The 97,315-nt window shown below is 72.5% G+C and carries 84 protein-coding genes, 6 pseudogenes and 1 riboswitch; of the genes and pseudogenes, 58 read left to right on the top strand and 32 right to left on the bottom strand.

The genetic code is table 11. The features are described from left to right. Window positions 1–85: 85 nt before the first annotated feature. The 3 genes and pseudogenes from ABZX30_RS14625 to ABZX30_RS14615 all read left to right on the top strand — a co-directional run. Window positions 86–589 (top strand): annotated as a pseudogene (locus ABZX30_RS14625) (response regulator transcription factor); the annotation flags it as partial. Window positions 590–658: 69 nt separating this feature from the next. Then, complete coding sequence (locus ABZX30_RS14620) at window positions 659–1,210, top strand: DUF485 domain-containing protein (protein WP_355933226.1); 552 nt, start codon at window positions 659–661, stop codon at window positions 1,208–1,210. After that, complete coding sequence (locus ABZX30_RS14615; RefSeq protein ID WP_355933224.1) at window positions 1,207–2,799, top strand: cation acetate symporter; 1,593 nt, start codon at window positions 1,207–1,209, stop codon at window positions 2,797–2,799. The genes ABZX30_RS14620 and ABZX30_RS14615 overlap by 4 nt, the downstream gene beginning before the upstream one ends. 63 nt (window positions 2,800–2,862) lie before the next feature. Here the strand turns inward: ABZX30_RS14615 and ABZX30_RS14610 are convergent, their stop codons facing one another. Beyond that, window positions 2,863–3,555 carry a response regulator gene (locus ABZX30_RS14610; RefSeq protein WP_355933221.1) on the bottom strand — a complete coding sequence of 231 codons (693 nt, stop codon included), beginning with the start codon at window positions 3,553–3,555 and terminating at the stop codon, window positions 2,863–2,865. Between the two features lie 159 nt (window positions 3,556–3,714). Here ABZX30_RS14610 and ABZX30_RS14605 point away from each other — a divergent pair, with 159 nt between their 5' ends. The 3 genes from ABZX30_RS14605 to ABZX30_RS14595 all read left to right on the top strand — a co-directional run bounded on the left by ABZX30_RS14605 (window position 3,715) and on the right by ABZX30_RS14595 (window position 6,532). Beyond that, entirely contained in the window at window positions 3,715–4,530 is an 816-nt protein-coding gene (locus tag ABZX30_RS14605) for an ABC transporter ATP-binding protein (RefSeq protein WP_355933218.1), read from the top strand. Beyond that, on the top strand, window positions 4,520–5,383 hold the full coding sequence (locus tag ABZX30_RS14600) for an ABC transporter permease (RefSeq protein ID WP_355933215.1): 864 nt from the start codon (window positions 4,520–4,522) through the stop codon (window positions 5,381–5,383). Before ABZX30_RS14605 ends, ABZX30_RS14600 begins: the two co-directional genes overlap by 11 nt. 87 nt (window positions 5,384–5,470) lie before the next feature. After that, a complete protein-coding gene (locus ABZX30_RS14595; protein WP_355933213.1) occupies window positions 5,471–6,532 on the top strand; it encodes an ABC transporter substrate-binding protein in 1,062 nt (353 codons plus the stop codon). A gap of 27 nt (window positions 6,533–6,559) precedes the next feature. Here ABZX30_RS14595 and ABZX30_RS14590 read toward each other — a convergent pair whose 3' ends face one another. The 6 genes and pseudogenes from ABZX30_RS14590 to ABZX30_RS14565 form a co-directional block, all read right to left on the bottom strand. Continuing rightward, complete coding sequence (locus ABZX30_RS14590) at window positions 6,560–7,240, bottom strand: response regulator (RefSeq protein WP_355933210.1); 681 nt, start codon at window positions 7,238–7,240, stop codon at window positions 6,560–6,562. Next, complete coding sequence (locus ABZX30_RS14585) at window positions 7,237–8,919, bottom strand: sensor histidine kinase (RefSeq protein WP_355933208.1); 1,683 nt, start codon at window positions 8,917–8,919, stop codon at window positions 7,237–7,239. The genes ABZX30_RS14590 and ABZX30_RS14585 overlap by 4 nt, the downstream gene beginning before the upstream one ends. A gap of 97 nt (window positions 8,920–9,016) precedes the next feature. Continuing rightward, complete coding sequence (locus tag ABZX30_RS14580; RefSeq protein WP_355933205.1) at window positions 9,017–9,958, bottom strand: sucrase ferredoxin; 942 nt, start codon at window positions 9,956–9,958, stop codon at window positions 9,017–9,019. Window positions 9,959–10,012: 54 nt separating this feature from the next. Further along, window positions 10,013–10,381: pseudogene (locus tag ABZX30_RS14575) on the bottom strand (citrate/2-methylcitrate synthase); the annotation flags it as partial. Between the two features lie 198 nt (window positions 10,382–10,579). Next, the gene (locus ABZX30_RS14570) at window positions 10,580–10,816 is read right to left on the bottom strand and encodes a hypothetical protein (RefSeq protein ID WP_355933202.1); all 237 of its coding nucleotides are present in this window, start codon (window positions 10,814–10,816) and stop codon (window positions 10,580–10,582) included. Between the two features lie 199 nt (window positions 10,817–11,015). Beyond that, entirely contained in the window at window positions 11,016–11,600 is a 585-nt protein-coding gene (locus tag ABZX30_RS14565) for a DUF6082 family protein (protein ID WP_355933199.1), read from the bottom strand. A gap of 338 nt (window positions 11,601–11,938) precedes the next feature. Here ABZX30_RS14565 and ABZX30_RS14560 point away from each other — a divergent pair, with 338 nt between their 5' ends. Further along, window positions 11,939–13,063, top strand: a complete 1,125-nt coding sequence (locus ABZX30_RS14560) for a GTP-binding protein (protein ID WP_355933197.1) — start codon at window positions 11,939–11,941, stop codon at window positions 13,061–13,063. A 7-nt stretch (window positions 13,064–13,070) separates the two neighbouring features. Here the strand turns inward: ABZX30_RS14560 and ABZX30_RS14555 are convergent, their stop codons facing one another. Next, a complete protein-coding gene (locus ABZX30_RS14555; RefSeq protein ID WP_355933194.1) occupies window positions 13,071–15,530 on the bottom strand; it encodes a DNA topoisomerase IV subunit A in 2,460 nt (819 codons plus the stop codon). Between the two features lie 349 nt (window positions 15,531–15,879). Here ABZX30_RS14555 and ABZX30_RS14550 point away from each other — a divergent pair, with 349 nt between their 5' ends. The 4 genes from ABZX30_RS14550 (at window position 15,880) to ABZX30_RS14535 (ending at window position 20,792) form a co-directional block, all read left to right on the top strand. Continuing rightward, window positions 15,880–17,292 (top strand): pitrilysin family protein, encoded by a 1,413-nt coding sequence (locus tag ABZX30_RS14550; protein ID WP_355933191.1) that lies wholly within the window; start codon window positions 15,880–15,882, stop codon window positions 17,290–17,292. After that, a complete protein-coding gene (locus ABZX30_RS14545) occupies window positions 17,289–18,677 on the top strand; it encodes a pitrilysin family protein (RefSeq protein ID WP_355933188.1) in 1,389 nt (462 codons plus the stop codon). Before ABZX30_RS14550 ends, ABZX30_RS14545 begins: the two co-directional genes overlap by 4 nt. A gap of 253 nt (window positions 18,678–18,930) precedes the next feature. Continuing rightward, window positions 18,931–19,092: riboswitch (cyclic di-AMP (ydaO/yuaA leader) on the top strand. 13 nt (window positions 19,093–19,105) lie between these two features. Beyond that, the gene (locus ABZX30_RS14540; protein ID WP_355933185.1) at window positions 19,106–19,876 is read left to right on the top strand and encodes a M23 family metallopeptidase; all 771 of its coding nucleotides are present in this window, start codon (window positions 19,106–19,108) and stop codon (window positions 19,874–19,876) included. A gap of 220 nt (window positions 19,877–20,096) precedes the next feature. Continuing rightward, window positions 20,097–20,792, top strand: a complete 696-nt coding sequence (locus ABZX30_RS14535) for a GntR family transcriptional regulator (RefSeq protein ID WP_355933182.1) — start codon at window positions 20,097–20,099, stop codon at window positions 20,790–20,792. A gap of 148 nt (window positions 20,793–20,940) precedes the next feature. Here the strand turns inward: ABZX30_RS14535 and ABZX30_RS14530 are convergent, their stop codons facing one another. Beyond that, entirely contained in the window at window positions 20,941–21,222 is a 282-nt protein-coding gene (locus ABZX30_RS14530) for an HPr family phosphocarrier protein (RefSeq protein ID WP_030235221.1), read from the bottom strand. A 173-nt stretch (window positions 21,223–21,395) separates the two neighbouring features. Between ABZX30_RS14530 and ABZX30_RS14525 the strand changes: the two genes are divergently transcribed. The 8 genes and pseudogenes from ABZX30_RS14525 to ABZX30_RS14490 all read left to right on the top strand — a co-directional run. Next, the gene (locus tag ABZX30_RS14525) at window positions 21,396–24,236 is read left to right on the top strand and encodes a GNAT family N-acetyltransferase (protein WP_355933179.1); all 2,841 of its coding nucleotides are present in this window, start codon (window positions 21,396–21,398) and stop codon (window positions 24,234–24,236) included. Window positions 24,237–24,308: 72 nt separating this feature from the next. Continuing rightward, a complete protein-coding gene (locus tag ABZX30_RS14520) occupies window positions 24,309–24,896 on the top strand; it encodes a DUF5998 family protein (RefSeq protein WP_355933176.1) in 588 nt (195 codons plus the stop codon). Then, entirely contained in the window at window positions 24,896–26,098 is a 1,203-nt protein-coding gene (locus ABZX30_RS14515) for a nucleotide pyrophosphatase/phosphodiesterase family protein (RefSeq protein ID WP_355933174.1), read from the top strand. The genes ABZX30_RS14520 and ABZX30_RS14515 overlap by 1 nt, the downstream gene beginning before the upstream one ends. 70 nt (window positions 26,099–26,168) lie before the next feature. After that, on the top strand, window positions 26,169–26,819 hold the full coding sequence (locus tag ABZX30_RS14510) for a thymidine kinase (protein WP_355933171.1): 651 nt from the start codon (window positions 26,169–26,171) through the stop codon (window positions 26,817–26,819). Between the two features lie 300 nt (window positions 26,820–27,119). Then, a complete protein-coding gene (locus ABZX30_RS14505) occupies window positions 27,120–31,238 on the top strand; it encodes a CHAT domain-containing protein (protein WP_355933169.1) in 4,119 nt (1,372 codons plus the stop codon). Next, window positions 31,235–31,756 carry a hypothetical protein gene (locus ABZX30_RS14500; protein ID WP_355933167.1) on the top strand — a complete coding sequence of 174 codons (522 nt, stop codon included), beginning with the start codon at window positions 31,235–31,237 and terminating at the stop codon, window positions 31,754–31,756. Before ABZX30_RS14505 ends, ABZX30_RS14500 begins: the two co-directional genes overlap by 4 nt. A gap of 4 nt (window positions 31,757–31,760) precedes the next feature. After that, complete coding sequence (locus ABZX30_RS14495) at window positions 31,761–32,705, top strand: hypothetical protein (RefSeq protein WP_355933164.1); 945 nt, start codon at window positions 31,761–31,763, stop codon at window positions 32,703–32,705. A gap of 86 nt (window positions 32,706–32,791) precedes the next feature. After that, window positions 32,792–33,124 (top strand): annotated as a pseudogene (locus ABZX30_RS14490) (type I restriction enzyme endonuclease domain-containing protein); the annotation flags it as partial. Between the two features lie 105 nt (window positions 33,125–33,229). On the opposite strand, the gene ABZX30_RS14485 reads toward ABZX30_RS14490, so the two are convergent. Then, complete coding sequence (locus ABZX30_RS14485; RefSeq protein WP_355933163.1) at window positions 33,230–33,445, bottom strand: DUF397 domain-containing protein; 216 nt, start codon at window positions 33,443–33,445, stop codon at window positions 33,230–33,232. Beyond that, window positions 33,442–34,383, bottom strand: a complete 942-nt coding sequence (locus ABZX30_RS14480; RefSeq protein WP_355933161.1) for a helix-turn-helix transcriptional regulator — start codon at window positions 34,381–34,383, stop codon at window positions 33,442–33,444. The genes ABZX30_RS14485 and ABZX30_RS14480 overlap by 4 nt, the downstream gene beginning before the upstream one ends. A gap of 149 nt (window positions 34,384–34,532) precedes the next feature. On the opposite strand from ABZX30_RS14480, the gene ABZX30_RS14475 reads away from it, so the two are divergent. After that, a complete protein-coding gene (locus tag ABZX30_RS14475) occupies window positions 34,533–35,099 on the top strand; it encodes an ATP-binding protein (RefSeq protein ID WP_355933158.1) in 567 nt (188 codons plus the stop codon). Between the two features lie 319 nt (window positions 35,100–35,418). Next, complete coding sequence (locus ABZX30_RS14470) at window positions 35,419–36,471, top strand: hypothetical protein (RefSeq protein ID WP_355933155.1); 1,053 nt, start codon at window positions 35,419–35,421, stop codon at window positions 36,469–36,471. 22 nt (window positions 36,472–36,493) lie between these two features. Here ABZX30_RS14470 and ABZX30_RS14465 read toward each other — a convergent pair whose 3' ends face one another. After that, window positions 36,494–37,312, bottom strand: coding sequence for a VOC family protein (locus ABZX30_RS14465; protein WP_355933153.1), 819 nt, complete (start codon window positions 37,310–37,312; stop codon window positions 36,494–36,496). A gap of 252 nt (window positions 37,313–37,564) precedes the next feature. On the opposite strand from ABZX30_RS14465, the gene ABZX30_RS14460 reads away from it, so the two are divergent. After that, on the top strand, window positions 37,565–38,416 hold the full coding sequence (locus tag ABZX30_RS14460) for a sulfurtransferase (protein WP_355933152.1): 852 nt from the start codon (window positions 37,565–37,567) through the stop codon (window positions 38,414–38,416). Window positions 38,417–38,503: 87 nt separating this feature from the next. Here the strand turns inward: ABZX30_RS14460 and sepH are convergent, their stop codons facing one another. From sepH to ABZX30_RS14445, 3 genes are all read right to left on the bottom strand, one after another. Further along, window positions 38,504–39,529: a septation protein SepH gene (sepH, locus tag ABZX30_RS14455; protein ID WP_355933150.1), complete on the bottom strand. Its 1,026-nt coding sequence runs from the start codon at window positions 39,527–39,529 to the stop codon at window positions 38,504–38,506. Between the two features lie 412 nt (window positions 39,530–39,941). Next, complete coding sequence (locus ABZX30_RS14450; RefSeq protein WP_355933147.1) at window positions 39,942–41,261, bottom strand: D-arabinono-1,4-lactone oxidase; 1,320 nt, start codon at window positions 41,259–41,261, stop codon at window positions 39,942–39,944. Continuing rightward, window positions 41,221–42,456 carry an MFS transporter gene (locus ABZX30_RS14445; RefSeq protein WP_355933145.1) on the bottom strand — a complete coding sequence of 412 codons (1,236 nt, stop codon included), beginning with the start codon at window positions 42,454–42,456 and terminating at the stop codon, window positions 41,221–41,223. Before ABZX30_RS14445 ends, ABZX30_RS14450 begins: the two co-directional genes overlap by 41 nt. Window positions 42,457–42,629: 173 nt before the next feature. On the opposite strand from ABZX30_RS14445, the gene ABZX30_RS14440 reads away from it, so the two are divergent. Continuing rightward, window positions 42,630–43,757 carry a ferrochelatase gene (locus ABZX30_RS14440; protein WP_355933143.1) on the top strand — a complete coding sequence of 376 codons (1,128 nt, stop codon included), beginning with the start codon at window positions 42,630–42,632 and terminating at the stop codon, window positions 43,755–43,757. A gap of 8 nt (window positions 43,758–43,765) precedes the next feature. After that, the gene (locus ABZX30_RS14435) at window positions 43,766–44,581 is read left to right on the top strand and encodes an inositol monophosphatase family protein (RefSeq protein WP_355933140.1); all 816 of its coding nucleotides are present in this window, start codon (window positions 43,766–43,768) and stop codon (window positions 44,579–44,581) included. A 123-nt stretch (window positions 44,582–44,704) separates the two neighbouring features. Here ABZX30_RS14435 and ABZX30_RS14430 read toward each other — a convergent pair whose 3' ends face one another. Continuing rightward, window positions 44,705–44,878, bottom strand: coding sequence for a hypothetical protein (locus ABZX30_RS14430; protein WP_351909625.1), 174 nt, complete (start codon window positions 44,876–44,878; stop codon window positions 44,705–44,707). A 420-nt stretch (window positions 44,879–45,298) separates the two neighbouring features. Here ABZX30_RS14430 and ABZX30_RS14425 point away from each other — a divergent pair, with 420 nt between their 5' ends. The 4 genes from ABZX30_RS14425 to ABZX30_RS14410 all read left to right on the top strand — a co-directional run bounded on the left by ABZX30_RS14425 (window position 45,299) and on the right by ABZX30_RS14410 (window position 48,873). Beyond that, window positions 45,299–45,952 (top strand): response regulator transcription factor, encoded by a 654-nt coding sequence (locus ABZX30_RS14425; RefSeq protein ID WP_003993508.1) that lies wholly within the window; start codon window positions 45,299–45,301, stop codon window positions 45,950–45,952. 5 nt (window positions 45,953–45,957) lie between these two features. After that, window positions 45,958–47,262 carry a HAMP domain-containing sensor histidine kinase gene (locus tag ABZX30_RS14420; protein WP_355933136.1) on the top strand — a complete coding sequence of 435 codons (1,305 nt, stop codon included), beginning with the start codon at window positions 45,958–45,960 and terminating at the stop codon, window positions 47,260–47,262. 392 nt (window positions 47,263–47,654) lie between these two features. Continuing rightward, entirely contained in the window at window positions 47,655–47,951 is a 297-nt protein-coding gene (locus ABZX30_RS14415; protein WP_003993510.1) for a DUF4193 domain-containing protein, read from the top strand. Between the two features lie 13 nt (window positions 47,952–47,964). Beyond that, on the top strand, window positions 47,965–48,873 hold the full coding sequence (locus tag ABZX30_RS14410) for a hypothetical protein (RefSeq protein WP_355933134.1): 909 nt from the start codon (window positions 47,965–47,967) through the stop codon (window positions 48,871–48,873). Between the two features lie 8 nt (window positions 48,874–48,881). On the opposite strand, the gene ABZX30_RS14405 is transcribed toward ABZX30_RS14410, so the two are convergent. Then, complete coding sequence (locus tag ABZX30_RS14405) at window positions 48,882–49,346, bottom strand: DUF3093 domain-containing protein (RefSeq protein ID WP_355933132.1); 465 nt, start codon at window positions 49,344–49,346, stop codon at window positions 48,882–48,884. 58 nt (window positions 49,347–49,404) lie between these two features. Here ABZX30_RS14405 and ABZX30_RS14400 point away from each other — a divergent pair, with 58 nt between their 5' ends. From ABZX30_RS14400 to ABZX30_RS14370, 7 genes and pseudogenes are all read left to right on the top strand, one after another. After that, the gene (locus ABZX30_RS14400; RefSeq protein ID WP_355933130.1) at window positions 49,405–49,989 is read left to right on the top strand and encodes a PaaI family thioesterase; all 585 of its coding nucleotides are present in this window, start codon (window positions 49,405–49,407) and stop codon (window positions 49,987–49,989) included. A gap of 5 nt (window positions 49,990–49,994) precedes the next feature. Further along, window positions 49,995–50,585 (top strand): dUTP diphosphatase, encoded by a 591-nt coding sequence (gene dut / locus ABZX30_RS14395; RefSeq protein WP_355933235.1) that lies wholly within the window; start codon window positions 49,995–49,997, stop codon window positions 50,583–50,585. A 1-nt stretch (window position 50,586) separates the two neighbouring features. Beyond that, window positions 50,587–51,354 (top strand): DUF3710 domain-containing protein, encoded by a 768-nt coding sequence (locus ABZX30_RS14390; RefSeq protein WP_355933127.1) that lies wholly within the window; start codon window positions 50,587–50,589, stop codon window positions 51,352–51,354. 484 nt (window positions 51,355–51,838) lie between these two features. Continuing rightward, window positions 51,839–52,003, top strand: a pseudogene (locus tag ABZX30_RS14385) (histidine kinase); the annotation flags it as partial. Between the two features lie 104 nt (window positions 52,004–52,107). Next, window positions 52,108–52,794: a response regulator gene (locus tag ABZX30_RS14380; RefSeq protein ID WP_355933124.1), complete on the top strand. Its 687-nt coding sequence runs from the start codon at window positions 52,108–52,110 to the stop codon at window positions 52,792–52,794. Window positions 52,795–52,928: 134 nt separating this feature from the next. Further along, window positions 52,929–53,327 carry an OB-fold nucleic acid binding domain-containing protein gene (locus ABZX30_RS14375; RefSeq protein WP_355933122.1) on the top strand — a complete coding sequence of 133 codons (399 nt, stop codon included), beginning with the start codon at window positions 52,929–52,931 and terminating at the stop codon, window positions 53,325–53,327. Window positions 53,328–53,330: 3 nt separating this feature from the next. Further along, window positions 53,331–54,131, top strand: coding sequence for a DUF3159 domain-containing protein (locus tag ABZX30_RS14370; RefSeq protein WP_355933119.1), 801 nt, complete (start codon window positions 53,331–53,333; stop codon window positions 54,129–54,131). 110 nt (window positions 54,132–54,241) lie between these two features. Here the strand turns inward: ABZX30_RS14370 and ABZX30_RS14365 are convergent, their stop codons facing one another. Continuing rightward, entirely contained in the window at window positions 54,242–54,913 is a 672-nt protein-coding gene (locus tag ABZX30_RS14365) for a TrkA family potassium uptake protein (protein ID WP_355933116.1), read from the bottom strand. Further along, window positions 54,913–55,584, bottom strand: coding sequence for a TrkA family potassium uptake protein (locus ABZX30_RS14360; protein WP_355933114.1), 672 nt, complete (start codon window positions 55,582–55,584; stop codon window positions 54,913–54,915). The genes ABZX30_RS14365 and ABZX30_RS14360 overlap by 1 nt, the downstream gene beginning before the upstream one ends. 521 nt (window positions 55,585–56,105) lie before the next feature. On the opposite strand from ABZX30_RS14360, the gene ABZX30_RS14355 reads away from it, so the two are divergent. The 3 genes from ABZX30_RS14355 to ABZX30_RS14345 all read left to right on the top strand — a co-directional run bounded on the left by ABZX30_RS14355 (window position 56,106) and on the right by ABZX30_RS14345 (window position 60,048). Beyond that, the gene (locus tag ABZX30_RS14355; protein ID WP_355933112.1) at window positions 56,106–58,163 is read left to right on the top strand and encodes an APC family permease; all 2,058 of its coding nucleotides are present in this window, start codon (window positions 56,106–56,108) and stop codon (window positions 58,161–58,163) included. Window positions 58,164–58,264: 101 nt separating this feature from the next. Beyond that, the gene (locus ABZX30_RS14350; RefSeq protein WP_355933109.1) at window positions 58,265–59,593 is read left to right on the top strand and encodes a TRAM domain-containing protein; all 1,329 of its coding nucleotides are present in this window, start codon (window positions 58,265–58,267) and stop codon (window positions 59,591–59,593) included. A 281-nt stretch (window positions 59,594–59,874) separates the two neighbouring features. Next, the gene (locus tag ABZX30_RS14345; RefSeq protein ID WP_355933106.1) at window positions 59,875–60,048 is read left to right on the top strand and encodes a hypothetical protein; all 174 of its coding nucleotides are present in this window, start codon (window positions 59,875–59,877) and stop codon (window positions 60,046–60,048) included. Here ABZX30_RS14345 and ABZX30_RS14340 read toward each other — a convergent pair. Next, window positions 60,029–60,268 (bottom strand): annotated as a pseudogene (locus ABZX30_RS14340) (hypothetical protein); the annotation flags it as partial. The gene ABZX30_RS14345 and the pseudogene ABZX30_RS14340 sit on opposite strands and share 20 nt — an antisense overlap. A gap of 115 nt (window positions 60,269–60,383) precedes the next feature. Further along, the gene (locus ABZX30_RS14335) at window positions 60,384–61,019 is read right to left on the bottom strand and encodes a TetR/AcrR family transcriptional regulator C-terminal domain-containing protein (RefSeq protein ID WP_355933104.1); all 636 of its coding nucleotides are present in this window, start codon (window positions 61,017–61,019) and stop codon (window positions 60,384–60,386) included. A gap of 74 nt (window positions 61,020–61,093) precedes the next feature. On the opposite strand from ABZX30_RS14335, the gene ABZX30_RS14330 reads away from it, so the two are divergent. The 4 genes from ABZX30_RS14330 to ABZX30_RS14315 all read left to right on the top strand — a co-directional run bounded on the left by ABZX30_RS14330 (window position 61,094) and on the right by ABZX30_RS14315 (window position 63,661). Beyond that, entirely contained in the window at window positions 61,094–62,053 is a 960-nt protein-coding gene (locus tag ABZX30_RS14330; RefSeq protein WP_355933102.1) for a zinc-binding alcohol dehydrogenase family protein, read from the top strand. A gap of 90 nt (window positions 62,054–62,143) precedes the next feature. After that, window positions 62,144–62,818, top strand: coding sequence for a TMEM175 family protein (locus tag ABZX30_RS14325; protein ID WP_355933100.1), 675 nt, complete (start codon window positions 62,144–62,146; stop codon window positions 62,816–62,818). Between the two features lie 58 nt (window positions 62,819–62,876). After that, window positions 62,877–63,398 carry a hypothetical protein gene (locus ABZX30_RS14320; RefSeq protein WP_355933097.1) on the top strand — a complete coding sequence of 174 codons (522 nt, stop codon included), beginning with the start codon at window positions 62,877–62,879 and terminating at the stop codon, window positions 63,396–63,398. Between the two features lie 53 nt (window positions 63,399–63,451). Continuing rightward, on the top strand, window positions 63,452–63,661 hold the full coding sequence (locus ABZX30_RS14315) for a hypothetical protein (RefSeq protein WP_355933095.1): 210 nt from the start codon (window positions 63,452–63,454) through the stop codon (window positions 63,659–63,661). Window positions 63,662–64,040: 379 nt separating this feature from the next. On the opposite strand, the gene ABZX30_RS14310 is transcribed toward ABZX30_RS14315, so the two are convergent. Together ABZX30_RS14310 and ABZX30_RS14305 are read right to left on the bottom strand one after the other, a co-directional pair. Beyond that, window positions 64,041–65,639, bottom strand: coding sequence for an alpha/beta hydrolase (locus ABZX30_RS14310; protein ID WP_355933093.1), 1,599 nt, complete (start codon window positions 65,637–65,639; stop codon window positions 64,041–64,043). A gap of 151 nt (window positions 65,640–65,790) precedes the next feature. Continuing rightward, window positions 65,791–66,438, bottom strand: coding sequence for a hypothetical protein (locus ABZX30_RS14305; RefSeq protein WP_355933091.1), 648 nt, complete (start codon window positions 66,436–66,438; stop codon window positions 65,791–65,793). Between the two features lie 144 nt (window positions 66,439–66,582). Between ABZX30_RS14305 and ABZX30_RS14300 the strand changes: the two genes are divergently transcribed. The 6 genes from ABZX30_RS14300 to ABZX30_RS14275 all read left to right on the top strand — a co-directional run bounded on the left by ABZX30_RS14300 (window position 66,583) and on the right by ABZX30_RS14275 (window position 72,249). After that, on the top strand, window positions 66,583–67,194 hold the full coding sequence (locus ABZX30_RS14300; RefSeq protein ID WP_355933088.1) for a helix-turn-helix domain-containing protein: 612 nt from the start codon (window positions 66,583–66,585) through the stop codon (window positions 67,192–67,194). A 371-nt stretch (window positions 67,195–67,565) separates the two neighbouring features. Continuing rightward, entirely contained in the window at window positions 67,566–68,876 is a 1,311-nt protein-coding gene (locus tag ABZX30_RS14295) for a glycoside hydrolase family 30 beta sandwich domain-containing protein (protein ID WP_355933085.1), read from the top strand. Window positions 68,877–69,263: 387 nt separating this feature from the next. Continuing rightward, complete coding sequence (locus tag ABZX30_RS14290; RefSeq protein ID WP_355933083.1) at window positions 69,264–69,860, top strand: sigma-70 family RNA polymerase sigma factor; 597 nt, start codon at window positions 69,264–69,266, stop codon at window positions 69,858–69,860. A 20-nt stretch (window positions 69,861–69,880) separates the two neighbouring features. Beyond that, window positions 69,881–70,189 carry an ArsR family transcriptional regulator gene (locus ABZX30_RS14285; protein ID WP_355933081.1) on the top strand — a complete coding sequence of 103 codons (309 nt, stop codon included), beginning with the start codon at window positions 69,881–69,883 and terminating at the stop codon, window positions 70,187–70,189. 62 nt (window positions 70,190–70,251) lie between these two features. Continuing rightward, window positions 70,252–71,202 carry a MerR family transcriptional regulator gene (locus ABZX30_RS14280; protein WP_355933232.1) on the top strand — a complete coding sequence of 317 codons (951 nt, stop codon included), beginning with the start codon at window positions 70,252–70,254 and terminating at the stop codon, window positions 71,200–71,202. Window positions 71,203–71,739: 537 nt separating this feature from the next. Continuing rightward, window positions 71,740–72,249, top strand: a complete 510-nt coding sequence (locus ABZX30_RS14275) for a TspO/MBR family protein (RefSeq protein WP_355933229.1) — start codon at window positions 71,740–71,742, stop codon at window positions 72,247–72,249. Window positions 72,250–72,284: 35 nt separating this feature from the next. Here ABZX30_RS14275 and ABZX30_RS14270 read toward each other — a convergent pair whose 3' ends face one another. From ABZX30_RS14270 to ABZX30_RS14250, 5 genes are all read right to left on the bottom strand, one after another. Then, window positions 72,285–73,097: a DUF2071 domain-containing protein gene (locus ABZX30_RS14270; RefSeq protein WP_355933080.1), complete on the bottom strand. Its 813-nt coding sequence runs from the start codon at window positions 73,095–73,097 to the stop codon at window positions 72,285–72,287. Window positions 73,098–73,171: 74 nt separating this feature from the next. Beyond that, window positions 73,172–74,179, bottom strand: coding sequence for a DUF5914 domain-containing protein (locus tag ABZX30_RS14265; protein WP_355933077.1), 1,008 nt, complete (start codon window positions 74,177–74,179; stop codon window positions 73,172–73,174). After that, window positions 74,176–75,219: a phytoene/squalene synthase family protein gene (locus ABZX30_RS14260; RefSeq protein ID WP_355933074.1), complete on the bottom strand. Its 1,044-nt coding sequence runs from the start codon at window positions 75,217–75,219 to the stop codon at window positions 74,176–74,178. Before ABZX30_RS14260 ends, ABZX30_RS14265 begins: the two co-directional genes overlap by 4 nt. Beyond that, on the bottom strand, window positions 75,216–77,003 hold the full coding sequence (locus ABZX30_RS14255) for a phytoene desaturase (protein WP_355933072.1): 1,788 nt from the start codon (window positions 77,001–77,003) through the stop codon (window positions 75,216–75,218). Before ABZX30_RS14255 ends, ABZX30_RS14260 begins: the two co-directional genes overlap by 4 nt. Further along, window positions 77,000–78,340, bottom strand: a complete 1,341-nt coding sequence (locus ABZX30_RS14250) for a polyprenyl synthetase family protein (RefSeq protein WP_355933069.1) — start codon at window positions 78,338–78,340, stop codon at window positions 77,000–77,002. The genes ABZX30_RS14255 and ABZX30_RS14250 overlap by 4 nt, the downstream gene beginning before the upstream one ends. A 250-nt stretch (window positions 78,341–78,590) precedes the next feature. On the opposite strand from ABZX30_RS14250, the gene ABZX30_RS14245 reads away from it, so the two are divergent. The 4 genes from ABZX30_RS14245 to ABZX30_RS14230 are packed head-to-tail and all read left to right on the top strand — an operon-like array spanning window position 78,591 to window position 83,171. Continuing rightward, a complete protein-coding gene (locus ABZX30_RS14245) occupies window positions 78,591–79,862 on the top strand; it encodes a lycopene cyclase family protein (RefSeq protein ID WP_355933068.1) in 1,272 nt (423 codons plus the stop codon). Continuing rightward, window positions 79,859–80,587 carry a methyltransferase domain-containing protein gene (locus ABZX30_RS14240; RefSeq protein WP_355933067.1) on the top strand — a complete coding sequence of 243 codons (729 nt, stop codon included), beginning with the start codon at window positions 79,859–79,861 and terminating at the stop codon, window positions 80,585–80,587. Before ABZX30_RS14245 ends, ABZX30_RS14240 begins: the two co-directional genes overlap by 4 nt. After that, window positions 80,584–82,158, top strand: a complete 1,575-nt coding sequence (locus tag ABZX30_RS14235; RefSeq protein ID WP_355933065.1) for an NAD(P)/FAD-dependent oxidoreductase — start codon at window positions 80,584–80,586, stop codon at window positions 82,156–82,158. Before ABZX30_RS14240 ends, ABZX30_RS14235 begins: the two co-directional genes overlap by 4 nt. A gap of 44 nt (window positions 82,159–82,202) precedes the next feature. After that, window positions 82,203–83,171 carry a short-chain dehydrogenase/reductase gene (locus tag ABZX30_RS14230; RefSeq protein ID WP_355933063.1) on the top strand — a complete coding sequence of 323 codons (969 nt, stop codon included), beginning with the start codon at window positions 82,203–82,205 and terminating at the stop codon, window positions 83,169–83,171. An 87-nt stretch (window positions 83,172–83,258) separates the two neighbouring features. Here the strand turns inward: ABZX30_RS14230 and ABZX30_RS14225 are convergent, their stop codons facing one another. The 4 genes from ABZX30_RS14225 to ABZX30_RS14210 form a co-directional block, all read right to left on the bottom strand. Beyond that, window positions 83,259–84,077: a hypothetical protein gene (locus ABZX30_RS14225; protein WP_355933060.1), complete on the bottom strand. Its 819-nt coding sequence runs from the start codon at window positions 84,075–84,077 to the stop codon at window positions 83,259–83,261. Next, a complete protein-coding gene (locus ABZX30_RS14220; protein ID WP_355933058.1) occupies window positions 84,074–85,789 on the bottom strand; it encodes an MFS transporter in 1,716 nt (571 codons plus the stop codon). Before ABZX30_RS14220 ends, ABZX30_RS14225 begins: the two co-directional genes overlap by 4 nt. Window positions 85,790–86,458: 669 nt before the next feature. Then, window positions 86,459–87,022, bottom strand: a complete 564-nt coding sequence (gene dps, locus ABZX30_RS14215) for a DNA starvation/stationary phase protection protein Dps (protein ID WP_355933055.1) — start codon at window positions 87,020–87,022, stop codon at window positions 86,459–86,461. Between the two features lie 157 nt (window positions 87,023–87,179). Beyond that, window positions 87,180–87,545 (bottom strand): STAS domain-containing protein, encoded by a 366-nt coding sequence (locus tag ABZX30_RS14210; protein WP_355933052.1) that lies wholly within the window; start codon window positions 87,543–87,545, stop codon window positions 87,180–87,182. A gap of 343 nt (window positions 87,546–87,888) precedes the next feature. On the opposite strand from ABZX30_RS14210, the gene ABZX30_RS14205 reads away from it, so the two are divergent. From ABZX30_RS14205 to ABZX30_RS14180, 6 genes and pseudogenes are all read left to right on the top strand, one after another. Further along, window positions 87,889–92,088, top strand: a complete 4,200-nt coding sequence (locus ABZX30_RS14205; RefSeq protein WP_355933050.1) for a SpoIIE family protein phosphatase — start codon at window positions 87,889–87,891, stop codon at window positions 92,086–92,088. Then, the gene (locus tag ABZX30_RS14200) at window positions 92,088–92,441 is read left to right on the top strand and encodes an STAS domain-containing protein (protein ID WP_355933048.1); all 354 of its coding nucleotides are present in this window, start codon (window positions 92,088–92,090) and stop codon (window positions 92,439–92,441) included. The genes ABZX30_RS14205 and ABZX30_RS14200 overlap by 1 nt, the downstream gene beginning before the upstream one ends. Then, window positions 92,441–92,911, top strand: coding sequence for an STAS domain-containing protein (locus tag ABZX30_RS14195; protein ID WP_355933046.1), 471 nt, complete (start codon window positions 92,441–92,443; stop codon window positions 92,909–92,911). The genes ABZX30_RS14200 and ABZX30_RS14195 overlap by 1 nt, the downstream gene beginning before the upstream one ends. Beyond that, window positions 92,908–95,121, top strand: coding sequence for a SpoIIE family protein phosphatase (locus tag ABZX30_RS14190; RefSeq protein ID WP_355933043.1), 2,214 nt, complete (start codon window positions 92,908–92,910; stop codon window positions 95,119–95,121). Before ABZX30_RS14195 ends, ABZX30_RS14190 begins: the two co-directional genes overlap by 4 nt. A 105-nt stretch (window positions 95,122–95,226) precedes the next feature. Continuing rightward, on the top strand, window positions 95,227–96,810 hold the full coding sequence (locus ABZX30_RS14185) for an FMN-binding glutamate synthase family protein (RefSeq protein WP_355933041.1): 1,584 nt from the start codon (window positions 95,227–95,229) through the stop codon (window positions 96,808–96,810). A 56-nt stretch (window positions 96,811–96,866) separates the two neighbouring features. Further along, window positions 96,867–97,126: pseudogene (locus ABZX30_RS14180) on the top strand (hypothetical protein); the annotation flags it as partial. Window positions 97,127–97,315: the final 189 nt, after the last annotated feature.

The raw sequence follows: 97,315 nt of genomic DNA, 5'->3' as shown, positions 1-97,315 counted from the left end.
CGGTGAGCTGACCGCGCCGCGCCGCGTGGCACCGCGGCTCCGGCGCTCGCGTCCGCGCCTTTGAGGCCCGTCGGCGCCGCTCGGGATGCGGATGCCTCGCTGCGACGGGGTGGAGGCGACCCGGCGGATCCGGGCCGAGCACCCCGGGACCGAGGTCGTGGTGCTCACCACCTTCGCGGACGACGATTCGCTGTTCCCCGCGCTGAGAGCGGGAGCACGTGGCTACCTCACCAAGGACGCCGGCGGTGACGAGATCGTCCGGGCCGTGGAGAGTGTGCTGTCGGGACACGCCGGGCTGTCGCCGAGCGTGCAACGGCGGCTGCTGGAAAGGCTCTCGCAGCCCGAGCCGCCCGCCGTGCCCCCGACCTCCCAGGACGCGCCGGACGGACTGACCGCCCGGGAGACCGAGGTACTGGTGCTGATCGCCGAGGGACTCACCAACCAGGAGATCGCCCGCGCACTGCACGTCTCCATGGCGACCGTGAAGACGCACATCAACAACCTCTTCGCCAAGACAGGCCTCAAGGACCGCGCCCAGGCCGTGCGTTACGCGTACGCGAAGGGACTGGCGCGGCCACCAGCGGGTTGAGTCACCTGATGGGGTGAAGAGCCTGGCGAAGCGGAGCCGGGGGTCTCTCCCGTCTGTCCATCCTTGGACATGCAGCCAAGCAACGGTCGTTATCGCCCAGGCGGGGGCGGTCCGGACAGCACCGCCGAGAACCAGGACGGCCACAGCCCGACGTCACCCCACGCGAGGTACGAGGACCCCTGGTACGACGCGCTTGCCTCCGGATGGGGCGAACCGGACGGTACGGGCGTCCCCGCTCCCGCCGCCGTGCCGGCCGCGCGCGCCGGCCTGCCGACGCGGGAGGCCCACGCCCGCGACGTGTACCTCGAGGTGCAGCGGAGTGCGGCCTTCCAGGAGGTGCGCAGCCGGTACCGGAGGTTCGTGGTCCCCGGGGCCGTCCTCTTCCTCGGTTGGTACGTGGGGTATGTGGTGACCGCGACGGCCGCGCCCGGTCTGATGGCCAGGCCCGTGGCGGGCGCGGTGAACGTGGCGATGCTCGCGGGGGCGGGGCAGTTCCTCACCACGTTCCTGTTCACCTGGGCCTACTCCCGGCACGCGCGCCTGCGCAGGGACAGGGCGGCGCTGGAGCTGCGCTGGGACACCCAGGAACTGACGCGTGGCAGCAGGGGCGGTGCGCTGTGACCGATCGGCATCAGACGCTTGCGTTCGTCCTGTTCAGCGCCTTCGTGGCCGTCACCCTGGCGATCACGACCTGGGTGGGGCGTCACCGGCGTGGCTCCGCGGAGGAGTTCTACGCGGGCGGGCGGCTCTTCTCCCCGATGGAGAACGGTTTCGCTGTCGCGGGCGACTACCTTTCGGCCGCCTCGTTCCTGGGCGTCGCCGGGCTGATCGCGCTCTTCGGCTACGACGGTCTGCTGTACGGGGTGGGCTTTCTCGTCGCCTGGCTGGTCGTGCTGTTCCTGGTCGCCGAACTGGTGCGCAACTGCGGCCGGTTCACGCTGGCCGACGTGATCGCCGCGCGGATGAGCGAGCGGCCGGTCCGGATCGCCGCGGGAACCTCCTCGGTCACCGTGTCCGTTCTGTATCTGGTGGCGCAAATGGTGGGCGCGGGCAGCCTGGTCGCGCTGCTGCTCGGACGCTCCAGCGAGGCGGCACAGGCCTGGACCGTGATCGGTGTCGGCGCGCTCATGGTGATCTATGTGTCGTGGGGAGGGATGCGGGCCACCACATGGATCCAGATCGTGAAGGCGGTCCTGATGCTCGGCGGCACCGTGGTGCTGACCGTACTGGTCCTGGTGCGGTTCCACGGTGACTTCGACCGGCTCCTGCTCACGGCCGCCGAACGCAGCGGCCGCGGGCGCGCCTTCCTGGCACCGGGCCTGAAGTACGGCGGGGACTGGACCGCCCGCCTGGACTTCATCAGCCTGGGTCTCGCGCTGGTCCTGGGCACAGCGGGTCTGCCGCACATCCTGGCGCGCTTCTACACGGTCCCGACCGCGCGGGCCGCCCGCCGTTCGGTGGTCTGGTCGATCGGGCTGATCGGCGGCTTCTACCTGATGACGATCGTCCTCGGGCTCGGCGCGGCCGCGATCGTCGGGCCGGAGGAACTGCGCCGCTCGAACGAGGCCGGGAACACGGCGGTTCCGTTGCTGGCGCTCGACCTGGGCGGTGGCGCGCAGTCCACGGGCGGAGCGGTTCTCTTCGCCGTCGTGGCAGCGGTCGCCTTCGCCACGATCCTCGCGGTGGTCGCCGGGATCACACTCGCCTCCTCTGCCTCCGTGGCGCACGACCTCTACGCGTCCCTGCGGCGCGGGCGCTCCGAGCCACGCGGCGAGGTGGCCGTGGCACGCATCGCGGCCGTCGGCATCGGTGTGGTCGCGATCGCACTGGGCCTGCTGGCCCGTGATCTCAACGTCGCCTTCCTGGTCGGACTCGCCTTCGCCGTGGCCGCGTCCGCCAACCTGCCGGTGCTGCTCTACACCCTGTTCTGGCGCGGTTTCACGACGCGTGGCGCCGTGTGGGCCGTATACGGCGGACTGGTTCCGGCGCTCGCCCTCGTGGCGCTCTCCCCGGTGGTGTCAGGCAGTCCGGGTTCGCTGTTCCCGGACGTCGACTTCCAGTACTTCCCCCTGCAGAACCCGGGCATCGTCTCCATCCCGCTGGGCTTCCTGGCAGGCTGGCTCGGAACGGTCACCTCGCCCGAGGCCCCGGACGAGGCGGGGTACGCGGAGACCGAGGTGCGGTCGCTGACCGGAGCGGGGGCCGTGTAGGACGGGGGCCGTGCGGAGCGGGAACGGGGCAGGACGGAGCGAGGGCCGTGGACAAGTGGTTCCTTACGGCGCCACCCACGCGTACCGGTGCTCCGGCCGGCCGGTGTCGCCGTACTTGAGCGAGAGGCGGAGCCGGCCGGCCTGTTCCAGGTGGCGCAGATAGCGCTGGGCGGTGGAGCGGCTCAGGCCGGTTTCGGCGGCGACCTCATGGGCGGAGAGCGGGTGGCCGGCCCGGTGCAGGACCCCGCAGATGAGGTCCGTGGTCGGCTCCGAGTGGCCGCTGGGCAGACCGGGGGAGGACGGCGCGGGCGTGGTCCGCAGGGCACCGAAGATCCGGTCCACCTGGTCCTGGCCCGCCAGACCCCGGCCGCCGACCCGGTCGACGGTGCGGCGCAGCGCGGCGTACGAGTCCAGGCGGGTGCGTAGCGCCGCGAAGGTGAACGGCTTGACGAGATAGTGCAGCGCGCCCAGGCGCATGGCCTTCTGCACCGTGGTCACGTCGCTGGCCGCGGTGATCATGATGACGTCGGTGCCGTGCCCCTGTTCCCGCATGCGGTGCACCAGTTCGAGGCCGGTCTGGTCCGGAAGGTAGTGGTCGAGCAGCACCAGGTCGATGGCTCCGCGTTCCACGGCGGACAGCGCCTGGGCGGCGGAGTGGGCGCGGGCGGCCACCCGGAAGCCGGGAACCTTTCCCACGTACTTGGCGTTGATCTCGGCGACACGGAAGTCGTCGTCCACGACCATGACGTCAATCATCAGGCCTCTCCTTCAAGGCCGGCGAGCGTTAAGCCCGTGTTTCGTGCTCCGCAGTTGTAACCCGAGCAAAATGAGCACAACAGGCTTCAGTGAGCAAAAGAATGGCTTGCGCCCAGAAGACTGATGCTGTGGTCCGGGCCACACCTACCGTCCCGGGCCATGAGCGCAGACACCAGCCCCGCCATCGAGCTACGGGGCGCGAGCAAGATCTTCAGAACCCCGTCGGGGGGTCTGCACACCGCCGTCCGGGACCTGGACCTGACCGTCGGGCGCGGCGAGTTCGTGGCCGTCGTCGGCCCCACCGGCTGCGGCAAGTCCACCACGCTGACCCTGGTCAGCGGCTTGGAGGAGCCCACCGAGGGCGATGTGCTGGTGGCCGGGCAGCCGGTGAACGGAGTCGGCGACAAGGTCGGCTTCGTCTTCCAGCAGGACGCCACCTTCCCCTGGCGGACGGTCCTGTCCAACGTCATGGCGGGCCCGCGTTTCCGTGGCGTACCGAAGCAGGAGGCCAAGCAGAAGGCCCGTGAGTGGCTGGCCCGGGTGGGGCTTGCCGCCTTCGAGGACCGCTACCCCCACCAGCTGTCCGGTGGCCAGCGCAAGCGCGTCGCGCTCGCCGCCACCTTCGTCAACGACCCCGAGATCCTGCTGATGGACGAGCCCTTCTCGGCGCTCGACGTGCAGACCCGGGCGCTGATGTCGGACGAGCTGCTGGAACTGTGGGAGGGCACCGGCGCCTCCGTCGTCTTCGTCACCCACGACCTGGAGGAGTCCATCGCGCTGGCCGACAAGGTCGTCGTGATGACCGCCGGGCCCGCGACGGTCAAGCAGGTCTTCGACATCGACCTGCCGCGGCCGCGCAAGGTAGAACAGGTACGGCTGGAACCGCGGTTCATCGAGATCTACCGCGAGATCTGGGAGTCCCTCGGCGAAGAGGTCCGCATCACCCGTGAGAGGGGTGCCGCTCATGTCGCCTGAGGTCATCAGCACGCCGGTCGTCGACACGGTGAAGACTCCGGGCCGCGCGCAGTCGCGGGCCCAGGCCGCCCGCAGACGCAAGGTGGTCGTCTCCGCCGCACGGGTGCTCGTCTTGGTGGCCGTGCTCGGCCTGTGGGAGGGGCTGTCCCGGGCCAAGGCCATCGATCCGTTCAACTTCTCGATGCCCTCGCAGATCTGGGACCAGATCTCCACCTGGGTGATGCACGGAACGGCGCAGGGCTCGCTGGGCGAGCAGATCTGGGCCACGCTCCAGGAGGCGCTGCTCGGCTGGGTCATCGGTGTGGTCGCCGGTGTGCTCTTCGGTATCGCTCTGGGCCGGATCGCCTTCCTCGCCGATGTCCTCGGTCCGTACATCAAGGTGCTCAACTCCATCCCCAGGATCGTCCTCGCCCCGATCTTCGTGATCTGGTTCGGGCTGGGCCCCGCCTCCAAGGTCGCGTCGGCCGTGGTGCTGGTGTTCTTCCCGGTGTTCTTCAACGCCTTCCAGGGGGCCCGCGAGGTTGACCGCAACCTGGTGTCCAACGCCCGGATCCTCGGCGCGAGCGACCGCCGGGTGACGCTTCAGGTGGTCATCCCGTCGGCGACCTCCTGGATCTTCACCAGCCTGCACGTCAGCTTCGGCTTCGCCCTCATCGGCGCCATCGTCGGCGAGTACATCGGCGCCACCAAGGGCATCGGCCTGCTCGTCGCCCAGTCCCAGGGCACCTTCAACGCCGCCGGCGTCTACGCCGCGATGGTCATCCTCGCGGCCGTGGCCCTCGTCGCCGAGGGACTGCTGACCTTCGCCGAGCACCGCATCTTCCGCTGGAAGCCGTCGAACTCCGGCCACTGAGCCCGGTCCCCCGCGCCGCCCCGAAGCCGGGCGCCCCGAGACACCCCCCTTCCTCCGCACCGCCCTCTCACAAGGACGTGAACCGTCATGCGCAAGACCGCCAGATACGCCGCGCTCGCCGCCTCCGGCCTGCTCGCCCTCTCCTCGCTCACCGCCTGCGCCAACGACGCGGCGAGCAGCACCTCCGCCGCCTCCGGCAGCAAGGGCGACGGCAAGGGGACGAAGGTCAAGATCATGGTCGGTGGCCTGGACAAGGTCATCTACCTGCCCGCGATGCTGACCCAGCGGCTCGGCTACTTCGACTCCGAGGGCCTCGACGTGGAACTCCTCAGCGAGCCCGCCGGTGTCCAGGCCGAGACCGCGCTCGTCTCCGGCCAGGTCCAGGGCGCCGTCGGCTTCTACGACCACACCCTCGACCTGCAGACCAAGGGCAAGTCCGTGGAGTCCGTCGTGCAGTTCTCGCACGCGCCCGGTGAGGTCGAGGTCGTCTCCACCAAGAAGGCGGGTGACATCACCTCGCCGAAGGACTTCAAGGGCAAGAAGCTCGGCATCACCGGTCTCGGCTCCTCGACCGACTTCCTCACCAAGTACCTGGCCGTCAAGAACGGCGTGAAGGTCAGCGACTTCAGCCCGGTCGCCGTCGGCGCGGGGCCGACGTTCATCTCCGCGCTGCAGCAGGGCTCGATCGACGCCGGCATGACGACCGACCCGACCGTCGCCACGATCCTGGACAAGAAGGCGGGCAAGGTCCTCCTCGACATGCGGACGCCCGCGGGCTCCAAGGAGGCGCTTGGCGGCCCGTACCCGTCGTCCAGTCTGTACATGCAGACGGACTGGGTGAACAGCCACAAGGACACGGTCCAGAAGCTGGCCAACGCGTTCGTCAGGACACTCAAGTGGATGTCGGCCCACAGCGCCTCCGAGATCGCGGCGAAGATGCCCGCCGACTACTCCCAGGGCAACAAGACGCTGTACGCCGAGGCCATCAAGAGCACGCTGCCGATGTTCACCGACGACGGGGTGATGCCCGCGGACGGCCCCGAGACCGTCGAGAAGGTCCTCAAGGCGTTCAACCCCAACATCAAGAACGCCAAGGTGGACCTGAGCAAGACCTACACGACCGAATTCGTGGAGAAGGCCGCTAAGTAACCGGGCCGGCATCCCCGTCGGCAGCGCTCAGGCGCGGGTCGCCCACACGTAACGGTGTTCCGGGCGGCCCGCGTCGCCGTACTTGAGGGTCAGCCTCGCCCGGCCGGTGCGCTCCAGCAGCTTCAGATAGCGCTGGGCGGTCTGCCGGCTCACCCCGGTCCGCTCGGCGATCTCCTGGGCCGACAGCGGGTCGTCGGCGTTCATCAGGGACCGGCGCACCAGCTCGGCGGTGGTGGGGGAGTGCCCCTTGGGCAGCGCGGGTTCCGACGGCGCGGACAGCGCGCCGAAGATACGGTCCACCTCCGCCTGTTCGGCCTCGCCGCCGCCATCGAGGGTGCGGCGCAGCTGCGCGTACGCCTCGAGCTTGGCCCGCAGACCGGCGAAGCCGAACGGCTTCACCAGGTACTGCAGCGCACCCTGCCGCATGGCGGCCTGCACTGTCGACACGTCCCGGGCCGCCGTCACCATGATCACGTCGGTCTGGTGGCCCCGGCGGCGCATCTCCCGCACGACCGCCAGGCCCGTCTCGTCGGGCAGGTAGTGGTCCATCAGAACCAGGTCGAGGCGTGGCAGCGTCTGAAGCCAGTGCAGCGCCTCCGCCGCGCTGTGCGCCTGCGCGGCCACATGGAAGCCCGGCACCTTCGCCACGTAGGCGGTGTTGACCCGCGCCACCCGGACGTCGTCGTCCACGACCAGGACCTCGATCACCGGGCCTCCTCCTGGTCGGCGGCCGGGGCGGACACGGTGAGGGCCGGCTGCTGACCCGCCGCCGGACCCGGCTCGGCCAGCGCCTCCGGCAGGACGACGGTGAACCGGGCGCCCCCGCCCTCCGCCTCGGTCACCGTGGCGCTCCCGCCCTGCCGCTCGGCGAACCGGCGCACCAAGGAGAGCCCGATGCCCCGCTTGCGGTGCGCGGGCGGCTTCTTCGTGGACCAGCCGTCCGTGAAGACCAGCTCCCGTTGCTCCACCGGGATACCGGGCCCGGTGTCACGCACCTGGAGGACGACCGTACGCGCCTCGGCGCGCAGTTCGACCTCCACGCGCGCGTGCGGGGTGCCCGCGACGGCGTCGAGCGCGTTGTCGACCAGGTTGCCCACGACCGTGACCAGCCCCCTGGGATCGATCAGCCGGTCCGGCAGCCTGGTCGCGTCGGAGACCCACAGGGCCGCCCCGCGCTCGGCCGCGACAGTCGCCTTGCCGACCAGCAGTGCGGCCAGCAGCGGGTCCTGGATCTTCTCGGTGACCTGCTCCGCGGTGGCCCGGTGGTCGCCGACGACCTCGCCGACGAACTCCACGGCGTCGTCGTACATCTCCAGCTCCAGCAGACCCAGCAGCGTGTGCATGCGGTTGGCGTGCTCGTGGTCCTGGGCCCGCAGGGCGTCGATCAGGCCCCGGGTGGAGTCGAGTTCGCGGCCCAGCTGCTCCAGCTCGGTACGGTCGCGCAGGGTGGCCACCGCGCCGCCGTCGTCGGTGGGCATGCGGTTGGCGACCAGGACCCGCTGGCCGCGCACGGTGAGCAGGTCGGTGCCGGTGACCCGGCCGGCCAGGACGTCGGTCGTACGGCCCGCGCCGAGCGCCTCGTCCGGTGACCGGCCGACCGCCTCGTCGCCGATGCCCAGCAGGCGCCGTGCCTCGTCGTTGAGCAGGCGGACGCGGCCCGCGCGGTCGAGGGCGACGACGCCCTCCCGGATTCCGTGCAGCATCGCCTCACGCTCCGCGAGCAGCGCCGATATGTCCGAGAAGGCGAGGTCCCGGGTCTGCCGCTGCACCCTGCGGGAGATCAGCCAGGCGGCCAGCGCGCCGACCGCGAGGGCGCCGCCCGCGTACGCGAACAGTCCGGGGATCGCGCCGATGAACCGTGCCCGCACGCTGTCGTAGGCGATGCCCACCGAGACGGCGCCGATGATCCGGTGGCCGGCGTCGTACAGCGGTACCTTGCCGCGGGCGGAGCGGCCCAGGGTGCCGCTGTCGATCATCATGACTTCCTTGCCCGCGAGCGCCTCGCCGGGGTCCGTCGAGACGTGGCCGCCTATCTGGTCGGGAGCGGTGTGCGACCAGCGCACGCCCCTCAGGTCCATCACCACGATGTACTCGGCACGGGTGGCACGGCGGATCCGCTCCGCCTCCCGCTGCACCGGGCCGTCGGCAGTGGGCGGGGTGCTCAGCAGGTCCTTGGCGATCTGCGGGTCCTGCGCGGTGGTCTGCGCGATGGCGAGCGCACGGCGCATCGCCTCCTGGTCGAGCTGCTTGCTCAGCGGCGCCAGGAACAGTCCGGTCGCGAGCACCGCGACTCCCGCGGCGATCGCCACCTGCATCAGCAGGACCTGCGAGAACATCCGGCGTGGCAGGCCCAGGCGCCGTCGGCGCGCGGGGGGAGTGGGGCTCATACCCAAGACGGTACGTGGGACGCCGGGCGCTGCCGAAGGGGTGTGGCGTGGATCTCTTGACCAGCTCTTGGGGAAACGGTGTGCCGTTCCCTAGTCCCTAGCCGGCCCGCCCCGCACCGGTCAGTTCCCGCACCGCCACCACGTCCATCCGGGCCGGCGCACCGAGCACGGCCGCCCCGCAGCTCTCGGGGCGGGGCGGCAGCGAGGCGCCCTGGGCCACGGTCACCCGCCAGTGGCGGCCGTCGGTGTGGGCGACGGTCACCTCCCAGTGCGGCCCCGCGCCGTCCGTCCGTACGACGCTCAGCGCCTCCGCCGCGTACTCGCCCGTCGCGGAGCGCACGGCCAGTTCCGCCGCCTGTCCGGGACGAGACCAGGCGGACCGCCCGCGGCACCCTTCGGCGACGACACGGCCCTCCTGGACGCCGTGCAGGACTTCCTTGACGGCGTGGGCCTCGGCCCGGCCGTACGCGTATCCGTACGGCAGCACGAGCACCGTCGGTGAGAAGCGATGTCCACCCAGATGAGTGACCTCCCACACGCCGGGCACGCCGGACGCGCCGAGTTCGGCGGCGAGGGGACGGCCGAGGAGGGCGCAGCAGCGGTCGCGCTTGCCGTTGGTGCAGACGAGGGCGAGCGGGCCGCCCTCGTGCGCGCGCCCCCCGAGCGCCGCACCGAAGCTGCTGTGGTCACCGGCGCCCAGGGCGGCGAAGTCGAGGCCGAGCAGCTGTCCCGGGTCGTGGGTGGTGGCGTGCCGCAGCCAGCCGCTTCCGGGGACGGTGTGCGCCACGTACACCTGGCGCTCGGCGGGCGTCCCGGGGTCGGCGTGCCGGCCGGGACGGCGGACGAGGGCGATCCGCACACCGGTGCCCTCGGCGGCGGCCTCCAGGGCGCGGCCCAGCGCGGGGTCCAGGTGGCTCGATGTGAGCGCCTTGGCGCCCCACGGCCCGGGCTGCTCCAGCAGCAGCCACGTCGTCGCCGTGGCCGCGGTACCGGAGACGGGCTCGTCGAGGCTCCGGGAGACGGTCGCGCACCTACTCACACAGGTAAGCCTAACCTGGCTTTCCTCGAAGCGACTTCCAGCCCTCCTCGTGTCCTACTCGGGCAGGGGCAGGGGCAGGGGCTGAGGCGGCTGCGGACCGACGTAGTGCCCGCTGGGGCGCATGCGCAGCGGGCGCTCCCCGTACTCCTCCAGGGCGTGGGCGACGGCGGGGACTGTCCCGCCCGCGCCGGCGGGCATGCCGGCGGCCACGGTGAACACGGCGAGGCCGGGTCCACGTTGGCGTGCGGCGGACTGTGGCCGGCGGTCGTGGCGACGATGTCCAGGGCCGCGAGGAGGGCGGGTTCGGCGCGCTGGAACCGCTCCAGGAGGCCCGACTGGACGCGCGCGGGGGTCCTCGCCCGGGTAGAGCCGGTGGCCGAGCCCGGGGATGCGGCGGCCGGCCCGGAGTCCGTCCGCGATCACGGCACGGCGGTGCCCTGCATCCGGCCGGTGGCCCGGTACGAGGGCCGGAACCACCGGTGGCGGTGCCGGTGGTGGCCTGAGCGGAAGGCCCGGCCCGACCGCCGGGGAGTCTCCCCACGGCACCTCGCCGAGGTCACGGAGTGCCGTGGAAGAGGGGCTCCCCGGTGCCGTGTTGCCGGGGTGGACGCGTCGGCCGCGTTACGCGTCCGGGATGTCGGCCTTGGCCCGGACGAGTGTCTCGCGCGTGATCACCACGATCCGCTCGTCATCGGCACGCGCCGCGTCGGCCGGCAGTTCGGCGTCCAGGGCTTCCGTGCGGTCGGTGCCGATCACCGCGAAGTTTCCGTCCTGCAGTTCAAAGATGTCCGGGCAGGACTGCCCGGTCACGCTTCCTCTCTGGCGAGGTGAGGCACCAATGCGGCGCACGATCTTCAAGTGGATCCCGGTCCTTGCTCGGTCGGTCAGTAGCTGTCCTCGTGGCGGCCGCCAGGAAGTGGGTGGCTCCTGGGCCGACAGGGGCTGGGCCTGCTGCGACGGCTGGTGTGCTCCAGGGCAGGCGGGGACAACCTAGCTTGCACCGATCGCTCATGGGGGCCAGATCTGTTCGTCTGAGTGAGTGACAGTAAAACGGGGTTCAGTCGTCGGTGCTGTCGCCCACGACCCACCACTCGTCCGTGTCCGCCTCGTCCAGTTCGAGCAGCAACTCGTCGGTCATCCTGCCGATCTCCGCCTCGTCGGTGTCGTCCCGCAGGCTGGCCCGGTGCGGCCGGGTGGCCTCCCAGTAGGCGCGCGCCGTGGGGCTCTGGAAGAGCATGCGGATGTGACCGCGCAGCTCACCGCGGCTGAGCAGACCGATCCGGTACCCGTTCAGGGCGTGCACGTACAGGACGTTGGCGAACAGGTACTGCTTCTGGACCTGGGGCGGCACATCGCCCTGGTAGGTGTCGAGGACCGGGAGCAGGTCCTGGTCCTCCATCGCCGCCAGCAGGAGTTGCCGGTGATCGCGCTGGTACTCGAGGAGGTCCGCGCGCCGGGCGGCCTGCCGGTGCTGTTCCTCGAGGGCGTCCAGGCGCCGCAGCACCTCGGTGTGCATGCGGGTCAATGCCTCGACGGCGCGGCGGTGCGCCAGTAAGGAAGCCATGGTGCCGGCCACCGAAAGCGTGAGGGCCGCCGTGGCGACGGAGCCAAGCCCCCGTATCCCAGTCTTCCGTGCGGCCATGTCAACCCCCGAATCAGGCGGCCGTCCGCCGGTCGTCGGGATGCGGGTCGACTGTGGGACGCGGGTCGACTGGAGGGACCGGCGAGCGGTGGGCGGCGCTTGCCGTCTCCCAGAGTGCCGAGCGGCTCTGATCGGCGGGGAGGCGGGAGAGGCGGCGCACGGAGGGAAGCGAGGGTCGCACACCCCGGCGCCATGCCCAACGTCTGCCCCGCAAGGCCTGCTAACAATCGTTCACTCCGCGGGCTTTCCCCCTACTCGTATCCTGGGTCGGCATTTCATCCTTGTCCGCGCGCCGGGCCGTGAGCCGGTGCGCGCGTCCGCGTGAGAGAGGTCGCACGGTGGGGCACAGCCGCAGTCCGCAGCAGATCCCGGTCGTCGTACTCGCCGGTTTCCTCGGCTCCGGGAAGACCACGCTCCTCAACCACCTTCTGCACCACAGCGGGGGCAGCCGCATCGGAGCGATCGTCAACGACTTCGGGGCCATCGAGATCGACGCCATGGCGGTCGCGGGGGCGCTCGGTGACTCCACCGTCTCGCTCGGCAACGGGTGTCTGTGCTGCGCCGTCGACGCGAGCGAGCTCGACCTCTACCTGGAACGGCTCGCCGCTCCCGCCACCGGCATCGACGTCATCGTCATCGAGGCCAGCGGCCTCGCAGAACCCCAGGAACTCGTCCGCATGGTGCTGGCCAGCGAGCACCCCGGGATCGTCTACGGCGGGCTGATCGAGGTCGTCGACGCCGCCGAGTTCGACGACACGCGCGCGAAGCACCCGGAGATCGACCGGCATCTCGCCCTCGCCGACCTGGTGGTGGTCAACAAGTTCGACCGGGCCGCGGACGGCGAACGCCTGCTGGGCGTGGTCCGCTCCCTCGCCGGCCGCGCCGCGGTGGTCCCCGCCCTCTACGGCCGCGTCGACCCCGAGTTCCTCTTCGACTGCCGGCCGAGCGAGGAGCGGGTCGGCCAGCTGTCCTTCGACGACCTGTACGAGGTCGGCCCGCACGAGGCCGACCCGTGCGAGCACGAGGACGGCGCCGGTCACGCCGGACATCTGCACACCGCCTACGACAGCCTGTCCTTCACCGCGGAGGTCCCCCTCGAGCCACGCCGGCTGATGGCCTTCCTCGACAGCCGGCCCGAGGGGCTGTACCGGATCAAGGGATACGTCGACTTCGGCCCGTACGACACCCGGAACCGGTACGCCGTGCACGCCGTCGGCCGGTTCCTGCGCTTCTCCCCGGAGCCCTGGGGGCCGGCCGACGCCCGGCTGACCCAGCTCGTCCTCATCGGCACCGGCATCGACGCGCCCACCCTCGGCAAGGAGCTCCAGGCGTGCGAGGACGGCGCCCCACACGCCGACGAACACGGCATGTGGGGCGTCCTGCGCTACGTACGCGATCCCGAGGTCCCCCGGAGTACGACCCCGGGGATCCGCCGGCCTGAAGCCGGTCCAGAGCCGGCCTGAAGCCGGCCTAGAGCAACGGGCCCGCCATCACCCACACCGTCTTCGGCAGCGACGTGCCCGAACCGTCCCGCCGCGGGTCCGGCTCCGGAAGCTCGACCGGGGTGCCGTCCTTCTGCGCCGCGCGCGCGGGTACCGGACCCGCCCACGCGAAGGACAGGCAGTCCTCGCCCTTCAGGAACCGCTGGCAGCGCACGCCGCCGGTGGCCCGGCCCTTGCGCGGGAACGGGTCGAACGGGGTCAGCTTGGCCGTCGTCTGCACGGAGTCGTCCAGCGTTCCGCGCGAGCCCGCCACCGTGAAGACCACCGCGTCCGCCGCCGGGTCGACGGCGGTGAAGGAGATCACCTTCGCGCCGTCGGCCAGCTTGATGCCCGCCATGCCGCCCGCCGGACGGCCCTGCGGGCGGACGATGGACGCCTGGAAGCGCAGCAGCTGGGCGTCGTCGGTGATGAACACCAGGTCCTCGTCGCCGGTGCGCAGCTCCGCCGCGCCGACGATCCGGTCGCCCTCCTTGAGCGTGATGACCTCCAGCTCGTCCTTGTTGGCCGGGTAGTCGGGGACCACCCGCTTGACCACGCCCTGCTCCGTGCCCAGCGCCAGGCCCGGCGACGACTCGTCCAGCGTGGTCAGACAGACCACCGTCTCGTCGTCCTCCAGGGAGACGAACTCCGCCAGCGGCGCCCCACCGGCGAGGTTCGGCGCCGCCGCCGTGTCGGGCAGCTGGGGCAGGTCGACCACGTTGATCCGCAGCAGCCGGCCGGCCGACGTCACCGCGCCCACCTCGCCGCGCGCGGTCGCCGGGACCGCCGAGACGATCACGTCGTGCTTGACGCGCCGGCCGTCGGCGTCCTGCGCGAACGGTTCGCCGTTCGCCGTACGGGCCAGCAGACCCGTCGACGACAGCAGCACCCGGCACGGATCGTCCGCCACCTGGAGCGGGACCGCCGCCACCTGGGTGCCCGCCGACTCCAAGAGCACCGTGCGCCGGTCGGTGCCGAACTTCTTCGCCACCGCGGCCAGTTCGGTCGAGACCAGCTTGCGCAGCTCCGCGTCCGAGTCCAGGATCCGGGTCAGCTCCTCGATCTCCGCGTTGAGCCGGTCCTTCTCCGCCTCCAGCTCGATGCGGTCGAACTTCGTCAGGCGCCGCAGCGGCGTGTCGAGGATGTACTGCGTCTGGATCTCGCTCAGCGAGAAGCGCTCCATCAGGCGCTGCTTCGCCTGCGCGGAGTTCTCGCTGGAGCGGATCAGCTGGATGACCTCGTCGATGTCCACCAGGGCCGTGAGCAGGCCCTCGACCAGGTGCAGGCGGTCGCGGCGCTTGCCGCGGCGGAACTCGCTGCGGCGCCGGACGACGTCGAAGCGGTGGTCGAGGTAGACCTCGAGCAGCTCCTTCAGGCCCAGGGTGAGCGGCTGGCCGTCGACCAGACAGACGTTGTTGATGCCGAAGGACTCCTCCATCGGCGTCAGCTTGTACAGCTGCTCCAGGACGGCCTCCGGGACGAAGCCGTTCTTGATCTCGATGACCAGGCGCAGGCCGTGCTCACGGTCGGTGAGGTCCTTGACGTCGGCGATGCCCTGCAGCTTCTTGGCGCCCACCAGGTCCTTGATCTTGGCGATCACCTTCTCCGGACCGACGGTGAAGGGCAGCTCCGTGACGACCAGGCCCTTGCGGCGCGCGGTGACGGTCTCCACCGCCACCGTGGCCCGGATCCTGAAGGTGCCGCGGCCCGTCTCGTACGCGTCCCGGACGCCGCTGAGGCCGACGATCCGGCCGCCGGTGGGCAGGTCGGGGCCCGGCACGTGCCGCATCAGGGCGTCGAGGTCGGCGTTGGGGTGCCTGATCAGGTGGCGGGCGGCCGCGACGACCTCGCGCAGGTTGTGCGGCGGCATGTTCGTGGCCATGCCGACCGCGATCCCGGAAGCGCCGTTGACCAGCAGGTTCGGGAAGGCGGCGGGCAGGGCGAGCGGCTCCCGCTCCTGGCCGTCGTAGTTCGGGACGAAGTCGACCGTGTCCTCGTCGATCGACTCGGTCATCAGGCTCGTCGCCTCGGCCATCCGGCACTCGGTGTACCGCATGGCGGCCGGCGGGTCGTCGTTGCCCAGCGAGCCGAAGTTGCCGTGGCCGTCCACCAGGGGCACGCGCATCGAGAAGGGCTGCGCCATGCGCACCAGCGCGTCGTAGATCGACGCGTCGCCGTGCGGGTGCAGCTTGCCCATGACGTCGCCGACGACGCGGGCGCACTTCACGTAACCCCGCTCCGGACGCAGGCCCATCTCGTTCATCTGGTAGACGATGCGGCGGTGCACGGGCTTGAGGCCGTCGCGGGCGTCCGGCAGGGCCCGCGAGTAGATGACCGAGTACGCGTACTCGAGGTAGGAGCCACGCATCTCGTCCACGACGTCGATGTCGAGGATCCTCTCCTCGTACGAGTCGTCGGGCGGCGGGGTCTTCGTGCTGCGGCGGGCCATCGCTGCCGGCTCCTCTTTTCTGGTCGCTCGCCTACGGGTCGCTCACCCTGCGGCTCGCTCGTGCTGAAGCGATTGACGGGATCTGACGCGGACCATTGTGGACCGCGGCACTGACAGCGCGGGCCGTGACCCGGCGCCGGCGGTCCGGCCCGGCGCCGAGGGGTGCCGCGCGAGCCGGGGCCCGTGCGACGGGCCCGGTCCCGCGGTGGGGCTGACCGCAGGCTACGCGATCCGCTGTGGGCGTACGTCCCGCGGGAACTTCGCCCGGGATGCACACGCTTGCATACAGTGGCAGGACCGGCAGGAAGACCGCGGTTTCACGACCGCCTCCGCGAGCGAAGGGACGTACATGCCCATGGGTCACACGACCACGGCCGAGGCAGGCTCCGGGGGCCTGACAGCGACCGAGCACCGGCTGGCCAACGGTCTGCGCGTGGTGCTTTCCGAGGACCACCTGACCCCCGTCGCGGCGGTCTGCCTCTGGTACGACGTCGGCTCGCGCCACGAAGTCAAGGGACGTACCGGCCTGGCTCACCTTTTCGAGCACCTGATGTTCCAGGGCTCCGGGCAGGTCAAGGGCAACGGCCACTTCGAGCTGGTGCAGGGCGCGGGCGGTTCGCTCAACGGCACCACCAGCTTCGAGCGCACCAACTACTTCGAGACCATGCCCGCCCACCAGCTGGAGCTCGCCCTCTGGCTGGAGGCCGACCGCATGGGCTCGCTGCTGGCCGCCCTCGACGACGAGTCCATGGAGAACCAGCGGGACGTCGTCAAGAACGAGCGCCGGCAGCGCTACGACAACGTCCCGTACGGCACCGCCTTCGAGCGCCTGACCGCCCTGGCCTACCCGGACGGCCACCCGTACCACCACACGCCGATCGGCTCCATGGCGGACCTGGACGCGGCGACGCTGGAGGACGCGCGCGCGTTCTTCCGCACCTACTACGCGCCGAACAACGCCGTCCTCTCCGTCGTCGGCGACATCGACCCCCAGCAGACCCTCGCCTGGGTCGAGAAGTACTTCGGCTCGATCCCCGCCCACGACGGCAAGCCCGAGCCGCGCGACGGCTCGCTGCCGGACACCATCGGCGAGCAGCTGCGCGAGGTCGTCGTGGAGGAGGTCCCGGCGCGCGCCCTGATGGCCGCCTACCGGCTCCCGCACGACGGCACGCGCGCGGCCGACGCGGCCGACCTGGCGCTCACCGTCCTCGGCGGCGGCGAGTCCTCCCGCCTCTACAACCGGCTGGTACGGCGGGACCGCACCGCGGTCACGGCCGGGTTCGGCCTGCTGCGGCTGGCGGGGGCGCCCTCCCTGGGGTGGCTGGACGTGAAGACCTCCGGCGACGTCGAGGTGCCGGTCATCGAGAGCGCGATCGACGAGGAGCTCGCCCGCTTCGCCGAGGAGGGGCCCACGCCCGAGGAGATGGAGCGCGCCCAGGCCCAGTTGGAGCGCGAATGGCTGGACCGGCTCGGCACGGTCGCGGGCCGTGCCGACGAACTCTGCCGGTACGCGGTCCTGTTCGGTGACCCGCAGCTCGCCCTCACCGCCGTCCAGCGCGTCCTGGAGGTGACCCCCGAGGAGGTCCAGGAGGTCGCCAAGGCCCGGCTGCGCCCCGACAACCGGGCGGTGCTCGTCTACGAGCCCATCTCCGCGGAGGCCGCCGAGCGGACCGAGGACGTGGACGTGCCCGAGGACCCCGAGGCCGAGGCCACCGTGGAGACGGGCTCCGACCGGAACGACAACGAGGAGGCGGCCAAGTGAGCGAGCTCGCCGCGATGGATTTCCACCCGCAGCCCCAGGCGGGCGAGGCCAGGCCGTGGGCGTTCCCGGCCCCCGAGCGCGGCGCGCTCGACAACGGCCTGACCGTGCTGCGCTGCCACCGCCCCGGCCAGCAGGTCGTCGCCGTCGAGGTGCTCCTGGACGCGCCCCTGGACGCCGAGCCGACCGGCCTGGACGGCGTCGCCACGATCATGGCGCGGGCCTTCTCCGAGGGCACCGACAAGCACTCGGCGGAGGAGTTCGCCGCCGAGCTGGAGCGTGCGGGCGCCACCCTCGACGCGCACGCCGACCACCCCGGCGTCCGCCTCAGCCTGGAGGTCCCGGCCTCTCGCCTGGCCAAGGGGCTCGGACTGCTGGCCGACGCCCTCAGGGCGCCCGCGTTCGCCGACGGCGAGGTCGAGCGGCTGGTGCGCAACCGCCTCGACGAGATCCCGCACGAGCTGGCCAACCCCTCCCGCCGTGCCGCCAAGGAGCTGTCCCGGCAGCTCTTCCCGGCCACCGCCCGCATGTCCCGGCCCCGCCAGGGCACCGAGGACACCGTCGCGAAGATCGACTCGGCGGCGGTCCGCGCCTTCTACGAGCGGCACGTGCGGCCCGCCACCGCCACCGCCGTCGTGGTCGGCGACCTCACCGGCGTCGACCTCGACGAACTGCTCGGCGAGACGCTGGGCGCGTGGAGCGGCTCCGCGGCCCAGCCGCGCCCGGTCCCGCCGGTGAGCGCCGACGACACCGGACGCGTCGTCATCGTCGACCGGCCCGGCGCCGTCCAGACCCAGCTGCTGATCGGCCGGGTCGGCCCCGACCGGCACGACCGGGTCTGGCCCGCCCAGGTGCTCGGCACCTACTGCCTCGGCGGCACCCTCACCTCCCGCCTGGACCGTGTCCTGCGCGAGGAGAAGGGCTACACCTACGGCGTCCGCGCGTTCGGGCAGGTCCTCAGGTCCGGGCCCGAGGGCAACGGCGCCTCGATGCTGGCCATCAGCGGCTCCGTGGACACCCCGAACACCGGTCCCGCCCTGGCGGACCTGTGGACGGTGCTGCGCACGCTCGCCGCGGAGGGGCTCACCGACGCCGAGCGCGACGTGGCCGTGCAGAACCTCGTCGGGGTGGCGCCGCTGAAGTACGAGACGGCGGCGGCCGTGGCGAGCACGCTGGCCGACCAGGTGGAGCAGCACCTGCCGGACGACTTCCAGGCGACGCTGTACCGGCAGCTCGCCGCGACCGGCACGGTGGAGGCCACCGCGGCGGTCGTCAACGCCTTCCCGGTGGACCGCCTGGTGACGGTCCTGGTCGGGGACGCGGCGCAGATCAAGGAGCCGGTCGAGGCCCTCGGCGTCGGCGAGGTCTCCGTCGTGCCGGCCGACTAGCCGGGCTACACCGGGCGACCGGGCCACAGCGGCACGCGCGCGGGGCCCAGGTGACGACGGCTCACCTGGGCCCCACGGCGTTCCCCCGGGTTCACCCCCCATGTCCCCGGCCGGATGTCCGGATTGAGGCGGAGGCTGCCCGTCTGCCCTGTGGCGTGCGCTACAAAAACCCTGTTCCGTTTGAGGATCGAAAGTCGCGGCCCTTAGCGTCATCCGGGCTGTCCGTCAGGCACCGCGCCGCACCCGCGGCACCGGACAGCCATCGCCGAGTCCCCGTACGGCGCGAGCCAGGGGAGCCGGGGACCCATCGTCCCCTGGGGTGAATCGGGCGCCCGCGCACACCGCGAGGGGGTCCGTAGGAGACCTTCCTGCTCCGAACCCGTCAGCTAACCCGGTAGGCGAGAAGGAAGGAAAGGACCAGCCACTTCATGGCGTTCACCCGCGCCTCCGGGAAGCACCGCCGTCCCGGCCGCATGCACCGCACCACCGTCCGCGCGGCGGGCGTCGCGGCCCTTGCCACCACCGGCGCCGTCGGCACCCTCGCCGCCCCGGCGCTCGCCGCGGAGCCCGTGCCCGCGCCCGAGCAGACGGCCCTCACCCCGGTCATCACCATCAGTGAGTCGGTCCCCCAGCAGATCGACGCCCAGGCAGCCGCCCAGAAGGAGGCCGCCGACCTGAAGGCGGCCGAGGAAGCGGCGCGGAAGAAGGCCGCCGAGCAGGCGCGCGAGGCGAAGGAGCGGGCCCGCGAGGCCAAGGAGCGGGCGGCCCGCGAGGCCGAGCGCAAGCGGCTCAACGCCTTCGTCATGCCGGTCACCGGCTCCTACGTCTCCACCGGCTACGAGGCCAGCAGCTCCCTGTGGTCCTCCGGCTCGCACACCGGCATCGACTTCCACGCCGCGAGCGGCACCGCCGTCCACGCGGTCGGTTCCGGCACGGTGGTGTCCACCGGCTGGGGCGGGGCGTACGGCAACCAGATCGTGATCAGGATGGCCGACGGCATGTACACCCAGTACGGCCACCTGTCGTCCATCGGCGTCTCGGTGGGCCAGCGGGTCACCCCGGGCCAGCAGATCGGCCTGTCCGGCGCGACCGGCAACGTCACCGGGCCGCACCTCCACTTCGAGGCCCGCACCACCCCCGAGTACGGCTCCGACGTCGACCCCGTCGCCTACCTCCGCAAGCACGGCATGAACGTCTGACGAAAGCCCGCGCCCACCCCCTCCCGAAGCCCCGGTCCGAACCGGGGCTTTCGTGGTTTCCGCGCGTCCTCTCACCCCGATCCCGCTGTCCCGCCATCCCGCTGTCCAAAAAATATCCATGGATTCCGACCCGCCGTCGGAAATTCCCGCCCGCTGGAATAGAGTCACGGAAAGAGCGTCCAGCGGCGACGTTTCTCGCGGATTAAGGCGGAGGTCGGTCATGCGTATTCCGGCGCACTCGGTATGCACGGCGATCCGGGACGACATCGTGGCCGGTGTCCACGAGCGCGGCAGCCGCCTGACGGAGGAACTCCTCGCCCGCCGCTACGGCGTCTCCCGCGTCCCCGTCCGCGAGGCCCTGCGCACCCTGGAGGCCGAGGGCTTCGTGGTGACCCGGCGGCACGCGGGCGCGTGCGTCGCCGAGCCGACCGAGCAGGAGGCGGCCGACCTGCTGGAGATGCGCCTGCTGATGGAGCCGCTCGGCGCCGCCCGGGCCGCCCAGCGCCGCACCGAGGCCCACCTCAAGGTGCTGCGGGGCCTGGTGCGGCTGGGTCAGGAGCGGGCCCGCCGGGGCAACAGCGACGACCTGCGTTCCCTGGGCGGCTGGTTCCACGAGACGCTCACCCAGGCCTGTGGCAGCCATGCGCTGATCTCCGTGCTGACCCAGCTGCGGCACAAGATCGCCTGGATGTACGCGGTGGAGGCGCCCGCCGACCCGGTGGAGGTCTGGGCCGAGCACGGCGCCATCGTGGACGCGGTGGCGCGCGGCGACGGCGAGCGCGCCAGGGCGGTCACGGCGCTGCACACCGAGCGCGGGGCGGCCGCGCACCGGCTGCGTTTCACCGGCGGCGCCGAGCGTACGGAACGTGTGAGGACTTCGCAACAAGCCGTAAACATGCCGAGCCTGCGGCATTAACACGGGCGCCGTATACAAAGAGGAGCAATTCGATGGCGGGGTATTTTCCCTGCCTGAATTCGTCGCGCCGCCGGAATTCCCGGTAAAACGGCGGAGCCGCGCCGCCCGAAAGGGGCGACGCGGCTCCGCCGTTCTGTGCGGTGTGCGCTCAGACGGTCTCGGGCAGCTCCTCGAGTCCCTCGGAGACCAGCTTCGCCAGCCGGTCCAGGGCGGCGTCCGCGCCCTCGGCGTCGGAGGCGAGGACGATCTCCTCGCCGCCCTGGGCGCCGAGGCCGAGGACGGCCAGCATGGAGGCCGCGTTGACCGGAGTGCCGCCGGCCTTGGCGATCGTCACCGGCACGCCTGCGGCAGTGGCGGCTCGGACGAAGATGGAGGCGGGGCGGGCGTGGAGGCCCTCGGCCCAGCCGACGTTGACGCGGCGCTCAGCCATGTGTTGCTGCCCTTCGGTTCTCAGGTTGTCTAGACCAGTTTTTCATATCGTGAAGCATCCCCGGACGGTCCTCGTGTCCCGTCCGGGTGTGCCGTCGGATCGCGGCCTCGATCCGACGTCGCCCTACAGACTGCCTCGCGCCGTTGTCGGACGCGAGCCGTACTCTGGGGCCCATGCAGACCCCGGCGGACCGGCACGACCGGCGCGAGTACCCCGCCCACTGGGAGGCGGACGTGGTGCTGCGCGACGGCGGTACCGCGCGCATCCGGCCCATCACCGTGGATGACGCCGACCGGCTGGTCAGCTTCTACGAACAGGTCTCGGACGAGTCGAAGTACTACCGCTTCTTCGCGCCCTACCCGCGCCTGTCCGCCAAGGACGTCCACCGCTTCACGCACCACGACTTTGTGGACCGGGTGGGACTCGCGGCCACGGTCGGCGGCGAGTTCATCGCCACCGTACGCTATGACCGCATCGGTGCCGACGGCATGCCCGCCTCGGCGCCCTCCGACGAGGCCGAGGTCGCCTTCCTGGTGCAGGACGCCCACCAGGGCCGCGGGGTCGCCTCCGCCCTCCTCGAACACATCGCCGCGGTCGCGCGCGAGCGGGGCATCCGCCGCTTCGCCGCCGAGGTCCTTCCCGCCAACACCAAGATGATCAAGGTGTTCACGGACGCCGGGTACACCCAGAAGCGCAGCTTCGAAGACGGCGTCGTACGCCTGGAGTTCGACCTCGAACCCACCGACCGCTCGCTCGCCGTCCAGCGCGCGCGGGAGCAGCGCGCCGAGGCTCGGTCGGTACGGCGGCTGCTGGTGCCGAGGTCCGTCGCGGTGGTCGGCGTCGGCCGCGCGCCCGGGGGCGTGGGGCGCGGTGTCCTCGGCAACATCAGGGACGCCGGCTTCACCGGAGGCCTGTACGCCGTCAACAAGGCCTTCCCCGCGGAACTGAAGGAGGTCGACGGGGTGCCCGCGCACCGGTCGGTGCGGGAGATCGCCGGCCCCGTGGACCTGGCCGTCGTGGCCGTGCCCGCCGAGCACGTGCCCGAGGTGGTCGCCGAGTGCGGCGAGCACGGTGTGCAGGGACTCGTCGTGCTCTCCGCCGGCTACGCGGAGGCCGGGCCCGACGGGCGCGAGCGACAGCGCGCACTCGTGCGGCAGGCGCGCACGTACGGCATGCGGATCGTCGGGCCGAACGCCTTCGGGATCATCAACACCTCCGACGAGGTGCGGCTCAACGCCTCCCTGGCCCCCGAGATGCCCCGCCCCGGCCGTATCGGGCTGTTCGCCCAGTCCGGTGCCATCGGCATCGCCCTGCTGTCCCGGCTGCACCGGCGCGGGGGAGGGGTCACCGGCGTCACGGGCGTCTCCACCTTCGTGTCGTCCGGCAACAGGGCGGACGTCTCCGGCAACGACGTCCTGCAGTACTGGTACGACGATCCGGACACCGATGTCGTCCTCATGTACCTGGAATCCATCGGCAACCCCCACAAGTTCACCCGGCTCGCCCGGCGGACCGCCGCGGCGAAGCCGCTCGTCGTGGTGCAGGGCGCCGGGTCCGCGCCGCAGGGACACGCGGTACGGGCCACGCGGTTGCCGCACGCCACGGTGTCCGCGCTGCTCCGGCAGGCCGGGGTGATCCGGGTGGACACGATCACCGAGCTGGTCGACGCGGGCCTGCTGCTCGCCCGGCAGCCGCTGCCCGCCGGGCCCCGGGTGGCGATCCTGGGGAACTCGGAGTCGCTGGGGCTGCTGACCTACGACCAGTGCCTCGCGGAGGGGCTGCGGCCGATGCGGCCCCTGGACCTGACGACCGGGGCGTCGGCGGAGGACTTCCACGCCGCGTTGTCCCGGGCGCTGGCCGACGACACCTGCGACGCGGTGGTGGTGACCGCGATACCGGCGATAGGCGAGGCGTCGCCCGGGGACGCGGAGCTGGCGGAGGCGCTGCGGTCGGCGGCCGCCGGGGTGCCGGGCAAGCCGGTGCTCGTCGTCCACGTGGAGCTCGGCGGGCTGGCGCAGGCGCTGTCCGCCGCGGCGGGCACGGCACCGGCCTCGCCCGGGGGAGGGGACCCGCACCGCCCGGTGGAACGACTGCCCGGCATCGCGGCGGCCGTGGACAGGCCGGCCGGTGCCGCCCCCGCGGCCACCGGCTCCCGGCTCATCCCCGCCTACCCCGCCGCCGAGCGGGCCGTGCGAGCTCTCGGCGAGGCCGTGAAGTACGCGCAGTGGCGCAGGGAGGCCGCCGACCCGGGGAAGGTGCCCGAGTACGAGGACATCGACGAGAAGGGAGCCGCCCGGCTGATCGGCGGGATGCTCGCGCGCGGGCAGGGCCTGACGCTCGGCACCGAGGAGACCTGCGAGCTGCTCGGCAAGTACGGCATCCAGGTGCACCGCGCGCTGCCCGCCCCCACCCCGGACGCCGCCGCCGGGGCCGCCCGCACCCTCGGCTACCCCGTGGCGCTCAAGGCGACCGCCCCGCACCTGCGGCACCGTGCCGACCTGGGCGGCGTACGCCTCGACCTCGCGGACGAGGAGCAGCTGCGGCGGGCGTACGCCGAGTTGACCGAGCTGTTCGGCCGGCCCGAGGAACTGCGACCGGTGGTGCAGAGCATGGCGCCGCGCGGCGTCGACACGGTCGTACGGGCCGTGATCGACCCGGCGGCCGGCGCGGTGCTCTCCTTCGGGCTCGCCGGAGCCGCCTCGCAGCTGCTCGGCGACATGGCGCACCGGCTGGTCCCGGTGACCGACCGGGAGGCGACCTCCCTGGTGCGGTCGATCCGGACGGCCCCGCTGCTGTTCGGCTGGCGCGGCTCCACCCCCGTGGACACCCCGGCCCTGGAGGAGCTGCTGCTGCGCGTGTCCCGTCTGGTCGACGACCACCCCGAGGTCGTCGCGGTCACCATGGAGCCCGTCGTGGTCGCCCCGCGGGGCCTGAGCGTCCTCAGCGCCTCCGTGCGCCTCGCGCCCCCGCCGGCCCGCGACGACCTCGGCCCGCGCACCCTGCCGGTCTACTGAGCCCGCCGGACCCGGCCCCGCCGCCCTGTGACCGGACCGGACCGCCCCTGCCCACGGATTAGGATGGACGCCATGGCCAAGACCAGTACGACGTCCCAGGGGCTGCGCGCGGCGATCGAGCGCAGCGGCTACTACCCGGCCCTCGTGGCCGAGGCGGTGGAGGCCGCTGTGGGCGGCGAGCCCATCCGGTCGTACCTGGTCCACCAGGAGACCACGTTCGACCAGAACGAAGTGCGGCGGCACGTCACCGTGCTGGTGCTCACCGGCAACCGGTTCATCGTCAGCCACACCGACGAGCAGGCCGCCGACAGCACTTCTCCCACGCCGTACGCCACGACGTCCACGGAGTCGGTGAAGCTCGGCAGGATCTCGTCGGTCGTGGTCAGCCGCGTGGTCGCCAATCCGGAGCAGTACACCCCGGGCACCCTGCCCCGCGAGATCGTGCTGACCATCGGCTGGGGCGCCGTCTCCCGCATCGACCTGGAGCCCGCCGCCTGCGGCGACCCCAACTGCGAGGCCGACCACGGCTACACCGGCAACTCCACGGCCGACGACCTCAGCCTGCGCGTCAGCGAGGCCGGGGACGGCCCGGAGACGGTGCGCCAGGCGCTCGTCTTCGCGCAGGCCATCTCCGAGGCGACCGCGGACGTCACCCGCTGATGTCCCAGTCCGCAGCCGCAGCCTGGGACCACCCGGAACCGCTCTCCCCCGACTCGGCACCGCTGCCCGAGTACGGCACCGGGTCGCTCGCCGACCTGCTGCCCACCCTCGCCGCCGGGATGGCCGTACCCGGCATGACCGCCGCGATCACGGAGCTGACCCCGGCGGACCGCAACTGCGTCTTCCTGATCGACGGCCTCGGCTGGGAGCAGATCAAGGCCCATCCCGACGAGGCCCCGTTCCTGACCTCGCTGCTCGGCAGCTCGCGCGGCGGCACGGGCCGCCCGCTCACCGCCGGCTACCCGGCGACCACCGCGACCTCCCTGGCCTCCGTCGGCACCGGCCTGCCGCCGGGCGCGCACGGCCTGCCCGGCTACGCGGTCCGCAACCCGGCGACCGGCGAGCTGATGAACCAGCTCCGCTGGAACCCGTGGACACCGCCCGACCGGTGGCAGCCGTACCCGACCGTCTTCCAGCTCGCCCAGGAAGCGGGCGTGCACGCCGCCCAGGTGTCCTCCCCGACCTTCGAGAACACCCCGCTGACCAAGGTCGCGCTCAGCGGCGGAACGTTCCTCGGGCGGCTGAGCGGCGAGGAGCGGATGGACCTCGCCGCCGAGCAACTGGCGGCCGGCGACCGCTCCCTGGTGTACACGTACTACGCCGAACTGGACGGGGCCGGGCACCGCTACGGCATGGCGTCCGACACCTGGCGCGGCCAGCTGATGCACGTCGACCGGCTGGCCCAGCGCCTGGCCGAGCAACTGCCCCCGCGCAGCGCGCTCTACGTCACCGCCGACCACGGCATGGTCGACATCCCGTTCGACGAGGAACACCGCATCGACTTCGACGAGGACTGGGAACTGCGCGCCGGGGTCGCCCTGCTGGGCGGCGAGGGACGGGCCCGCCACGTGTACGCGGTACCGGGCGCCGAGAACGACGTCCTGACCGTCTGGCGCGAGGTGCTCGGCGAGCGGTTCTGGGTGGCCTCCCGGGACGAGGCGGTCGCGGCCGGCTGGTTCGGGAAGCCCGGTGAGTGCGAGGACCGCGTGTACCCGCGCATCGGGGACGTGGTCGCGGCCGCGCACGACGACGTGCTGCTGATCGCCTCCGAGCGGGAGCGGAAGGAGTCGTCGATGGCCGGCAACCACGGTTCCATGACCCCCGCCGAGCAGTTCGTCCCCCTGCTCGAAGTACGCTCCTGAAGCCCCCGCCGCCCCGCACCCCGCCGACCCGCACGTCCCGCCGCCTCCGCCGAAAGGTGCTCACCTCCCCATGCCCGAGTTGGTGTTCTTCTCCGGAACCATGGACTGCGGGAAGTCGACCCTGGCTCTCCAGATCGAGCACAACCGCTCCGCGCGCGGCCTGGCCGGCATGATCTTCACCCGCGACGACCGGGCCGGCGAGGGCAAGCTCTCCTCCCGCCTGGGCCTGGTCACCGACGCGGTCGAGGTCGAGGACGGGCAGGACCTGTACGCCCACCTCGTCGAGCACCTCTCGCAGGGCGGCCGCGCGGACTACGTGATCGCGGACGAGGCGCAGTTCCTGGCGCCGGAGCAGATAGACCAGCTGGCCCGCGTCGTCGACGACCTGGGCCTGGACGTGTACGCCTTCGGCATCACCACCGACTTCCGCTCCAAGCTGTTCCCCGGCTCGCAGCGGCTGGTGGAGCTCGCCGACCGGATCGAGGTGCTCCAGGTCGAGGCGCTGTGCTGGTGCGGCAACCGGGCCACCCACAACGCCCGCACGGAGGGCGGTGTGATGGTGGTCGAGGGCGCCCAGGTGGTCGTCGGCGACGTCAACCGGTCCGCGGACGAGATCGGTTACGAGGTGCTCTGCCGCCGGCACCACCGCCGCCGCATGACGGCGGCGACGGCCCGCGCGGGCGCGCTCTCGCCGGACGTCCTGCCGGTGGTCTCTGACTGAGGGGTGTCCGGCCGAACGGGGCACGGTTCACTGTGCCGTGGTCTGCGGAGCCTGTCCCCGCGTGCACCGGTACTCCGTTCGCGGAGGCTTGCTGACCGTCATCACGGCGGTGCGTCCACCGAAGAACCGTACGACTTGAAGACCGGTGCCTCCCCTCCGTCCTTCCGCGTTTGGCCTCCGGCACGGCCGAAGGCGGGCTGGATGACGAAGACTTCCGGCCTCTGCGCCGTCAATCCCGGTCGGCTCTTTCGCCGGGCTGCGCTCCCGCCGACAATGAATCACCGGCTCACGGGGGAGACGATGGCCAGCTACAGCATTCCGTACGCATTCGCGTGTCCGCACTGCGGAGCTCACAACTCGACGACGAGCTGGGTCACCGTCGACATCGGCGAGCGCCCCGACCTGGCGCAGCGGATCCGAGCCGGTGACATCCCCGGCCATACCGTGTGCACAGGCTGCGAGTCCACGCTGGACCTCGGCCATCCCCTGCTGGTCGGACGACCGGGCGGCCGGCCCGAACTGCTGCTGGTCCCGGGCCGGAACATGCCGCCCGACAAGCAGCGGGAGTACGTCGAGGCGGCCATGCCCCTGCTCGCCAGGGGCTGGACCGGGCACACGCCGTTGTCCCCTCTCGACGACAACATCCTCCCGATCGCTGCGGACGTCCTTCCGTACGCTTGCTACCGTGACATCGAAGAGGATCTGCGCAAGCGGTCCGCCGGTGAGCTGACGGCGTACGAACCGAACCAGTCGCGGTATCACTTCTGGCTCGACGAGACCGCACGCGCGCGCTGGCAGGTGAGGGTCAAGGCCCCGACCGAGCGCCTCTTGGCGGCGCGTACCTTCGACGACATCGTGCGCCTCGTCCGCCAGACGCCTGAGCTGCTCGACCCGAAAGTGGATGAGCTGCTGGGCGAATTGCTCTCGGTGATGATGCGGGAGTACTCGCCCGGGGAGGTCGTGACCGTCACCCATCGCCGCCATGTCCTGCGTCGCTGTCGTCGGCTCGGTCCGGAACAGGCCCTGAGCCGCACGATCAGCGGTCCCGAGGTCCTCGTGGGTGCCTTACGGCTGATGCCCACCGTCGGGGAGGCTGTGGTGCACTTCGGCGTCGGCACACCTCCGCGACGTGAACGAGAACTCTCCGCCGAGGAGGAGTGCGACCTCCTCGAAGCCGCACTGTTCCAGATGACCCCCCAGGAGGCCGAGCTCGGCGTGGCGTCCCGATGGGGTGAGACGTTGACTCTGCGCGAGGAACTGCGGCTGCACCTCGCGGAGCGCCTGTGCGCATCCCCCTCGGCCTCCGATCTCTGGTACGCCGTCTGGCTGTACGGCCTCATGGACCGCCGGCGCGCCGGCGGCCCGGCGATGTGGGCGTTCACCCGCTACCGCATCGGCACGACCACCGCCCGGCTGCACGAACTCGCTGAACCAGGTTGTGCGGCCAGGGCATTGGCCGCATTCGACGACGCCCTCGCCGCGGTCACGCCCCAGGCGCAGTCCACGTTGTGGGCGGCGACCGTCCGCGCGCTGGCGGACTTCACCGCCACCTGCTTCGAGGACCTGCCCGCACCCGACCCGCACCGCATCAGCGGCCTGCTCGCCACGGCCGTCGAGACACGCGGCAGTGACGTCGACCTTGTGCTCGCGCTCTGCCACATCGGCGTCGTCCATACCGACCACCACAGTCCCCGAGCCGACATCGACTTCGTGATGCGCACGCTGACCAACCTGCTTGAAGGCGCCACCGAGGCCGGGCGCCTCGGGGCGGCCGCCCGCTGCCGCTTCCTGCTCGGCAAGGCTTTGACCAGGCGAGCTCAGGTTTTCGGTACCTACCTGGACCTCCGTGGTGCGAAACGGGAACTCACCGCCGCGGTCGAGCTGTACCGGCAGACGAAGGCCTTCGACGAGTTCGTGACGGCAACCCTGGCCCTGGCCCACCTCGCTGTGGACGATCAGGCGCGGGACCAGACCGTGATGGCGCTGGTCCATGAGGCCCGCGACCACGCCAGGAAAGCCGGCATGCGCCGTAGGTGGGCCAAGCTGACGCATTACCTCGCCCGCCTCCTCCTGCTCGACGGCGACGGCGACCAGTACGCCGACGCTCAGGAGGCGCTGTCCCTGATCTCGCTGGCAGAACGCACCTTGACCAGAGAGGATTCACCTGCCGCCTGGGCCGCGCTGCAGATCGATCGCTCCGTCGCCGCCGAGAGAGGGTGGTTGCGCAAGGATCCGCGTCACCGCGCCGTCGTGGAGGAGTCCTTCGCATCGTTCGCCGCGGCGACAGCCGTCCTCGACTGCCGCCGTCACCGCGCCGAGTGGGCGCGGCTGCTCACCGCGCGGGCGTCGTCGTATCTGGTCCTCGCGCGCATGTCCGAGGAAGAGGGCGGTTCCTTTGCCGCCCGCAAGGCCGTGCGGGTACTGAAGGAGGCCGCCGGTCTGCTCACCGGTCCGGGCGACCGGCGGGCCTGGGGACGGATCCAGTGCCTGCTCGCCGAAGCACTGTTCCTGGTGCGCGAGTACGAAGCCGGCCACAGCGCGCTGAGCAGAGCGTCGACGGTCTGGAGTCCTGCGGGGCCCGATCCGTCAGCTCATGGGATGGTGATCCTCCTCAAGGCGGAGGCGCACGCCGCGGAAGGAGACCATGACACCGCCCTCACCGAATACGCCGCGGCATCGGCGTCGTTCAGGTCGTTGGGCACGAATCGGCAGAAGCGGCGCGCCGCGGCCGGTCTGGGCCGCCTGCTGGTAAGGCTGGGCCGGTTCGAGGAGGCCGTACCGGAACTGACGGCGGCCCTTGAGGCACTGTATCGAGAGGCAGCCGCCATCACGTTGCCTCACGTGCGCGAGCGCGTTCTCGGCGAGTACGGCTGGATCGCCGCCGTCGCGGCCGAAGCGCTGGTCGCTCTCGACCGCCTCTCCGAAGCCGTGGAGGTGCTCGAAAGTCTTCGTGCCCGTCTGTTGCGGGACGCAGTGGACCGCCATCCACATCGGTACGCCTCCCTGTCGCGGGAGCGGCCGGACAGCTACGAGGCGTTCAGCAAGGCCGCGCGCTGGCTCACCCAGCTCGAAGGACTCGCCGCACAACTGACCGCGAAACCGGCCGAATTCCAGGATGACGCTTATCATGCCGAGGCCGAGGGAAACCTTCGTGACGCGTTGCGGAAGGCGGGGCAGGAGTACGCCACAGCTCGCGCCGCACTCCTGAGGGGGAAGGAGCCTGCTGTCCGCAGCGGTCTCGCAGCCGGCGTATCCAGCGCGCAGCACCCGCTGGTCTACCTCTTCGCCACCGGTTCCGGCTGTACGGCGTTGATCGTGGCCGGAGACCGTATCGAGAGTGTCAAGACCGCGGCACCCACCGACACGGAACTGCCTGCGCTGTTGTACGGCGACGACTCCACCGGCGGCATTGTCGCCTTGCGTCCGGGGACGACGGCTGCGAGGCGAGAATTACGGGCCTGCCTCGACCGCCTCGCCGGGATCAGCGGCCTGGTCTCGGCGGTGCTGCGGGATGTCGGCGCGACCGAACTCACGATCATCGCCTGTGGACTGCTGACCGCCCTGCCCTTGCACGCCGCAGGCGCCGACGGCCACGGCCTGCTCGATGAATTCACGGTCTCTCATTCGCCGTCCGCCGCGACGCTGCTGGCGGCTCGGCAGGCGGCCCGCAGCCGACGTGCCGAACCGAAGGCGATGTATGTGGTGGACAGGCACGAGGGCCCGCCCTTCGCACCGGTGGAAGTCATGAACATCGCAAACACGCTGCCAGGAGAGGTGATCGTCGGTGAAGGACGAATCAGCTCGGGCCACCTGCTCGGCAGGCTGAGGGATCGCACGCATATCCATTTCGCCTGTCATGGTCAGTCCACCTTGAACCACCCGATGTACTCGCACATCAGGCTCTCCGCCGAGAGTGAGCTGACCCTCATCGAGCTCGCGCTGGCCACGAGCCTGGACGGCGAGCAGGCACCGCTGCGGGACACCCGCCTCGTGGTCTGTTCCAGTTGCCAGTCGGCTGTCCTCGCCGGCACCCACGCACCTGAGGAGGTGATCGGCCTGCCCGCCGGCTTCCTCGCCGTGGGCGTGCCCGCCTACATCGGAACCCTCTGGCCCGTACCGGACGTGGCCGCTTATCTGGTCATGAGCCGTTTCTACGCCCGGCTCCTTCCGCAGGAGCCGGAGGTACGCCCGCTGCCGGCCGCCGCGGCCCTGCGCCAGGCTCAGCTGTGGCTGCGCGATCTGACCGGGCGTGATCTGCTCGACTTCCTCGACGGCCGCGCACTCCCGGTCGACATCGGTACGCAGTTGGTCGAGTTCGCCCGCCGTTACCAGGACCGTAAGCTCTACGAGGATCCGGCCAACTGGGCCGGTTACGTCCTCGTGGGAGCGCATGAGGCCGAGATCTGGACCCCGTCATGACCGAAGAGACCCTCGCCGAACGCGACCTCGAGCCATACACGACCGTGCTCCTGCACGCGCGTGTCAAGGACGTGCCCGACACCCGTCACTGGCTCGTGCTGACCGGTGAAGACGGACAGCCACGCGCGGTCGTCCCGCCCGACGGGCTGGACGGACAGCGGCCCGAGGCCGAGCTGTCCGCACTCACCGACGTGCTCACCGGGTTCGTGAAGGCGCATCCGACCACGACCGTCACCCACGCACTGAACACCGGCGCTTTCAGGACCCTCGACCCCGATACACCCGTCATTCTCTGCGACGAACGCGGTGTCGTGGGCGTGTGGGCCGGATTCGATCTCGCCGACGCGATTCTGCGCGGGCCCGCACGGGGTGTCGGCGACACAGGACTTCCCGGGCGGATCGACGTCCCGGTTGTCACCCGCCTGTGCCGTGTGTGCGGGTCGGCCATGACCTTCGCCGAGAAGCCGGCCGGTTCGGTCGCATGCACAGGCCGTCCGCCGCACGACTTCGGGTGGTGACGGGGTGTTCCTGCCGGTGCTGGCGAAATCCGTGGATCTGCTGGACCGTAGATTCCTCCAGGGACTGCTCATGCCGAGCCTGGTGTTCTGGGCGGGGATCTTCGCGCTCGTCACAGGCGAGTTGGGGTGGGCCGAGGTCGGTGGGTGGTGGAACGCGCTCGATACGCTCCGGCGTGTCCTGTTCGGGCTCGGTGCCGCGCTCGGACTGGTCTTCTTCGCGGTGCTGCTCGCGGGCTGTGTGCCGACGCTGACCCGTTTGCTGGAGGGTTACTGGCCGCAGTGGCTCAGCGCCCGCGGTGTGCGGCGGCAGTTGCGGCGGTGGGGCCGGCTCGACCCCTTCGACCCCGGGGATTTCATGCGGCGGCACCGTGAGTTCCCGTACTCGGCGGAGAAGTTCATGCCCACCCGTTTCGGGAACGTGTTGCGCGCGGCCGAGACGTACCCGGGCGATGAGGAACGCTACGGTGCCGACGCGGTGTTCTATTGGCCGCGGCTGTATCTCGTGATGCCCGAGGAGTCCCGCTCCGAGGTCCGCGACGCCCGCACGGCCCTCGACCAGGCCGTGGTGATCTCGGCGCTGTCAGCGCTGTTCGCCATTGTGGCGGTGGTGGGAACGGCGTTCACCCGAAACACGGCGCTCTGGTTCGGCGGAGCGGCGCTGCTGGCAGCGGGCTTGAGCCACCTGGCCTACCGTGTGGCCGTGGGCGCGGCCGCGGTCTTCGGCGATCTCGTGCGCTCCTGCTTCGACGTGCACCGGCACGAACTCCTGGCCAGCATGGGCTTCTCCCGTCCGGTATCCCTCGTGGAGGAGCGCGCTCTGTGGCTCGCCGTGAGCCAGCAGCTCTACCGACGGCTGGCTGACCGGCCCGAGCTGCTCCGGTTCGACGCAGCTGCCGAAGGCCGTGATCCCGGAGCCCGGAGGGAACCCGAACCCGGTGGTGACGCGTGACCGTGTCACATGACCATGGTGGCGAACCCGTCTGGCCGGTCTCTCCCTCTCGCCGTACCGAATCCGGGACGGCCGGCAGGTGGTCGATGTTTCAGCACAAGGACTTTGGCCCACAAATCGAACATAATCGAACGGCATGTGGTCTGCAGGGCGACCCGCCCCTGAACTGGCGCGAACTCGCCTTCTACGACGCCGTCGCCGACCACGGCACAGCGCGCTCCCTGATGGGCGACGAGGTCCTGGCGGGCATCGCCCGCGAACTCGTCACCGAGGTCCGCCGCCAGCTCAAGCCCGACTGGATAGCCCGCGAGTCCGTCCGCGCCCGCCTGCGCAGCACCATCAAGCGCCTCCTGGCCCGCAACAACTACCCGCCGGACCAGCAGAAGGAGGCCATCGACCTGGTCCTCCGCCAGATGGAGCACTTCGCCAACGAGTGGTCCCGTGAACGGGGTCCCGGAGAACTGAACGCGAAAGCCCTGCCGACCGAGACCCAGGCCGGCAGGGCTCTCAAGACCGTACGAGCGTCAGACGCGCGCCTCCGACGAGGCCAGCCCGACGAACCCCGCCCACGCGTCACGCGGCACCGTGAGCACTGGCCCGGCGGCGGCCTTCGAGTCACGGATGTGCACAGCAGCCGAACCGGCTGCGACCTCTACACACTGACCGCCCTCGGTTCCGCTGTAGCTGCTCTTAAACCAGGCAAGGCCGGATGCGGCGGTTGAGGACTCAGCGTTGTTCATAGCGCTCCCAGCAACCCTTCGATGAACTTCGTCGACTCTCGCGGACTGAGAGCCTGTGATCGGATAATCCCATAGCGCGCAGCCGCGAGAGCCGTCTGTTCCGGGTCGGTCTCAAGAGAGCTGGTCGTGTGTGTCTCTGTGTAGACGAACTTCTTGCCGTCCTTCCTGGTGACAACCGTGAACGGTCCATTCACGCCTGCGTTTTCCTCACACTCGGTCGGCATGACCTGGATCTCGACGTTCTGCTTCTGACCGGCGAGGAGAATGAGCTCCAACTGTCCCCGCAGCACGTCCGTGCCGCCGTACCGATGCCGCAACACCGCCTCGTTCACTACGAAGCTCAACAGTGGAGCGGACCTGCGGTCGAAGATGTCCTGCCGGGCCAGCCGGGCAGTCACCCGCTGCTCGACCGTTTCCGAGTCCAATGGCGGACGCCGCATCGCGAGCAGCGCCCTCATGTACTCCTCGGTCTGGAGCAGCCCGTTGACGACATGGGTGTCGTACATAAGCAGCTCAAGGCACTCCTTCTCCAGCACCGCCATCCCCTGAAAGAACACCGGATACTGAGCCCGTTCCACCTGCTCCTTCCACAGGCACAGCAACCCGTCCGCCCTCAGCACCTCGTCCGCCCGCTCGATCGTCCGGGGTGACGGGATCCGCCGTCCCTGCTCGAACGACGCGATCGTGGACGCCGAGTACCCGAGCCGTCTGCCGAGCTCCTCGCGTTCCATGCCCTCCCGGAGCCGCAGGGTCTTCATGGTCTGCCCGAACGCGACGACGACACCGCGCCCCGCCTCGTCCTCCGGCCGCCGCCCGGCCCCGTCGTCGTTCTCCCATCCGTCCCCGAGACTCACCACCGCCACTCCCGCGCCGTCGCCGTTCCAGCGTTCCCCGGAAGCCGCCTCGGACCCCGCCGCCGCACCCTCGCGCTCAGCCATCTCACCACCGCCTCTTGGAGCCCAACGCCCCAGCACGGGACGCCGTAACGGCGCGCAGCTCCGACTCGTGCGTACAGTGCGCGTACATCCAGCCCCTGTCACTGCGTCACCACTGGTCACGCTACGCGACCAACGGGACGGTGAGGTCCATGACGACGAAACCCATCAATCCCGCCAATCCCACCGACACCACCCAACCCACCGCCCCCTCCACCCCCGTGAAGGCGCCCCCGCCGCCACACCGCCGCACCTTCGAGATGCGCTTCACCTCCACACCTCGCGGGGCCCGGCTCGCCCGCCGTCTCGCGGCCGTCCGCCTGGACGGGTGGGGCATCCCGTACGGCACCGACGCGCATGACGCGATCGTGCTGATCGTCGCCGAGCTGAGCGCGAACGCCGTACAGCACGGTCATGTCCCCGGCCGGGACTTCCACCTCCGCCTCCAAGCCGCCCCCGACGGCCGCACCGTACGCGTCGAGGTCACCGACACCCGCACCGAACGCCACCCCCGCCGCCCCACCGTCCCGAAGGGCGTCCCCAAAACGGAGGAAGCCGGCCGTGGGCTGCTCCTCGTATCGCAGCTCGCGACCCGCTGGGACTGGCACCCGCGCCCGGACGGTCCCGGCAAGACGGTCTGGGCCGAGTACGCGTTCCCGGCCCGGGTCTCAGCGGCGAACCGGCGAGGCGAGAGGGCGAGCCGACTGATCGCTCACTGATCACGAGGCGGGCGAACAGGGTCTCTCCCCACCTCGCAGTGATCACTTCGTGCCATCAACTGCCGTGATAACTGCGGTTATCACAGACAAGACGTCAAGCAAGACCCGACCACTCCTACGGTTCAGTCCGTCGACAGGCGCCCCAGCGGTCCGCCCGCTCCCCAGGTGCCTGTCGGTGCTCGCCCCTTCCACATCAGTACGGGAATCACGGGAGACACCTCATGGACGACGCGACGGAACAGACCCCCGACAACGCGCTGCCGCTGCCCGAGCTCGTCGCGGCCCGTGGCGCAACCTGCACCACGACGAACCCACCCGCGTGGAGGCCAAGCTGATGGTGGAGGGCGACCCTTCGCCGGGCACCCTCACCCGCACTTGGACCGGCGACGCGTTCACCGGCTCCGAGGCCGTGCTCAAGCGGCCGGGACACGGCACCGTGCCGCTGGAGCAGGCCGGCTGGGAGCAGGCGACGCGGAACCATCGGCCGTTCCTGTCGTACGCCGACCTGGGCAACATGATCAACGGCAAGCCGTCCCAGATGTACGACAGCATCGCCGGCATCCTCGGGCTGGAGTACCTCAACGCGGCCTCGCGGCGGCTGACGGAGCAGCGGAAGGAACTCGAAGCCGTCGAGAAGGCCGAGAAGGAGAAGAAGCCGCTCCTGCTCGCGGCCCTGGAGGCGGTCGAGCACGACGACCGCGCGCTCAGGGCCCTCGTGGCGGTGGAGGAGAGGGGTGGTCCGGACTACGGCACGCTCGACGCCCTGATCGCCGGCGTGCCGATGGCCGACGAGGGCCGCCGGCGGGAGGCGCGTCTGGAGGCCGACGCCAAAGGTCCCGACCTCGACCGGGTCGGCGCGGCCGTCGACGCCCTGCAGCGCGCCGTGGCCGACGCCGACGACCTGAAGGGATCCGCGGCCGCGGACGCCCTCGGCAGGGCCGAACTGCTCCAGGCGGCCCTCGCGCACAGCGACCGGCACGCCGACGACACGGCCTGCCCGGTGTGCGGCACCGAGCAGGTCCTCGACCGGGCGTGGGCCGCCCGCAGGCCGCGGCTGACCGTGCTGTGTCGATCGTGGAGGACCTGGCTCCCGGGCTCCCCGACGGCGTCGACGTCGAGACCGACGTCACCCGGTATGAGACATTCACCGTTGTCGACTGTGGTCAGAAACTGGAGAAGACCGGCTGTCCCCGAAGCGGCGCATCGATCGACACCGAGTGGTGGGCTGACGTACTCCAAGCCCACCGCGACGATGGCTCCGTCATGTCCGTCGTCACCGCCTCCCTGCCCCAACGCCCGCGCGACCGGAACCGTTACGACGGGCAGCGCCTACAGGCAGGTACACCGCGCGTACAGCGACTCCCTGTCGTAGCGCCACGCGACCCGGGCGCGGCTCAGCGCGGAACCTGGACCACCGCGAACGGCGCGCCCTCCGGGTCCGTCACCGTGGCCACCCGGCCGTGCGCGGTGTCGTGGGCCGGTTCCAGGACCCGGCCGCCCAGCTCGGCCACCCGCCGCAGCGTGGCGTCCGCGTCGTCGACCTGGAAGTACGTCAGCCAGTGCGAGCCCCGGTCCCGGGGCAGGGCGTGACCGACCCCGTGGATGCCGGCGACCGGACCGTCCGCCAGGCGCAGGGTCACGTAGTCGGAGCCGGAGTCCGCGGCGGCCTCCGGCTCCGGGTCGTCCTTGTAGCCGAAGACCGCCGTGTAGAACGTGCGGACGCTCGCGGTCTCGAAGGTCAGCAGCTCGTTCCAGGCCGGCGTGCCGTGCACGCCGGTGGCGGCCGTGCCGGGGTGCCCCGGCGTTCCCTGCCAGACGCCGAACACGGCCCCCGAGGTGTCGGAGCCGAGGACGAGCCGTCCCTCGTCGGCGGCGTCCAGGGGGCCCACTCCCACGGTGCCGCCGCACAGCCGTACCGTTTCGGCCGTCAGTCCCACGTCGTCCGAGGCGAAGTACGGCGTCCAGGCGGTGGGCAGGTCCAGGTCCGGGTCCAGCTCGCCGATCCCCGCCACCCGGCGCCCGCCGAGCACGGCCCGCACGTACGGGCCCAGCTGCTGGGGGCCGGGCTCGAACTCCCAGCCGAAGAGCTCCCCGTAGAACTCCTCGGTCGTGGTCAGCCCGTGCACCATGAGACTCACCCAGCAGGGTGTGCCGGGCGCGCGCCGACCGTGCGTGCCGCCGTTCGGGCCGGCCGACCCCCGTGCCTCGGTCATCGTCACTCTCTCCCCGGCCCCTCTCGGCGGCCGTGTCGCTTCCGCTTCCCGCATCCACGTGCACAGACCGCGCGCCCGCCCCGTGCCGGGGCCCGCCCCGTGCGCGGCCCCCCGGCCACGGCGGCGCCGCCAGGCGATCATCGGATGCACAGCAGGTGCCCGGTCCCGTACGCGTGGTGATCGAGGCTGTCCGGCCGAGCAGAGTAGTCGGACCTGGACGACGCGGCCACCCCTGACGTATGGATGGACGCCATGAAAGCCATCATCACCGCAACGGAACTCGCGCACGGCTTGACCGGGGCCCATCCGCCCCTGCTGCTGGACGTCCGCTGGCAGCTCGGCGTGGCCAAGGCGGCGGGGGCGCCGGCCTTCGACGGGCGGGCCGAGTACGCGGCCGGGCACCTGCCCGGCGCCGTCTTCGTCGACCTGGACGCGGAACTGGCCTCGGCGCCGGGGGAGCGCGGCCGTCATCCGCTGCCCGGTCTGGCCGAGTTCGGCGCCGCGATGCGCCGGGCGGGTGTGTCGTCGGCCCGGCCGGTGGTCGTGTACGACGGCGGCCAGGGCTGGGCGGCCGCGCGTGCGTGGTGGCTGCTGCGCTGGACGGGTCACCCGGACGTGCGGGTCCTCGACGGCGGGTTGCCGGCCTGGGAGGGCCCGCTCTCGACGGACGTACCCGCCCCGGCCGAGGGCGACTTCGAGCCGGTGCCGGGCGCCGCGGGACTCCTCGACGCGGACGCCGCCGCCGCGCTCGCCCGCTCCGGCGTACTGCTCGACGCCCGGGCGGCGGAGCGGTACCGGGGGGACGTGGAACCCATCGACCGGGTGGGCGGGCACATCCCGGGTGCCGTGTCCGCGCCGACGACCGAGAACGTGACGGCGGACGGCCGGTTCCTGCCCGCCGGGGAACTGCGGGCGCGTTTCGAGAAGCTCGGCGTGTCGGAGGGCGCCGAGGTCGGTGTCTACTGCGGTTCCGGTGTCTCCGGGGCCCACGAGGTCCTGGCTCTCGCGGTCGCGGGCATCCCGGCGGCGCTGTACGTGGGCTCCTGGTCGGAGTGGTCCGCGGACCCGTCCCGGCCGGTGGCGACGGGGCCCGAGCCGCAGTGACGGAGAACGGAGGGGGCTTCCGTCGCGGAAGCCCCCTCCGGGCGCACGGCCGTACGATCCGTCGCTCGTGTTGCTCCTGCTGCCCTGCTATTCCTGCTTCTTGCGCCGGGTACCGAACACGATCTCGTCCCAGCTGGGCACGGCGGCCCGGCGTCCGGGGCGGACCCCGTCGGCCTCGGCCTGGCGGTCGGTGGCGCCGACCAGGCGGTCGCGGTGGCTGCCGACCGAGCGGGGCATGAGGACATCGGCGTAGGCGGAACCGGCCGAGGCCGCCGGGGCGGGGGGCTCCTCCGCCTCGGGTTCGGTGTCCGGGGGCTCCTCGGCGGAGTCCGCGGGCCGCTCCGGGACCACCAGGTCTCCCCGGAAGCTGGGCACCGCCTCCAGCAGGCTGGTCAGCGAGTCACGCTCGCCCGTGCCCTCCTCGGAGGGGTCGGGGGCCGGCGGCAGGCCGGGCCGTTCCAGGGCGCGGTCCAGCGGGCGGTCGCGCGGCAGCCGGGCGATGCGCGGCACGAAGGGGAAGCTCGGCTCGGGCGCGCCGAGGTCGTCGGACTCCCCGATCAGGGAGCGCGCCTCGTCGTCGACGGCCTGGACGAGCCGCCGGGGCGGATCGTACGTCCAGCTCGCCGAGTGCGGCTCGCCCGCGACCCGGTAGACCAGCATGACCTCCCAGGTGCCGTCGTCGCGGCGCCAGGAGTCCCACTGCACGGTGTCCTTCTCGGCGCCGCGCAGCAGCAGGCGCTCCTGGACGGCCTCGCCGAGCAGCGGACCGGAGTTCTCGCCGGGCCGGCGGACCGGGGTCTTGCGGGCCCGCTCGGCCATGAAGGCGCGCTCGGCCAGGACCGGGCCCTCGAAGCGCCGCACCCGGTCCACGGGGATGCCGGCGAGCTGCGCGACCTCTTCCGCCGTCGCGCCCGCACGTATCCGCGCCTGGATGTCACGGGGGCGCAGATGGCTCTCGACCTCGATCTCGATCTGGCCGAGGCGGGGCCGGTCGCCGCGTACGGCGGCGCGCAGCCGTTCGTCGATCGGAAGCGTGTACTCCGTTGCGTCGGCAGCCTTCAGCACCAGCCGTGTGCCGTCATTCGAGACGGCCACGACACGCAGTTCGGGCATGGGGACCTCCCGGGTGGTGCCTGCCGACGTCACGTGCGTCGCTGCTTCCGCTAGTCGAGTGTGGCCTGCCCGGGTGCAGCCTGCCACAACCTTGCCGAGTTGCCCGGCGTGTCGGGCACGGGCCCTCGAACGCCGTTATGGCACGGTTACCTATTCGCAACGCTAAGTGAACAACTCTGTCACCCTGTGCAACTAGCCCCCTCCCGGCGGTCCTGCAAGGCCCCGGACGCCCTGGTGGGAGACCGAACCCAGGGCTCGCAACAGTACTCCATTTGGACCATGTGCGTGGATGGGCGCGCCGTCCAACTTCTGGCAAGGGGCAGGAGTCCGCCGTGCGCAAGCGCTTTTCACGATCATGAAAGTGGCATGTTTCACACCGGTCCCGGACGCGGGGCCGGCGGTTCCGCCCCGGCTAGGCCCCCAGCACCCGTCGCAGGTAGTCGTTCTGGAACAGCCGGTCCGGGTCCAGCCGGTCCCGCAGGGCCGTGAACTCGCCGAAGCGGGGGTAGACCTCGGTGAAGTACGCGGCGTCCCGGGTGTGCACCTTGCCCCAGTGCGGACGCCCCTCGTGCGCGGTGAAGATGCGCTCGGCGGCGGTGAAGTACGCCTGATAGGGGGTGCCCTTGAACATGTGGACGGCGACATAGGCACTGTCCCGCCCGGAGGCGGTGGACAGGGTGATGTCGTCGGCCGGGGCGGTGCGCACCTCGACCGGGAAGCTGATCCTGAGGTCCGAGCGGTCGACCATCGCCCTCAGCTCCCGCAGCGTGTCCACCAGTGCCTCGCGCGGGACGGCGTACTCCATCTCCACGAACCGCACCCGGCGGGGCGAGGTGTAGACCTTGTACGGGACGTCCGTGTACGTGCGCGCGGACAGCGCCCGGCTGGATATCCGGGCGATGGCGGGGATGGTCGCCGGCGCCGCGCGGCCGACCCAGTTGGCCGCCTGGAAGAGGCCGTTGGAGAGGAACTCGTCCTCGAACCAGCCGGACAGCTGCCCGATCGGCTTCTCCGGCCCGGCGCTGCGGTTGTTGCGCTTGGTGTTGGTGTTCCCGGTGTGCGGGAACCAGTAGAACTCGAAGTGCTCGTTCTCCGCCCAGAGTTGGTCGAACTCGGCCAACACCCGGTCGAAAGGCATCGGTTCCTCGCGGGCCGCGAGCAGGAAGACCGGCTCCACGGCGAAGGTGATCGCGGTGACGACGCCCAGGGCGCCCAGGCCGATGCGGGCGGCCGCGAAGACCTCGGGGTTCTCCTTCGCGGAGCAGGTGAGCACCGACCCGTCGGCCGTGACCAGCTCGAGGCCCTTGATCTGGGCGGCGATCGAGGCCGACTCCCGGCCGGTGCCGTGTGTGCCGGTGCTGGTGGCGCCCGAGACCGTCTGCTCCATGATGTCGCCCATGTTGGTCAGCGACAGCCCCTCGCGGGCCAGGGCGACATTGAGTCTCTTGAGCGGTGTGCCCGCCTCGACGGTGACCGTCATGGCCTCGCGGTCGATGTCGCGGATGCCCGTCAACAGGTGAGGGCGGATCAACACGCCGTCGGTGGCCGCGATGGCGGTGAAGGAGTGCCCGGTACCGACGGCCTTCACCTTCAGGCCGTCCTCGGCGGCCCGGCGCACCGCCGCGGCCAGCTCCTCCACCGAGGCGGGGGTCACCTCCCGCGCGGGACGGGCGACGACGTTGCCTCCCCAGTTACGCCACGTGCCGTTCCTGCCGCTCGTTGTGGTGCTCAAGGGTGCCTCCCCGACCCGGAGCCGGCCTGCTGAGCCGGCGGTACCCGAGGAAACCGACCGCGACCGCGACGGCCCCGGACACGGCCGGAACCCCGTACCCGGCCTGTGCGCCGGCTGCGTCGATCACCCAGCCGGCCACGGAGGAGCCGAGCGCGACCCCGACCGCCAGGCCGGTGCTCACCCAGGTCATCCCCTCGGTCAGCTGCGCGCGAGGTACGTGCTCTTCGATGAGGGACATCGTCGTGATCATCGTCGGTGCGATGGACAGCCCCGCAGCGAACAGCGCCACGGCCAGAAGCGACAAGTTTCCGACCAGTAGGAGGGGGATCATACTCACGGCCATCGCGCATATGCCCAGCAGCCACCTGCGTTCCGGGGCCCCCGTGAAGCGCAGCAGCCCGAACACCGCCCCGGCCGCGCAGGAACCCGCCGCGTACAGCGCCAGGACCACGCTGGCCGCGGCCTTGTGGCCGCGCTCGTCGGCGAAGGCGACGGTGACCACGTCGACCGCTCCGAAGATCGCTCCCGTGGCGACGAAGGTGGCCACCAGGACCCGCAGACCGGGGGAGCGCAGGGCGCTGCCGTCGTGGTGCTCGCGCGGGTGCGGTGCGGGCTCGGTGGCGCGCTGGGCGGTCAGCCAGAAGACCCCGGCGGCCAGGAAGCCGCCGGCCAGCAGCGGGCCCGCCTCCGGGAACCACGCCGTGGACAGGCCGATGGAGATGATCGGCCCGAAGATGAAGCAGACCTCGTCGACCACGGACTCGAACGAGTAGGCGGTGTGCAGCTGGGGAGTGCCCCGGTACAGCGCGGCCCAGCGCGCCCGGATCATCGCGCCCAGGCTCGGCACACAGCCGATGCCGGCCGCGCAGACGAACAGCACCCAGTCCGGCCACTCCAGGTGCGCCGCCAGCAGCAGCCCGGCGGTCGCGGCGAGCGCTCCCAGCGTCGCCGGGCGCAGCACCCGGCGCTGGCCGTACTGGTCCACCAGCCGGGATATCTGCGGCCCGATCGCGGCCGCGGACAGCGCGATGGCGGCGGACAGCGCGCCCGCGAGCCCGTACCGCCCGGTGAGCTGCGAGATCATCGTGACCACGCCGATCCCCATCATCGACAGCGGCATCCGGCCGACGAGGCCCGCGGCGGAGAAGCCCTTGGTGCCGGGGGCGGCGAACAGGGCACGGTAGGGGCTCGGCACGGGGGTCTCCGGTCTTCGGGCGTAAGGCGCGAACGCTGCCGATACAGCTTACGAGTCGGGTGACCCCGACGCACCGGGGCAGCGGGCCGCGAAAACCGGCCGAAAACCGGTCGGAACCCGACTCTTCACCCCACCGTTTCCGGGCCGTCGGTGCCGAGTGGCAGGATCGAGCCATGCCAGACGTGCTCGATGCCACCCCCTACGACGCCCTGCTCCTGCTCTCGTTCGGCGGCCCGGAGGGCCCGGACGACGTGGTCCCCTTCCTGGAGAACGTGACCCGCGGGCGCGGTATCCCCAAGGAACGCCTCAAGGAGGTCGGGCAGCACTACTTCCTGTTCGGCGGGGTCAGCCCCATCAACGACCAGAACCGCGCCCTGCTGGGAGCCCTGCGCAAGGACTTCGCCGAGCACGGCCTGGACCTGCCGGTCTACTGGGGCAACCGCAACTGGGCCCCGTACCTGACGGACACCCTGCGCGAGATGGTCGCCGACGGCCACCGCCGCATCCTGGTGCTCGCCACCAGCGCCTACGCCTCCTACTCGGGCTGTCGCCAGTACCGCGAGAACCTCGCCGACTCGCTGGCCGCGCTGGAGGCCGAGGGCCTGGAGCTGCCGAAGACCGACAAGCTGCGCCACTACTTCAACCACCCGGGCTTCCTCCAGCCCATGATCGACGGGGTGCTCGAGTCCCTCGCCGACCTCCCCGAGGACGTCCGGGCCGGCGCCCACCTCGCCTTCACCACCCACTCCATCCCGACCGCCTCCGCCGACACCTCGGGACCCGTCGAGGCCCACGGCGAGGGCGGCGCGTACGTCGAGCAGCACCTGGACGTGGCCCAGCTGATCGCCGACGCGGTCCGTGAGCGCACCGGCGTCGACCACCCCTGGCGGCTCGTCTACCAGTCCCGCTCCGGCGCCCCGCACATCCCCTGGCTGGAGCCGGACATCTGCGACCACCTCGAGGAACTGCACGGGGAGGGCGTCCCGGCCGTCGTGATGGCGCCCATCGGCTTCGTCTCCGACCACATGGAGGTCCTCTACGACCTCGACACGGAGGCCAAGGCCAAGGCGGAGGAGCTGGGCCTGCCGGTGCGCCGCTCCGCCACCGTCGGCGCCGACCCCCGGTTCGCCGCCGCGGTCCGCGATCTGATCGTGGAGCGCGCCGCCGCCGAGCGCGGCCAGGAGGTCACGCCCTGCGCCCTGGGCGCCCTCGGGGCGAGCCACGACGTCTGCCCCGTGGGCTGCTGCCCGGCCCGCGCCCCCCGTCCGGCCGCCGCGGGCGCCGACAGCCCCTACGCGTGAGGAGCCCCGTGACCGACAGCCCGCACACGGACCTGCTGGGGCTCGCCCGCGAGGCCGCCCGCCGCGCGGGGGAGCTGCTGCGGGACGGCCGCCCCGCCGACCTCGCGGTCGCCGCGACGAAGTCGAGCCCGATCGACGTGGTCACCGAGATGGACATCGCGGCGGAGAAGCTGATCACCGACGTGATCTCGGCCCAGCGCCCCGACGACGGCTTCCTGGGCGAGGAGGGTGCCGCCACCGAGGGCACGAGCGGCATCCGCTGGGTGATCGATCCGCTCGACGGCACGGTGAACTACCTGTACGGGCTGCCCACCTGGGCGGTGTCCATCGCCGCCGAGCAGGACGGCGAGACGGTGGTCGGTGTCGTGGCCGCCCCGATGCGCGGCGAGACGTACCACGCGGTACGCGGCGGCGGGGCCTGGGCCACCGGCGCCTGGGACGGTGAGCGCCGGCTGGCCTGCCGGCCCGCGCCGCCCCTGGAGCAGGCGCTGGTCTCCACCGGCTTCAACTACGTCCACGAGGTCCGCGCCCACCAGGCCGAGGTGGCCGCGCGGCTGATCCCGCGGCTGCGCGACATCCGGCGCGGCGGCTCGGCCGCGGTCGACCTGAGCGACCTGGCCTGCGGCCGGCTGGACGGGTACTACGAACGCGGGCTCAACGCCTGGGACGTCGCCGCGGGTGACCTGATCGCCCGGGAAGCGGGCGCGCTGACCGGTGGACGGCCCGGAGAGCGGCCGTCACGCGACCTGACGGTCGCGGGCACCCCGGGGGTCTTCGAGCCCCTCCAGCGGCTGCTGGAGGACTTCGGGGCGTGGCACGACTGACCGGCACCCCCGGGTGCCCGGGCGGCGGCACCAAAGGCTCGGCCCCGGCGCTGGATTCGCCGGGGCCGAGCCTTCGTACGGGTCGTGCGGGTCGCGCGAGGTGCTACGGGTGTCTCAGGCCGATCAGACGCTGGTCGCGCCGACCTCCACACCGTGTTCGGCGGCGAGGCGGCGCAGGTCGTCGAGCTCTGCCTGCTCCACCTCGACGAGGAAGTCGTCGCCCTCGTCACGAGCCCGCGTCAGGTCGGACTCGGTCGCCCTTATGCGCTGCAGAAGTCCTGCGGTGAAAGCGTCCATGCTGCGCCCCCTCGTCCTGGGTCGTGGGTCGGTGGCACGGGGGTGTGCCGTTAGGGAAGGGGCGATCACGTCTCCCATGGGTGCCCAGCGCTGCCCGGGCTGGGCGGCGACGGTGCCGGACACCCACGCCCACTCTGCCGACAATCGGATCGCGGCGTACCGCATGGTGCTGCGGCACATGCAGAGCGTGATCGCGGGGTGTAAAGCCGTCCTCCCCCCGCTCTCTTCCGCGGAAACCTCAACCGGAGGAGAAAATCTCGCATTCCCTTCCCGGGGGGCCGTGATTCGTCGGGGGAACCGCTGTCTTACAGCCGACTTATGGCGGAAAAGGGCAGGATGGAGACCACACAATCCCGTCGGTACCCCCGCCCGCGTGCGCCCAGCCGCGCTACGCGGGTGGACACAGGAAGGACAAGCGACGTGCGCGTACTCGTCGTCGAGGACGAGCAGCTGCTCGCCGATGCGGTGGCCACCGGACTGCGCCGGGAGGCCATGGCCGTCGACGTCGTGTACGACGGTGCGGCCGCCCTGGAACGCATCGGCGTCAACGACTACGACGTGGTCGTCCTCGACCGAGATCTCCCGCTGGTGCACGGCGACGACGTCTGCCGCAAGATCGTCGAACTCGGCATGCCCACACGCGTGCTGATGCTCACCGCCTCCGGTGACGTCAGCGACCGCGTCGAGGGCCTGGAGATCGGCGCCGACGACTACCTGCCCAAGCCGTTCGCGTTCAGTGAGCTCATCGCGCGCGTGCGCGCCCTCGGCCGGCGCACCAGCGTGCCGCTGCCGCCGGTCCTGGAGCGGGCCGGCATCAAGCTCGACCCCAACCGCCGCGAGGTCTTCCGCGACGGCAAGGAGGTCCAGCTCGCGCCGAAGGAGTTCGCCGTCCTGGAGGTGCTGATGCGCAGCGAGGGCGCCGTCGTCTCCGCCGAGCAGCTGCTGGAGAAGGCCTGGGACGAGAACACCGACCCGTTCACCAACGTGGTGCGGGTGACCGTGATGACGCTGCGCCGCAAGCTGGGCGAGCCGCCGGTCATCGTCACCGTCCCCGGCTCCGGCTACCGGATCTGATGAGCATGGCCACCACCCCCGCGCCCCCGCAGGCGCCCCCCAAGCCCACCTGGGACCCCAGAAGGCCGGAGTCGCCGTTCCCCTGGCTGCGCCCGACCATCCGGATACGGCTGACGCTGCTGTACGGCGGCATGTTCCTGATCGCCGGCATCCTGCTGCTGTCGATCATCTACCTGCTGGCGGCCCAGGCGATCAGCACCGGCAACCAGCCACTGTTCAAGATCGTCAGTTACCAGGGCCTCAAGGTCTCCAGCGACAACTGTCCCGCGATCAACGGCCCGGCCAGCCTGTCGCTGCAGCAGTTCAACGACGCGCTCGGCCTGTGCGCCGACCACCGGCGCCAGGCCGCCCTGGACGACCTGCTCAGCCGCTCGCTGCTGGCCCTGCTGGGCCTCGCCGTGATCGCCTTCGCGTTCGGCTACGCCATGGCCGGCCGGGTGCTGTCACCGCTCGGCCGGATCACCCGCACCGCGCGCGCGGTGGCCGGTTCCGACCTGTCCCGCCGGATCGAACTGGACGGCCCGGACGACGAGCTCAAGGAGCTCGCGGACACCTTCGACGACATGCTGGAGCGGCTGCAACGGGCCTTCACGGCGCAGCAGCGCTTCGTCGGCAACGCCTCGCACGAGCTGCGCACGCCCCTGGCGATCAACCGCACGCTGCTGGAGGTGCACCTCTCGGACCCGGGCGCGCCCGTGGAGCTCCAGCAGCTCGGCAAGACGCTGCTGGCCACCAACGAGCGCAGCGAGCAGCTCGTGGAGGGCCTGCTGCTGCTCGCCCGCAGCGACAACCAGATCGTCGAGCGCAAGCCCGTGGACCTGGCCGAGGTCGCCTCGCAGGCCATCGACCAGGTGTACGCCGAGGCCGAGGCCAAGGGCGTCGAGATCCGGGGCGAGCGCAAACCGGCCGTCGTCCAGGGCAACGGCGTCCTGCTGGAGCGGATCGCGCTGAACCTGGTGCAGAACGCCGTGCGGTACAACGTGCCCCATGAGGAGGGGCAGCGCGAAGCGCTTCCGAACAAGGGTGGCGGCGGGCGACGGGAGGGCGGGTGGGTGGAGGTGGTCACCGAGGTCCAGCACGGGCAGGCGGTGCTGATCGTCTCGAACACCGGGCCGGTCGTGCCCGCGTACGAGATCGACAACCTCTTCGAGCCGTTCAGACGGCTGCGTACGGAGCGCACGGGCAGCGACAAGGGCGTGGGTCTCGGCCTGTCGATCGCCCGGTCCGTGGCCCGCGCGCACGGCGGCCACATCTCGGCGGTGCCCAGGGAAGGCGGTGGTCTCGTGATGCGGGTGACGCTGCCGATCTGACCGGCTCGTGACACACCCGGGGATGTTCGCTTTGCGCGGAATTTCCCGACCGTTGGACGGGCATCACCGTGTGTGATCGATCACATGGGCAACTTTCCGGCCATCTACTCTCCGTGATCAAGATGCCGGGCGGAAAGCCGGGAAAATCCGGGTTTTCAGGGGTCCTGATCACGGGAAGTACACCGTGAGATGCCTTTGAGGCACAGCACCCGGACCGTGTACGGTCCCCATCGCCATCCCAGCCGATCACTCTTGAGGGGTCCGGTTGGGTGTCGATTGAGTAACAGACCTTGATGTGAGGCAAAATCTCCGCCTCGGGTCGGGCACAAGTCCGGCCTCTCACGCGTTACGTGCGCTGGAGACACCGCAGACACCCAGAGGGGGAGAGCGACATGGCAACCGACTACGACACCCCACGCAAGACCGATGACGACGTGGATTCGGACAGCCTCGAAGAGCTGAAGGCCCGGCGCAACGACAAGTCCGCGTCAGCCGTGGACGTCGACGAGTTCGAGGCCGCGGAAGGCCTGGAACTGCCCGGCGCCGACCTCTCGAACGAGGAGTTGGCCGTCCGGGTCCTGCCCAAGCAACAGGACGAGTTCACCTGCATGAGCTGCTTCCTGGTGCACCACCGCAGCCAGCTGGCCCGCGAGAAGAACGGTCAGCCGATCTGCCGCGACTGCGACTGAGGGCGGGTCGGCCGTGACTGGCTCGACCCCACCTCGGAAGCGCCGCTTCCGCCTGCCGGGAGCGGACCAGGGGCCGTCCGACGGCCCGCACGACGCGCGTGACGACGGGCGGGGCTCACCCGAAAAGGGAGCCTCGCTCGAACCGGTGACCGGCCGGAGTGACCTCCCGGCGTTCGCACGGCGGACCGCGCCCGTCGCCCTGCGACGGGCCGCGGCCATCCGGGAGAAGGCCCGGGAAAGGGCCCGGGAGGGTGCCCGCAAGGGAGGCGTCCGCGCCAGGTCGGGGCTTGCCTATGTCACCGACCGGATCATCGAGATCGCCCCTCGCATCCCCGTACGCGACCTCGCGACGCTGCGCCGGCACTTCCCGGACCTCGGGCCCGAGCAGCTCGCCGACAAACTGGTGGCGGGCGCCGCGAACGCGACCTCCACGGTAGGGGCCGGGATCGGTGCGGCGGCGATGCTGCCGGTGCCGCCCGCGATGCCCACCGAGCTCGCCGCGGAGATCACCGGGGTCGCGGCGATCGAGCTCAAGCTCATCGCGGAACTCCACGAGGTCTACGGAGTACGGCCGCCCGGCGGTCTCAAGGCCCGCAGCACCGCCTACCTCGCCTCCTGGTCGCAGGAGCGCGGCATCGACGTGATGAAGCCTTCGACGGTCAACACGGCCCTCGGGGGCCCGATGAAGCGCCGGCTGCGCCAGCAGATCATGAAGCGGACGGTGCGCGACCTGCCCAACCTGCTGCCGTTCATGATCGGCGCCGCCGTCGGGGCGGTGCTGAACCGCCGCGACACCAAGAAACTGGCCGAACGGATCCGGTCCGACCTGCGCAAGATCCAGGTGCCGTGGGAGGAGCTGACCGCACTGCCCGCGCTCGAGCCCCTGGCGATCGAGGACATCGCCAAGGACCTCGGGGACTGACCGGCGTCCTACGCCACGGCTTCCCGCGCCGCCGCGATCGCGGCCGCGAGCCCTTCCGGGTCCCGGGTCGACAGGTACAGGTACGGCGTCGGGTCCGCGGGATCGGTGACCTCGACGCGGAGGGCCGTGGGGATGTAGGCGCGCAGCAGGAGGAAGGCGCGGGTGTCGGCCTTGTAGGTGCGCCAGGCCCGGGCCTCCTCCGCGTCCATGACCTCCGCGCCGCCCAGCGCCGTCACCGGGATCTTCGCCTCGCCCGCGACCAGCGAGCCACCCACGACACGGATCCGCACCGAGCCGTAGGAACTCGCCACGACCGCCGCCGCGGCCGTGCCGCCGACCAGGCCGCCGAGCAGCGGCAGGGGGCCGAAGGGCAGCAGGATCAGGGCGAAGGCGACCCCGACCAGGAAGCTGATCAGCCACCAGGAGCGGGGGGCGGTGAGGCGTTCGTCGTACGGGGTGGCGGAGAGCTGCATGCAGCCAAGCTTGGCACGGTGAACGGCCACCCCCGACGCGCGGGTAAGGTCTGCGGCTGTGAGTGGTGGTTCCCCCGTTCTTCAGCCCCCGGCCGACGCCGTGAAACCCGTCCGGCACCCCGATGCTCCCGCACCCGGCGAGCTCCTCGGCGCCCACTACGGCCAGTGCTTCGGCTGTGGCGACGAGCAGCCGCACGGACTGCGCCTGGCGGCCCGCGCGGGTGACGGCGTCTGCCTGACCGCCGAGTTCACCGTGCAGCCCGCCCACCAGGGCGCGCCGGGCCTCGCGCACGGCGGGGTGCTCGCCACCGCCCTCGACGAGACCCTCGGCTCGCTGAACTGGCTGCTGCGTACCATCGCCGTGACCGGGAGGCTGGAGACGGACTTCGTACGGCCCGTCCCGGTGGGGGCCACGCTCCACCTCCAGGCCGAGGTGACCGCCGTCGCCGGGCGGAAGATCTACTCCACCGCCACCGGCCGCATCGGCGGCCCGGACGGCCCCGTCGCCGTCCGCGCCGACGCGCTCTTCATCGAGGTCGCGGTCCAGCACTTCGTCGACAACGGCCGCCCCGAGGAGATCCGGGCCGCCATGGACGACCCCGACCAGATCCGGCGCGCCCGCGCCTTCGAGGTGAACCCGTGAGCCAGGTGAGCCCCCCGAGCCCCGAGCCCCCCGCCCGCCGCGACCCCGTGCAGGTGCTGATCCGCCGCGTCGACCCCGCCGTACCGCTTCCGGCGTACGCGCACCCCGGGGACGCCGGAGCCGATCTGCGCACCACCGAGGCGTGCGAACTGGCGCCCGGTGAGCGCGCCGTCCTGCCCACGGGAGTGTCCATCGCCCTCCCGGAGGGGTACGCGGCCTTCGTGCACCCGCGATCCGGTCTCGCCGCCCGCTGCGGTGTCGCCCTCGTGAATGCCCCGGGGACGGTTGATGCCGGGTACCGTGGGGAGATCAAGGTGATCGTGGTGAATCTCGACCCGCGCGAGAGCGTGCGGTTCGAGCGCTTCGACCGGATCGCCCAACTGGTCGTCCAGCAGGTCGAGAGGGTCCGCTTCCAGGAGGTGGCGGAACTTCCCGACTCGGTGCGGGCCGAGGGGGGCTTCGGGTCCACCGGCGGTCATGCCGCGGTGGGCGACGACAGCGGCACAAACAGCGGCACAAGCGGTCGGGCCGCCGAGGGCGGCCGGACGGGTGGGTATCGATACGCTTCGGTCGTATCCGACCGGGAAGGACAGTGACGTGTTCGGACGTCGCAAGAAGAAGGGTGCCGCCGAGGACGCGGCCGGCGAGGCCGAGCAGGTCGTCGACAACGTCGACACCGAGGCGGACGGGGAAGAAGGGGCCGAACGCGAGCGCGTCCGGCTCGAGCCGGAGCCGCGGCCCGACGGGCCCTGGGACAGCTCCGAGGTACGGGACCCGGCCGAGGGCCGGGTGGACCTGGGCGGTCTGTTCGTGCCGGGCGTCGACGGCATGGAGCTCAGGGTCGAGGTCGCGGGCGACGCGATCGTCGCGGCGACCGTCGTACTGCGCGACAGCGCCATCCAGCTGCAGGCCTTCGCCGCGCCCAAGCGTGAGGGCATCTGGGGCGAGGTGCGCGAGGAGATCGGGGCCGGTATCACCCAGCAGGGTGGCATCGTCGACGAGGTCGAGGGGCCGCTCGGCTGGGAGCTGCGGGCCCAGGTGCCGGTCCAGCTCCCGGACGGCACCGGCGGCTTCCAGGTCGTCCGGTTCGTCGGCGTGGACGGCCCCCGCTGGTTCCTGCGCGGCGTGATCTCGGGTCAGGGCGCGGTGCAGCCGCAGGCGGCCGGACTGCTCGAGCAGATCTTCCGGGACACGGTCGTGGTGCGCGGCGAGGGCCCGATGGCGCCTCGCGACCCGATCGTCCTGAAGCTGCCGAACGACGCCCAGATGGTGCCGGAAGGCCTCCAGCAGGACGAGGGCGGCTCCCGCTTCTCCGGCGGCATGGGGCAGTTGCAGCGCGGCCCGGAGATCACCGAGGTCCGCTAGACACCGCCGCACACAGACGCGTGGGGCCGCATCCCGGTTCGGGGTGCGGCCCCACGCGCGTTCCGGCGCGCCTGGGGCCCTCCGGGCTCGTCCCGGCCGCCCGCGCTCTCACCTGCCGCCTCGCCTTCCCCGTCGCCGATGAGACGACGAGCCGACCAGCCGACGACCTCACGACCTGACGTCCTGACGTCCTGACGACCCGGCTGGGCGCGCCGTCCTGGAGACCCGGCTCGTCCGTCGCCGCCGACCGGCCCAGCCGGGGCTGCTCGCCCGGGAAGGCGGAGGGAACGGGCCCGGCCCCCGGACCGGCCGGCTCCCGGCGCGTGGTCCGTCGAGCACCCGGGAGGTACGGCGCAGGCGCCGGTGCGCCCCATCAGGGTTGCGTCAAGGAAGCCCCCGGACCCGGTGCTCGTCCCGATCGCCGGGTCCGAGGGCCGTAGGGCCGACGCTGCGCAGGAGGTCATCACCGGAAGACAATGGGGCCATGGCACGCAGCAAGCTGCGGATCCGTCTCGGCGCGGCGCCGGGCGTGGGCAGGACGTACGCCCTGCTGTCCGAGGCGCACCGCCGGATCGAACGGGGCACCGACTGCGTGGTGCCCTTCGCCGAACACCACGAGCGGCCGCGCACCGAGGTGATGCCGCACGGGCACCGAGAGGGACCTGGACGCCGTCCTGCGCCGGGCCCCCGCCGACCGCGTCCCGGCCTCCTTCCCGCGGGGGAGGGCACCGCACACCGTGAAAGGCAGGTCTCATGACCCGGGTCCTGGTGGTCGACGACGAGCCGCAGCTCACCCGCGCGCTCGTCATCAACCTCAAGGCGCGCGAGTACGAGGTCGACGCCGCCCCCGACGGCAGGACCGCGCTCGACCTCGCCGCCTCCCGCCACCCCGACGTGGTCGTCCTCGACCTGGGCCTGCCCGACATGGACGGACTCGAGGTCATCAGGGGCCTGCGCGGCTGGACCCGGGTGCCGATCCTCGTGCTGTCCGCCCGGCACTGCGCCGACGAGAAGGTCGAGGCGCTGGACGCGGGCGCCGACGACTACCTCACCAAGCCGTTCGGCATGGACGAACTGCTCGCCCGGCTCCGGGCCGCCGTCCGCCGGGCCGCGCCGGTCGGGTCCGGCGAGGACGACCTGACCACGGTGCGGACCGAGCAGTTCACCGTCGACCTGGCCGCGAAGAAGGTCGACCGGGGCGGGAAGGACGTCCGGCTGACCCCCACCGAGTGGCACCTGCTGGAGGTGCTGGTCCGCAACACCGGCCGGCTGGTCGGCCAGAAGCAGCTGTTGCAGGAGGTGTGGGGACCATCGTACGGCACGGAGACGAACTACCTGCGCGTGTACATGGCCCAGCTCCGCAGGAAACTCGAGGCGGACCCCTCCCGCCCGAGGCACTTCATCACGGAGCCGGGCATGGGGTACCGGTTCGAGATGTGAGGCGGGTCGTTCGGCGGAGGGGGTGGCGTCGCCGGGGTGTCCGGGGTGCTGCCGGGGGTCGGGGGGCGCGTGCTCCGGCCGGGCGGCACCGTCGGGGTTACGTCGTCGTCGGTGTGCCCCGGTACGCTTCAGGCATGAGTGTTGTTCCTCGATCCGAGAAGCCGGCCGGCCGGTTCCGGCGCATGCTCGACCGGCTTTCCTCGTCACAGGAGGACCTGGAGTCGGAGGAGCTCAGGGAGGACGCCGAAACCGCGGGCTGCACCCGGATCGGTGACTGCCACGACCGGCAGATCGTCACGGTAACTGGTACCTTGCGCACGGTCACCCTGCGGCCGCGCGCCGGAGTCCCGGCCCTGGAGGCCGAACTGTTCGACGGCTCCGCCGCGCTGGACGTGGTGTGGCTGGGCAGGCGTTCCATCATGGGGATAGAACCGGGGCGCAAGCTCATCGCATCGGGCCGGATCTCGATGAGCCGAGGCCGCCGGGTGCTGTTCAACCCGAAGTACGAACTGCGACCCCTCGGACGGGAGTAGCCGGTGACGTCACTCGACAAGCCGACCCAAGACGCACAGGCGGACGAGGCTCGGGCGGACGAGGCTCGGGCGGACGACGCGCGGGCGGTGACCGAGGCCGCGCTGTTCGAGGCGTTCGGCGGTGTCCGGGGCATGGTCGAGACCGTCCTGCCCGGCCTCCTCTTCGTCACCATCTTCACGATCAACAAGGACCTGCACTGGTCGGCGATCGCCGCGCTGGCCGTGTCCGTGGTCCTGGTCGTGGTCCGGCTGGTGATGAAGGACACCGTCAAGCACGCCTTCAGCGGTGTGTTCGGCGTCGCGTTCGGCGTCGTCTTCGCGATGTTCACGGGCAACGCCAAGGACTTCTACCTCCCCGGCATGCTGTACACCCTGGGCCTGGCCCTGGCGTACATCATCACGACGCTCGCCGGCGTCCCCCTGATCGGCCTGATCCTCGGCCCGGTCTTCAAGGAGAACCTCTCCTGGCGCACCCGCAACCCCGGGCGCAAGACGGCCTACGCCAAGGCCAGCTGGGCCTGGGGCCTGATCCTGCTCGCCAAGTGCGCGATCCTGTTCCCGCTGTACTGGTGGGCCGACACGGCGCAGCTCGGCTGGGTGCTGGTGGCCCTGAAGATCCCGCCCTTCCTGCTGGCCGTCTGGCTCACCTGGGTCTTCCTCGCGAAGGCGCCCGCGCCGATCGACGTGTTCGCGGAGATGGAGGCCGAGGAACAGGCCGAGAAGGAGCGCGAGGCCGCTGCGGCCACGGCGGCCGCGGAGCGCGGCGAGACGCCGAGCGGAGGCCGGCACCGGCGCGAGGCGTAACGGCGGCGGTGCGCAGAGCCGCGCACAGCGTCCCGTACGGCGGTGGGGGCGCCCGGGGTTTCCGGGCGCCCCCACCCTCGTATCGCTCGAGGTCCGCCCCGAAACAACCGTCAGTCCTCCTCCCGCCGCACCGACAGCAGGTCCTCCAGCTGCTCCTCCCGGGCCTGCGCGGCCACGAACAGCAGCTCGTCGCCCGGCTCCAGGGAGTCCTCCTTGGAGGGGGTGAGGACGCGGGTGCCGCGGATGATGGTGACCAGGGAGGTGTCGTCGGGCCACTCGACGTCGCCGACCTGGGTGCCGGCCAGGGCCGACTCCTCGGGCAGAGTGAGCTCGACGAGGTTGGCGTCGCCGTGGCTGAAGCGGAGCAGCCGGACCAGGTCGCCGACGCTCACCGCCTCCTCGACCAGGGCGGACATCAGGCGCGGGGTGGAGACGGCGACGTCGACGCCCCAGGACTCGTTGAACAGCCACTCGTTCTTGGGGTTGTTCACGCGCGCCACGACGCGCGGAACGCCGTACTCCGTCTTCGCGAGCAGCGACACGACCAGGTTGACCTTGTCGTCGCCGGTGGCGGCGATGACGACGTTGCAGCGCTGGAGCGCCGCCTCGTCCAGGGCCGTGATCTCACAGGCGTCGGCCAGCAGCCACTCCGCCTGCGGCACCCGCTCCACCGAGATGGCGGTCGGGGCCTTGTCGATCAGCAGCACCTCGTGGCCGTTCTCCAGCAGTTCGCCCGCGATCGAACGGCCGACCGCGCCGGCACCGGCAATGGCGACCCTCATCAGTGACCGCCCTCCTCTTCCGGACCCTCGGCGAACGCCGTCTCGACCTTCTCCAGGTCGTCCGTCCGCATCATGACGTGTACGAGGTCGCCCTCCTGAAGCACCGTCTGCGAGGTGGGCAGGACGGCCTCGCCCAGGCGGGTCAGGAACGCCACGCGGACGCCCGTCTCCTCCTGAAGCCTGCTGATCTTGTGCCCGACCCACGCGGGCGAGGCGTGCACCTCGGCGAGCTGCACCCCGCCGGTGGGATCGCGCCACAGCGGCTCCGCGCCCGAGGGCAGCAGCCGGCGCAGCATCTGGTCGGCGGTCCAGCGGACCGTGGCCACGGTGGGAATCCCCAGCCGTTGGTAGACCTCGGCGCGGCGGGGGTCGTAGATACGGGCCGCCACGTTCTCCACGCCGAACATCTCGCGGGCCACCCGGGCGGCGATGATGTTGGAGTTGTCACCGCTGGAGACCGCGGCGAAGGCGCCGGCCTCCTCGATGCCCGCCTCGCGCAGGGTGTCCTGGTCGAAGCCGACCCCGGTGACCCGGCGCCCGCCGAATCCGGGGCCGAGCCGGCGGAAGGCGGTGGGGTCCTGGTCGACCACGGCGACCGTATGGCCCTGTTGCTCCAGGGCCTGGGCAAGAGCGGAGCCCACTCTCCCGCAGCCCATGATGACGATGTGCACGGTTCTACTCCGCACTCCTCGCTGGGCTGCTGACTTGCGTGAACGTGGTGCTCATATCCTTCTCTCGGCTCGCCGGGCAACAGGTGGGGGACCCGTTCCGGGTCCGCCGGGCAACATCATGCCGGGGATTCCCGCCGGTGATCCCCCGTGGGTACCGATCGCGGCTGTCGAGTGCCCGGATCCACGGTAGCCGCAGGCACCGTCAGTCCGCGGCCCGGCAAAGGCGGCCCAAGGAATGGCCCAAGGATCGGCCAAGCGCCCGCCCGCCGGAGCGTGACGCCGCACACGCTCCACAGCTCAGGAATCCGAGGCCGACGCGGGTGCCCCCGGTGCCGGCCGGCTCCGCGCACATGGGCCTCGAACCCCGGTCGCCGGGCGGGCAGGCGGGGTTTGCCGTCCGCCCGCAGTGGGCAGCCGGACCAACGGAATCCGCAGTTCCGACCGTCTGCGCGTCCACGTGCCGGGAATAACCGAGACGGCGGGTGGGCGGCAGCCAGTTCGAAGGCTTACGATCCTCTCTCGTGTCCAAACTGACCGACGTGCCCAAACGGATCCTGATCGGGCGCGCACTGCGCAGTGACCGGCTGGGTGAAACACTCCTACCGAAGCGCATCGCACTCCCCGTCTTCGCCTCCGACCCGCTGTCCTCCGTGGCGTATGCCCCAGGCGAGGTGCTGCTGGTCCTCTCCATCGCGGGCGTGTCGGCGTACCACTACAGCCCCTGGATCGCGGTCGCGGTCGTCGTGCTGATGTTCACCGTGGTCGCTTCCTACCGGCAGAACGTGCACGCCTACCCGAGCGGCGGCGGCGACTACGAGGTGGCCACCACCAACCTCGGCCCCAAGGCCGGGCTCACCGTCGCCAGCGCGCTGCTGGTCGACTACGTCCTCACCGTCGCGGTCTCCATCGCCTCCGGCATCGAGAACCTCGGCTCCGCGATCCCGTTCGTCGTCGAGCACAAGGTGCTCTGCGCGACCGCCGTGATCGTGCTCCTGACGCTGATGAACCTGCGCGGGGTGAAGGAGTCGGGCAAGCTCTTCGCGATCCCGACGTACGTGTTCGTCGGCGGCGTCTTCATCATGATCGCGTGGGGTGCCTTCCGCGGTCTGGTCCTCGGCGACACCATGCGCGCCCCCACCGCCGACTACCACGTCAAGGCCGAGCACCAGGGCCTCGCGGGCTTCGCCCTCGTCTTCCTGCTGCTGCGCGCCTTCTCCTCCGGCTGTGCCGCGCTCACCGGTGTCGAGGCGATCTCCAACGGCGTTCCGGCCTTCCGCAAGCCCAAGTCGAAGAACGCGGCGACCACGCTGGCGATGATGGGCCTGCTGGCAGTCACCATGTTCTGCGGCATCATCGCCCTGGCCATGTCCACCAAGGTGCGCATGGCCGAGAACCCGGCCACCGACCTGCTCCACAACGGCGTCGCCCTCGGCTCCGGCTACGTCCAGAACCCGGTGATCTCCCAGGTCGCCGAGGCGGTGTTCGGCAAGGGCAGCCTCCTCTTCGTCGTGCTCGCCGCCGCCACCGCCCTGGTGCTGTTCCTGGCCGCGAACACCGCGTACAACGGCTTCCCGCTGCTCGGCTCGATCCTCGCCCAGGACCGCTACCTGCCGCGCCAGCTGCACACCCGCGGCGACCGCCTCGCCTTCTCCAACGGCATCGTGCTGCTGGCCGGCACCGCGGCCCTGCTGATCGTCATCTACGGCGCCGACTCCACCCGGCTGATCCAGCTGTACATCGTCGGCGTGTTCGTGTCCTTCACGCTCAGCCAGACCGGCATGGTCCGCCACTGGAACCGCCACCTGGCCACCGAGCAGGACCAGGCCAAGCGCCGCCACATGGTGCGCTCCCGGGCGATCAACACCTTCGGCGCCTTCTTCACCGGCCTGGTGCTGGTCGTCGTCCTCGTCACGAAGTTCACGCACGGCGCCTGGGTGGCGCTCCTGGGCATGTGCATCTTCTACGCGACCATGACCGCGATCCGTAAGCACTACGACCGGGTCGCCGAGGAGATCGCCGCCCCCGAGGGCCCGAGCGACGACAGCGTACGGCCGTCCCGCGTGCGCTCGGTGGTCCTGATCTCCAAGATCCACCGGCCCACCCTGCGCGCCCTGGCCTACGCCAAGCTGATGCGCTCCGACAGCCTGGAGGCGCTCACCGTCAACGTCGACCCGGCCGAGACGAAGGCGCTGCGTGAGGAGTGGGAGCGGCGCGGCATCGACGTACCGCTGAAGGTGCTGGACTCGCCCTACCGCGAGATCACCCGCCCGATCATCGAGTACGTCAAGGGCCTGCGGAAGGAATCGCCGCGCGACGCGGTCTCGGTGATCATCCCCGAGTACGTGGTCGGCCACTGGTACGAGCACCTGCTGCACAACCAGAGCGCCCTGCGCCTCAAGGGGCGCCTGCTGTTCACGCCGGGCATCATGGTGACCTCGGTGCCCTACCAGCTGGCCTCCTCCGAGGCGGCGCGGAACCGGGCCCGCAGGCGGCAGGAGTGGAACGCGCCGGGTGCGGTGCGCCGCGGTCCGGCCGAGCAGCGGGGACACACGGAGAAGCAGCCCAGCGCGAAGGACTGACGCGGGCGACGCAGGCCGGGCGGCGGCACGTAGACTGGTGGGCTGTTGCCGGGCCCCCGCCGGGCCGCCCCCGTCCCTCCCCGATCTGGAGTCACCCCACCATGCAGGCAGAACCGAGGAAGTCGCTGGTGGGCGAGGAGTACGAGGTCGAGATCGGCCCCGTCGCCCACGGCGGTCACTGCATCGCCCGCACCGCCGAGGGCCAGGTCCTCTTCGTCCGGCACGCGCTGCCCGGCGAGCGGGTCGTGGCCCGGGTGACGGAGGGCGAGCAGGGCGCCCGCTTCCTCCGCGCGGACGCCGTCGAGGTCATCGAGGCCTCCAAGGACCGCATCGACGCCCCCTGCCCCTACGCCGGTCCCGGCCGCTGCGGCGGCTGCGACTGGCAGCACGCCAAGCCGGGCGCGCAGCGCCGCCTCAAGGGCGAGGTGATCGCCGAACAGCTCCAGCGGCTGGCCGGTCTCACGCCCGAGGAGGCCGGCTGGGACGGCACGGTGGTGCCCGCCGAGGGCGACAAGCTGCCCGCGGGCGAGGTGCCGCAGTGGCGGACGCGGGTGCAGTACGCGGTGGCCCCCGGCGGTCACGCCGGTCTGCGGCGCCACCGCTCGCACGAGGTCGAGCGGATCGACCACTGCATGATCGCCGCGGCGGGCGTCAGCGAGCTGGGCATCGAGAAGCGCGACTGGACCGGCATGGACGTGGTCGAGGCGATCGCGGCGACCGGCTCCCAGGACCGCCAGGTGGTCCTCACCCCGCGTCCCGGCGCCCGCCTGCCGCTGGTCGAACTGGACAAGCCGGTCTCCGTCCTCCGCGTCGACGAGCGCTCGGGCGGCGTCCACCGTGTCCACGGCCGCCCCTTCGTCCGCGAACGCGCGGACGGCCGCACGTACCGGGTCGGAGCCGGCGGCTTCTGGCAGGTCCATCCCAAGGCCGCGGACACGCTGGTCACGGCGGTCATGCAGGGCCTGCTGCCCCGCAAGGGCGAGACGGCCCTCGACCTCTACTGCGGCGTCGGCCTGTTCGCCGGTGCCCTCGCCGACCGCCTCGGTGAGGCGGGCGCGGTCCTCGGCATCGAGTCGGGCAAGCGCGCGGTGGAGGACGCCCGCCACAACCTCGCCGACTTCCCCCGTGTCCGCATCGAGCAGGGCAAGGTCGAGTCCGTCCTGCCCCGCACCGGCATCACCGAGGTCGACCTCATCGTCCTCGACCCCCCGCGCGCCGGCGCCGGCCGCGCGACGGTGGCCCACCTGGCCTCGCTCGGCGCCCGCCGCATCGCCTACGTGGCCTGCGACCCCGCCGCGCTGGCCCGCGACATCGCGTACTTCCGGGACGGGGGGTACCGGGTGCGGACACTGCGGGCGTTCGACCTGTTCCCGATGACGCATCACGTGGAGTGTGTGGCGATTCTGGAGCCTGCGGGCAAGGGGGCCTGACCTGCGCTTTTGCTGTCTGGACGGGTTGCTCGGCCTGTTTCCCTCCGTGCAGCGGTTCAATCGGGCGGGTCGATCCCGGAGAGCTCTCTGACCTGCTGGTTCGCGAGGAAGGCGCCGCATCGGGGCGACGCCTCAGGTGTCTCTTCGGGGATTCTTGACGCCCGGGCGACGCTCGTCATGGCGTCTCTACCGAGCCTTCACGTTGGCGGCGGCTGCGACCGCTTGGTTCCGCGCTCGCGGAGCCGATAGTGCCGCTGATACCGCCCTGGTATCAGGGTTGCATGGCGATGACACTCCGACTCCTCGACGACCTTGGCGCGAAGCTCACCGAGCGGGCTCGTCGGGTGGGCCGCAGCAAGCAGGAACTCGCCATCGAGGCCATCCGTGACGCCCTGGACCGGGCCGAGCTGAAGGTCGATGACGTCTTGGTCGAGCTCATGGACAGCGATGCGTAGATCCTGGACTACCTTCGGAACAGCCGCCCGGCCCACATGGAGCCGGGTCTCCTCGGGTTCGTCCAGGTCGAGGGGGGAGTTCGCGGACCATGGCGGCCAGGTGGTCGAAGAGCAGGTAGAGGACGACGCGGGCCGCTTCGGTGTTCTCCAGCTCGTTGTCCACGACCCGGTCGAAGCAGTGCCAGAACTCGTTCAGGTTCTCAGGAAGCTGGGCGGTGTCGATGCCCGGGCGACGGACAGACGCTCCCTACCCCGTCCCCCGTCTGCCGCCGTGGACGCGGCGGCTACCGCGCGTCACGGACGGGCGGGTCCCTCACCGTGCTCCGGACCGCCGCTCAAGAGCCGCACTGCCGGTCGATCCCGGCGATCACGGTACTGAGCTGGCGCTCGAAGCGTGCCTGGTTGTCGTGGCGGGCGTGGCCGGACGCGGCGACGAGGGGAGCATCCGGACCGAGTCGCCGGTCGCGTTCGTTGGGTGAGTAACGTGTGGGATCGGCGGCGGACTGCAGTCGTTCCTGCTCTTCGATGACGAAGCCGACGACGAAGGCGGTGACCATCTCGGTGGCGTCGAAAGCGGCGGCGGGCGGGACGCCTGCGGCGACCCAGCGCCGCAGCCAGGGTTCCTGCGCCTTGAGGACGTCCGGGTCGGTGATGAGTGTGCCGCTGAAGGTGCGGGCGCCGTCACGGTGTTCCAGGTACACGGCACGCAGGGCGCCCGCGTAGGCGACGAGGTCGTCGAGCCAGTCACCGGTGGCCACATGTCCGCGGAGTCTGGACACGACGCGGCGCTGGATCTCGGTGCCCATCTCGTCCAGCAGGTCCTGCTTGTTGTGCACGTAGTAGTACAGCGCGGGCGCTTTGACCCCGAGCTGGGCAGCCACCGCGCGTACGGTCACCCCGTCGATGCCCCGGGCGTCCAGCACCTCCAGAGCCGCGGCCACGATGCCTTCACGGCTCAGCCCCTTCACCATGCTTGACAACTTATCTCAGCTTGGTCCAGAGTCTCGACAGCCGCTTTTTAACTTAGTTAAAAAAGGAGGGTGCCGTGCGCGCTGTCGTCGTCACCGGACCCGGGACCACACCGGTGGGCTCGGACTTTCCCGAACCCGAACCGGTACCGGAACGCGATCCGGTGAGCCTGGTCGGCGCCGGAGTGCACCCCCTCGTGCGGTCTCTCGCGGCGGGCCGGCACTACGGCAGCGGGCGGCAGTACCCGCTGGTGCCCGGCGTCGACGCGGTGGCCCGGACCTCCGACGGCCGCCTGGTCTACACCGCCATGGCCGGTGTGCCGTGGGGCACGATGGCCGAGCGGATGGCCACCCCGTTCGGACTCGAACTGCCTGCGGGCGCCGACCCACTGGCCGTCGCCGCGGGTGTCAACCCTGGCCTGTCGGGCTGGCTGCCGCTGACCGCCCGGCACGAGGAGACGGGCGGGCTGGGCACGGTGCTGGTGCTCGGCGCCACCGGCCTGGCCGGAAGCATGGCCGTGCGGGCGGCGCGATTCCTGGGGGCCACCCGCGTCCTGGCCGCCGGTGTCGGAGGAGAGGCACTGGGCGGGCTGGGCGCCGACGGCGTGGAGACCGTCGCGATCGCCAGGTCGGACCGCGAGGCGACGCGGGACGCGCTGACCGCTGTCCTCGCGGGTGAAGTCCCCTCGCTCGTCCTGGACTACGTGTGGGGCCCGACCGCCGAGGCAGCCTTCGCCGCGCTGGCCCGGCACGGGCTCGGTGAGGACGGCGCGGACATCGCCTACGTCCAGATCGGCACCCTCGGCGGCGCGGACGCGTCCGTGCCCGCCGACCTGTTGCGCAGCCGCCGGATGCGGATCAGCGGGAGCGGCGTCGGCTCGGTCCCGGCCCAGCGCCTGCTCACCGAGATCCCCAGGGTGATCGACGCGATCGCCGAGGGCACACTCCACGCCCCGTACACCGCCTACCCCATCAGCCGCACCGGTGAGGCATGGGCGCACTCCGGACCCACCAGGGCGGTCGTCGTCCCGGACTGAACGACCGCTTCGACGTCACCGCCGGCAACCGCCCTGCCCGCCCCACGCTCTCGCTACCTCGCCACCTCGCTCCAGGGACACCACATCACCATGCACACCGACAACTCCCAGCACTCCCGCAGTGGCGACGGCACCACCGAGCGGACCCCCCGCCCGGTCCTGCCCGCCGACCGGCTGGCGGCCTTCAGCGACGCCGTCGTGGCGATCGCGATCACCCTGCTGGCGATCCGGCTGATCGACCTCGTACCCGAGGCGCTTGATGACGGCGACAGCGCTGTCGAGGTCGTCACCCACCACATGGCGTCGATCAGCAGCTTCCTGCTGAGCTTCGTCGTCATCTGGCGCATCTGGACGGTCCACCACGAGGTGTTCCCGCGCACGGGAACGGTGAGCGGCCGCGTCGCACAGATCAACGTGCTGTGGCTGGTGTGCATCGTGGCCCTGCCGTTCCCGGTCGAGATGATCAGCTCCTACGGTGACGAGCCCTTCGTCCTCGCGCTGTACGTCGCAGTCTTGTTCGCCTCCAGCATCGCGCTCGCAGCCATGGCCCTCTTGCTGCGCCGGAGCGGTACCCGGCAGACGGCCCCCAGCAGGCGGACCGTCGAGCAGGTGATGGGCAACGCTGCCTGCCTGGCGGTGGCCCTCCTGCTCGTCATGGCCGTCCCCGCCCTGGCGTTCTGGCCACTGGCACTGCTTCTCATCGACGGCCCCGCGCTGTCCCTCGCCCGCCGCCTGGCTCCCCGCGAACCCGGCCGCGACGCCTGAGGCACCAGGCACGACCCACCCCCTGTAGAAGAACAAGACAATCAAGGAGACAACTCTGATGTTCGGTGGTCCAGGCACGATCATCCTGGTCATTGTGATGCGGGTCCTGGTGTCCCGCGCCTGGCGCGAAGGCATCGGGCTCACGCTGCAACGACGGCTGGTGGTCCCCAGCGTGGCGCTGCTGATCGGAGTGCTTGCGCTGCTCGACGGCGCCTCGAAGGTCTTCGGGACCCACCTGGTCCTCTTCGTCGCGCTCGCCCTTGTGGCCACGGCCACGGCCGGCGTCGTCCGGGCGCGCACCGTCGAGTACGACACGGTCCCCGAGGCCAAGGAGTACCCGCGCGGCATACGCATCAGGGCGCGCACCATCACGCTGACGGCCGATGTCATGGCCGTGCTGTGCGCGGCAGCACTGATCTACCCCTCGATCGCCCCCGACGCAGGCATGTCCGCCGCAGGCGGAGCACTGACCGTCACCGTCGCGCTCGGCGACATCATCGCCTCCGCACTGCTGGTGCTGCGCGGCCGCCCAGCACAGCTGCCCACCAACAGCCCGCGGCCGGGTCTCAGCACCCGATAGACACCAGACCGGCCCCGCCTCAGCCCCGCTCCAGCCCGTGAAAGGCGGCTCGAGTGAGCACCGAGACCATCCCTGCCGACGACGTGCCGCAGACGGCACACAGCAACCTGCACAGCGAACACGGCCGGCGCCGCGGTGAACACCCGGCCGCAACGTTCACCCCGGTCGGGCCCCGCCTGGTCCTGCTCGAACCGCACGACATGCCCCACTGCGCGGTGTTCCTCGGGGGGAACCACCCTTCAGGCTCCGCTGAGGTGAGGTGAGGTGAGGTGACAGCTGCGCTGCCTGGACGCACCCTGGCGAGGCGGGAGTTCGGCCTCCGGCTGAGCCATCGCCTCAGCCGGTCGGCTGTCCACCAGGCGCTTCGTGATCCGTACCTCGACCGAACGTGATCCTTTGATTTCCGCTGTTCAGGTGTTACTTCGGTCGGGGTGTGGAGGAGTTTCGACGTTCTGTTCCGCTTGATCGGTGAGTGCGCGGTGCCGCCGATGCCGGGTTTGTCGGCGACACGGCGGTTCGCGCCTCCGAGCTACCGCCGGAAGATCAGCCCGCCGGAAAACCCTTGCGAGCGTGCCCTTCTGCTCGCTCGACGGTCATGCCGTGCGTGTGCGTGTGCACGTGCGGGTGAAGACCAGCTGTGGCTCAACGGTTCGTGAGGACGAGGGGGCGGGTGGTGGCGGGTTTGTCTGTCTTGCACACGGCGCCGTCGGCCGGGTGGGTGCCGTGGATGAGGGCGGCGTCGACTGCGCTGTTGACACACGAGTTGATGCCGTAGGAGCCGTGTCCGACTCCTTCACGCGTGAGCAGGACCGCGGAGTGCAGGGTTCGGGTCATGTCCTCGGCCCAGTGGTGGGGGGTGACGGGGTCCAGTCGGCCTGCGACCACCAGTGCCGGCGGCGCACCGGCGCCTGTGAGCGGCTTGGTGACGCGGTCCTTGTTCGGCGCGGGCCACCGAGCGCAGTTGAGGGCGGCGTAGGCGGCCCGGGTCCCGATCCGCTTGGCCTCGCGTACAGCTTTGGTGGCTGCGGCTTTGTGTGCGGCGATGCCGGTCGGGGTCCTCCAGTCGGCGCAGCGTATCGCGGTGTGGGCTTCGAACATCGCGGTGGGGACGGGGAAGGGCGATACCGTGACGGCGCGCCACAGGGAGTACAGGGGTGCGCCGTTGCCGTCTTGTGCGGCCAGCAGCGCCGAGGTCAGCAACGGCCAGACGTTCTGGTCGCCGGCCAGGGCTCGGGTGGTCTCAAGGGTCATGGCGCCGTCGAGTTCGCCGCCCGGGGTGGCGCCCTTGGCGGGTGCGATCTTCAGCGGCTTCGCTTCCAGCGTGTCGATCAGTGTGTCGAACGCCGCCTGCGGGTTGCCCGTGCCGAACGGGCACACCGCGGTTCCTTCGGTGCGGCAGGTCTTGAACCAGGCGTTGAGCGTCCGTTCGCTGGCCACGGCGACGTCGTCGAGGAAGGTGAGGGAGTTGCCGAACCACAGGTTGGTGTCGACGGGCGCGTCGAGCACCATCTGGCGGACGCGGTGAGGGAACAGGGTGGCGTACATCGGGCCGACCACGGTGCCGTAGGACAGGCCGTAATACGTGATCTTGTCCTCGTCGAGCGCGGAGCGAACCTGGTCGATGTCACGGGCCACGTTGTCGGTGGACAGGCTGGCCAGGAACTTCTTGCTCTGGTGTTTGGCGCAGCCGTCGGTGAACGCGGCGGCATCGGCCAGCAGTTGCGGCAGGGGTTTGCCCCCCGGGACGGCCGGGTCGAAGGCGGTGCCGGCGGCGTCGGCTCGCTGCTTGTCGGTCAGGCAGCGAACGGCCCGCGATCCGCCGACGCCGCGCGGGTCCATCGCGATGACGTCGAATCTGGCGAGTACCGCGGGTGAGAAGGCGCCGGGAGTGCCGGCTGTCTTGGGCAGGTTGCGCAGTGTTTCGGTGGCGGAGACTCCGGGCCCGCCCGGGTTGAAGATCAGGCTGCCGATGCGATGGTCGGGATCAGTGGCCCGATGCCGCATGAGCGCGAGCGGGATCTGCGCGCCATCAGGCTCGGTATATTCCTGCGGCACCTTGATCGTGGCGCATTCAAGGTCCTTCCCGCACGTGCTCCAGGTGAGTGGGTCGGGGGAGGGGGCGGAGGCCGACGCGCCCGCTGCGGACGTGCTGCGCGGCCCGGAGGCGCTGGACGAACACCCCGTCAGCACCATGAAGGCTGCGGCGAACGCCGCCCCGTACCGGGCGGCGGGCCTTGGCATCAACCGGATCATAATGATCTTCCTTTCGCCGTGCTCGTGTCATTCCACGCGGCCGGCCGTGCCGGCCGTGCAGGCCGTGCCGGCCGTGCAGGCCGTGCCGGAAGCCGGCCGAAGAGGGCCGGCGTGGCCGTGTATTCCTGGCTTCGCGGGGTCAGTGGCCGGCCGTGTCGAGCAGAGCGGAGTAGCGCAGGCGAAGCGCGCGCTCCATGCTCGCCAGGACGGCCCCGGCCCCCAGGGTGAGGTTCAGCCAGAGCGGCAGGTGTATCGGTGCTTCGAACGTTCCGACCCGCTGAGTGACGGGAGGAATGTGAGAGAGGGGTGCAGCGAGCTGGAACAGGTTCAGGCTCACACCGATGACAAGCAGCAGCACCGACCCGATGCCGATCGCCCGGCTCAGCCCCGGATGGCGGGCGCCGAAGCGCGCCCGCCGCCCCTCCGCCGAGGCCGGGTCGGGCGCGAGCTGACACGGCTGCCCGCCCAAGGGGCGGTAATGGCAGCGCCTGACGCCGTAGGCACTCATCGCCACCTCGATGACACCCCCGTCGACAGGGAAGACCGCGGGCAATGTCGACTCGGCCACATGCCTGCCGTCCAGGAACAGATGCGCCCGGATCTTGCTGTTGTCCAACCGCGCCCAGTGCCTCACGTCGACGGCATGCAGCCGGGCGTGCCCGTCGGCACAGGGAAGCCGTAGCCAGAACAGGGAGCGCAGGGGGAGCTGCCACCAGCGGAACCGCTGCAGTTCCCTGCCGTCTCCCGGCTTGAGGCGCCTTGATGCCGCCCACTGCTTCCACGCCATGCTCCGACCCTCTTTCGCCCCTCGGCCGCACCCTCACTAGTACAGCGTGTTAGAGGAGACGCTAGCACGCCGTACTAGTACGGCGTGCTAGTACGGCGTGCCAGTACAGTGAGGGGGCTGGGGAGAAGCGAAGGAGAGCGGGGCATGGACACACGCGAGAAGATTCTCCAGGCCGCTGCGGAGATGATCGCCGAGGACATGACGGCGAAGCTGAGCGTGCGAGCGGTCGCCGCGCGGGCGGGAGTGAGCACCGGCTCGCTGAGGTTCCACTTCCCCACCCAGCGCGCCCTGCAGGACAGCCTGCTCGCGCGGATCTACGAACACCTGCTGCCCGGCGACCCGATCCGGGACCGGACACTGCCGCCCCGCGAACGGCTGCTGAACTGCCTGCGGCAGGTCCTCGCACCGCTCGGCACCAACGAAGACGCGCGAACCGCATGGGGCACGATGTATCGGGCGTTCATCGAACCCGAGCCGACCGAATCGGTACGCGCCGCATATCTCGGCCATGAGCGGGAGGCGGAGCGCCGGGTCGAACACTGGCTGACCGTGCTCGCCGAGGAAGGCGCACTGCCCCCGGGAGACCACACCCGCAACGTCAGGTTCCTCCTCACCGTCCTCAACGGACTCTCGGTCCAACGCGCCCTGCCCACCCGCGAATCCGTCCTCATCGCCGAGACCGAGACCCTCGACGCCGCCGTCGACCACGTCCTCTCCACCACCCCCGCACCACCCGCCGGGCCGGCTCGCCCGTGAACCGCCCCCCACCGGTTACCCCGCGGTGCGGTTGCCGAGCTGAACCGTGGAGCGCGAGTGCCGGTTGCCGCGAGTGACTTCTGTGGCCGGCTGTTGCGTCGGCCGCCGCCGTCGAAGGGCTTGACCATGTCGAGTGGCATCGTTAGCTTGCGAGAAGTCCGCCACTTGGACACTGTTCAGAATCTCGAACGGTGGTTGTGGCTGCCGAGCCGCTGAGCGAAGGCCGGCGCGACATCCAGCAGCACCTCCCGTCGAAAACGGCGAGCCATAGTCATTCCTGCCCGTGGGAGCGCTCCCATGAGGTCCGTCCCGGCACGGTCAGGCGAGTCCGCAAAGGTCCGGAGCCGGACCGGCAGCCAAGAGGAGGGGACATGACGCAGAGTCAGCGCGAGCCCGAAAGCGGTGAGCGGAGCTCACCGAGCCGCAGGACGGTCCTGGCCGCGATGGGGACCCTGCCCGTGCTCACGGCCGCGTCGTCGGTCGCGACGGCCTCGGGCGCCGTGGCCGTGACCGCCGCAGCCACGGCGGTCATCGACGCGTCGGCAACCCGGCAGACGATCCGGGGCTTCGGCGGCACGAGCCACGCGGCCTGGGCCGGCGACCTGACGGCGGCACAGCGGGACACGGCGTTCGGCACCGGCGACGGACGGCTGGGGTTCTCTCTGCTGAGGATCCCCGTGGGCGAGGACCGTTCGGGCTGGAGCCGCGATCTCGCGACGGCGAAGCGCGCGGCCGAGCTCGGGGCGACCGTCATCGCGTCTCCGTGGAACCCGCCCGCCTCCATGGTCGAGACCTTCGTCCGCGGGAGCCAGACCGACGCGCGACGTCTCAGGTACGACATGTACGGCGCCTACGCGCAGCACCTGAACGACTTCACCACGTACCTGCGGGACAACGGAGTGAATCTGTTCGGCATATCGGTGCAGAACGAACCCGATTACGCGTACGACTGGACGTGGTGGACCCCCGCCGAGATGGTCCGTTTCCTGCGGGAGAACGCCGGCTCGATCGGCACCAGAGTCATCGCGCCGGAGTCCTTCCAGTACCTCAGGAGCATGTCCGACCCGATCCTCGACGACCCGACGGCGCTCTCCAACGTGGACGTGATCGGGGCCCATCTCTACGGCACACCGTTCGCGAACTTCGCCTACCCCCTCTTCAAGCAGAAGGGCGCGGGCAAGGAACTCTGGATGACGGAGGTCTACTACCCCAACAGCACTGATTCGGCGGATCTTTGGCCTCAGGCGCTCGACGTGGGGGAGCACCTCCACCGTGCCATGGTGGACGCCGAGTTCCAGGCGTACATCTGGTGGTACATCCGGCGCAGCTACGGTCCCATGCGGGAGGACGGCCAGATCAGCAAGCGCGGCGCCATCATGGCGCACTTCGCCAGGTTCGTCCGGCCCGGGTACGTGCGGGTCGAGGCGACGGCGCAGCCGGCGTCGAACGTCTACGTCTCGGCCTACCAGGGAGGCGGCTCCACGGTCGTCGTCGCCGTCAACAAGGGGTCCGCCGCGGTGAGCCAGCAGTTCACCCTGTCGAACAGCACCGCGTCCCGTGTCTCCTCCTGGCTGACCGACGCGAGCAGGAACGTCGCGTCCCAGGGCACGGCCGGCGTGTCGAACGGCTCCTTCACGGTCACGCTTCCCGCCCGGAGCGTGATGACGTTCGTGACCGGCTGACTCCGGCTCCTGGCGGACAGGACCGCGGGGTGGCCGGACCGTTGGGTGCCGGTGCCGGTGCCGGTGCCGGTGCCGGTGCCGGTGCCCGTGCCCGTGCCCGTGCCTGTGGGTCGTGACGGTGGACGTCTGGATGCCCCCGTGAGTGCCCGCTTCCTTGTCACGGGTGCGAAGCTCCCCGAACGAGGTCGTGCGGGTCCCCTCGTCGGGGGCGCGGCCGGTCACGCGGCGCGCGGGACGGCCTCGGGGCGCGGCCGTCCGGGTGGGCGCGGGGCGGGCTCAGCCCCCGGGGTCGAATCGATGCAGACTCGATGCGAGTTGCCGGCGCGGGGGCGTCGGGCGGACCGTGGCGCCGAGCCAGGGAGCCGTCCCGCACAAGGAGCAGCCCACATGACCGCACTCGCCGTGACCGAAGCCCCGCCCGTGCCCGTTCCTGCCCCGGAGGACGATCAGGCCCTGCGCTTCGCGGCCGGGGACGAGGGCGCCCTGGAGGCGGTCTACCACCGCTGGTCCCCCCTCGTCCTGTCACTGGCGCGGCAGTCGCTGGGCGACGGCGCGGAGGCCGAGGACGTGACCCAGACGGTGTTCCTCGCCGCCTGGCGCGGCCGCCACGGCTACCGTCCGGGCCGTGGGCCGCTGCCCGCCTGGCTCGTGGGCATCGCCCGGCGCAAGATCGCCGACGCGCTGTCCGCCCGCACCCGGCGCACGGACGCCGCCGCGGCCGCGGCCCGCGAGCCGGCCCGCGCGCCGGACCCGTCGCACGCGCAGGACGCGGTGCTGAACCGCGTGGACGTCACCCGGGAACTGCGCCGCCTTCCCGAGGCGCAGCGGCGCGTGCTGTGCCTGGCCTTCTACGGAGACCTGACGCAGACGCAGATAGCCCACGTCACCGGCTGGCCGCTGGGGACGGTCAAGAGCCATGCCCGGCGCGGCCTGCTGCGCCTGGGCCGGACCCTGGACGCCCAGGCGACGGCGCGAGCGCGCTGAACGAGGAAAGGCGGTTTCCCATGGACCGTCCGGCGCCGGCACCGGTGGGCTTCCTCACGCCGCACGCCCGCCTGGTCCTCGCCCTGGCCCGCGGTCCGGCGAGGACCGTCCCCCAGCTCGCCGCGGACTGTCGCACCAGCGAGCGCACCGTACGGCGGATCATCGCCGATCTGGTCGGCGGGGGTTTCCTGACCAGGGAGGGCGCCGGGCAGCGTGTGCGTCACGGCCTGCGTCACGACGCCGCCACCTGGCATCCGTTCGAGGGCAGGCTGAGCGTGCGGACCCTGCTCCTGCTCGCCGCCGTGGACAGGGAAGAGGAGAACGCGTGACCACCGTCGACTCCACCGCGCGGCGCCCGTCCGGGCCGCCCGCCGCGCCGGGCGGCGCGGGCCTGACCACGGGAGTGCTGGCCCGCCGCCTCGGGGTGTCACCGACGACCCTGCGCTCATGGGACCGGCGCTACGGCATCGGACCGACCGCGCGCACCGAGGGCGGGCACCGTCGCTGGACGGTGGCGGACGTGGCCACGGTCGAGGAGATGTGCCGGCTGACGGCGACCGGCGTCCCGCCGGCCGACGCGGCCCACGCCGCCCGTACCGCCGTCGCCGCTCCGCCCCCGGCAGCCGAGGCCGCCGCCGCTCCGCCGCTCCCCCCGCCCGCGCGGCGGTCGCGGGCCGCGGGCGCGCTGCCCCTCGGTGACGTGCGCCAGGAGTGCCGCGGCCTGGCCCGCGCCGCCGTACGACTGGACGCCCCCGCGCTCGAGGAGCAGCTCGCCGCCGCAGTCGAGCGCCACGGCGTCGTGGTCGCCTGGCAGGAGATCATGGTTCCCACGCTGCACGCCGTGGGACGCCGCTGGGCCTCCTCCGGGGACCAGTACGTGGAGGTGGAGCACCTGCTCGCCTGGCACGTCTCCACCGTGCTCCGCCGCAGCACGCCGCCCGCCACGCCCGTGGCCTCCCCGGCGGCCGGCTGCGCCCTGCTCGCCTGCGTCCCCGGCGAACGGCACACCCTGGCCCTGGAGGCGCTGCACGCGGCCCTCGGCCGGGAGGGTCTGCCGGTGCGCATGCTGGGAGCCGCCGTGCCCGTCGAGGCGTTGGACGCGGCGGTGCGCCGGCTCGGCCCGGCCGCGGTCGTGCTGTGGGCCCAGGAGAGCGCCCGGGCGGCCCCGGCCCTGGCCCGGCACGTCGCCGGGCTGCGCTGGGGCATGAAGGGGACGCGCCGCGGTCCGGCGGTGCTGCTGGGCGGCCCCGGCTGGAGCCGGCCCCGGCCCGCGGGCGTGGTCAGGCCCGCCGGACTGGCGCAGGCGGTGGAGGCGCTGCGCGCGCTGTGCGCCGCCGGGTGAGCCGACGGCCGGTCAGGAGCGCGCGCGGGCCGGCCTGAAGCGGTCCGGGCACGACCGAGGTCCGCAGGGGGCTCGTTTCCGGTTCCGGGGGGACTCACGGACGGTTTCGCGCCTTCGGCCGGTGCCGGACGCGGCAGGCAGCCGGCAGTCCCCGTCAGGGTGCCGGCGCATCCGCGGCGGCGGACGGCGGGGAAGCAGCTCGGGGAGCAGCCGGGAGGACGTGCGGGGGAGCCGGCCTGGCGGCGCGCGGCCCGCGTACGGCACCGGCGCCGGCGCCTGGGACCCGCTGGTCGCGCGCACCGTCGAGGACGCGCTGCCCGCCACGCCGCCGCCCTGGCCGCTGACCCGGACCTGCCGCACCGGGCCCGGCTGCCATGGCTGCGGGAACCACTGCGGCACGGGTTCCGTGCCGGGCGCCCTCGCCAGCGGCGCGCGGCTCCTGCCCCGCGCTGCTCCCGCCCCGCGCGGCGGCCTGCCCGCCACGGTTCGGCGGCTTACGGAGGTGAGGGACGTCGGTGGAGCGGGAAGCCGGTGAGTATGAGGCTGATCAGCGAACGCGGCGGCATGGGACGACCCTCCCGGGGATGGCGGCGCTACGGCCTGGCCGCGGCGGCGGTGACGGCCACCGCCGTGACCGGTGCCAGGGCCGTGGATCCGGACAGCGCCTGGTACGCCGAGCTGCGCAAGCCGCCCTGGCAGCCGCCGCCGTGGGCGTTCGGCGTGGTGTGGACGCCGCTGTACGCGTCGATCGCCTGGGCGGCCGGACACGCCCTCGGCACGACGACGACACGCCGGGAACGGACCGCGCTCGCCACGAGCCTCGCGGTGAACCTGTCGCTGAACGCCGGCTGGAACTGGCTGTTCTTCGCGCGGCGCAGCCCGGCGGCGGGGCTGGCCGGCACCGTGCTGCTGGACCTGAGCAACGCCGACCTGCTGCGTCGCACGGGACGTACCGACAGGACCGCGGCCCGGGTCCTGGTCCCGTACGCGGCGTGGTGCGCGTTCGCCACCGCCCTGAACGCCTCGATCGCCCGCCGCAACGCCTGACGCTCCCCGGGCCCGCCGCGCGCCGTCCCCGTGGGTCAGGTCGCCGCCGGCGGACGCCACGGGGGCGCTTCGCGCGGCAGCGGCACCGGCGGGCCGAACCGCACCGGGACACCCGGGGCGTACAGCACGCTGTCCGGTTCCGCGCGCAAGGGCCGCACTCCCGCCGCGGCCAGCAGTTCCGCCGCGTCCCAGTCGAGCAGATCACACCGCCGGAACGTCCACCTCGGGTGGACGTTCGGCAGGTAGTACGTCCGCGTCCAGCCGCGTTCGTGCAGCCCCCAGCGGCAGGTCAGGAACTCGTCCAGCGGCCCGGGCGCGACCGCCTCGTCCCCGGTCTCCGTCCGCACATGGCCGTCCGGACCGCCCCGCAGGCGGCCGCGGGTGCGGTACAGCAGGCGTCCCCCGTCCCGTTGCGAGGTGATGCGCGACCAGCGGTACGGCAGCCCGAAGCCCGCCCGCGCGGCCAGCACGGGCAGCAGTCGGTCGCAGTCCAGCGAGCGGAAGACCACGCCGCGCCGGCCCAGCGCGTCCCTGCTGTACAGGCGCACGTTGACCTCGTCGAACGTGCCGAGCCAGGGCAGCGGGGGGCCGGCGCCCACGGCCAGGTCCTGCATGCGGAAGAAGACCAGCCCGGCGTAGGCGCGCCCGTGGTGCAGATCCGGCACGGTTCCGGGCGGCAGCAGGCGGGCGACCTCGAAAGGATCGGCCTCCCAGTGCAGGAACACCAGATCACGCCAGTACTGGCGGAACAGCACGTGCCGCAGGGGGCGCGGGGGCACGGGAGTGACGGCCTCGACGTCATGGGGCCACCGCCGTGGTGTCCGTCGCGCCGAACGGGAATCACGCATGTCCGCCCTCCTCTTCTCCGTCCTCCTCATGTCCTCCCTCCTCACGCCGTCCGACGGCGCCGTCCCGTCCCCGCTCAGCCCGGAAAACGGCCGGTGGACCGCAGGTGCCAGCGCCGCTCGGCATAGGCCAGGTCGTCCCGCCACAGCCGTCCGGCCGCGGCGCGCACCAGGGGACGCAGCAGCGGTGCGGCCCGGCGGACGGCGGCGAAGCCCGGACGGTGCGAGGCGGCGACCACCGCCTCGACGACGGCGGTGCGCGGCCGGCCGGCCCCGTCCGTGCCGAGCGGTGTGGCGTGGGTCTCCACGACGGAGCCCGCGCCCTCGCCGTCGGTGATGTGCATGACGACCGTGCGGGGTTCGGGCGCGGTGAAGACGGCGCGGACCGGCACGACCAGGCGGCCCGCCACCTTGAAGGACACGTCGACGGTCAGGGCGTCCGGACCGTCGTCCTCCGCGCCGGCCGGGCCGTCGGGCGTGTCCACCACCGTCAGGTCGACGAAGGAGTACGGGTGGAACCACGCCCCGTGCCACGGATCGAGCCGGTTGGCCACCACGTCCTCGGGCTCGCAGACGCCCACCCCGGTGTAGACGGCGGTCAGGGCGCGCGCGGGCTCGGGCCGCCGCGGTACGACCGGCGTGTCCGACGGCTCCTCCCCGCCGACCGCGTCCAGCCGCACCCACACCAGCACCCCGTCGTCGTGCACCGGCAGCGGCGACCAGCCCGCGTACGGGGCGCCGTCCAGGGCCAGTCCGTGCCAGTGGCACACCAGCGTGCCGCAGCGCACCGGACTGTCCCGCAGCGGTGCCCCCAGGTGCGGGCAGATCCCCGGTCCGCCGACGAGGCGCCCGCCGGGTCCGCGCCACACCACGACCTCCTGCCCCGCCACGGTCCGCGCCAGCTTGCCGTCCCCGCGCAGGGCGTGGGAGGCGCCGACGACGTACCAGTTCCCGGAGGGGCGGGCCTGCGCCCGCTTCAGCGCCCCGGCGATCACTCCGGGCCGCGCCTCGCGCCAGGTGGGCCGCTGCCTCTCCCAGGGCACGGCGTGGCGGCGCAGCGACAGCGGCAGGCGACGGCGGTTCACGCGACCTCCTCGGCGGAGCGGACGTCCGACGCCGACGCCCGCGGGGTCGCGGTCGCGGTCGCGGGCAGGGTGCGGGCGCGGTCGGGCGGCCCGGATCCGGGGCCGCTCCGCGCGCGCAGCCGGGCCGCCGCGACCCGGACCAGCCCGTCGGCGGCGACCACCGCTCTGCGCCGTCGCGGCACCACCGACCGCCGGTGCAGCACGGAGTAGCCGTCGCGGGCGACGGCGTCCAGGATGCCGCCGTACAGGACGGCCGCGGTGCGGATGCAGGGCCGCGCCACCGGTTCGAGCAGGTCGACACCGGGCATCGCCGCCCGGTACACGCCGCGGGTCAACGCCTCGAACTCCCTGAGCGCGGCGGTGATCCGGCCGTCCGGGCGGCCCGTCGCGCGGCTCCAGACCAGCAGTTCCCGGTCCACGCCGTGACCGGCGAGCAGGTCGGCGGGCAGGTAGACGCGCCCGCGGTCCAGGTCCTCGCCGACGTCCCGCAGGAAGTTGCTCAGCTGGAAGGCGACGCCGAGCGCCGCGGCGTACGGCGCGGCCTCCTCCCGCGGCACCACCGTGCCCAGTACCGGCAGCATCTCCAGCCCGATCACCGCGGCCGAGCCGTGCATGTACCCGCGCAGGTCGGCGTAGCTGGGGTAGTCCGTCACGACCAGGTCGGAACGCATCGCGGCCATGAAGTCCCGGAAGTGGTCGTGGTCGATGGCGTACCGGCGGGCGGTGTCGGCGAGCGCCCGCACCACCGGCTCACCGCCGGCGTTCCGCCGCAGCCCCTCCTCCATCTCCTCCTCGAGCCGGGTCAGCGCCCGCACCCGCAACTCCGTCCCGGCGCCGGGGTCGACGGAGTCCACGATGTCGTCGGCCCAGCGGGCGAAGCCGTACAGGGCGTGCACGGCGGGCCGCCGCTCGACGGGCAGCAGCCGCGTGGCGAGGAAGTAGGTCCGGCCGTGCCGGGCGTTGAGGGCGCGGCAGTGGCGGTAGGCCGCACGCAGCTCCGGATCGGTGATCCCCGCCGCGTCCAGTTCTCGGTCGGTCATCCTGTCCTGCCTTCGGTCGCGCGGGCCGTGGGGCCGGCCGGGGGGTTCTCCGGGGCTTCGGGCCGCCCGCCGCGGACCGGGGAGTCCGACGCGGAGGCAGGCGGTTCCGGCGCGGAGGCCGGGGGTTCCGGCGCGGCGGCGAGCCGGGTGCGGGGTGCCTGGCCGTCCGCTCGCGGGACGGCCGTCGGCTCCCGTCCGACGGCCCGGGACACGGACGGGACCGGGGATCCGGCGGGGGCCGGGGCGCCGGTCCGCGCGAGGCGAACGGCGGCGGAGGGGCGCGGGCGGGTGCTTCCGCGCCGGGGCGGGCCCGTGACACGGGCCGCGGCCAGCTTCCCCGACAGCAGCACGGTCGGCACGCCGACGCCGGGCGTGGTGCCGCAGCCGGCCAGGACCGCGTTCTCCGTGCCGCGCACCAGGTTGCGCGGCCGGAACGGCCCGGTCTGCGCGAAGGTGTGGGCGGCCGAGAAGGGGGTTCCGGCGGCGTGCCCCTCGGCGTGCCAGTCGGCCGGGGTGATCAGGCACTCCTCCTCGATGGCGGCGCCGATACCGTCCAGTCCGCGCCGTTCCAGCTCCCGCAGCAGCGTGTCCCGGTAGCGCGGGCCGAGGTCGGACCAGGCCGCCGCGTCCGGGCCGATGTCGGTGTTGGGGCAGGGGGCGAGGATGTAGTGCAGGTGGCGGCCCGGCGGCGCGAGGCCGGGATCGGTGGCGGTGGGGCGGGTGACGAGCAGCGACGGGTCGCTCATCAGCCGCCCGTCGCGGGTGAGTTCGTCGAACGTGGTGTGCCACGCCGCGCCGAACGAGATCGTGTGGTGGGCGAGCCGGGGCCAGGTGCGGTCCGTGCCGGCGTGCAGCACGACCGCGGAGGGGGAGTGCCGCAGCCCGAGCGGTCTGCGCGGCCGGCGGCCGAGCAGCCGGTAGCTGACGGGCAGGTCCGGCGTGAGGACGACCGCGTCGCACGGGACGCGGCCGGCGTCGGTGACGACGGCCGTGACGCGGTCGCCCGACCGCTCCAGACGGGTCACCCGCTGCCCGAACCGCAGCTCGGCGCCCGCGTCGGCGGCCGCCTGCGCCATCGCCCGCGGCAGGGCGTGCATGCCGCCCCGGGGGAAGTACACGCCGGCGACGGTGTCCATGTAGGCGATGACCGCGTAGGCGGCCAGCGCCCGCGCCGGGGGCACACCGGCGTACAGGGCCTGGAAGGAGAACACCCGGCGCAGCCGCTCGTCGCCCAGGAAACGGCCGATCCGGGCGTCCAGGCGGCCGAAGCCGCCGAGGGCGGCCAGCCGGGCGAGATCGGGGGTGAGCAGACCGAGCGGTGAGTCGAAGTTGGCGTCGATGAACCGGCGCATCTGAGCCCGGTACAGCCGCTCGAGCCAGTCGCGCAGCCGCCGGTAGCCCGCCGCCTCGGCCGCCCCGGCGAACCGCTCCACCTCCGCGGCCATCGCGTCCGCGCCGGTGTGCACGTCGAGGCTGCTGCCGTCCGCGAAGCAGGCCCGGTAGGCCGGGTGCAGGGGGATCAGCTCGACCCGTTCGTACAGGCTGTCACCGACGGCGGCGAACGCCTCGTCGGCCAGGTCGGGCATGGTCAGCACGGTCGGCCCGGTGTCGATCCGGTAGCCGGCCAGGTCGAGGCGTCCGGCCCGGCCGCCGGGCAGCTCCTCGCGTTCGACGACGGTGACCCGGCGTCCGGCGCCCAGCAGGTGCAGCGCCGCCGACAGCCCGGCGAGTCCGGCGCCGACGACCACCACGTGGTCCGTGCGGCCGGGCAGGGTACGGGTCATCGGCCGGCCCCCTCGGTGCCGCGGGACCGGGCGTCGTGCGGTCCGTGCACGGGACGCAGCCGGACGGCTGCGTCCCCGGCCGGCGCCGTCCCGGCCGCGGCGAGCAGCAGACCGCGCAGCGGACCGGCGCCCTCCGGGTCGAGCCGGGCGCCGTCGAAGTGCCGCAGGCCCTGCGCGACCAGCCGGTCGATCTTGGTCTCCACCGTGGCGCGCGCCCCGGTCGCGATCAGTACGTCCCGCACCTCGTCCAGGCCGCGCTCGGTGAGCTCCGCGGCGCCGAGCCACCGCTCGAGCACGGCGAGCGCGGCGCCGTCGTCGGCGGCCTCGGCCCGCGCCCGCGCGACCGTCACCAGATAGGTCGGCTTGCCCTCCCGGATGTCGCCGCCGCACGCCTTGCCGGTCTCCCGCGCGTCGCCGAAGACGTCGTCCAGGTCGTCGCGCAGCTGGAACGCCATGCCGACGCACCGGCCCGCGTCGCACAACCGGTGCAGCGTCACGTCGTCCGCGCCCGCCACGGCGGCCCCCAGCGCGAGGGGCCGTTCCACCGAGTACAGGGCGCTCTTCAGGCAGGCGGCGCGCAGCGCGCGGGGCAGGGACCGCGCCCCGGTGACCTGGCCCTGTACGTCCAGGTACTGGCCCGCCACCATCTCCGTGCGCATGTCGCTCCACAGCCGCCGCACCACCACCGACGTCCAGGGGGCCAGCGGTGTCTCCGCCACCAGGTCGTCGGCCCAGGCCAGCGCCAGGTCCCCGGCGAGGACCGCCGCCGACTGCCCGAACCGCTCGGCCCGCTCGGGCCCCACCCGGCCGGTGTACCGGTCGGCCACGTCCGTGTGCAGCGCGGGCCGGCCGCGCCGCAGCGCCGCCCGGTCCATCACGTCGTCGTGGACGAGCGCGCAGGTCTGGAGCAGCTCCAGGGCGCCCCCGATCCGCAGGGCCGCCGCCGCGGACGCCGGATCCCGGCCCGCGCAGGCCCGCGACGCCCACCACACCAGCTGCGCGCGCCTGCGCTTTCCACCCTCCAGGGTGAAGCGCGTCACCCGTTCGGCCAGCTCCTCGGCGAACAGCTGGTCCGCCAGCCGCGCGCGGCGCAGGCGGTCCGCCAGCACATGGTCGAGCAGCCGGCCGACGGCGCCGGGCACGTCGGCGTCGGTCCGGCGCACCTCGGCGGCCCCGACGGGAAGCGGCCCGTGCTGCGCGGGCGACCCCTCCGTCACGCCGTGCCCCGCGCCGTCGTCGGCCACCGGCCTGCGCGGAAGCGACGCCAGGGGCGCCGCCACCGCGACCGGCCGCGGCGGCGCGGCAGCAGGGCGGTCCTTCGCGTGGGTGGGACGCATCCCGGTTCCCTCCGTCGTGTCTGTGTCCGTCGTTCCCGTCACCCGTCTGCTTCGGCACGGGCGGCGCGGACGGATGCGCGCACGTCCCGTCCGATCGCGGTGACCACCCGGGACCCGCCCCTCCACGGTCCCGTGTCCGGCGCCCGGCCGCTCGCTGCCAGGTGGTCCCCTGCATCCGCCGGGGTACACAATCCGGAAAACGGGTCCAGGACATCCGGGAACGGGAAGCACACCGGGGAAGGGAGACGCCGTGCCGGAGACGGACGTGGCCGTCCTGGGGGCGGGTGCCGCCGGGCTGTCGCTGGCCCACCGGCTCGCCGGACGCGTTCCGGGCCTGCGGACACCGTCCGTGGTGCTGGTGGACGCGCCGCCCGGCCCCTTGCGGCCACCACCGCGGACCTGGTGCTACTGGGCGGCGGGACCGGGTCGCTTCGACGCGGCGGTACGGGCCGAGTGGCCGCGGCTGCGGGTGCGCCCGCGCACCGGCGACCCGGTCGAGGGGGACATCACCCCGCTGCGGTACCGCATGATCCGCTCGGCCGACTTCGAGCGCCTGGTCTGCCGGGACCTGGCCCGCAGCCCCAACGTCCGGCGCCTCGAAGCGACCGTGGAAGCGGTGGCGGACGTGCCCGGCGGCGCGCACGTCCACCTGAGGGACTCCGACGGCCGGGCGCGGGTGCTCAGTGCCCGCTGGGTGCTCGACTCCCGCCCCCCGGGCAGCCTGCCGGCCGCCCGCACCACCCTGCTCCAGCACTTCCACGGCTGGTTCGTGCGCACCGCCCGGCCCGTCTTCGACCCGGCCGTCGTGGAGCTGATGGACTTCCGCACCCCGCAGCCCGCCCACGGCCTGTCCTTCGGTTACGTCCTGCCGACCGGGCCGTGCGAGGCGCTCGTGGAGTACACCGAGTTCTCCTCGCGCACCCTCACCGCGGAGGGCTACGACAGAGCCGTACGCCACTACGCCGAAGACGTGCTGCGGCTCGGCGAACCGAAGGTCCTGGCCACCGAGACCGGCGCCATCCCGATGACCGACGCGCCGATCCCCCGGCAGACCGGAGCCTCGGTCTTCCGCATCGGCGCCGCCGGCGGGGCGACCCGCCCCGCGACCGGCTACACCTTCGCCGGCCTCCAGCGCCAGACCCGGGCCGTCGCCGACGCCCTGCGCCGGGGGCGCCCCCCGGCGCCGCCCGCCGCCCACTCGGCGCGCTCCCGCGCCATGGACGCCGTCCTGCTGCGCGCCCTGGACAGCGGCCGGGCCGACGGCCCGGAACTCTTCAGCCGCCTGTTCGCCCGCGTGCCCATGGCACGGCTGCTGCGCTTCCTCGACGGAGACACCCGCCTGTACGAGGACCTGTCCATCGGGCTGCGCACGCCCGTCGCGCCGATGCTGCGCTCCGCCCTGGAGCTGCCCCGGCTGCCCCGCCGTCCCTTCAATCCGCCCGCGCCGGCGCGCCCCGCCGCCGCGCCGCATCCCGGACCCGACCCGTCCGCCCCGCACCTTCCCCCGACGGAGACCGCATGACGCTGCTGCGCGACGAGCACCTCGCCGCCGCCTTCGACCACGCCTCCCGCAGCTACGACACACTCGTGGCCGCCAACCCCGGCTACCACGGCCACCTGCGCCGCTCCGTGCGCCGGCTCGGCCTGCCCGGGCACGGGCAGGGGCTGCGCCTGCTCGACCTCGGCTGCGGCACCGGCGCCTCCACCGCCGCGCTGCGGTCCGTCCTGCCCGCCGCCCGCGTCACGGCCGTGGACGCCTCGGCCGGCATGCTCCGGCGGGCCGCGGCCAAACCGTGGGCGGACGGGGTGACCTTCGTGCACGCCCCCGCCGAGCGGCTGTCCGAGGCCGGGGTGCGCGGCCCCTTCGACGCGGTGTTCGCGGCCTACCTCTTCCGCAACGTCACCGATCCCGACGCCGTCCTCGCCGCCGTGCGCGGGCTGCTCAGGCCGGGCGGCCGGCTCGGCGTGCACGAGTACGCCCTGCGCGGGCGGCGCGCCGACCGGGCGGTGTGGACGCTGGTGTGCCGGGGCGTCGTGCAGCCCGCCGCGACCCTGCTGGGGGACGGGCCGCTGTACCGGCACCTGTGGCGCAGCGTCGTGGAGTTCGACACCGCCGGGCGCTTCGCACGGCGGCTCGGCGCGGCCGGCTTCGACCAGATCCGCTCCCTGCCGCTGCCGGGGTGGCAGACGGGCGTGGCCCACACGTTCGTCGCCCGCCGGGCGCACGGCCCCAGGGAGGAGGCATGAGCACCCCAGGCGCCGCGCGCCGGGGACGCGACCGCCGGGCCCGGATCCTGACCGCCCGGCCCGGCGCCCCCCGGGTGCAGGGAACCCCGCCGTCGGTGGCGGTGGTCGGCGCGGGCATCGCCGGCCTGGCCGCCGCCACCGCCCTCGCCGAGCGCGGGGTGGCCGTCACCCTGTACGAGAAGCGGCCGTACCTCGGCGGACGGGTCGGCGGATGGCCGACCGAACTGCGCGACGGCACCCCGGTGACCATGAGCCGCGGCTTCCACGCGTTCTTCCGCCAGTACTACAACCTGCGCGGACTGCTGCGCCGGACCGACCCCGGTCTGGAGCGGCTCACCGGTCTCCCGGACTACCCGCTGCTCGCCTCCGGCGGCCTGCGGGACAGTTTCCGGCACGTCCCGCGCACCCCGCCGCTCAGCGCGCTCGGCTTCGTGGCGCTCAGCCCCTCCTTCCGGCTCGCGGACCTGCGCGCGATGAACCCGTCTGCGGCCCTGCCCCTGCTCGACGTGCGCGTGCCGGGGGTGTACGACCGGCTGGACGGCACCAGCGCCCACGACTTCCTGGACGCCGTGCGCTTCCCCGAAGGCGCCCGTCACCTGGCCTTCGAGGTGTTCTCCCGCAGCTTCTTCGCCGACCCGCGGGAGCTGTCGGCGGCCGAGATGGCGCTGATGTTCCACATCTACTTCCTCGGCTCCGCCGAAGGGCTGCTGTTCGACGTGCCCCGCGCCCCCTTCCCGGCCGCCCTGTGGGATCCGCTCGCCGGCTATCTGGCCGGGCACCGCGCCGAGGTGCGCACCGGCACCGCCGTCGAGCACATCGAACCCGCCCCGGACGGCACGCTCGTGGTCGCCTCCGACCGGGACGAGCGCCGCCACGACGGGGTCGTCCTCGCCCTGGACGGCGCGGGGCTGCGCGCGCTGGTCGCACGCTGCGGACAGTTGGGCGACGCGCCCTGGCGCGAGCGGATCGGCCGGCTGCGCACCGCTCCGCCCTTCCTGGTCAGCCGGCTCTGGCTGGACCGGCCCGTCGCACCCGACCGGCCCGGCTTCCTCGGCACCGGCGGCTTCGGCACGCTCGACAACATCAGCGTGCTGGAACGCTACGAGGACGAGGCGGCCCGCTGGTGCGCGCGCACCGGTGGTTCCGTCGTCGAACTGCACGCCTACGCCGTACCGCCCGGAGCCGCCCGGGACGTCGAACAGAAGCGTCTCCTCGCCCAACTGCACCGCGTCTACCCGGAGACCGGCACGGCCACGGTCGTCGACGCCCGCCACGAGTGGCACGAGGACTGCCCCCTGTTCCCGGTGGGCGGCTACGGCGACCGTCCCACCGTCCGTACCCCGCACCCCCGGCTGGCCGTGGCCGGCGACCTGGTCCGCACCGGTCTGCCCGTGGCTCTCATGGAACGGGCGGCGACGAGCGGCTTCCTCGCGGCCAACGCCCTGCTGGAGCAGTGGGGTGTGCGGGGCCAGACCCTGTGGACGGTGCCGGACCGCGGACGGAGCGCCCTCCTCAGGGCCCTGGCCGCCGCACGGGGGCGGCCGCCCGCCGGCCGCGGACGGCCGGACTGAGCCGGAAGAGCCACAGGGGGACCCGTCGGCAGGAGAGGACAGCCATGAGGACAAACGGACGAGGACCCGGCCGCCACGGCACCGCCCGTACCCCGGACCCGCACACCGGCGCGTCACCGCTGCGCGGACGCGTGGCCGTCGTCACCGGAGCCGGCCGCGGCATCGGCGCGGCCCTCGCCGCCGCGCTGGCCGGGGCCGGTGCGCGGGTGGCACTGCTCGGCCGGGAGGAGGAGAGGCTGCGGGAGGTGGCGGCCGGGCTGGACGTGCCCACCGTGTGCGTCGAGGCGGACGTCACGGACCAGGCCGCCCTGGACGCCGCCGCAGGCGAGGCCGAGGAACGTCTCGGTCCCGCCGACGTGGTCGTGGCCAACGCGGGCATCGCCGTCAGCGGACCCTTCCGCGACACCGAGGCCGCCCTGTGGCAGCGGGTCGTCGACGTCAACCTGACCGGCGCGGCCAACACCGCGAGGGCCTTCCTGCCCCAGCTCACCCGCACCCGCGGCTACTTCCTCCAGATCGCCTCCACCGCCGCGTTCGGCTCCGCCCCCATGATGAGCGCGTACTGCGCCTCCAAGGCGGGCGCGGAGTCCTTCGCGACGGCGCTGCGCTGCGAGCTCGAACCCGACCGGATCGCCGTCGGCATCGCCTACCTGCACTGGACCGGCACCGACATGATCGGCGGTATCGACGACAACCCGGTACTGCGGGCCCTGCGCGCACACCAGCCCCGGTTCGCCCGCCGCGTACAGTCACCGGAGCGGGTGGCCGGCCTGCTCACCGCCGGCATCGTCCGCCGCGCTCCCCGCGTCCACGCGCCGCCGTGGCTGCGCTGGTGCCAGCCACTGCGCCCCGTCTTCCCCGCCCTGGTCGCCCACGTCTCCCGGCGCGAGCTGCGCCGCCGCAGCGGAGCGGGATTCGCCGCCGGCAGCGGCCTCCTGGGCGCGGGCGGCCTCGCCGACTGGACCGCGCTCCGGCCCACGGCGGACCCGCGCCCGGGCCGGCCCGCGGACTGACCGCGGGCCGCCCCCGGCCCGCACGCGGGGCCACCGGCATACGGAGCCGCGGGCGCGCCGCCCGGGCCGGTCGGGGGCCGGTCCGTCTCACTCCGAAGGGCCGGGCCGGGACTCGTAGAGCAGGCTGTGGAAGCGGCCGAACTCCTCGTAGCCCGCGGGGTCGCCGCCCAGCGCCCGCACCGCCGCGATCGCGTAGCGCCGTTCCCGCTCGTCGGTGAAGAGACGTTGCGGATGGACCCGGGAGACGTCGACGGTGGTCCTCAGCCCGTACCGGGCCAGGGTCCGGGCGATCGGCCGGTACGACACCGTCCGCAGCACGAACGCGCTGACCCACACCGGTCTGCGGGCGCCGTCCAGGAGCGCGGTGAACGTACGGGCGGTGATGTAGCTGCCGCCGCCCGTCAGCGTGATGAGGCCGACCTCGGCGAGCGCGCGGCTCAGAGCGGGGCCGGGCGGGCCCTGTTCCAGGTCGTCGGTGAAAGCGGCGTCCAGCAGACCCGCCCCGAGCGCGTACCGCACGGCGGGCGCCGAGACGTCCAGGCCGAACACCGGCACCGCGTCCGCCCGGCGCCGCGCCGCGTAGAACGCCCTGTCCGACGCCGTCAGCTCCGCCGTCGACATCGCCCGGGTGCCGGGGGAGGTGTACCGCTCGTACATCTCGGCCAGCGTCACGTCGTGGTTGAGCAGTGCGGCGTTGATCCCGTACGAGCAGCACAGGTCCAGCACCGCGGGCGGGCCGGCGCGCGCGTCGTCGAGCGCGGCCCGTTCGGCGGCGGCCTGCCGGAAGACCGGCTGGGCATGGTGCGGGATCTCGTACTCGAGCGGTGCCAGCCGGCCGAAGTACGCACGGGGGTCCCGCCGGCCGTAGACGTCGTCGAACCGCGTCTTGCCGTCCATCCTCGTCATGTTCCACCCTGTCTGACCGAAATGTCATTGCTCGTCGTGGTGGCGAGGGGAAGTCGCAGTGACATCAGCCAGCCGACGACGGCCAGGGCGGCCATGCCGACGGCCGAGACGGTCAGCGCCTGCTCCCTGGCGCGTGCGTTGATCCGTACCAGTTCGTCCGCCCCGGCCCCCGTGATGCCCCGCGAGCGCACCTTCGCGCGCAAGGCGTCGTCGGACGCGGCGGTGATCTGGACCTGATGCTCCACCGCCTGCGTCACCAGCTCCTTCTGGGCGCTGGAGAGCACGCTGCTGCCGTTCACCCCTGCCTCGAACGTGTACAGCAGCGCCGTGGCCATCAGGGCACCGGCGAGCGCGACCCCGAAGGAACTTCCCAGATAGCCGGCCGTGTAGGAGAGCCCCGTCACGTCGCTCACCTCGTCCCGCTCGGGCGCCGACTGCACGAGGTCGGTGAGCGTCGTGGCCATGCCCCGGCCGAGCCCGACCAGGAGGATGCCCGGCGCGAGTGCCAGGCCCACCGCCGCCACTCCCTGTGCCTGCGGACTGAACAGGACGGCGACGGCGACGCAGCCGACGCCCATGCAGACGAACGCCCCCATCGAGGCGGCGCGGTGGGTCGTCCGCCGCTGCCCGACGCGCCGGGCGGTCGGCGGGGCGGCCAGCAGCAGCCCCAGCGCGATCGGGAGCAGCACGACCCCGCAGCGCAGGGCGCTGAACCCGAAGGCCGTCTGCAGGAAGACCGGCACCAGGAAGAGCATGCCGTTGGGCACCAGGACCAGCATCCACTGGGTCGAGATCCCGGTCCGCACGGTGCGGTTCCGCAGCACCGTCACCCGGACCAGCGGATCCCTTCCGCTCCTGACGAGACGCAGCTCCCGTCCCGCGAAGACGGCCAGCACCAGCAGTCCCAGACCCGCCAGGAGCGGAACGGGTGACACACCGCCACGCTCCAGCAGGGTGTGGCCCAGCACCACGAAGTCCTGCCGGGCCCTGAGCAGGCCGTACCGCCCCGCGAACAGGGCCGAGACGACGAGCAGGACCATTCCGGTGGTGGACAGCAGCACCCCGCGCACGTCGAAGTGCTGTCCGGGGCGTCCCGGGAACGGGCCGGCGCCGGCCGTGTACCGCATGAGCCGTGCCACGGCCAGGGTGCCCACGGCTCCCAGGAGGAACGACACGCGCCAGGTCAGGTAGCTGGTGACCAGGCCGCCCAGCACGGGACCGGCCGCCGCGCCGACGCCCGACGTCATGGCCAGCGTGGACAGCACCCTGGTCCGTACGGACCCGGCGAAGGTCTCGGTGAGCATCGCCATCAGCGACGGGAGCATCAGCGCGACGCCGAGCCCCTGGAGCAGGGACCAGCCGAGCAGTACGAACGGCAGACTCGGGGCCGAGGCGGCGATCAGCGCACCCACGACGAACGTTCCGCCGCCGGCGGCGAAGGCCCGCCGGTAACCGTGGCGTGTGCCGAGCTTGCTGCCGCTGATGATGAAGGCGGCGACCACCAGGGCGTACAGCGAGATCGCCGACTGCACGCCGGTCAGCGTGGTGTGCAGGTCCCCGACGAGCGCCGACAGAGCCACGTTCATGGCGGTGGCGGTGTAGTTGATCAGGAGGTTCTCGGCGGCGAGGAGCAGGAACAGCGTTCTGGCGGCCGACGACGTCCCGCCTCCGGCCGGTCCCCTGAAGCGCCGCGCTCCGTTTCGCCCTTGCACGAGTGCGCCCTGCCGTTCGATCGCTCCGCCCCGGGCAGGCCCCTGCTGCCGGGACCGGCCCTTGTTTCCGGTCCCCGGTTCAGGGTGCACGCCGTGCGCACCGCGGGCGCGCGGGACGCGCCCGCACAGACCCGAGCGGGCGACACGGCCCGCGGCCGGCGAGAAGGGCCGGGCCCCGCGGCTGCCGGCCGCGAACGTACGCGGCGCGCCGGTGGGGCGCCGCGTGGGGGATCGCGGGGGACATCGCACGTGCCGTCCGCGGCACCGGGGTCCCCGTGACCGGGCCGGCCGCGGAGAACGGTGCGGTGGGAGCGCCGCACGTCCTGTGTCCTGTGCGGATGCCTCCCGCGGCTCATCCGGCACGCGCTACCGGTCGCCGTCAGCGGGGTCGGCCATCCGCTCCCCGTGGAAGCCCCCGGCGCCGTCGCGGCGGCTCTCAAAGACGTCCCGCCTCGCACCGCAGGAGCGCACCGGGCAGTCGGAGCCGTCGCCTCGTGGTCGTCGCCACCCGCCCGGCCGGACGCCGACCCGTTCCTCGGCTTGGGAGGCGGACAGCCGGCCGACGCGGCGGCGGCCGCCCGGAGGCCGGCCGCCCGGCGAGGGCGAGGCGGCCGGCCTGGTCGGCGGGCGTCCGGGCGGCAGCGCGCCCGCCGCTTGGCAGGGGGTGGCTCAGCCCAGCTCGGCTCCCTTGGCCGCGGCTTCCTGCTCCGTCCTGGCCTCTCCGGTGGCGAGCGTGCCGCCCGCGCTCTCCAGATGGGCCCGCACGAACCACTGGAACTGCTCCAGGTCCCGCAGCTGCTCGATGAGCAGGTCCTCGGTGGCGGGGTCGACGTCACCCGCCTCCTTGACCGCCGCCCGGACGCCCTCGATCACCCCGGTGTAGACGAGGTCGAGCGCGGCGAGATGGGCGATCGAGTCGGCCCGTCCGATGGAGTAGTCGTCCCAGGTGCGCTCGGCGACGAGGGCACCCGGCGTGCCCTGCGCGACGCCGCCGAGCGCGGCGATGCGCTCCGCCACGTCGTCGGCCATGTCCCGGACCCGGTCCACCTGCGGGTCGATCATCTCGTGGACGGCGATGAACTGCGGCCCGACCACGTTCCAGTGCACGTGCTTCAAGGTCAGGTGCAGATCGTTCAGAGCGTGCAGGCGAAGCCGGAGCAGACCGATCAGCCGGCCGGCCGCCTCGCGCTCGATGCCGGGGACCGTGTACTTGGGGGTCAGATCCTGTGTCATGGCTCACCTCGGTTATCGACGGAAGTGCATAGCTGCACCAGCACGGTTGCCCCGGTTCACCCAGGTAAGACATGGGTGGCGGCCCCGGACGGAATCCGGCGGCCCCGGACGTAATTTGGCGGCCCCGGCGTGCGGGCCGTCCGGCGTGCGGTTCAGGTCACTTCCTGCCCAAGGCGTCGACGGCGTCCTGGACGCTGGAGTGCATCGGGAAGATCTGGTCGAGTCCCGCCACGCGGAAGAGCTGGGTCATGACCGCGCTGAGCCCGCCCACCGAGAAGGAGGAGCCCGCGGCCTGGGCGCGGTGGTAGGCCGTGATGATCACGGTCATCCCCGTGGAGTCGCAGTAGACCAGGTCCGACAGGTCGGCGACGATGCCCGTGCCCGGGCTGCGCAGCACGTCCTCGACGGCCCGGCGCAGGCTGGGGCCCGTGTAGTGGTCCAGTTCCCCGGCCAGGCGCAGCACCACCGGCCCCGCCGGGTGGGTGTGCGTGCTGATGGCCAGAGTGCCCTCTGTCTCGTTCACCAGTTCTCCTGTGCGGCGCGTCGGCCACGAGCGGGCAGCGGGTTCCGCTCGGCGGCCGTCGTGTACGAGGAGTATGTCTCCTCCTCAGGCTGTGCTTCCCGGGAAGCACGGATTCACGTATTGGATCACGCTTTCGCGGTCTCCGGGAGAACGTGTGCCGCGCTCTGGGACAATGGGGACCGCGGCAAAGGACGTCACCCCCGCGGGAGTGACGGGTCCTTCACCGGCGTCGGGCGGGCGTGCGGGGGCAGACGGCAAAGGCACGCGGTCAGGAGACCTTCGCGTGCGCGTTCGACACGGGGACGGCCGCGAGGTGGGGCCGGTACGAGGAAACGGGTGTCGCGTGGAGCGTTCGGGCAGGGCTGCAGACAGGCCGCCGCAGCCGACGACGGCCGACGGCGACGTGTTCGCCGCCGACCCCCAGGTGGGCGGGGATCTCGCCAGGGTGGACTGGGCGGCGACGCCCCTCGGTCCACCACGGGACTGGCCGCAGAGCCTGCAGACGGCCGTCAGCATCCTGCTGTCCTCCCGGTTCTCCATGTGGATGGCCTGGGGCGAGCAGCTGACCTTCTTCTGCAACGCCGCCTACCGGCGCGACACGCTCGGCCGCAAGTACCCGTGGGCGCTGGGACGTCCCCTGCGCACGGTGTGGGCGGAGATCTGGGAGGACGTCAGCCCCCGTATCGAGGCCGTGCTCGGTGCGGGCGAGGCCACCTGGGACGAGGCGCTGCTGCTGTTCCTGGAGCGGTCCGGCTACACCGAGGAGTCGTACCACACGTTCTCCTACAGCCCGCTGCGCGACGACGCCGGTGACGTGGTGGGCGTCCTGTGCGTGGTCAGCGAGGACACCGAACGGGTGATCGGCGAGCGGCGGATGGCCACGCTGCGGGACCTGGGCTCGGACCCGAGCGTGATCCGCACCGAGCGGGAGGTGCTGTCCTTCGCCGACCGGCAGCTGGCCGGCAACCAGCAGGACCTGCCCTTCACCCTGACCTACCTGTTCGACGGCGGCACCGCCCGGCTGTCCGGCGCGAGCGGCCTCACCGCGGACCACCCGGCCGCACCGGCCGTCCTCGCGGTCGACGACCCCGGCGCCGTGTGGCCCGCCGCCGCTCTGGCCAGGGGCGAGGCGGCCGTGGTGCCGCTCGACGGCGACGTCTTCGCCGGCCTGCCCGCCGGAGACTGGCCCGAGCCGCCCGCGCAGGCGCTCGTGGTCCCCCTCCCGCGACAGGGCAGCGCCCCCTACGGCTTCCTGGTGGCCGGGCTCAACCGCTACCGCGTGCTGGACGACGCCTACCGGGGGTTCGTCGAGCTGGCGGCCGGACACATCGCCTCCGGCATCGGCAGCGCCCGGAGCTACCAGGCGCAGCAGCGGCGGGCCGAGGAACTGGCCGAACTGGACCGCGCCAAGACCACCTTCTTCTCCAACATCAGCCACGAGTTCCGGACCCCGCTGACCCTGATCATGGGCCCCGTCGAGGACCTGCGCACCCGGCTCGCCGACGCGCCGGAGCACCTGCGGCCGGAACTCCGCCAGGAACTCGACCTCGTCCACCGCAACGGCCTGCGCCTGGGCAAGCTGGTCAACACGCTGCTGGACTTCTCCCGCATCGAGGCCGGCCGCATGGAGGCCCGCTACGAGCCGGTCGACCTGGCGGTGGTCACCGCGGAGCTGGCCAGCGTCTTCCGCTCGGCCGTGGAGAAGGCCGGGCTCGCCTTCGAGGTGGACTGCCCGTCCCTGGACGAGCCGGTGTACGTCGACCGCGGCATGTGGGAGAAGGTGGTCCTCAACCTGCTCAGCAACGCGCTGAAGTTCACCTTCGACGGCGCGATCCGGGTCGGCGTGCGCCGGGCCGGCCCGCATGCCGTGGTCACCGTGGCCGACACCGGCATCGGTGTGCGGGCGGCGGAGATCCCCCGGCTGTTCGAGCGGTTCCACCGCATCGAGAACGCCCGCTCCCGCTCCAACGAGGGCAGCGGCATCGGGCTGGCCCTGGTGCGGGAACTCGTCGGCCTGCACAGCGGCGAGATCACCGCCGAGAGCACCGAGGGCGAGGGCACCGCCTTCACCGTCCGGCTGCCGTTCGGCACCGCCCATCTGCCCGCCGGTTCCGTGCTGCCCGGAGCGGGCGGCACCGCGGCCTCCGCCACCGCCGACCCCTACGTCCAGGAGGCCCTGCGCTGGCTGCCGGGGCTCGGCCCCGGCACCGGGGCCGAGGACACAGCGGTGCCGACGGCGGTTCCGGCCGGCACCGCCGACGGCACGGCCGGCCCGGGCCCCGCCGTCAGCGCCCGGGTGCTGGTGGCCGACGACAACGCGGACATGCGCGAGTACCTCACCCGCATCCTGACCGGAGCGGGATACGAGGTCACCACGGTCACCGACGGCGTCGAGGCCCTCCACTCCGCCCGCCGCGCCACCCCCGACCTCGTCGTCAGCGACGTGATGATGCCCCGCCTCGACGGCCTCGGGCTGGTGGCACGGCTGCGCGGTGACACCCGTACGGCCTCGCTGCCCGTACTGCTGCTGTCCGCCAGAGCGGGACAGGAGGCCTCGATCGAGGGGCTGCGGGCGGGCGCCGACGACTACCTGGTCAAGCCCTTCGCCGCCGCCGAACTGCTGGCCCGCGTCCGCGCGAACATCGAACTGGCCCGGCTGCGCAGCCATCACGTCCGATGGCGGACGGCGCTCGTCGACTCCCTCCAGGAGGCGTTCTTCGTCTGCGACGAGTCCGGAGCCGTCGTCGAGATCAACGCCGCTTTCACCGACCTGCTCGGCTACGGTCACGAGGACCTGCCGTACGCACCGGTCCACCCGTGGTGGCCGGACGCCGCCACCGATCCCGACGCGCACCGCCAGGCCCGCGAAGCCTTCGCCGACCTGCTGGAGCACTCGCAGGGCTCCCGCACCGTCCCCGTCACCCACCGGGACGGCCACCGCCTGTGGGCGGCCGTCACCTTCAACAAGGCCCAGGACCCCGACACCGGACGCCAGGTCACCGTCGGCACCTTCCGTGACGTCACCGCCGAGCGCTACGCCGTCCAGCGGGAGAAGGCGCTCGCCGCGCTGAGCACCAGCCTGTCCAGGGCCGCCAGCCTGCCGGAGGCGCTGTCCGGTGCGCTCGGCGAACTGAAGACCCTGTGGCGCGCGCACAGCGTGGTGGCCGCCGTCTTCGCGCGCGGTGACGCACCGGCCCTCACGGCCACCGAAGCGGACCCGCGCTGGGAGGACCTGCCCGCGACGCGCCGGGACGTACTCGCCGCACTGCGCCGTCGGCCGCCGCTCACCCCGGTGGCCGAGGACACCGGGGCAGGGGTCCTGCTGGAGCATCCCGACGGCCCGCTGGCCGTCTGGATCGAGCTGGGCGAACACCGGCCCTTCACCCCCGAGGACCAGCTGCTGCTCTCCCTGCTGGCCGGACACCTCGCGCAGGGCCTGGTACGGGCGCACCAGATCGACCAGCAGCGGGAGACCGCCCTCGCGCTGCAGCGCGCCATCCTGGGCCCGGCCCGGCTCCCCGACGGCTTCGCCGTGCGGTACGAGCCCGCCACCCGTCCGCTGGAGGTCGGCGGCGACTGGTACGACACCGTAGCCCTGCCGGACGGGCGCATCGGCATCGTCGTCGGCGACTGCGTCGGACGGGGCCTGGAGGCGGCCAGCGTCATGGGGCAGCTGCGCAGCGCCTGCCGCGCGCTGATGCTGCGGGACCCCAGCCCGGCGCAGACGCTGATGGCACTCGACCAGTTCGCCGCGAGCGTGCCCGGCGCGCAGTGCACGACCGTGTTCTGCGGTGTCCTCGATCCCGGCACGGGGGAGCTGACCTACTCCAGCGCCGGACATCCGCCGGGCATCCTCGCGCATCCCGACGGCACCACCCAGCTGCTGGACGCGGGGCGTTCCCTGCCCCTGGCCGTACGGCCGGGCCGGCAGCGCCCGCAGGCCGCGTGCACCCTGCGCGCACGGGCCACCCTGCTGCTGTACACCGACGGGCTCGTCGAACGCCGCCGGCGTCCGCTGAGCGCCGGGATCGACCAGGCCGGCGAGGCCGTGCAGGAGGGCCGCGACGTGCCCGTCGACGACCTCGCCTCCGCGGTCATGGCGCGGCTCGCGCCGGCCGGCGGTTACGACGACGACGTGGCGCTGCTGCTGTACCGTCATCCGGCGCCGCTGGAGATGTCCTTCCCGGCCGAGTCCTCCCAGCTCGCGCCGGTCCGCAAGGCGCTGCGGACCTGGCTCGCCCAGTGCGATCTGCCGCCGGACGCCGTGCAGAACGTCCTCGTCGCCGCCGGGGAGGCATGCGCCAACGCGATCGAGCACGGTCACCGGCACGCCCCGGGGGAAGCCGTGCGGCTGCGCGCCGAAGCCTTCGTCGAGAGTCTGCGTCTGACGGTCACCGACAGCGGCCGCTGGAAGGCCCCGCAACCCGAGCTCAACCGCCACCGGGGCCGGGGCCTGGCCCTCATGCGGGCCATGATGCAGCAGGTCAACATCGCTCCCGGCCCGTCCGGCACCACCGTCGACATGCAGATGAGGATCGCCTGATGACCACCCCGCTCACCCTCACCGCCGTCAGACGCCCGGACGGGACTGCCGGGCTCACGGTCAGCGGCGAGATCGACATGAGCAATGCCGGGTCCCTGGCCGAGGCCCTCGACGGCGGTTCGGGCCCCCTGGTCCTGGACCTGACCGCGGTGGAATACCTCGACAGCGCCGGTCTGAGCGTGCTCTTCGCCCACGCCGACCGGCTGGAGATCATCGTGCCGCCGCTGCTGGAGCCGGTCCTCACCGTCTCGGGCCTGGCCGGCCTGGCCACCGTCCACGGCCCCGGCACCGACGACGGTCCCGGCTCCGCCGCGCACACCACCGCACCGTCCGACCCTCCCGGCGAGGAATGATGAGCGACGTGAACGACTCCCTCCTCGACACGACCGTCCGGTACACCGGCGACGGGACCGCCGTCGTCTCCGTCGCCGGAGACGTGGACCTGCATACGGCGCCCACCCTGCGGGCCAACGCCCTGGCCGTGGTGGAACAAGGCGTCCCGCACCTGGTCCTGGACCTGGCGCGGGTGGACTTCGTCGACTCGACCGGGCTCAGCACCCTCATCGGCCTGTTGCAGGCGGCCCAGGAGGCGGGCGGCTCGCTCCGCCTCGCCGCCATCCCGGACCGCCTGGCGCGCATGGTGACCATGACCGGCATCTCCCAGCTGCTGCCCGTCCATCCCACGGTCGCCGACGCGCTGGCCGGCCGGACCGCCGACGGTGCCCGTGCGGTGCACGGGCGGAATGAGGCACCGACCGATGCCGTGGGAGATGGTGACCTGTCCGGAATCCGGGGCACACGCCCGGCGAGGGGGACCACATGACGGCTGAGCGGGAGCGGCGGTTGACTGGCGAGACCCGCCGTTCCGGGGCGGTGCGCGGCACGGACGAGCATCTGTCGCTGCTGTTCGGGACGTCCACCGCGCTGTTCGCGTCCCTGTCGGGGCCGGCGCACGTCCTGGAGGCGGCGAACCCGGCCTTCTTCGCGGCCATCGGCGGCGGGCAGCGGGAACGCACCGGAGTGCCGCTGGCCGAGCTCATGCCCGAGCTGACCGCCCAGGGCGTCATCGGGCTGCTCGACCAGGTGTACCGGTCGGGCGAGCGGCACGTCGGCCGGGACGTCCGCGTCGTCATCGGCGTCGGACCGGACGTCCGCGAGGCGTACTTCGACGTCACCTACGAGGCCCGCCACGACACCGGCGGCAACGTCATCGGCGTACGGTTGCTCGGCGTGGAGACCACCCAGGTCGAGCACGCCCGGCGACTCGCCGCCGAGCAGCGCGCGCTGCTGGAGCAGATAGCCCGCCAGGCGCCGCTGCCGGACGTGCTGGACGGCATGTGCAGGGCGATCGAGGAACTGTCGCCCGAGGTGATCGTCTCGGTCCTGCTGGCCGACGACGACGGCCGCCACCTGCGCCACGGCGCGGCTCCCAGCCTGCCCGACTTCTACAACCAGGCCATCGACGGCATCGCCACCGGGGAAGGCGCGGGTTCGTGCGGCACGGCCGCCCACCGGCGCCGCAACGTGATCGTCAACGACATCGCCTCCGACTCCCTGTGGAAGGACTTCCGCCACCTCGCCGCCCGGGCCGGACTCGCCGCCTGCTGGTCGACGCCGGTCCTCGCCCGCGACGGCCGGCTCCTGGGCACCTTCGCGATGTACCACCGCACACCGCGGGCACCCCAGGAAACCGACCTCGCGGTGGCCCGCGTCTTCGCCGACACCGCCGCCCTCGCCATCGAGCGGCACCACGCCGAACAGGCCCGGCAGGCCGCCGACGCGCGGGAGAAGGCTGCCCGCGACGACCTCTCCTTCCTGCTGGCCGCCAGCACCGCCCTGGCCGGCCGGCTGGACGAGAAGCAGACGGTGCAGCGCCTGGCCACCCTCGCCTGCCCGGCGCTGGCTCCGCTGGCCGCGGTCGACCTCGTGGAGGCCGGAGGCCTGCGCAGGGTGGCGACCGCCGCCCCGGCCGAGGAGGCGCGCAGGCTGCTCGCCGCCCACTCACCGGCCCACGACGCCGAGGACGACGCCGTCGCCCGCGTCCTGGCCTCCGGACTGACGGAAGTGGCCCGCCGCACCCCGACCGGGTCCGGCCCCTGGCAGGAACTCGGCGTCACCGGTTACGTCTGCGTCCCCCTCGTGGACCGCGGGCGGCCCTTCGGCGCACTGACCCTGCTCTCCACCGACGGGCACTGCTTCGACGGCCACCGGGTCGCCCTCGCGGAGGAACTCGCCCGCCGCGCCGCCTCGGCCGCCCACAACGCGCGCCAGTACGCGCAGCGCGCCGCTCTCGCCCGCGACCTGCAGACCGGTCTGCTGCTGCCCGATCTGCCCGACGTCCCCGGCGCCCAGCTGGCCGCCTTCTACCACCCGGCCGGCGAGGGGCTGGAGATCGGCGGCGATTTCTACGACGTCTTCGCCCGGGGCGACGGCAGCTGGGCCTTCATCCTCGGCGACGTCTGCGGGCGGGGCGCCAGGGCCGCCACCACGACCGCCCTGGTCCGCCACACCGCCCGCGCCGTCGCTCCCTTGCTCGACGATCCCGTCGACGTCGTCAAGGCCGTCGACAAGGCCCTGAACGACCGCTACGCGCACCAGAACAACGGTTTCGTGACCCTCGTCTACGGCCACCTCGCCCCAGCGGCCGACGGACTCGCCGTCCACCTCGTCCGGGCCGGGCACACGCTGCCCCTGCTGCTGGACACCGACCACACGGTCGGCACGGTCGAGGCGTCCGGCGGGCTGCTCGGCATAGGTATCCCGCCCAGACTCACCGCCCGCCGTCTCACGCTCCGCCCCGCCGAGAGCCTGCTGCTGTACACCGACGGCATCACCGAGTGCCGGACCACCGGCAGCGAACAGTACGGCGATGTCCGGCTCGCCAAGGCCCTGTCCTCCGCCCCGCGCCGGCCCACCGCGACCGACGTCGTCCGGACCGTGGCCGACGACGTCCGCGGCTTCGTGGACGGCCGGGACGTCGAGGACGACCAGGCCGCTCTGGTCATCACCGCCGGCGAGCCGCGGGACTCCTGACGTAGCCGCGGGACTTCTGACGTAGCCGCGGGACTACTGACGATGACTCAGGGCTCCCGGCGAAGTCGCAGGACTGGAAAGCCGATCCAGGGCAATGAGCGAGAGGTGACACGTACGGCACTCGTCGCTCTGATCCTGGCCGCCGGCGCGGCGGCGGCCGTCGCCGCGACCGCCCTCTCACCCTGGTGGTGCCTGGCCGCCGTACCCCTGGTCCTGCTGGGCCTGCTCGGGGCGGCGGACCTGGTGCAGCGCCGGCACTCGGTGCTGCGCAACTACCCCGTCCTGGGCCACGCCCGCTACCTGCTGGAGCGGATCCGCCCCGAGCTCCAGCAGTACTTCATCGAGCGGAACTACGACGGCCGCCCCTTCGACCGTGATGTCCGCACCATCGTCTACGAGCGGGCGAAGGGCACGGACGCCGAGCAGCCCTTCGGCACCGAACGGGACGTGTACCGGCCCGGTTACGAGTTCCTCGTGCCGTCGATGGCCCCGTGCCCGGAGCCGAAGGCCCCGCCGCGGGTGCGGGTCGGCGGCCCCGACTGCCGCCGCCCCTACGACATGGCGCTGCTGAACGTGTCGGCGATGAGCTTCGGCTCGCTGTCGGCCAACGCCGTCCTCGCCCTCAACGGCGGTGCCGCGGCCGGGGGGTTCGCCCACGACACCGGCGAGGGCGGCCTGTCCGAGTACCACCTGAGGCCGGGCGGGGACCTGGTCTGGGAGATAGGCACCGGATACTTCGGCTGCCGTACCCCGGACGGCGACTTCGACCCCGCGGAGTTCGCCGACAAGGCCGCGCACGAGCACGTCAAGTGCGTGTCCCTGAAACTCTCGCAGGGCGCCAAGCCGGGCATCGGCGGGGTGCTGCCGGGCGCGAAGGTGAACGCCGAGATAGCGAAGGTACGGGACGTGCCCGAGGGGCGGACGGTGATCTCGCCGCCGTACCACAAGGTGTTCTCCACCCCGCGCGAACTCGTCCGCTTCATCGCCCGGATGCGGGAGCTGTCCGGTGGCAAGCCGACCGGGTTCAAACTGTGCGTCGGCTCGCGCCGGCAGTTCCTCGCCGTGTGCAAGGCCATGCTGGCGGAGGGCACCGCCCCCGACTTCGTCATCGTGGACGGAGGCGAGGGCGGCACCGGAGCCGCGCCCCTGGAGTTCGCCGACCACGTGGGCGCCCCGCTGACCGAGGGGCTGCTCACCGTGCACAACGCCCTCGTCGGCGCGGGCCTGCGCGACCGGGTCAGGATCGGGGCGAGCGGCAAGATCGCCACGGGCACCGACCTGGTCAAGCGCATGGTGCAGGGCGCGGACTACGGCAACGCCGCGCGGGCGATGATGTTCGCCGTCGGCTGCATCCAGGCGCAGCGGTGCCACACCAACACCTGCCCCACCGGCGTCACGACCCAGGACCCCCGCCGGGCCCGTGCCCTCGACGTCCCCGACAAGACGGCACGCGTCCAGCGCTACCAGGAGGCGACGGTGGCCGGCGCGTTGCAGATCATGGCGGCCATGGGCGTCACCGATCCCGCCGAACTGCGCCCGCACATGCTCCGCCGGCGCATCGACCCCTTCACCGAGCGCTCCTACGAGGAGCTCTACGAGTGGCTCGGGCCGGGGCAGTTGCTCGCCGAACCGCCGGCCTCCTGGGCGGCCGACTGGAATGCCGCCGACCCCGACCGTTTCACCGTGTGACCTGGAGGACTCACGTGGCCCGTACTGTTGCCCGCGTCATGGTGGACGCGCTGAGCGAGCTCGGCGTGCGCCAGGTGTTCGGCGTCGTGGGAGACGCGCTCAACCCGCTGACCGACGCCATCCGCACCACCGAGGGCCTGGAGGGCGCCGTGCGGCGCGCCTTCCGCACTCCGGCCCGGTCCTGCTCGACGTCCTCACCGACCCCGACGAGATCGCCGTTCCGGCCAAGCCGACCGTCGAGCAGGGCTGGGGATTCGCGGTGGCCAAGGTGAAGGAAGTCGTACGCAGCCACGGAGAGCCGGACGCGGACCGATGACGCCCGGGTGATTTTCCGGGAATACCGGCCGGCGACCGGGGTAGACGCGGTCTTGCCGGTCGACGGACCGGCGCGACCAAGGTGATCCATCGGAAGGGGCGGATGAGGGTGACGACGGCCGTGGGGACTGCTGGGCAGGTGGTGGGCGTGCCGGAGATCGCGGATCCTTCCCGGGTGGCGCCGAAGGAC

This window comes from Streptomyces sp. NPDC004542, from assembly GCF_040610035.1.
In the GTDB taxonomy this organism is placed as follows: domain Bacteria; phylum Actinomycetota; class Actinomycetes; order Streptomycetales; family Streptomycetaceae; genus Streptomyces.
The sequence above is the reverse complement of the archived record's forward strand: the minus strand, read 5'-3'. Positions and strand labels throughout refer to the sequence as shown.

Excerpts from the sequence above, each read along its gene's own strand:
- ABZX30_RS14620 (WP_355933226.1), top strand. The coding sequence starts at position 659 with ATGCAGCCAAGCAACGGTCGTTATCGCCCAGGCGGGGGCGGTCCGGAC.
- ABZX30_RS14610 (WP_355933221.1), bottom strand. The coding sequence starts at position 3,555 with ATGATTGACGTCATGGTCGTGGACGACGACTTCCGTGTCGCCGAGATC.
- ABZX30_RS14605 (WP_355933218.1), top strand. The coding sequence starts at position 3,715 with ATGAGCGCAGACACCAGCCCCGCCATCGAGCTACGGGGCGCGAGCAAG.
- ABZX30_RS14600 (WP_355933215.1), top strand. The coding sequence starts at position 4,520 with ATGTCGCCTGAGGTCATCAGCACGCCGGTCGTCGACACGGTGAAGACT.
- ABZX30_RS14595 (WP_355933213.1), top strand. The coding sequence starts at position 5,471 with ATGCGCAAGACCGCCAGATACGCCGCGCTCGCCGCCTCCGGCCTGCTC.
- ABZX30_RS14585 (WP_355933208.1), bottom strand. The coding sequence starts at position 8,919 with ATGAGCCCCACTCCCCCCGCGCGCCGACGGCGCCTGGGCCTGCCACGC.
- ABZX30_RS14565 (WP_355933199.1), bottom strand. The coding sequence starts at position 11,600 with ATGGCCGCACGGAAGACTGGGATACGGGGGCTTGGCTCCGTCGCCACG.
- ABZX30_RS14555 (WP_355933194.1), bottom strand. The coding sequence starts at position 15,530 with ATGGCCCGCCGCAGCACGAAGACCCCGCCGCCCGACGACTCGTACGAG.
- ABZX30_RS14550 (WP_355933191.1), top strand. The coding sequence starts at position 15,880 with ATGCCCATGGGTCACACGACCACGGCCGAGGCAGGCTCCGGGGGCCTG.
- ABZX30_RS14540 (WP_355933185.1), top strand. The coding sequence starts at position 19,106 with ATGGCGTTCACCCGCGCCTCCGGGAAGCACCGCCGTCCCGGCCGCATG.
- ABZX30_RS14535 (WP_355933182.1), top strand. The coding sequence starts at position 20,097 with ATGCGTATTCCGGCGCACTCGGTATGCACGGCGATCCGGGACGACATC.
- ABZX30_RS14530 (WP_030235221.1), bottom strand. The coding sequence starts at position 21,222 with ATGGCTGAGCGCCGCGTCAACGTCGGCTGGGCCGAGGGCCTCCACGCC.
- ABZX30_RS14525 (WP_355933179.1), top strand. The coding sequence starts at position 21,396 with ATGCAGACCCCGGCGGACCGGCACGACCGGCGCGAGTACCCCGCCCAC.
- ABZX30_RS14520 (WP_355933176.1), top strand. The coding sequence starts at position 24,309 with ATGGCCAAGACCAGTACGACGTCCCAGGGGCTGCGCGCGGCGATCGAG.
- ABZX30_RS14515 (WP_355933174.1), top strand. The coding sequence starts at position 24,896 with ATGTCCCAGTCCGCAGCCGCAGCCTGGGACCACCCGGAACCGCTCTCC.
- ABZX30_RS14510 (WP_355933171.1), top strand. The coding sequence starts at position 26,169 with ATGCCCGAGTTGGTGTTCTTCTCCGGAACCATGGACTGCGGGAAGTCG.
- ABZX30_RS14505 (WP_355933169.1), top strand. The coding sequence starts at position 27,120 with ATGGCCAGCTACAGCATTCCGTACGCATTCGCGTGTCCGCACTGCGGA.
- ABZX30_RS14500 (WP_355933167.1), top strand. The coding sequence starts at position 31,235 with ATGACCGAAGAGACCCTCGCCGAACGCGACCTCGAGCCATACACGACC.
- ABZX30_RS14485 (WP_355933163.1), bottom strand. The coding sequence starts at position 33,445 with ATGAACAACGCTGAGTCCTCAACCGCCGCATCCGGCCTTGCCTGGTTT.
- ABZX30_RS14480 (WP_355933161.1), bottom strand. The coding sequence starts at position 34,383 with ATGGCTGAGCGCGAGGGTGCGGCGGCGGGGTCCGAGGCGGCTTCCGGG.
- ABZX30_RS14475 (WP_355933158.1), top strand. The coding sequence starts at position 34,533 with ATGACGACGAAACCCATCAATCCCGCCAATCCCACCGACACCACCCAA.
- ABZX30_RS14465 (WP_355933153.1), bottom strand. The coding sequence starts at position 37,312 with ATGACCGAGGCACGGGGGTCGGCCGGCCCGAACGGCGGCACGCACGGT.
- ABZX30_RS14460 (WP_355933152.1), top strand. The coding sequence starts at position 37,565 with ATGAAAGCCATCATCACCGCAACGGAACTCGCGCACGGCTTGACCGGG.
- sepH (WP_355933150.1), bottom strand. The coding sequence starts at position 39,529 with ATGCCCGAACTGCGTGTCGTGGCCGTCTCGAATGACGGCACACGGCTG.
- ABZX30_RS14440 (WP_355933143.1), top strand. The coding sequence starts at position 42,630 with ATGCCAGACGTGCTCGATGCCACCCCCTACGACGCCCTGCTCCTGCTC.
- ABZX30_RS14430 (WP_351909625.1), bottom strand. The coding sequence starts at position 44,878 with ATGGACGCTTTCACCGCAGGACTTCTGCAGCGCATAAGGGCGACCGAG.
- ABZX30_RS14420 (WP_355933136.1), top strand. The coding sequence starts at position 45,958 with ATGGCCACCACCCCCGCGCCCCCGCAGGCGCCCCCCAAGCCCACCTGG.
- ABZX30_RS14415 (WP_003993510.1), top strand. The coding sequence starts at position 47,655 with ATGGCAACCGACTACGACACCCCACGCAAGACCGATGACGACGTGGAT.
- ABZX30_RS14405 (WP_355933132.1), bottom strand. The coding sequence starts at position 49,346 with ATGCAGCTCTCCGCCACCCCGTACGACGAACGCCTCACCGCCCCCCGC.
- ABZX30_RS14380 (WP_355933124.1), top strand. The coding sequence starts at position 52,108 with ATGACCCGGGTCCTGGTGGTCGACGACGAGCCGCAGCTCACCCGCGCG.
- ABZX30_RS14375 (WP_355933122.1), top strand. The coding sequence starts at position 52,929 with ATGAGTGTTGTTCCTCGATCCGAGAAGCCGGCCGGCCGGTTCCGGCGC.
- ABZX30_RS14365 (WP_355933116.1), bottom strand. The coding sequence starts at position 54,913 with ATGAGGGTCGCCATTGCCGGTGCCGGCGCGGTCGGCCGTTCGATCGCG.
- ABZX30_RS14350 (WP_355933109.1), top strand. The coding sequence starts at position 58,265 with ATGCAGGCAGAACCGAGGAAGTCGCTGGTGGGCGAGGAGTACGAGGTC.
- ABZX30_RS14345 (WP_355933106.1), top strand. The coding sequence starts at position 59,875 with ATGGCGATGACACTCCGACTCCTCGACGACCTTGGCGCGAAGCTCACC.
- ABZX30_RS14335 (WP_355933104.1), bottom strand. The coding sequence starts at position 61,019 with ATGGTGAAGGGGCTGAGCCGTGAAGGCATCGTGGCCGCGGCTCTGGAG.
- ABZX30_RS14325 (WP_355933100.1), top strand. The coding sequence starts at position 62,144 with ATGCACACCGACAACTCCCAGCACTCCCGCAGTGGCGACGGCACCACC.
- ABZX30_RS14320 (WP_355933097.1), top strand. The coding sequence starts at position 62,877 with ATGTTCGGTGGTCCAGGCACGATCATCCTGGTCATTGTGATGCGGGTC.
- ABZX30_RS14310 (WP_355933093.1), bottom strand. The coding sequence starts at position 65,639 with ATGCCAAGGCCCGCCGCCCGGTACGGGGCGGCGTTCGCCGCAGCCTTC.
- ABZX30_RS14305 (WP_355933091.1), bottom strand. The coding sequence starts at position 66,438 with ATGGCGTGGAAGCAGTGGGCGGCATCAAGGCGCCTCAAGCCGGGAGAC.
- ABZX30_RS14300 (WP_355933088.1), top strand. The coding sequence starts at position 66,583 with ATGGACACACGCGAGAAGATTCTCCAGGCCGCTGCGGAGATGATCGCC.
- ABZX30_RS14295 (WP_355933085.1), top strand. The coding sequence starts at position 67,566 with ATGACGCAGAGTCAGCGCGAGCCCGAAAGCGGTGAGCGGAGCTCACCG.
- ABZX30_RS14290 (WP_355933083.1), top strand. The coding sequence starts at position 69,264 with ATGACCGCACTCGCCGTGACCGAAGCCCCGCCCGTGCCCGTTCCTGCC.
- ABZX30_RS14285 (WP_355933081.1), top strand. The coding sequence starts at position 69,881 with ATGGACCGTCCGGCGCCGGCACCGGTGGGCTTCCTCACGCCGCACGCC.
- ABZX30_RS14275 (WP_355933229.1), top strand. The coding sequence starts at position 71,740 with ATGAGGCTGATCAGCGAACGCGGCGGCATGGGACGACCCTCCCGGGGA.
- ABZX30_RS14270 (WP_355933080.1), bottom strand. The coding sequence starts at position 73,097 with ATGCGTGATTCCCGTTCGGCGCGACGGACACCACGGCGGTGGCCCCAT.
- ABZX30_RS14260 (WP_355933074.1), bottom strand. The coding sequence starts at position 75,219 with ATGACCGACCGAGAACTGGACGCGGCGGGGATCACCGATCCGGAGCTG.
- ABZX30_RS14255 (WP_355933072.1), bottom strand. The coding sequence starts at position 77,003 with ATGACCCGTACCCTGCCCGGCCGCACGGACCACGTGGTGGTCGTCGGC.
- ABZX30_RS14250 (WP_355933069.1), bottom strand. The coding sequence starts at position 78,340 with ATGCGTCCCACCCACGCGAAGGACCGCCCTGCTGCCGCGCCGCCGCGG.
- ABZX30_RS14240 (WP_355933067.1), top strand. The coding sequence starts at position 79,859 with ATGACGCTGCTGCGCGACGAGCACCTCGCCGCCGCCTTCGACCACGCC.
- ABZX30_RS14235 (WP_355933065.1), top strand. The coding sequence starts at position 80,584 with ATGAGCACCCCAGGCGCCGCGCGCCGGGGACGCGACCGCCGGGCCCGG.
- ABZX30_RS14230 (WP_355933063.1), top strand. The coding sequence starts at position 82,203 with ATGAGGACAAACGGACGAGGACCCGGCCGCCACGGCACCGCCCGTACC.
- ABZX30_RS14225 (WP_355933060.1), bottom strand. The coding sequence starts at position 84,077 with ATGACGAGGATGGACGGCAAGACGCGGTTCGACGACGTCTACGGCCGG.
- dps (WP_355933055.1), bottom strand. The coding sequence starts at position 87,022 with ATGACACAGGATCTGACCCCCAAGTACACGGTCCCCGGCATCGAGCGC.
- ABZX30_RS14200 (WP_355933048.1), top strand. The coding sequence starts at position 92,088 with ATGACCACCCCGCTCACCCTCACCGCCGTCAGACGCCCGGACGGGACT.
- ABZX30_RS14195 (WP_355933046.1), top strand. The coding sequence starts at position 92,441 with ATGAGCGACGTGAACGACTCCCTCCTCGACACGACCGTCCGGTACACC.
- ABZX30_RS14190 (WP_355933043.1), top strand. The coding sequence starts at position 92,908 with ATGACGGCTGAGCGGGAGCGGCGGTTGACTGGCGAGACCCGCCGTTCC.